This is a genomic window from Sulfitobacter sp. TBRI5 (assembly GCF_051013555.1).
Lineage (GTDB): Bacteria > Pseudomonadota > Alphaproteobacteria > Rhodobacterales > Rhodobacteraceae > JL08.
This window is the reverse complement of record NZ_CP112884.1, coordinates 2790785-2903674: the sequence shown is the minus strand read 5'-3', so window position 1 is coordinate 2903674 and position 112890 is coordinate 2790785. Positions and strand designations below refer to the sequence as shown.

Here is a 112890-nt window from a genome sequence, read left to right as displayed (position 1 = left end):
CAGCACGCCGGATGCGGATCGCAATTATTGGTATGCCCGCGCACGCGGCAAGATATCGGCATTCACCCGCTCGCCCAAATGGACATTCGGGCGCGCCAAGGAAGGCCCGACACAGGATATTACCCTGATGCGGCAGGCGATCGCGCATCATCGCAATTCCAATGCAACCCAAGCGGTCAAGGCCATCGACGCCGCCATTGCCCTGCGTCCGTCAGACCCGTTTTTCTATGAACTCAAAGGTCAGATTCTGCTGGAAAGCCGCCAGATCAGTGCCGCTGTGACTGCGTACAAGAAAGCCGTCGATCTGGCCCCAAAAGATGCCCTGATCCTAAGCAGCTATGGGCGGGCACTGTTGGCCAATGAACAATATGGCGCTGCCCTGCAAATGCTGGAAAACGCCCGCGCGCGTGATTTCCGCGATACGCGTCTTTTGCGTGACTTGTCAGTTGCATATGCGCGTCAGGGCCAGAACGGGATGGCATCCCTGGTCACGGCAGAACGTTATGCCCTGCAGGGCCGCCTGAAAGACGCCGAAATACACGCCAAACGCGCATCCGGCCTTTTGCCTGCAGGGTCTGGCCCTTGGCAACGCGCGCAGGATGTGATCATTGCTGCCGAACGCAGCTGAACAAACCGGATCGGAGACCCGTCATGAAACGAACACTGACCGCACTGATGGCTTTTCTGATGCTGTCCGCCCCTGCCCTGGCTTTTGACATGGAAGCCATGTCAGACAGCGAACGCACGGCGTTTCGCGCCGAAATCCGCGCCTATCTGCTGGATAACCCCGAAGTGATCATGGAAGCCGTTGCCGCGCTGGAAGAAGCGCAGAACCAGGCGCAGGCGCAAAGCGATATCGCGCTGGTGCAGGCCAATGCAGCCGACATTTTCGACGACGGGTATTCTTGGGTGGGTGGCAATCCGGATGGCGATATAACACTGGTCGAATTTCTGGATTACCGATGCGGGTACTGCCGCCGAGCCCATGGCGAAGTGGCACAGTTGCTGGAAAGCGATGGCGATATCCGCCTGATCGTCAAGGAACTGCCAATCCTGGGTGAACAATCATTGCTGGCTTCACGCTTTGCGATTGCCGCGAAACAGGTGGCGGGCGATGCTGAATACAAGATCCTGAACGATGCCCTGATGACAATGAACGGCGACGTCAGCGAAACCAGCCTGCGCCGCCTGTCAGACACGTTGGGATTTGATTCAGACGCGATTATCGCGGCGATGGACTCTGATGCAGTGACACAGGAAATTGCCCGCACCCGTGCGCTTGCACAGCGGTTGCAGATCAATGGCACGCCGACCTTTGTGATGGAAGATCAACTGTTGCGGGGATATCTGCCGCTGGACCAGATGCAGGCACTGGTGGCTGATCTGCGCGCGCGCTGACAGCGACAACAACCGGCGGCAGCGTTACTCTGCCGCCTGTTCCGCGACCGCCATTTCAGTTTCGATTTCGGATGCGCGTTTTTCGACCTGTTCGACGATGTGATCAATCATCCGATCATTGTCCATCTTGTGGCTTTGCTTGCCCGCAAGATAGACCATGCCCGCGCCGGCCCCGCCGCCGGTAAAACCTACATCGGTCATCAGCGCCTCGCCCGGGCCGTTCACCACGCAGCCGATGATACTCAGGCTCATCGGTGTCTTGATATGTTCCAGACGCTGCTCCAACGCTTCGACCGTCTTTATCACGTCAAAGCCCTGCCGCGCGCAACTGGGACAGGAAATGATGTTGACCCCGCGATGGCGCAGGCCCAGCGACTTCAGGATTTCAAACCCGACTTTGACCTCTTCCACCGGATCGGCAGACAGGGACACGCGGATCGTGTCGCCAATCCCCATCCACAACAGGTTGCCCAGACCGATGGCGGACTTGATCGTACCGCTGACCAATCCACCCGCTTCCGTGATGCCCAGATGGATCGGCGCGTCGGTCGCATCGGCCAGTTTTTGGTAGGCGGCGGCAGACATGAACACGTCAGATGCCTTGCAGCTGATTTTGAATTCATGAAAATCGTTGTCTTGCAATATCTTGATGTGATCCAGACCGCTTTCCACCATCGCATCCGGGCAGGGTTCGCCATATTTTTCAAGCAGGTGCTTTTCCAGCGACCCCGCATTCACCCCGATCCGGATGGAACAGTTGTGATCGCGCGCCGCCCTGATCACTTCTTTCACGCGGGCCGGATCCCCGATGTTTCCGGGATTGATGCGCAGACAGGCGGCCCCCGCCTCGGCGGCTTCGATGCCACGTTTATAGTGGAAATGGATGTCAGCGACGATTGGAACGGGGCTTTCGCGCACAATCTCTTTCAGCGCCTTGGCGCTGTCCTGATCGGGCACCGAAACGCGCACGATGTCCGCGCCCGCATCTGCTGCGGCCTGCACCTGTGCGATGGTTCCGGGCACATCGGTGGTCAGCGTGTTGGTCATGGTCTGAACGGCAATCGGCGCGTCACCGCCCACCGGCACATTGCCCACCATGATCTGGCGCGATGTCCGCCGGTAAATGTTTTTCCAGGGCCGTATGTGGTTCAGCGACATGGGCGCAAACCCTTTTTGATTGCGTCTGTAAGTTGAATATTAGGTAGGGCAGCAGGCCGTTGCGCGCAAGGTTTGCGCCAGCAACGCGCCGGTTAGTCCTGAACTGGTACAGGCGTTTGCAATTCGGCCACCATCTGCGCCAGATCGCTGTCCTGTTCCAGATCGGCAATCGCATAGGTTTCACTTAGAGCCGTGATCGACAGGGACACATTGGCCGTGACAGACCCGCTTTCGCCAGCCGGGCCATAATGGGCACCGTTCATTTCGAAATAGATCGCTCCGGATTCGCCCACGCGCAGGGTTGGCGGTTCCTCGGTGGTTGCCACCTCGTACGTGTCGCCTTTTTCCATGATCGATTCAAAGATCACAGTGCCGTCAGCGGCCCGTACCCGCACCCAGGACGGACGCACCGCAACGACGCGCAGGCCCGGTGTCGGCGTTTCAACCACTTGCGGCACCGCCGTAGCAGGGGTGGCGGCATCCGCAGTCAACACCACAGGATCGGAAATCGCCTGCGGTGAGGTGAAAACACCCGACGCATTCGGATCAAGCGTGGAAATCGGTGCATCGCGTGCCACCAGAACCGGAACATCCAATGCTTGCGGGCGGTAAAGCCGGTCAAATGCTTCGGGGGATGGCGGAACGATCACATCCGATGTGGATGACACTACATTTGCGGGCGTGGTCTGATCTATCGTCGTATTCAGCGGATCAAGATCAGACAACACCACCGGCGTCTGATCCACAGGCGCATACTGCACGCGCTGCACTTCCTTCAGAACCGACCAGCCGCCAAATCCGATGGCACTGATCAGGCCGACCAGAACAATCATTGATCCAACAGCGCCGGGTTCAATCCGCGTCCAGAGTGCATCACCCGCGGGAACGAAAGGCATCGACGGAGACGAGAACGGATCACGGTTCGCACCGGAAAGCCGCTCTTCCCGGCTGGGTTTTTTGACGACAGATGCCGCTTCGGACATACCGTGTGCTACGGAAAACCCGCTTTCTTCGCAAAAAGACGCGAAAGCCTTGTCAGGGTCCATTTCCAGATAGCGCGCATAGGACCGCACATAACCTGCAATAAAACCGGGTGTGTCAAAGGCGGACGGGTCGCAGTTTTCGATGGCCGCGATATACGCGGCCTTGATGCGCAATTCACGCTGCACATCCAAAAGTGATTTTCCCATCGTGGCACGCTCACCGCGCATCACATCGCCAAGACGCAGATCGAAATCATCAAACCCTTTGGGTTCAACAACGACCTCTGCGGCCTTACGGGATAACCTACGCCCGATCATACCTAACTATCCGCCCCCTAAAAACACGCGAAATCGTCCCAACGATTCGTACACGCGTGTTTGTTTCCAGAACGCTAACACAAAGCAAGATGCTTTGCACTGTCAGGAAAGGCTATCCAGCCATGTTGGCGCGATTTAGCGCACAATGTGACCATAGTTTGTCCATGGCGCGCACCAGTGCATCCATCTCTTTCGGGCCATGCACCGGCGACGGGGTAAATCGCAGTCTTTCGGTGCCGCGGGGCACCGTCGGAAAGTTGATCGGCTGTGCGTAAATACCATGATCCTGCAACAGCATATCGCTCAGTTTCTTGGTATGAACCGGATCGCCCACCATCACCGGAACGATGTGGCTGCCATGATCGATGATCGGCAAACCAAGCCCCTTCAGGCGCATCTTCAGTATCTTGGCCTGTGTCTGGTGCTGTTCGCGCAATTCCGGATGGCGTTTGAGATAGGCAACCGACGCGGCGGCACCCGCCGCAACAGCAGGTGGCAGCGATGTTGTAAAGATGAAGCCCGGCGCGTAAGACCTTATGGCGTCACACATTTTATGCGATGCCGCGATATAGCCGCCCATCACACCATAGGCTTTGGCCAATGTACCGTTGATGATGTCCAGACGGTGCATCAACCGGTCGCGTTCAGCCACACCAGCCCCGCGCGGGCCGTACATGCCAACGGCGTGCACCTCGTCGATATATGTCAGCGCGCCGAATTCGTCCGCCAGATCGCAGATCGCCTCGATCGGGCCGAAATCGCCATCCATCGAATAGATCGATTCAAACGCGATCAGTTTGGGCGCGTCGGGATCATCCGCTTCCAGCAGCTCGCGCAGGTGATCCAGATCGTTATGGCGGAAGATCCGCTTGGCCCCGCCATTGCGGCGCACGCCTTCAATCATGCTGGCGTGGTTCAGCGCATCGGAATAAATAATCAGGCCCGGGAACAGCTTCGGCAAAGTGCTTAAAGTTGCATCATTCGCGATATAGGCGCTGGTGAACAGCAGCGCGCTTTCCTTGCCGTGCAGATCAGCCAGTTCGGCCTCAAGCCGTTTGTGATAGACGGTGGTGCCGGAAATGTTGCGGGTGCCGCCCGATCCTGCGCCCGTGGCATTGATCGCCTCGTGCATCGCCGATTGCACGACCTCGTGCTGGCCCATGCCCAGATAATCGTTGCCGCACCAGACAGTAATGTTCTGTTCTGTCCCGTCGGGGCGGCGCCAGATCGCGTGCGGGAATGCCCCGTTGCGCCGTTCGATATCGATAAAAGTGCGGTAACGGCCTTCGTCATGTAGACGGGCAAGCGCCTGATCAAGCTTTGCGGTATAATCCACCCGGCATCTCCGTTCATCTGGTCTGCCATCAAAGGCAAGTTGTCGGCGGCACGCAACCGCATTCGGTTTTATGAATGGATATAGATCGCGCGCCCTTGGTTCAACCAGTTAGGCGGGGGCGCGGTGTCGCAGCCTTGATCCAGATCAAGACCAGTCAAAACAGGGCGGCGATGACGTAGGGTAAGGTTTTCCGGACTGGCGGGGTTTCAAAATCAGGCGCACACTGATTTTCATAGTAAGTGTAACGATTTTTTGTTTTTAGAATATAATAATCAGAGACTTGCGGATTATCGCAACGTTACGTCTATCGCATTTCCACGTGGTTTGTTTCGCGGAACGCAACGACGGGCCGATCAGGGCAAAACCCCCTGTTCGCACCCGAGGGTGACACCATGAAAAAGACCGGATCGGATGTTCTGCTATTGGAAAATGCAGGCCAGCTGTCCAAAGCGGGGGTGCCATGCCAAGGAATCACCTTGCGGATTTCAACAGGCGTAACGGGCCGGGGGGCATTTCTGATTTGCAAGTGATCCGGTGCTGCCTTGGTCACGATTGAATGGGTAACGATATCTCATTAGGGGGCTCTGGACTCGGGGTGGCCGCCTGCTACGGTCACCCCGACCAAATTCAGGAGTCTTCCATGTCCATTGATGCCGTTCTTGCGAAAATCGATCAGGATTTACCGGCCGCCACCGAGCGGTTGCTTGATTTGCTGCGCATCCCGTCCATTTCCACCGATCCGGCGTTCAAGGCCGATTGCGACACCGCCGCAGACTGGCTGGTCGCTGATCTGGAAAGCCTTGGTATCACGGCAAGCAAACGCCCCACACCCGGCCACCCGATGGTTGTTGGTCACGTCGATGGTGCGGCTGACGCACCCCATCTGCTGTTTTACGGGCACTACGATGTACAGCCCGTCGACCCGCTTGATCTGTGGGATCGCGATCCGTTTGATCCCGAAGTGCAGGACACGCCGAAGGGCAAGGTTATCCGGGGTCGCGGATCGTCTGACGACAAGGGCCAGTTGATGACCTTTGTCGAAGCCTGCCGCGCATGGAAGGCGGTGCACGGCACCCTGCCCTGCCGCATCACGTTTTTCTTTGAAGGCGAAGAAGAAAGCGGTTCGCCCAGCCTTGTGCCGTTCATGCAGGACAACAAGGACGAACTGAGCGCCGACATCGCCCTGATCTGCGATACCGGCCTGTTCGAAAGCGCAGTACCCGCGATCACCACCATGCTGCGCGGGCTGTTGGGCGAAGATTTCACCATCACCGGCCCGTCGCGCGATCTGCATTCGGGCATGTATGGCGGCATCGCGATGAACCCGATCCGGGTTCTGTCAAAAATCATCGCAGGGCTGCACGATGAAAACGGGCGCATCACCCTGCCCGGCTTTTATGACGGCGTGCCCGAACTGTCTGACGATATCCGCAGCCAGTGGCAGGGCCTGAACTTTGATCATGCGGCCTATCTTGGCGATGTCGGGCTGAAAGAGCCGGCAGGAGAGGTCGACCGCACCCCGCTGGAAATGATCTGGTCGCGCCCCACCTGCGATGTGAACGGCATCTGGGGCGGATACACGGGCGACGGTTTCAAAACCGTGTTGCCATCACAGGCAAGTGCCAAGATCAGTTTCCGTCTTGTCGGCACCCAGGATCCCGAAGCGATCCGCACCGCGTTCCGCACCTATCTGGAAAACGCGCTGCCTGACGGATTCACGGTTGAATACCGCACCGAAAAAGGATCGCCGGCCTCACAAATGTCGATCGATCATCCCGCATTTGAAAAGGCGCGCGGCGCCCTGAGCGATGAATGGCCCCGCGCTGCAGCCTATATCGGATGCGGTGGATCGATCCCGATTGCCGGATATTTCAAGAATATTCTGGATATGGACGCCATGCTGATCGGGTTCGGCAAGGATGACGACCAGATCCATTCCGCCAATGAAAAATATGACATGGAAAGCTTTCACAAAGGCATGCGCAGCTGGGCCCGTATTCTGGATGCGCTGACCTGATGGTCCGCCTGTCGGGGTGGCGCAACCGGGGGCGTGCATGACACAGTTCGCGGATGTGAACGGTCAGCGCATCGCCTATGAGGTCACTGGAACCGGGCCGCCTGTTCTTTTGCTGCACGGATTCCCGCAAACGCGCGCCATGTGGGGCCGCGTGCTGCCTGATCTGCAGGACAGGTTTACCCTGATCACGTCCGATTTGCGCGGATATGGGGAATCCTCGAAACCGCAAGGCGTGATACAGAACAGCTTTCGACCGCTGACAGCTGACCAGATCGCCCTGATGCGCCATCTTGGCCATGAGCGGTTTCATCTGGTGGGCCATGACCGGGGCGCACGAACAGCGCACCGGCTGGCGCTGGATGCACCCGATGCCGTGCTATCGCTGACCCTGATGGATATCGCGCCAACGCACCACGTTCTGGCCGGGCTGGATCACCGCGTCGCGCGCGCCTATTACCACTGGTTCTTTCTGTCCCAGCCGGCCCCCTTTCCCGAAACGCTGATCGGCTATGATCCGGACAGCTATTTCGAAAGCTGCCTGCTGGGATGGGGGGCCGCCGATCTGTCCGATTTTGCCCCCGACGCGCTCGAAAGCTATCGCAGGGCGTGGCGCGCCCCCGCGACGATTACGTCGATGTGCGACAATTACCGCGCTGCGATTGATGTTGATTTCGCGCTGGATGCTGCCGATATGAACCGGTGCGTGACCTGCCCTGCCCTGGTCTTGTTTGGCGCGGATGGGGTCGTTGGGCGCAACTATGATGTGGCCGCGATCTGGGCAGACCGCCTTTCTGCCATGCAGGTCGCGGCGATACCGGGCGGTCACTTTTTTGCAGAACAGCACCCACAGGAAACCGCACGGGCATTGGGCGCCTTCCTGACCGAAGTCAGCAGCGGATCACGATAAAGGAAAATGGCGCGGTTGACGGGGCTCGAACCCGCGACCCCCGGCGTGACAGGCCGGTACTCTAACCAACTGAGCTACAACCGCGCGTGGGATGCGGGATAGGCGAAGTGGGTTTTGGCGTCAATAGGATTTGTCGCAACCAACGCGAAAGACCGCGTGTGGTCCTGCGCGGTAATTCCGCCTGTCTTGGGAGATTTGGCCTTTCATGCTAGGGATGGCACTGCGGGTCAATTACGGCCCGATCACCGGGAGGACAGATTATGTATGCAAGGGTAACGCATTACCAATTGAAACCTGAATCCATTGAACAGGCCAAAGCCGATCTGGAAAAGCTGAAACCCAGGATCATGGCAATGCCGGGCATGATCAAATTCATTAACTCTGTGAACGATGATGGCAGTGGCTGCGTCGTTTCGTTGGTTGAAAGCAAGGAAACTTCCGATGCCAACGCAGAGGCCGTGCTGGCCATGTGGAACGAATTCAAGGATCACCTGAAAAGCGCGCCCATCGCCAAAGGGTTCGAGGTGTTTGCCGATTGGGGGAACTAGGCACCCCGCCGCACCGGAAGCGCACAAAAAAGGCCCCGTAACGGGGCCTTTTCTAGGCAGCGGTGGCGCGGTTGACGGGGCTCGAACCCGCGACCCCCGGCGTGACAGGCCGGTACTCTAACCAACTGAGCTACAACCGCCCGCTGCACGAACCTTGCGGAACGTTCGGACCTCATATGGTGCGACCCATGCCCCGTCAAGCGCGGTTTGCAAATTTTGGCAAAAACCGCGGATCAAAGGACGTGCTTCCCCACCTTCTCAACGCTCTGGCAACGGGATGAATTCAGCGTCGTCCCCCGGCGGCAACTGAAACCGGCCATGCGCCCAATCGCCTGCGCGCCATGCTTCTTTCGCCGCATCGATCCGGTCTTTGGACGACGCCACGAAATTCCACCAGATATGGCGCGACCCCTCCAGCGTCGCGCCCCCCAGCAGCATCAGCCGCGCGCCCCTGTCACCCGCCGTGGCGCTGATCCTGTCGCCGGGACGAAAGACCATCATACGCCCCGCTTCGAATGATTGCCCCGCCACGTTGATACTGCCTTCGACAACGTAAATCCCGCGGTCTTCGTGGTTGTCGGGCAAGGGCAGTTTCGCGGACGGTGCCAGAACCGCATCGGCATAAAACATCTCGGACGCTGTCTTGACAGGCGCGGTCTCGCCCCAGGCATCCCCAAGGATCAACCGCACTTCCTTGCCTTCGCCTTCCAGCAACGGCAGCGCCTCTTTGGGGGCGTGCTCAAAGGCGGCAGGCTGGTCTTCGGCGTCCTTTGGCAGGGCCACCCAGGTCTGGATACCGAAAAACGGCATCGGATCAGTCTGGGTTTCATCGTCAGTGCGTTCGGAATGTGTAATGCCGTGCCCCGCCACCATCCAGTTGACCGCCCCCGGTTCGATCCATGCATCCGTGCCCAGCGAATCCCTGTGATGCATCCGGCCCCGGTAAAGATAACTGATGGTCGCCAGCCCGATATGGGGATGCGGGCGCACGTCCAGCCCCTTGCCGCGCAGGAATTCGGCTGGCCCCATCTGATCGAAGAAAATGAATGGGCCAACCATCTGACGTTTTGGCGCGGGCAAGGCGCGACGCACTTCGAAACCGCCCAGATCACGGGCGCGCGGGATGATCAGCGTGTCTATCGCATCGACCGCATCGCCAGTCGGGCAATCGGGATCAAGCGTCGGGTTCCAGCTCATGTCGATATCTCCTGTTTCGGACAGGTCAGAAGATAGGCCCGAACCGGACAGGAACAAACTGCCGTAATAACACCGGGAATGTGCGCGTTTGCACACAGTAATGTCAGATGATCTTCCTTTTTCGAAAAATGCACAGACCAGCAGCCTAGGTGCGTTTCATAATGTTCAGTTTGGACGTGCCCCGCCCCATGACACGTAGAAGGCTGACCAATTGATGCGGTAGCAGATCAAGCGTTCTGACGCGATCCCGGGCAACGATTATGGTCGATCCGGACCATGCCGATGGCGAACTGGGCAAAAACACAACCACCTTGTCGTCGAGGCGTTCGACCTCAAAGGCAAACTGATCGAAATCATCAAAAGTCACCAGAACCGGCTGCAACGGCTTTTCATCCCCCCGATCGCCAACAAAGCCGCCCACCACGCTTTTGATGACGGCATAGCCCGGTACCACGTTGACCAGAAACGCATCCACATTGTGCAACCGTTTGGAAAACATGGTTATTTGCGCCAGAACGCCTGCGAGATAACACACAAGTATGATCAGGCAAACCGCCAGTATATCCAGAACGGCCACTCCGATGATCCGGTCCACCGGGATCAGGTTCTTGACCGGTTCGGCGATGCGCCGGCAGACTTCAAAGGCTTTGGTCAGGCCGATTGCGATAAACGCAAGCGGGATCAGAAACAGCACACCCCCAGAATTGTAGCTTTCATTCCTGCATCCCCCGCGCCGCGATCTTGTTACGTAAACCGTAGAATCAATGGTCGGAAAGTCCACCGGCAAAAGACCACGTTCCGGCCCACAACGAACCGTAAAGCTGATCAAATCGCCGATGCGCTGAAAGCTGCGGGTTCGTTAGCGCCCTTGAACGCACTTCGCCTGACAGCGATGACTTTGGATTTATGGGGAATGGTGGGTGATGAGAGACTCGAACTCCCGACATCTTCGGTGTAAACGAAGCGCTCTACCAACTGAGCTAATCACCCGCTTCGGGCGATGTACCCATTCGCGACCGCCCGCGCAAGGGTGTTTCAAGCAAAAGTTTCAGATCGCGGCACCGGCATGGTCAAGCACATGCTCTTGACCGTTTTCAAGAACATAAACACAGCCCTGCCGATTGCCGGAATACCCCATCCCGGAACGGTCCAACCCCGTCACCACGCCACGCAGCACATGCCCCGGCAATCCATGTGATACGATGACGCTGGGGCCGGTCAGATCTGCCAGGAAATCACACACCCGCGCATGTAATGTCAGGCCACGTTCTGTGCCAGAACCGGCCGCATGATATCCGCCTGACGAACGGTATCCTTTACACCCTGCGGCGTCAGTTCGGAGTTGAGCTGACCTTGTATGCGCCGCTCTGCGTTCCAAAAGGTTTCACCATGACGCAGGAACCAGATTTTCGGCATATCCCGGCGCATCTAACGGCCTGTCCCAGATGGAAATGGTGGGTGATAAGAGATTTGAACTCCTGACATCTTCGATGTGAACGAAGCGCTCTACCACTGAGCTAATCACCCGCGCGCACCGGTTTTAGCGTCAGTCATCCGTGTCTGCAAGCGGCTCTTTGTGCGACGTATCGGATGCTGGCTGATCCTCTGCGCCAGTGCCGCGCACGCCGGTGCTTTGGCGCAGTTTGCAGATCATGACCTTGGCGCCGCGTCCGGTTTTGGTGCGGTTGATCTTGAGCTTGCCAAGCGGTTCAAGGTTCAGCTCTCGCCCGCTGGAAATTGCGTTGCCCAAGACCGACAGCATCGCTTCGATCACCGGCTTGGCATCGCGTTTCTTGACGCCCGATTGCGCCACAACGGCTTCGATCAGCTCTTTCTTGCGCATCATCGGCCCGGCAAGAACAGGCTGGGCGGTTTCGACAATGGTTGGCTTGAACGGGCTGTCCGTTTTGGGCGACGCCACCACCGACGCCGATTTGCTGGGCGCGGATGATTTCGCCGATCTTGTATCGCCCTTGGCGGATGGCCGGGCCTTTTTTTCGCTGGACGTGACGGGTTTTGTCGGGGCTTTGCTCATGGGGGTGCCTGTTGTTTTCGTTTCTATATTGGAAACAGCTTAACCTGAATTGCATCAGATAAACAGGGTATGGCGCGGACCGGGTGCGTTTGCACGTCTTAAATTGGCCAAAACAGAAACAGTATGAAAAAAGGCGCGCCCGAACCCGAACGCGCCTTTTGAACGTTTGATCTGTGTCTTAATGCGCCGTCGCGCTGTCCCCGCTGGAACTGCGCGCGGCAAGGGCTGCGGCCGCCGCTGCATCTTCGGCGGCCTGATCCCACTCCACAGGCTCGGGTGCGCGCACCAGAGCATGTTTCAGGACATCGGACACGTGCGAAACGGGGATGATCTTCAATCCTTCTTTCACATTGTCCGGGATCTCGGGCAGATCCTTTTCGTTTTCTTCAGGGATCAGCACTGTCTTGATCCCGCCACGCAGCGCCGCCAGCAGTTTTTCCTTCAAACCGCCAATCGGCATCGCATTTCCGCGCAACGAAACCTCGCCCGTCATGGCGATGTCCTTGCGGACCGGTATTCCGCTCAGCACAGACACGATGGACGTGACCATCGCCAATCCGGCAGAGGGGCCATCCTTGGGCGTCGCGCCATCGGGCACGTGCACGTGGATGTCGATCGTGTCGAACACCGGCGGTTTCACACCGATCTGCGGGCTGATCGAGCGGACATAGGAACTGGCTGCATCGATGCTTTCCTTCATCACATCGCCCAGTTTGCCGGTCGTTTTCATCCGCCCCTTGCCTGGCAGGCGCAGCGCTTCGATCGACAGCAGTTCACCACCGACCGACGTGTAGGCCAGCCCGGTGACGACACCCACCTGATCTTCCTGTTCAGCCAACCCGTAGCGGAACTTTTTGACACCCAGAAAGTCCTCGATATTGGCAGCGGTGACATGCACGGTTTCTGCCTCTTTCTTGACGATCCTGGTCAGCGCCTTTCGGGCAATCTTGGCAATGTCGCGTTCAAGGTTTCGCACGCCTGCCTCGCGTGTGTAGGTGCGGATGATCTCGGTCAGCGCACTGTCGTCGATGCTGAACTCTTTCGACTTAAGGCCGTGGTTCTTGATCTGCTTGGGCACCAGATGCTGTTTCGCGATCTCGCGCTTTTCATCCTCGGTGTAACCCGACAGCGGAATGATCTCCATGCGGTCCAGTAGCGGACCCGGCATGTTGTAGCTGTTCGACGTAGTCAGAAACATCACGTTGCTCAGATCGTATTCAACCTCAAGATAGTGATCCATGAACGTATTGTTCTGTTCGGGATCAAGCACTTCAAGCATGGCAGACGCGGGATCACCGCGAAAATCCTGACCCATCTTGTCAATCTCGTCCAGCAGGATCAGCGGATTGGTGGTTTTCGCCTTTTTCAGCGCCTGAATGATCTTGCCCGGCATTGACCCGATATAGGTCCGCCTGTGGCCGCGAATTTCAGACTCGTCGCGCACCCCGCCCAGCGAGATGCGGATGAATTCGCGCCCCGTGGCCTTGGCAACCGATTTGCCCAAGCTGGTCTTACCCACACCCGGAGGGCCGACCAGACACATGATCGGGCCCTTCATCTTGGCGCTGCGTTGCTGCACGGCCAGATATTCAACGATCCGTTCCTTGACCTTTTCAAGCCCGAAGTGATCGTCATCCAGCACCTTCTGCGCCTTGCCCAGATCCTTTTTGACACGCGATTTCTTGCCCCACGGGATCGACAACATCCAATCCAGATAGTTGCGCACCACGGTGGCTTCGGCCGACATCGGCGACATGTTTTTCAGTTTTTTCAGCTCGGCTTCGGCTTTTTCACGGGCTTCCTTGCTGAACTTTGTTTCTGCAATTTTCGCCTCAAGCTCGGCCACTTCGTTCTTGCCGTCTTCGCCATCGCCCAACTCTTGCTGAATGGCCTTCATCTGCTCATTCAGGTAATATTCGCGCTGGGTGCGCTCCATCTGTGACTTCACGCGGGTCTTGATCTTCTTCTCGACCTGCATGACAGACATCTCGCCCTGCATCAGGCCATAGACCTTTTCCAGACGTTCCGAAATGCTCAGGGTTTCCAGCAGTTCCTGTTTCTGATGCACTTCGATGCCCAGATGGCCTGCGACCAGATCGGCCAGTTTGGCCGGTTCCGAGCTTTCGCCAACGGCCACCAGCGCCTCTTCCGGGACATTCTTCTTGACCTTGGAATAACGCTCGAACTCGTCCGCGACGGTGCGCACAAGCGCCTCGGTGATGGCAACATCGCCCGGCATTTCGCTCAGGTATTCGGCCCGCGCTTCGAAAAAGTTTTCGTTGTCCAGATATTCGGTGATGCGCACACGCGCCTGCCCTTCGACCAGAACCTTGACGGTGCCGTCGGGCAGCTTCAGCAATTGCAGGACATTGGCCAGCACGCCGACCTTGTAGATACCTTCGGCTTCCGGGTCATCAATTGCGGGGTCGATCTGGCTGGACAACAGAATCTGTTTGTCGTCCGACATCACCTCTTCCAGTGCGCGCACTGATTTCTCGCGGCCCACAAACAGCGGGACGATCATATGGGGGAACACCACAATGTCGCGCAGTGGCAACACGGGGTAAGAGGCGTTCAGGGGCTCTTGCATGCTCAATCCTTATCTTTGGCAAGACGGGTCTGGTCCCGATGTGCGGCAACGCTCGCCCGTCTCCTGTTCTTGGAAGAATAAGGTGGGTCAGCAATGCACCTATTTCAACCATGTTCATCTTTTTTATGCGCGCTAGCGTGACGGCCTGCTGCCCCGATTGCAAGACGCGATCACAGCTAATATTTGTGATTCTGACTAAAAACGTCATGCACCCGTCGCATTTCCGTAAACAGTTTCAGTTTCAACGCGGGACTATCCGGAAACCGAAAAAAACCGACAAGAAAGAAGCCTTATGATCCACCAGTTTGCCGACGATACTGCCCTGTTGTTGATTGACGTCCAGAAGGGCGTGCACGTCCTGACCCACTGGGGCGGCCCGACGGGCCGTATGAACAACCCGGACTGTCAGGATAATCTGGCCGCACTGGTCGATGCGTTTCGCGCGGCAGACCGCCAGGTGGCTTTCACCCGCCACAACAGCCGCGAGGCGGCCAGCCCTCTCAAGTTTTCGTTGCCGACCGGCGAACAACTGGAGGGGCTTGAAGTTGCCGAGGGCGATATCGTCATTCCCAAGGATGTGAACAGCGGCTTTGTCGGCACCAATCTAGAAATCGAACTGCGCCGCGCCGGGATCAAACGGCTGGTGATTGCGGGCTATTTCACCAATTTCTGCGTTGAAACCACAACCCGCATGGCCGGAAACATGGGATATGATGTTTACCTGGCCCACGATGCCTGCGCCACGACCAACCGGATCGGGCTGGACGGCACCGACTACGAACCGGAACTGGTTCATGACATGGCGATTGCATCCCTGAACGGCGAGTTTTGTACAGCTTTGAGCACGCAACAGGTCATCGGCCTGCTTAGGGCTGATTCGAAGGATCTCAATCGCGTACAGGGCAATGAATAGGGCGATTTGCACAGGTTTTCGGGCAAAAACCGAATGAAATCATGGGTTTTTGGGCAATTCGCTGCCGCATGGGCCTCTGTTTCAGCGCGAACTTGCCTAAATCTATGAAATCATTGCGGTGTTTGCCCTAAATTGGTCACAATTGCCTTCTACCTGTTTCCAATAAGGCAACAAACGATCCGAAGTTGGCAACAAACGAGACTTTCGTTGCCAACGCTCCAAAGGAAGAAAAGACGTCCGGTCTTTTGGTCAGAAAACGTTCTGATCCGGTTACAACGGCTCTATGTCCCCCAGAGCACGTTGGGCGTGGAACTTCTTGTTCCACGCCTCGAAACCGCCCTCGGCGATCGCTGCCCGCATCTGCGCCATCAAATCCTGATAGTAATGCAGGTTGTGCCATGTCAGCAGCATGGACGAAATAATCTCCTGACTGCGGAACACATGATGCAGGTATGCGCGCGAATAGTTGCTGCACGCAGGACAGGAACAGGTTTCATCCAACGGGCGCGGATCATCCTGATGGCGTGCATTCTTGATGTTTACCGCGCCGCGCGGTGTAAACACCTGCCCCGTGCGCCCCGAACGGCTGGGCAGAACGCAATCCATCATGTCTATGCCGCGCGCCACGGCGCCGACGATATCATCCGGCTTGCCCACTCCCATCAGATAGCGTGGTTTTTCTGCGGGCAGCATGTCGGGCGCGAAATCCAGCACATCAAACATCATCTTCTGGCCTTCACCCACCGCAAGACCGCCAACCGCATAGCCGTCAAAGCCGATTTCCCTTAGTTTTTCGGCGCTTTCGGCACGTTGTTCACGAAACACCGATCCCTGCTGGATACCGAACAACGCATGCCCCGGCCTGTCACCAAAGGCATCGCGCGACCGCTTTGCCCATCGCATCGACAGCTGCATGCTGTTCAGGCTTTCCTGTTCGGTGCAGGGGAACGGCGTACATTCATCAAAACACATCACGATGTCAGATCCCAGCAACCTCTGGATTTCCATAGAGCGTTCCGGCGTTATCTCGTGTCTGGAGCCGTCGATATGCGATTTGAAGGTGACACCGTTTTCAGTCAGCTTGCGTAATCCGGCAAGGCTCATCACCTGAAACCCGCCGGAATCCGTCAGGATCGGTTTTTGCCAGTTCATGAAACTGTGCAGCCCCCCCAATGCGTCGATCCGCTCTGCGGTCGGGCGCAGCATCAGATGATAGGTATTGCCCAGCAATATGTCGGCACCCGTGGCGGCCACGCTTTCGGGCATCATCGCCTTGACGGTCGCAGCCGTTCCAACCGGCATAAATGCCGGTGTGCGGATGTCGCCGCGCGGCGTCGAGATGATACCGGTGCGCGCCTTGCCGTCCGTCGCCGCAATGTTGAATTCAAACTTTTTCGCCATCCGCCTGCCCTTTGCTTGTCCCGCCCTCATAATCGCGCCCGTTCAAAAGGCCAAGCCACCCGACCGGTCATGATTGTGACAATTCGGCAACCGGAATTTCGCCGCTTCCCTCGCAAACGCTGTCTCTTGCTTCCGGTTGGCAGGGTTTTGCGACACATTGTGGCAACTCAAACCATGTTGGACCCGTTCATGGCCCCGAATATGCGACCGGCTGGCACTCTGGCCCTGATTTTTCTGGCAACTCAGGGCGCGGCCCAAGACACGTCCCTTGAGCTGGAAGGGTCATATGGTCTGTGGGAAAACCGGAACGGCGGCGCCGGCATTACTGACAATGGCGGCCTGAACGGCACCGACACCCGCACAATCGGACAGCTTGATTTCAGCCTGGCGCGTCAGTTCACGCCGAACTTTGCGGCAGCCGCAGCCGTTTCTTATGGCGCTTGGTCGTCGGCAGATTCAGATCTTGACCCGGATGATGCCACGCAATCGACGCTGGATGCGTCCTTGCGCGGCTTCTGGCAAGGCGCCGGCCCCGTCCGTTACAGTGCCTTTGCAGGCCTAGGTGAACAAAACGATTACGGCGATTCCGATCAGGACATGACATATGTTTTTATGGGCGCCGATGCAGAATGGCAGACAGATTTTGGAAGCGTTTTCGGACAGGTCGGATATTTTGATTCGTCCGATGAATTCGCCGAAGGTACCCAGAACGCGCCGTTTCTAAGAATAGGCGGCGTCTATGAATTCGGTCTGGATTATTCTGCCACGGCGGCCTTTTCGGTCGCCGGCGGCGAAAAATACGTCAACAAGCTCGACAATCGCACCCTGAATATCGAACTGGGTCTTGAAAAAGATTTCGGAAATTTCGTCGGGTTTGCCCGATACGAATGGACGCAAATCAGCTATAAATTTGGTGGTGATCGCTTTGGCGATACGTTTGAAACCCTGTCGCTTGGTGTGCGGCTTGTCGTGGGCGGCAAGGTGAATCACGGGCCAGACATCGCCCCGATCGGGCGTTGGGTTGCGTATAACGCAAATGAAATTGAATAGGACACAAGGGCGGACCGATCCGTCCTGCGTGTAAAACCAGTCAGGGAACCCGAACATGGATTTTGAAACTCTCATTCTGGATGCTGCCGAGGGGAACCTTGTATACCTCCTTTTGGCTATCCTGTTTATCGTCTTTATTTACAAGGCGGTACAAATCGTTCCTCAATCCGAAAAACATGTGGTGGAACGGTTCGGGCGGCTTCATTCCGTGCTTGGGCCGGGGATCAACCTGACGGTGCCGTTTCTGGACAAGGTAGCGCATAAAATCTCGATACTGGAGCGCCAGTTGCCCACCGCCAGTCAGGACGCCATTACCAAGGACAACGTGTTGGTTCAGGTCGATACATCGGTATTCTATCGCATCACCGAACCGGAAAAGACTGTTTACCGTATCCGCGACGTTGACGCCGCCATCGCCACCACCGTTGCAGGTATCGTGCGGGCTGAAATCGGCAAAAGCGATCTGGACGATGTGCAATCAAACCGCGCCGCGCTGATTGCCACGATCAAGGAATCTGTCGAAGACGCTGTCGACAACTGGGGCATCGAAGTCACCCGCGCCGAAATACTGGACGTGAACCTTGATCAGGCCACCCGCGACGCGATGCTGCAACAGCTGAACGCCGAGCGCGCACGCCGCGCGCAAGTTACCGAAGCCGAAGGCAGCAAGCGATCGGTCGAACTTGCCGCTGATGCCGAGTTATACGCCAGCGAACAAACCGCCAAGGCGCGCCGCGTTCTGGCCGATGCCGAAGCTTACGCGACACAGGTTGTCGCAAAGGCCATCAATGAAAACGGGCTGGAAGCCGCACAATACCAGATTGCACTGAAACAGGTCGAGGCGCTGAACACTCTTGGCGCAGGCACCGGCAGCCAGACCATCGTCGTGCCCGCCAACGCGCTTGAGGCATTCGCGGATGCGTTCAAAATGCTGAAAGGGCGCGGCTGATGGATGTGTCATCGCTGTTTTCGCTTTGGTGGGTCTGGCTGGCCGCGGCGCTGGCGCTCGGGATTCTGGAAATCCTTGTGCCCGGCTTCATTTTCGTCGGCTTCGCCTTTGCCGCCGTTCTGATGGCAATACTGCATCTGGCATTCGGCATGGCCATTTCCCTTCCGGCCAAATTCGCCCTGTTTGCCGGTCTGGCCCTTGTCGGCTGGTACGTGATGCGGCTGGTGTTTTCCGGACGCCGCAGCAGCGTGAAAACCTTCAAGGACGATATCAACGACGGATAAATCCTTCTGTCCGCGCCGTTGCACCACGTGACATGCCCGACCTGATCCTGTTCAACAAACCCTTTGACGTGCTGTGCCAGTTCACCGACAGCGGCGGGCAGCGCCAGACACTGGCCGAGTTCATTGATGCCCCCGGCTACTACCCTGCCGGACGGCTGGACAAGGACAGCGAAGGTCTGGTTGTTCTGACCAATGATGGCCGGCTTCAGGCGCGTATTGCCGACCCCAGGCACAAATTGCCCAAAACCTATCACGTTCAGGTCGAAGGCGTGCCAGATCAACCGGCGCTGGATCGGTTGCGCGGTGGTCTGGCCCTGAAAGACGGGCCGACCAAACCGGCCAAGGCCCGTCTGATCGCGCCCCCCGATTACATCTGGCCACGCAACCCGCCTGTCAGGTTTCGCAAAACCGTACCCGATTGCTGGATCGAAATCATCCTGACCGAAGGACGCAACCGGCAGGTCAGGCGCATGACCGCCGCAATCGGTCATCCCACATTGCGGCTGATCCGCTACAGCATCGGCGACTGGACGCTGGCAGGTTTGCAGCCCGGCACATGGCGCTACGGCTAAAGGCCCGAGGTGCGCAGCCCCGTTCTCTGAGGATGGTGGAAACCTTCCCGACACAAGCGGTACCGTCAAACACCGCGCTTGCACTGGACGCCCTGCCCGCTAATCCCTATATAATCAGTCAGGAACAGATTGAGGTCGACATGAACCAAGCCCAGAAACCGCTGGAAGGTGCGCCACTGATCGCGCCATCTTCAACAGATCATGACTTGTATGAAGCCGTAGTTGAGGCCTGTCGCACCGTCTATGACCCTGAAATTCCAGTTAATATTTATGAACTTGGCCTGATTTACACGATCGATATCAACGATGAAAACGAAGTGCGCATCAAGATGTCCCTGACAGCACCGGGCTGCCCCGTTGCCGGTGAAATGCCCGGCTGGGTCGCCGAAGCGATTGAACCGCTTGCAGGTGTCAAAACTGTCGATGTGGAACTGGTGTGGGAACCGCCCTGGGGCATGGAAATGATGTCGGACGAGGCACGTCTGGAACTGGGCTTTATGTAGCCCCTACTTGAGCAACAGAAATGCGCGCCCTATCTAGAGCGCAAAGGAGACAAGTTTCATGTTCGGTATCCCAGGCAAACAGGCTGTCACCATCACACCAAAGGCCGCGGCCCAGATCGCGCGCCTGATGGAAAAGGACGGCCATTCCGGTCTGCGCATCGGCGTCAAGAAAGGCGGCTGTGCGGGCATGGAATACACCATGGATTACGCCACCGACATTGATCCCAACGACGAAGTCGTCGAGACAGACGGCGCGCGCGTGATGATCGCCCCGATGGCGCAGATGTTCCTGTTCGGAACCGAAATCGACTACGAAACAAGCCTCTTGGAATCCGGTTTCAAGTTCAACAACCCCAATGTATCCGAAGCATGCGGATGCGGTGAATCGATCAAATTCAACGACATGTAAGCGGATTGTCCTGCAAGGTTGCGACTGCTAGGTAAAGGCAGGATCAACTGCGGGGAATTCATATGCGGCGCGCTCTGGCAGCAGGCAACTGGAAGATGAACGGGTCGCTTCGGCAACTGGACGAACTTGACCAGATCGCACAGCAGCATGCGCACAGCGGCATCGACATTCTGGTCTGCCCCCCTGCCCCCCTTATCGCGCCGGCCATCACGCGCCTGAACGGGTCTGCCTTGCAGATCGGGGCGCAGGATTGCCACGCCGAACCGGCGGGGGCCCATACCGGCGATGTATCCGCCGCCATTCTGGCAGATGTGGGCGCAACCCATGTCATCACCGGCCATTCCGAACGCCGGCAGAATCACCATGAAACCGATGATATCGTGTGCGCCAAAACCCGCGCTGTCTGGCGCGCCGGTCTCACGGCTATCCTGTGCATCGGGGAAAGTGCCGCACAGCGCAAAGCGGACAACACGCTGGATATCATTGCCGCGCAACTGTCCGGCTCCGTACCAGACGGCAGCACACCCTCAAACCTTGTCATCGCTTACGAACCGATCTGGGCCATCGGCACCGGTCTGGTTCCAACGCTGGACCAGATCGAAGAAGTACACGCCTTCATCCGCGCGCGGGTCAAACACCGTTTTGGAGCCGATATCGCAAACGGCATGCGCCTGCTCTATGGCGGTTCGGTCAATGCCACCAACGCGGCCAAGATATTCACGCTGCCCGATGTGGACGGTGCCCTTGTGGGCGGGGCCAGCCTGAAGGCAGCCGATTTCTCGCCTGTCATCTCCGCGCTGGAAAACAGCGCCGCCTGACCTTCATCTTTTCAAAAATACTTGAAAACCATGCTGGCAAAAAGGCGTCGCACCCGTATGGGTACGCCGCCTTTCCTGTTGCACGGAACCCGTTGGGCACCGCGCTATTTCGTTATGATCTCTGGCCCCATCATCAGTGTCGGCAACCATGTGCTCAGGATCGGGATATAGGTCACCATGATCAGGAACACGAACAGCACCGCCGTAAACGGAAGCGCCGCGCGCACCACCGCCATCATCGGCATGTTGGCCACACCTGACGTCACGAACAGGTTCAGACCCACAGGTGGCGTAATCATCCCAATCTCCATGTTCACCACCATGATGATGCCCAGATGGATCGGATCAATGCCCAGTTCGATGGCAATCGGGAACACGAGTGGCGCCACGATCACCAGCAGGCCGGACGGTTCCATGAACTGCCCGCCGATCAGCAGGATCACGTTCACGATGATCAGAAACACGATCGGACCGAACCCGGCCTCAAGCATGGCCCCGGCGATCTGTTGCGGGATCTGTTCATCCGTCAGCACGTGTTTCAGGATCAGCGCATTGGCGATGATGAACATCAGGGTCACGGTCAGTTTGCCCGCCTCGAACAGGGTGTCCCGTGTGTCGCGATGGAAAAACACCGTGATCAGCGACAGCGGCTTTTTCAGGAACGGGATGTTCTGCGCATCATCGCCTGCCACATGCAACGGCCCCATATCGCGATAGACAAAGCTGGCGATAAAGAACGCGTAAACGGCAGCCACGGCGGCAGCTTCGGTCGGGGTGAAAATCCCGCCATAAATGCCCCCCAGAATGATCACGATCAGGAACAGGCCCCATCCCGCGTCACGGCCGCTGGCAAACACTTCGCCCCAGCCATGCCATTCGCCCTTGGGCAAATCGCGGATCTTGGCAATTGCATAGATCGTGACCATCAGCATCGTACCGGCCATCAGGCCCGGAATGACCCCCGCCAGAAACATCCGCCCGACAGACACATCCGTGGCCGAGGCATAGACCACCATCACGATAGACGGCGGGATCAGAATGCCCAGCGTACCGGCATTGGCGATGACACCTGCGGCAAAATCCTTGGTATAGCCAACCTGCCGCATCCCCGCGATCACGATCGATCCGATGGCCACAACCGTGGCCGGTGACGATCCGCTGAGCGCGGCAAACAGCATACAGGCAAAGACGCCCGCGATGGCCAGCCCGCCGGGCAAGTGCCCGACCAGCGCGATGGAAAACCGGATGATCCTTTTGGCCACACCGCCCGTCGACATGAACGTCGAGGCCAGAATGAAAAACGGGATCGCCAGCAGGGTGTAGTGCCCCGCCATCGCCTGAAACAACGTCTGCGCAATCGATCCAAGCGAGGTATCGCTGAGAACCAGCAGGAAGATGATCGAAGATGTTCCCAGCGAAACGGCGATGGGCACACCGATCAGCATCAGGCCGATCACCATGGCAAAAAGTATTACGACTTCCATGTGATCAATCCCCTGCGTTCATATGTTTGACGTCTTCAACGGCGTCTTCGGCCTCGTGGCTGACGATCAGGCTGCCCGCGTCGCCGCGCCACAGGCGCAACGTGGCCTGTACAAAGCGAAACAGCAGCAGGCCCATGCCGAAGGGCAGGATTGCATAGGGAATGAAGCGTGGAATTTTTTCGTAGGCTTCGCCTTCGTTCATGATCGGTTCGATCCAGCGCAGCCAGTCCGGCATCGGAATATCGACAACCTCGTACCATGCCTGATCGCGGCTGTTTTCAAACCCTGTCGGGAACCAGCGCCCCGATGTGGCATCCAGACCGGCGAACGGCGCCCAGTAATCCCACGCCCCCTTGAACACCAGAAACGCATAGCTCAGGCAGACCACCGCAGCGGTCAGGGCCAGAACGCGGCGCACGGGCGGCGAAAACAGATTGATCAGGGCATCAACGCCCAGATGGGCCGTCACCTTGACCGCATAGCTTGCGCCGAACAGAACCAGCCACGCGAACAGAAATGTGACCGCTTCCAGCCCCCAGATCAGCCCGGTGTTGAACCCGTAACGCAGCACAACGTTGATAAAGGTAAGTATCGTCATCAGACCGAGCAGAACCGCGATAACAGTTTCTTCGATCTCGTTCACGATCCGGCCAAGGCCGGTTTTCGCATGATAGGAATGTGACATGTGCGTGTCCCCGGCGCATGATTTCCCCGGCCGGGACACTCCGGCCGGGGATTGGTCTTGACTGCCCTAGTGGGTCATATTGATTTTTTGGGCCGCGTCGATGTTTTCCTGGCCGACATCGCCTTTGAACTCTTCCCAGACGGGTTTCATGGCGGCAACCCATTCTTCGCGGGCCGCACCATCCAACGTACGCACCACACCGCCGGCATCGATGATGGCCTGCTTGGCCGCTTCGTTGACGGCCGTGGATTCAGCGTTACGCGCGGCGGTCACTTCGGTCACGATTGTCGCCAGTTGATCGCGCACATCGCCATCCAGTGAATCCCACCAGTCGGTCGATGTCACCAGCATATAGTCGATGATACCGTGGTTGGTTTCGGTGATGCCATCCTGCACTTCAAAGAACTTCTGGCCGTAAATGTTGGACCATGTGTTTTCCTGTCCGTCGACAACGCCGGTTTGCAGCGCGCCATAGACTTCGGAAAACGCCATCGGCTGGGGCGATCCACCCAAAGCCGCCATTTGCGCCTTCAGAACATCCGAATTCTGCACACGGAATTTCAGGCCATTGGCATCGGTCGGGCTGTTCAGCGGCACGTTGGCCGACATCTGCTTCATGCCGTTGTGCCAGAACGCAAGGCCCAGCAGACCACGGCGGGTCATGCTTTCCTTCATCGCCTGTCCGGTATCGGAATTCTGGAAATCATCCACCGCCGCGATGTTCTTGAACATGAACGGCAGATCGAAGATGCGGAAAACCTTGGTGAACTGTTCGAACTTGGACAGCGACGGGGCGGCCATCTGTACGTCGCCCTGCAACAGGGCCTCAAGCACCTGATCATCGTTGTAAAGTGTCGAGTTCGGGAACACTTCCATACAGGCTTTGCCGTTCATTTCGTCATTGACGCGCTGTTGCAGCAAAGAGGCGGCGATGCCTTTGGGGTGTTTGTCTGTATTGGTGACGTGGCTGAACTTGATAACGATCTCGCCTTCGTCACAGGCAGCGGAAGCCGCATTTGCAGTCACTGTCAGAGCCAGCGCCGTTGCGGCGGCGGTTACAAATTTCATGGTGGGTCTCCTCCCCGGTTGTGTGTCTGGCAGCGCCAGACGGCATAATCAGCTTTACCCGTCAAAGAACGGGTTGGCTGTCACAACCAAACCGCAAGTCGCCCTTTCGCTCAAGCTTTTGTGACCACCGGAACTACAACTTGACTTATTACATTTATAACAGCGCCTTAAGCAATATTGCTCAAGCACGCTTCCTTAAGCCAGTCGCCATCTGTGCGAAAAACCGCACAGCTGAAACCGAACCTTGTGCGGAATTTCGCACAGATCAGAGCCTGAAATCCTCGGCCCGAATCCCGTAGCGGGCCAGTTTGTCGTAAAAGGTTTTGCGCGGCAGGTGCAGGTCTTTTGCGGCCGCGCTGGCCTGCCCCTTGGCGCGTTGCAATGCAGCCGCCAGCAATGATCTTTCGACCTGCGCCAGTTGATCGTTCAGCCCCAGTGACGCATCCGGCTGCGTCACACCGCCTGCCTCCAGCCCCAGCGCAAATCGCATCGCAACCGACATCAGCGCACGGGCATTTCCCGGCCAGTCCTGCGCCATCAGCCCGGCCAGAACATCGGGGGTGATTTCCGGCGCGCTCAGACCGGCCTGCTCGCTTGCCAGTGCAACATAGTGGCGAAACAGCACGGGAATATCCTCGGGGCGTTCGGCCAAAGACGGAATGCGCACCGGCATGACCTGAAGGCGATAGTAAAGGTCGGAGTTCAGCGCACCTTTTTCGGTCGCATGACCAAGATCGGCAGTGCTGCCACAGATCAGGCGCGCGTCCGCGCCCGTCTCCAGTGCTTCGATCAGGGCAAACTGGCTGTCAGCGGGCATTGCCGCAATCTCATCGATGAGCAGGCTGCCGGCCTGCGCCATCTCAAGCGCGGCAATCAACGCATGCGGTTCAAGCCCGGCCCCTGCCCGTTTCACGAACGGCCCCTTGGACACGGGTGAACACAGGTGGATCACTTCGGCCACCTTGGAAATGCCGGTGCCCGGATCGCCCAGCACCAGCACTTCGGTGTGCGCGCGGGCCACCTGGCGGACATTTTCGCGCAAGGTTTCGGCCTTTTGCGATGTTCCAAACAACATCCGCGCAGCAGCATCCCCGCGTTCCAGCTGCGCACGCAAACGGCGGTTTTCCAGCACAAGATGGCGGGTTTTGATCGCCCGTTCCAGCACGGCCACCAGATCGGCAGGCGCACACGGCTTTTCCAGAAAATCGAACGCGCCCTGCGCCATGGCCTTGACGGCCATCGGAATGTCGCCTTCGCCGGTCAGCAGAACAACCGGCAGATCGGGGTCCTGTTGCAGCGCATAATCCAACAGATAAAAACCGTCGCGTCCCGGCATCCGGATATCGGACAGGATGACCCCTTCAAATGTCGTCGATATATGATCCTTGGCCGCAATAAACGATCCAACAGCGCGCGGCTCCAATCCGGCCAGGGCCAGCGATTGCGCCAGTGCCTCGCGTACGGCAGCGTCATCTTCGACAATCAGAACAGGGGTTGCGCTCATGCGGCTTTTTCGCCTTCCCAGCGATCCAGTTCAACGGTAAAAACCGCGCCGCCCTCTGGCCGGTTGGCGCCGCGAATGTTACCGCCAAAGCTTTGCACCAAACCATAAGAGATCGACAGGCCCAGCCCCATGCCTTCGGCGGCGCCCACCTCTTTTGTGGAATAGAACGGATCGAAAATCTTTTCCGGCGCGCTGATGCCGGGGCCGGTATCGGCCACATCCACGCTGATCCGGTCGCCGGTGTTCAGGGTGATCGTCAGGGCGCGATCCTGCGTCGCCTCCATTGCGTCTGCCGCGTTGGTGATCAGGTTCACCATCACCTGCGCCAGACGCACTTCGCCTGCATGCACCCAGACAGGTCCGGATGGGGGCACCCATTGCACCTGCACCGCGTCATCACGCAGCCGCACCGCAGTCAATTCCAGCGCAGTGTCAATCACGGCAACGATATCCACCCGCGTCAGTTCGCGGGTTTCCTGCCGCGCAAAAGCGCGCAGGTTCTTGATGATGCGCGCCATGCGTTCCGCCAGATCGGAAATACGGCCCATATTGGCCGCCGCGACCTGCGTTTCGCCGCGCGCCAGAAACTGCGCGCCGTTTTCGGCAAATGACCGGATCGCCATCAGCGGCTGGTTCAGTTCGTGGCTTAACCCCGCCGACATCTGCCCCAGGGCCGACAGTTTGCCCGCCTGCACCAGATCGGCCTGTGCCCGTTGCAGGGCTGCTTCGGCCTGCCGCCGTTCGGAGACTTCGCGCCGCAGGCTGACGTTGGCATCCTGCAAGGCCGCCGTGCGTTTGGCCACCCGGCTTTCCAGCACCGCATTGGCCTGCGCGAGGGTACGGCGCCGTTCGGTTGCCAGAAACAGCATCGCTCCAAAGGCCAGACACAGCGCCGCCACCGCCGAAGCCTGCAAACCTGCCAGACGGCGCGCGGGGGCCACATCAACCAACACCTCACCCGTCATGCCGATCACCGGCAACTGTTTCACCAGATGCAGCGCCCGCGCCGGCAGATAAGGCCCCCACCCCAATTGCCACACCTCGTGCGGCCCGGTGAAGCTGGAAGAAAACGGCGGCGAACGACCAGCGGCAGGCACCAGTCCCGCTTCGCCCTTGGGACGTGTCCAGAACAGCAGTTCGGACCGGTTGGAAATAAACACCTCGCCGCTGCGATCCGTGAAGAATACAGCCGGGTTGGAGCCGCGCCAGTCATCTTCTAGACGGTCCACATCCACCGCCACCATCAGCACGCCAATCACCCCGCCGCCCACGGCAAAAGACGGCGCTCCGAACACAAATGTCCGCTGGTCAAAGGGGGGCTTGACCCCGTGATCAATGCCCATCGCCCCGTGCATGGCGCGCGCGAATGCGGCGTTCTGCGAGACGTCCTGCAATGTTGCGTCATGCGCTGAGGCGACAACCTGTCCGGCGGGTGATACGAACAGAATATCCAGTGCCGCCGTCTTGTCTGCCGCTGCCAGCAACATCGCCTTGGCCGCAGCTGTTTCGCGCCCGATTGCAAGCGCCTGCAACACCGGATGATCCGCCAGTAGAACGGCAATCTCCTGAAATCCCTGCAACTGTCCGGTTAACCGGTCGCTGGCCAGATCCAGATCGGCCTGCCCGCGCTGCGCCAACTGATCCAGCGCCTGCAAATACCCATAGCGCCATACGGCCGCCGACACCGCCGCAACGGTGATCAAAAACCCCACAACAATCAGGGCGCGCTGGTTCCATAATCGCGTCATCTTGCAAGACCCTAGCAAACCCGGACTTGCATTGACCAGATCGCACCGCTTTGATGCCGTTATGGCAACACTTGTGCAATCCCCGACAGATCCCGCCTTTGTCCAGAACCCCTATCTTTTCTATGCCGATGCGCTGGAAAAGGGGCCGTTGCATTTCTGGCAGGATTACGGAATGTGCGCGGCGTTTTCGCATGACGCCGTTCATGCATTGTTGCGCGACAAAAGGTTGGGCCGCGCAATGCCACCGGAAAATCAAGTGGACCCACCAGACCATCTGGCCCCCTTCTACGCGGTCGAGGCCCATTCGATGCTGGAACTGGAACCGCCCCGCCATACCCGCCTGCGCGGCCTTGTTTTGCGCGCCTTTACCTCGCGCCGGATCAGAGCGATGGAGGGCGAGATTGCCGCGCTGGCCCACGATCTGATTGACGCGATGCCCCAGGGCGAGACCGATCTATTGCCGGCGTTTTGCACGCCCTTGCCAGTGATCGTAATTGCACGGCTTCTGGGCGTGCCCGACAGCATGGCCCCCGATCTGCTTCGCTGGTCCAACCGGATTGTTGCGATGTATCAGGCAAACCGCACCCGCGCGATCGAAGACGATGCCGCCAGCGCCGCCCGCGATTTTGCCGCGTTCATGCGCGGCTATGTCAGCGAACGCCGCACCCGCCCTGCCGATGATCTGATCACCCATCTGATTGCCGCAGAGGAAGATGGCGAAAAACTGTCAACGGACGAGCTGATTACAACCTGCATCCTGCTGCTGAACGCCGGACACGAGGCTACCGTGCATAGCTTTGGCAATGGCATCAAGGCGGTGCTGGAAAACGCAGTGCCACGCGCATTTCTTGCGCGCGACCAGATCGCCGACACCGTCGAGGAAATCCTACGGTATGATCCGCCACTGCACATGTTCACGCGCTATGTTTACGAACACGTCACGCTGTTTGACCAACCTTTTGCCCGCGGCGACCAGATCGCGTTGGTGCTGGGCGCAACCGGGCGCGATCCGCACAGATGGGCGCAACCAGACAGGTTTTTGCCCGACCGGGCGCAGCACAGCCATCTGGCCTTTGGCGGGGGCGTGCACTTTTGCGTCGGTGCGCCGCTGGCCCGGTTCGAACTGGCCACAGCTCTGCCAATCCTGTTTGAACGCCTGCCCCGCTTGCAGATGACCGTGCCGCCGGTCTACGGCGACACCTACCATTTCCACGGCCTGACCCGCTTGATCGCAGACAAATAGCCACTATTGCCCGACCGGCAGCATTGTGGTCGATTTGATCTCTTCCATCGACAACAGGGCCGTGACGTTGAACACCCGCACTTCCGAAATCAGCGCCTGATAGAAAGCATCATAGGCACGGGCGTTTTTCACCCGCACTTTCAGAATATAGTCGATGTCCCCCGCCAGCCGGTGCGCCTCTTGCACCTCGGGGCGTTCTTTCAATGCCTTCAGGAATGCGGCCTGCCACTCGGCCTCATGCTCTGACGTGCGGATAAGTACAAAGAAACACGCCTCAAACCCCAATGCTTCGGGATCCAGCAAAACGGTTTGCCGCCCGATCACCCCCGCCTTGCGCAATTTGCGAATCCGGTTCCACACCGGCGTCTTGGAACTGCCGACTTTTCCGGCAATATCATCCAGCGACTGGCTCGCATCCTCCTGCAGCTCGGCCAGAATTTTCCGATCCAGTTCATCTATCTGCGCTGCCATTCCTGTTATCCTTGCATATCGGGACTATATTCTATGATTTCAGCATTATATAAAACATATGTTCTTATCTATCGACACATATGGCGTATTGGCGGGAATATTTCCTATATTGCATCTCAAGTCAAACAAGGAAGTCCGCGCGTCATGGATCAGAAAATCACTCCTCCCAAGGCCGGAACCGACCCTGTCGGTCACGTCACCTTTGTCGGCGCCGGCCCCGGCGATCCCGATCTGCTGACGATCAAGGCGCTGCGCGCGCTTGAACAGGCTGATGTGGTGATCCACGATCGCCTGATCAGCGCGGACATTCTGGCGCTGGTCCCGCACAGGGTTCTGTTGATCGACGCGGGCAAGGAAGGCTTTGGCCCCTCGATGTCTCAGGACGACATCAACGCGCTGATCGTCCTTCACGCGTCAGGCGGGGCGCGGGTCACGCGGCTGAAATCGGGTGATGCAACCGTGTTCGGACGACTGGACGAAGAAATCGATGCGGTCGATGCGGCCCGGATCGGCTGGCATATCGTGCCCGGCATCACTTCGGCCAGTGCGGCGGTGGCCGCGATCGGGCAAAGCCTGACAAAACGCACACGCAATTCTTCTGTGCGGTTTCTGACCGGGCACGACATGAAAGGATTTGCCTATCACGACTGGGCGGCACTGGCGCGCGCGGGCGAGGTTGCGGCGATCTATATGGGCAAGAAATCGGCCCGCTTCATTCAGGGCCGCCTGATCATGCACGGCGCGGACCGCGCCACGCCTGTCACTGTGATCGAAAACGCCTCGCGCCCCGATCAGAGGGTGCTGGAAACCACATTGGCGGCATTGCCCGCTGATCTGGCTCGTGCCGAAATGTCCGGCCCCGCCCTGACCTTTTACGGCCTTGCCCCGCGCGCCGCTGTGCAGGCCACACAAGATCTGCCCCGAAAGGAACGTGCCTGATGTCCAAGCCATACACCCCCAAAGTCGTAACCGCCAATGCCCTGATCGAAGGTGACGTGATCTATCTGAGCGCCGATGACCAATGGACCCGCGACCTGTCACAGGCCGAAATCATCACCGACGAGGCCCACGCCCAACTGCGCCTGTTGCACGCCGAAATGCAAAGCAGCGCCATCGTCGGCGCTTATCTCGCGGATGTGGTGCCCACCAAATCGGGCGCCGCCCCCACCCATTTCCGCGAAGAATTCAGGGCGACGGGCCCATCCAATTATGCCCACGGCAAACAGGCGGAGCAGGCAAATGTATAACTACACAGATTTTGACGCCGCGTTTCTGGCAGAGCGCAACGCGCAGTTTCGCGCGCAGGTCGAACGGCGCATTTCCGGCGCGCTGACCGAGGATGAATTCAAACCGCTGCGCCTGATGAACGGGCTGTATCTGCAACTGCACGCCTACATGCTGCGTGTTGCCATCCCTTATGGAACGCTGAACAGTCGCCAGATGCACAAACTGGCCGATATCGCCGACCGGTGGGACAAGGGGTATGGCCATTTCACCACCCGCCAGAACGTGCAGTTCAACTGGCCCAAGCTGAACGATGTGCCCGATATGCTGGATGCCCTGGCCGAGGTCGACATGCATGCGATCCAGACCAGCGGCAACACCATCCGGAACGTGACGGCAGACCATTTTGCCGGTGCCGCCGCCGATGAAATCGCCGATCCGCGCCCTGTGGCCGAACTGATCCGGCAATGGTCTACCGACCACCCCGAATTCCAGTTTCTGCCGCGCAAATTCAAGGTGGCCGTGACCGGATCGCCCAACGACCGGGCCGTGACCAAAGCGCATGACATCGGCCTTCGGATGATCACCCGCAACGGCGCACCGGGGTTCGAGGTGATTGTCGGCGGCGGTCTGGGCCGTAGCCCCATGATCGGCAAGGTGATCCGCGATTTCCTGCCGCGCGCTGATCTGCTGCCCTATCTGGAATCCATCGTCAGTGTCTATAACCTGCTGGGACGGCGCGACAACAAATACAAGGCCCGCATCAAGATCACCGTGCATGAAAACGGTATCGACGATATCCGCGCCCGCGTTGAACACCGGTTTGCCCAGATCCGCCCCACATTTTCCGGCGTCGATCAAACCCTTCTGCCCGCGATCGAGGCGCAATTTGCCCCGCCCGCCTTCAAAGCCGGCGATACCGCGGCCTTCGATACGGCCTATAGCAACGATCCGGTCTTTCGCAGCTGGGCCGACACCAATCTGGCCGAACATCGCACAAGCGGCTATGCCATCGTTTCGATCAGCCTCAAGGCGCATGGCGCCACACCGGGCGATGCCACATCGGACCAGATGCGCGTTATGGCCGATCTGGCGCGCGCTTATGGACATGACGAATTGCGCATCAGCCACGAACAGAACGTGATCCTGCCCCATGTGCACCGCTCTGATCTGCCTGCCCTGCATGCAAAATTGCGCGCCCACGGCCTTGCCACTGCCAATATCGGCCTGATTTCGGATATCATCGCCTGCCCCGGCATGGATTACTGCGCGCTGGCCACGGCCCGGTCCATCCCTATCGCCCAGGAAATCGCGACCCGGTTCGACGATCTGAAACTGGAACACGATATCGGGGATCTGAAAATCAAGATTTCCGGTTGCATCAATGCCTGCGGGCACCACCACGTGGCCCATATCGGCATTCTGGGGCTGGATCGCGCCGGCGTGGAAAACTACCAGATCACGCTGGGCGGGGATCACACCGAAACCGCCGCTGTCGGCGAACGCGCCGGACCCGGCTTTTCCGCGGACGAGATCATTCCCGCCATCGAACGTCTGGTCGAGGCCTATCTCGACCTGCGCAGTGATGCGGGCGAACGGTTCATCAACACCTACCGCCGTCTGGGCCTTGCCCCGTTCAAGGCGGCCCTTTACCCCGAGGCACGGGCCGATGCAGCCTGACCCCCGGCTTCTTCTGTTGCAAAATATCCCCGCCGGAGGCTCCCCTGCGTCCGGCGCGGCACCGCACGCGAATTTGGTCCCTCATGTCGCCGCTCTGAACAAGGCATACCGCCATCACAGCGCCACAGACGTGATCCGCGCCGCGTTGCGCGATCTGGGGCATATTGCGCTGGTCTCCAGTTTCGGCGCGGAATCGGTTGCGTTGCTGCATCTTGTTTCGATGCAGGACCGCACCGCACCGGTGGTGTTCATCGACACCGAAATGCTGTTCACACAAACGCTGGTCTATCAGCAGGAAGTTGCGGAAAAGCTTGGCCTGCGCAATGTGCGCATCATCCGTGCCGCGAATGCAGGCACCGCAGACCCTGATGGCACCCTGCACAAAACCGATCCCGATGCCTGCTGCGCGCTGCGCAAGACTGCGCCGCTTGATCAGGTGCTTGCCGAATATGATGGCTGGATCACGGGGCGCAAACGGTTCCAGTCGGGCCGGCGCGCCACACTGGAGTTTTTCGAGGCCGAGCCTGACACCGGCAGGATCAAGGTGAACCCGCTGGCCCACTGGACGTCACAGGATGTGCAAACCTACATGATCGAAAACCGCCTGCCGCGTCACCCGCTGGTGGCCCAAGGCTATCCTTCGATCGGATGCGCGCCCTGCACGTCGCCAGCCGCGCCAGATGAAAACCCGCGCGCCGGACGCTGGCGCGATCAAACCAAAGATGAATGCGGCATCCACTTTGTGAATGGCAAAATGATGCGAACAGGAGAAACGACATGACGGTCATTGTAACGGATGCAGGGTTTACCCCCGATACATGGACGCACGGTTTTTGCGGGCCCGACGTGGCCGCCAACGACATCTGCGCCCTTGATCTTCCATCGGATACCGATCCGCAACAGGTTCACCTGACGCCGGGCCTGCAGATGATCCGCGTTGATTTCCCCTCAAGTGCCGATGGGCGCGGCTTTACCATCGCGCGCCAGTTGCGACTGCGCGGGTACACCGGCCGGTTGCGCGCGCGCGGCCATGTGCTGTCGGATCAATACGCCATGGCGCGGCGCGCCGGATTTGACGAGGTCGAAATCAGCGATGATCTGGCCGCTCGCCAACCCGAAAAGGAATGGGTGTTTCGTGCCAACTGGCAAGACCACGACTATCAGGCTCGCCTGCGCGGCTGATTGTCCCCTTTCCCCTGCCCCTCTCACATCTTAAAGAAGGCATGCGAGCCCTGAGCCCGCATGATTTAAACCATGACTGAGATCAGACCCTTGAGCGAAGCCACAGCAGTAAAAGTGCCCACCCTGCCCGATGCCCAGACGGTGACATCTGTAACCCACTGGACAGACCGTTTGTTTTCGTTCCGGGTCACGCGCCCTGCATCACTGCGTTTCCGCTCGGGCGAGTTTGTGATGATCGGCCTGCTGAAAGAAGATGGCCGCCCGCTGCTGCGCGCCTATTCGATCGCGTCGCCGTCCTGGGATGACGAGCTGGAATTCTACTCGATCAAGGTGCAGGACGGGCCGCTGACCAGCCGCCTGCAACATATCGAACCCGGGGATCAGATCATCCTGCGTCCCAAGCCGGTGGGCACATTGGTGCACGATGCGCTGTTGCCCGGAAAACGCTGCTGGTTTTTTGCCACCGGCACCGGCTTTGCGCCTTTTGCCTCGCTGTTGCGCGATCCGCAAACCTACGAGGATTACGATCAGGTCATCGTCACACACACTTGTCGCGATGTGGCGGAACTGGAATACAGCCGCCAGCTGATCGAAAGCATCCGTTCCGACGAATTGCTGAACGAGTTGATCGGCACCGAAAACCTGAAGAAACTGACCTATTATCCGACCACCACGCGCGAAGAGAGCCCGAAAATGGGCCGTATAACGACGCTGCTGAACGATGGCACCCTGTTCAGCGATCTGGGCATCAAAGGCATCAGCGCAGAAACAGATCGCGCCATGGTATGCGGATCACTAGGCCTGAACACCGATCTCAAAGAGATACTGGAAGGCTTCGGACTGGAAGAAGGTGCCAATTCGGATCCCAAACACTATGTGGTCGAAAAGGCGTTCGTGGGTTAACGTTTAGAACACTGATGACAGGCCAAGCGGCCTGTGCCACCATTCTGGCATGCGCAATGCCAAACAGCCCAACATCATCCTGATCCTTGCCGATGACATGGGGTTTTCAGACCTTGGGTGTATGGGGTCCGAAATCCGGACCCCCAACATTGATCGTCTTGCAAAAGGCGGCCAGACTTATACGGCGATGTACAATTGCGCCCGTTGCTGCCCCACGCGCGCATCCCTTCTGACCGGCTTATACCCGCACAAGGCCGGGATCGGGCACATGACGGCCAATTACGGAACCCCCGCCTATCAGGGATATTTGCGCAACGATGCCGTCACGATTGCCGAAGTGCTGCGCCTTGCCGGATACCGCACGTTGATGAGTGGAAAATGGCATGTCGGCGGCCCCTATGATCCGCGCGACGCGGATACTTGGACACCGGGCGAAGTAGGCCAGCCCACGCCGCGACAGCGGGGGTTTGACCGGTTTTTTGGTACGTTAGACGGCGCCGGAAGTTTCTTTTTCCCGCATTACATCGGGGAAGACGATTGTGAAATCGAAGTCTCTGACAGTGCTTTTTATATGACCGATGCCGTCACGGACAAAGCAGTCGAGATGATCGGCAAGGCCAGTGGCGAGGATAAACCGTTCTTTCTGTATCTGGCCTATACCGCCCCGCATTGGCCTTTACAGGCCCACGCGGAAGACATCGCCAGGTATCAGGGAAAATACCGTAAAGGTTGGGATCATCTGCGCACGGCGCGACACGAGGAAATGCTGGGCCGTGGCCTGTTGCAGGGTAACTGGGATATTTCGCCCCGCGATCCGGATGCCCACGCATGGACTGATGAAAAGAACACCGATTGGGAAGACGCGCGAATGGCGACCTATGCCGCCATGGTGGATTGCATGGATCAGGGCATTGGCCGCGTTATGGCCAAACTGCGCGCGTTGGGTGTGGAGCAGGACACGCTGGTGCTATTTCTGTCCGACAATGGCGGTTGCGCCGAATTTCTGGCCGAAGACGGGTGGACCGACAGCTACCCTGCAACCGGATTTAACGGCGAAGAGGTGGTTTCGGGCAACATCCCCGATCTTGCCCCCGGTCCGGGCACCACGTTTCAAAGCTATGATGTGGCATGGTCGAACGTGTCCAACGCACCCTTCCGTATGCACAAAAGCTGGGTCCACGAGGGCGGCATTTCGACCCCGCTCATTGTCCATTGGCCCAATGGCGTTGAAGCCAAAGGCGTGATCCATCAGGCGCGCCATGTGGTTGATATCATGCCTACGCTTCTGGATGTCTCCGGGGCGACCTACCCCAAGGACTTCGACGGGCACGGCATTCAGGATCTGGATGGCGAAAGCCTGATGCCGCTGTTCTGCAACAATACGGCAGAACGCGAAGCACCGATTTTCTGGGAACACGAAGGCAATTGCGCCGCACGGATTGGTGACTGGAAACTGGTACGCGAATTCGGCAAGGACTGGGAACTTTATAATATGCGCGATGATCGTACCGAACTACACGATCTCCGTTTCAGAAACACGCCCAAATCCCAGATGCTGATCAGGGAGTTTGACAACTGGACCGAAAAGATCGGCGTGATTGATTGGGCAATTCTACGCGAACATCCCGACATGGATTGGGTAAAGCCGACAAAACCGGAGTGACAGTTTCGTGGGCAAAGCAACTGAAACCTAACGCTCCAACGCCTGCCCTTTCACCGTGATCCGGTGCATCAGACGCGCGTGTCCCTGATAATCAGCCGTTGCAAAATGCTGCACCGTTCGGTTGTCCCATATCCCGACGCTTCCCGGCGTCCAGCGCACGCGGCAACAATACTGCGGCTGGGTCACGGCCCGATAAAGGTATTCCAGCAGCGGGCGCGATTCTTCCTCGCTCCAGCCGTCAAAACGGGTGGTGAAATCCCCGTTCACGTAAACTGCCCTTTCGCCCGTTTCGGGATGGCGGATCAGCACCGGATGCAGGCTGGGCGGGCGAAATGCGGCCGCATCCTTGCCCATATCAAATTCGGACCGGGCGAAACTGCCATCGGTGTGCCACGCAGACAGCCCCGACAGCGTATCGCGCAACCCTTCCGAAAGACCGGCGCAAGCGGCTGTCATCGACGCAAACAAAGTGTCCCCGCCATAGGGTGGCAATTCGCGCGCCACCAGTATTGATGCCATTGCCGGTTCAGGATCATAGGAATGATCGCTGTGCCATGTACCACCGATCACGGTGTTCTGCTCGGCTCTTGTACGCACTTCGGCAATCATTGGGTGCGCGGCAACCGGCGTAAAAAACCGGTTCACGTCAATTTCGCCAAAGCGTTCGGCCAGTGCGATATGCGCCTCGGGCGAAAAATCCTGATCCCGCAGGACAACGACACCGCGCCTGAACAGGGTATCGCACAACGTTTCAAACTGGCTGTCACTGATCCGGTTCAGATCAACGCCCGAGATTTCGGCGCCGACCGCGCCGGTCAATCTCGTGACGCTCAGATCAGACATTGGCTGTTCCTTTCCTGACTGGTGAAACCCACGCTGCCAGAGGATTGCCCCTTTCCCAAGAAAAAACCGCGCACCCAAAGATGCGCGGCAGTTTTTCAGTACTTCTGAGAAGTCTGTTTTTTACAGACCCAGAAGGTTCCTTGCCTCGTCCAGCGCCACTTTCAGCATGACGGGGCTGTCCTGTGATGCTTCCAGCGTGCTTTTCAGGGTCAATTTCTGCAAATCGTTCAGGTTCGAGCTGTCGATCATTTCCTTTGCCGCATCAAGGTTGAACCCCTCTACCGTCATCACGGACGGATCGATTGCAGGCAGCGTCGTCGCCTCCTGCAACGCGCCCGCAACGCTTTCAGCAGCTTCTTGCGCCGCCTCGACGGCTTCACTTGCCGCCTCGCCTGCCGCCTCTGTCGCTTCGTTTACAACATCGGCCGCGGCATCGGCCGCTTCGCTTGCCGCACTGGTCGCGGCGTCGCTGGCATCGCTCACGGCATCACTTGCCGCGTCTACCGCATCGCTTGCGCCTTCTGTGACACGCTCAACCGCGTTTTCGGCAGCTTCGCCTGCTGCTTGCGCTGCTTCGCTGGCCTGTTCCACCGCAGCCTCGGCAGCCTCACCCGCCTGTTCAGCAGTCTCGTTAACAGCATCGGTTACCGCTTGCGCCGCATCGCTGGCCGCCTCTGAAGCTCCTTCAACCGCGTCCGAAACAGCCTCTGTCGCCTGTTCTGTCGTTGTTTCCGCCTGGGTTGCCACTTCTTCTGCGGTGTCGCCCGTGAACAAAACATAGCCGAGCACAACCACAACGGCCACGCCCGCCAGCACCAATAAATTTCTCATCTTCGCATCCTTTAAACACTGCGCCGTCTGCCTGTTGCAGAAGGTCCGCTATCCTGTGCCAAATGCGGCATCAAAGCAGAAGGTACAATCGAAAAAAATCCCACAAATCGGCAGGGTTCAGCTTATTTTGCGGCTTGAAGTGTTGCAGGCCCGCGTCTAGGTTAAGGCCTCAAAATTCAGCAATGATCAAAGGAATAAACTCATAGCCCGCAGACCTCATAACGCGCCCCCGCAGCGCGATACCGGACCCCGAGTGAACGAAAACATCAGGTCGGATGAAATCCGGCTGATCGGGGCCGATGGTGAAAATGTCGGCGTTGTCACGCCCGCCCGCGCCATGGTCATGGCCGACGAAGCCGGGCTGGATCTGGTTGAAATATCGCCCAACGCCAACCCGCCCGTGTGCAAGATCATGGATTTCGGCAAATTCAAATACGAAACCCAAAAGCGCGAGGCAGAGGCCCGCAAAAAGCAGAAGATCATCGAAATCAAAGAGGTCAAGTTCCGTCCCAATACGGACACCAATGATTACGATGTGAAAATGCGCAACGTGTTCAAGTTTCTGGACAATGGCGACAAGGTCAAGATCACCCTGCGCTTTCGCGGTCGCGAAATGGCGCACCAGAATCTGGGGCGCGAGTTGCTGGAGCGGGTGGCAGAAGACACCAAGGATGTGGGACGTGTGGAAAACATGCCCAAGATGGAAGGCCGCCAGATGATCATGCTGATCGGCCCGCTTCCGAACAAGTAACCGGAATTCACAAAAAAAACGCCCTCTTTATCACAGGGGGCGTTTTTCTGTGCGGCGGGGGCCCGTATTCAGGCGGCAGCAGCCACCGCGCGTCTGGTGATCACCGATACCAGATGGGCGCGATATTCCTTGGTACCGTGCAGATCCCCGATCATGTTCATCGGATTGATCTTCAGGTCCATCAGCGCATCTGCGCGAAACTCTTTGGCTAACGCGGCTTCGGCCTCGGCCCAGCGGAACACACCGTCCTCCGAGGCGCCTGTCACCGCCACACGCACACCATCCGCAAATTTCGCAACAAACACGCCCACCAGCGCAAAGCGCGAGGCAGGTTGCAGAAACTTTTCGTAATGCGCCGCCTGCGGCACCGGAAAGCGGACTTCGGTGATAATCTCGCCCTCTTCTAGTGCGGTTTCGAACATGCCCTGAAAATAATCATCCGCAGCGATCTCGCGCATGTTGGTCACGATCGTCGCACCACTGCCCAGCGCCGCCGCCGGATAGCAGGCAGACGGATCATTGTTGGCAAGTGATCCGCCGATCGTGCCACGGTTGCGCACCGCCGGATCACCGATATGGCTGGCCAGCGCTGCCAGCGCCGGATAGGCACCCGCCTGCGCGGCCACTGTTGCATGTGTGGTAGCCCCACCGATACTCAGTTGCCCGTCATCAAGCGTACACACGCCCTGCATTTCTGCGATCCCCGTCAGCGACACCAGTGTCGCAGGGCTGGCCAGCCGCTGTTTCAGCGTTGGGATCAGGGTCTGCCCGCCGCCCAGCGCCTGCGCGTCCTCACCGGACATCGCAGCCACCGCATCGGCAAGGCTGGTCGGTTTCAATAGTTCGAAATCATACATCTCTGTTTCTCCTGCAAGCGGGGGACAGCATCCTCGTCGCTCCCGTTTTCATTTGTCCAAAAATACTCGAATTCCGGCGGTTGCGCACACACGCCCTCGCCGGAAAAGGTCATCCGTTCATCGCCGCCCATACCCGCGACGGGCTCAGCGGCATATCGATATGGGTCACGGTGCTGCCTGCGGCGCGCAATGCATCCACGACTGCATTCACGACGGCAGGCGGCGATCCGATTGCTCCAGCTTCGCCACACCCCTTCACGCCAAGCGGATTGTGCGTACAAGGCGTGATGCAGCTGTGATCAACGGAATAAAACGGCAGATCATCGGCGCGCGGCATGGTGTAATCCATGTACGACCCCGACAAAAGCTGCCCAGTCTCGTCATACGAACATCCTTCCAACAACGCCTGCCCGATACCCTGTGCAACACCGCCGTGCACCTGTCCATCCACGATCATTGGGTTCATGACGTTACCGAAATCATCGGCGCAAGTGAAACCGACAACATCGACCTTGCCTGTATCCGGATCGACCTCAACCTCGCAGGCATAGGCTCCGGCAGGATAGGTAAAATTCTCCGGATCATAAAATGCCGACTCCTCCAGCCCGGGTTCAAGCGATTCCAAAGGGTAGTTGTGCGGAACATAGGCGGAAAAGGCGATCTCGCCAAAGCCCTTCGCCTTGTCGGTGCCCGCAACAGCGAACTTGCCATCCTCAAACACTATGTCGTCTTCCGCGGCCTCAAGCATATGGGCTGCGATCTTCTTGCCTTTGTCAATAATCTTGTCCACGGCTTTAACCATTGCCGAGCCTGCCACAGCCAGACTGCGCGAGCCATAGCTGCCCATCCCGAAGGGTATCTTGGACGTGTCGCCATGCACGATCTCAACGCTGCTTTCAGGTATGCCCAAACGCTCTGCAACAACCTGCGCAAACACGGTCTCATGTCCCTGCCCATGGCTGTGCGCACCGGTCATCACGCTGATGGTACCTGTCGCATTGACACGTACGGTGGCGGCATCAAACAATCCGACACGCGCACCAAGAATTCCCACGAGGTTGGACGGCGCGATGCCGCAGGCCTCGATCCAGGTGGACATGCCCAGTCCACGCAACTTGCCGCGCTTGGCACTTTCGGCGCGTCGCGCCTCAAAGCCCGCGAGGTCGCCTTTCTCGATCACCTTGTCCAGTGTCGCCTGGTAGTTGCCTGTGTCATAGACCAGCCCGACCGGAGAGGCATAGGGGAACTGATCCGGTGTCAGCAGGTTCTTGCGTCGCACCTCAATCGGATCAAGGTCCAGCTCGTCGCACATCTTGTCGATGATGCGCTCCAGACCGTAGGTCGCCTCAGGGCGTCCGGCACCGCGATAGGCATCCACTGGTGCAGTGTTGGTGAACACGGCCTTTAAGTTCACATAGACGTTTGGCGTCTTGTAGGGGCCCGACATCAACGTGCCATGCAGGAATGTTGGCGTTACAGTGGAAAAATTCGACAGATACGCGCCGACGTTGGCCATAGTGTCTGTGCGAATGCCTATGAAGGTGCCGTCTTTTTCGCAAGCCAGCTCGATCTTTGTAACGTGATCGCGACCATGCGCATCCGACAAAAAGCTCTCTGAGCGGTCTGCCACCCATTTAACAGGGCGACCGATTGCCTTGGCGGCTGCCAGTACAGCCGCCTCTTCGCCATAATGGTAAATCTTTGAGCCAAACCCACCACCCACGTCAGGCGAAATCACCGTCAGTTTATTCTCGGCAATGCCCATGACAAACGCGCAGATCAGCAAGCGCGTCAGGTGAGGGTTCTGGCTGGTGGTGTATAACTTGTAATCGCCTGTGCCCGCTTCATAACAGCCAATGGATGCGCGCGGCTCCAATGCGTTGGGTACCAGTCGGTTGTTGATCAACTGGAGGGTCGTTACGTGTGGCGCCGCTTTGAACGCGGCGTCGACAGCCGCACGATTGTCTTCAATCCAGCCCCAGTCGAAGCAGACGTTGCCGTCAATTTCGTCGTGTACCCTGTGCGACGGATCGGCAACGGCTGCTGCCATATCCACAATCGCAGGGAGCTCCGTGATATCTGCCTCGATGGCCATAGCCGCATCGCGCGCCTGCGCGCGGGTCTCTGCGACAACTACTGCATAGGCATCGCCGACGTGGCGGACTTTGCCGTGCGCCAAAACGGGTCGCTTGGGCTCGCGCATGGCCGAGCCGTCGCGGCTGGGAATGTGCCAGCCTGCAGGGTTGCCGCCGACATCCGCGAAATCCGCCCCTGTCATGACCGTCAAAACACCCGGCATTGCCTTGGCTTTGTCGGCGTTAATGCCGTTGATGTAACCGTGTGCGACATCTGATCGCAAGAAATACGCGTGCGCCTGGCGCAGTACGTTGATGTCATCCGTGTAATTTCCCGCGCCGGTCAAAAACCGCACGTCCTCGCGCCGTTTAGAACTGGCTCCGATGCCTGAATCCTTTGGCATGTTGATCTCCTCCCTAAAGGTTCGACGGATCGTGTCCGTCTGGAAGGGACAGGCAGACGGGCGGGTTTCAGACCGCCGCTGCGTCCCTTGTTGCTTTATTCCGCAGCGATTGCGCTGACGTCCTGACCGGACGCGGCAAGGATCGCCTTGACGATGTTGTGGTATCCGGTGCAGCGGCAGATATTGCCTTCCAGATAGGCGCGCACTTCGTGTTCTGTCGGCTTGGGGTTTTCCTTGAGCAAAGCAGCCGCCGACATCACCATACCCGGTGTGCAGAACCCACATTGCAACCCGTGGTGATCCTGAAAGGCCTGCTGGATCACGTTCAGCGTTCCGTCGGCTTCGGCCTGGCCTTCGATCGTGTCCACCACCGCGCCATCGGCTTCGGCCGCCAACATTGTACAGGCCTTCACCGCCACGCCGTTCACATGCACAACGCATGCGCCGCACTGGCTGGTGTCACAGCCGATATGGGTTCCCGTCAGGTTCAAATCCTCGCGCAGGAACGTGGACAGCAATGTCCGCCCTTCCACATCTCCAGACGCGGCTTTGCCGTTCACGGTCATCTTGACCTGTGTCATAACATCCTCCCTTTTGGTCTTTTCGTTTGGCCCGAGTTAACCACGCAAAATACCACTTGAAAACAACAACTTTGCGATCACGACATTTTGGGCGCAAAAACCGACGCGTCGCTAGACTTTCTTTGTGCGCGGACTGGGGTTTCTGGGTTGCGGGCGTGTGGGAATTTCCTTGAGCAGGCCGCCAATTCCCATTCCGGCAATATCATCGGCACTGACATGAATGCCGCACGCCACGCGCGACAGCACCCAGTCCGCCCCGTTCAGCGCGGGCGCACGGGCGCATCCCGGCAGGCCGATGACAGGCTTGTCCGCCATATGCCCCAGAAACAGCAGATTACCGGGATCGACCGGCATGCCAAACCGTTCCACCTGTCCGCCCGCCAGACGCAATGCCGCCGGGCCCACATCATTGTCATCCGATGTGGCCGATCCGGTCAGGATCAGAATCACATCGCCCCTGATACCGGCGATGGCCACCGCCAGCGCATCCTGTCTGTGCGCGATCACCCGAACCTCGGCCATGTCCATGCCCAGCGCCGTCACCCGCGCCTCGATCGCGGCGCGCCCTTTTTCACCAGCGCCGCCGGGAATTTCCGTGATGATCAAACCCGCCGTTGCATGGACGGGCCGCGCAAGCCGCACCGAAGCGCGCGCAATATCGCAGGCCTGTTCCAGCGCGGCGCGCGGCACGGCGTATGATATGATCTTGATCGTGCCCACCATGCCTTTGGCGCGCATCTGCGCAAAGGGCGGCACCGTTGCCAGCGTGATCATGGGATGCACGCGGTTCAACGCCTCAAGCGCGGGCACATCCAGAACGGCAACACCGGGGCCGTCGGCCAGCAGATTGACGCGGCCGGTAAACGCATCCGTCACCCGCAGACAGGCTGCCGCCGGATCGGGCACAAGCGCCTGCGCCAGTTGCTGCGCCGCCGCGTTTTCGGGTACATCATCGGCATCGAGCGCGGCAACAACCACGTCGTGCACACCGGCCGCCTCCAATCTGGCAATGTGGTCTTTCGTCAGCACCACACCCTTGCGCAACCGTCCCTGCCCCAGATCGACAGAATGGGCCAGAACCGCGCCCAGCGCGTCCTGTACCGGCACCGTACCAAATTTCATGCCCCGCCCCGCAATTGCGCGATCATTTGGGCCAGAACCGAAACAGCAATTTCCGCAGGGCCACTGGCCCCGATATCCAGCCCGACCGGGGCCTTGATCCGCACGATCTGCTGCGGCGAAAACCCGTCAGCAGACAACCTGTCCACACGCTTTGCATGGGTCCGCTTGGACCCCAGCGCGCCAATGTAAAACGCATCTGACACCAGCGCGCGATGCAGCGCCGGATCATCCAGTTTGGGATCATGGGTTAGCAAAACCAGCGCCGTGCGCGCATCCAATCCCAGCTTATCCAGCGCTTCGTCAGGCCAGTCCTCGACAATGGTTTCACGCGGAAACCGGGCTTCAGACCCAAAGGCGGCGCGTGGTTCCACGACCACCGGATCAAACCCAGCGATACGTGCCATCGGCACCAGCGCCTGCGCGATATGCACCGCCCCGACCACAATCAGGCGCAAGGGCGGATTGTGGATGGCCACAAACATCTGGCCGTCCTCTTCGAAGCCCGAGCGGTCCAACCGAAAGCGGTCCGCATGTCCGGTTGAAACAACATGGCGCGCGCCGCTTTCTGTGTTCACCTCGTAGGCCACAGCCTGCCGCGCGGCCCGCGCCGCAACGATCTGATCCAACACATTTTCGGGCAGGACAGCGCCGACCGGTTCTACCAAAACGCGGATCGTTCCCCCGCAGGCCAGCCCGACCGCAAACGCGTCATCGTCACTGACACCATATTCCAGCAGGCGCATTTCGCCCTTTTCCAGCGCATCCTGCGCCTCAAGAATAACGGCCCCTTCGACACAGCCGCCCGAAACAGACCCGCGCATATGGCCATCCCCGCTGATCGCCAGTTGCGCGCCCACGCGCCGTGGCGCGCTGCCCCATGTTTCGACAACCGTGGCCAGCACAGCACCGCGCCCGTTCCTGTGCCAGTGCAGCGCCGTTTCAGGGCAATCGTCAAACCGATCCATTTCAGAACTCCTTTGGCGCAAATTATGGCGCAGGCAGCAGGGGATGTCTGCCCCATTTGCGCGCCGGCACAGGGTTTGACACCCTGCCGGACGAAAGAAATGCGCCCCAAGGGACGCATTTCAAGTTGATTGGATCAAGTTTGCGGCAAACTTATTCCGCCGCAACCGTCCTTGCAGGCTGAGGACGCAACCGTTCGGGCAGCGCAAAGGCCACACCAATAAACGCCAACCCCAGAACGATCCCGACCAGATCACCGGAAAACGATGTCAGACCGTCATAGCCCGAATTCGGGACGGTGCCCAAAGTCACCTTGCCCCCGGCCACATCGTTCAGCAGGCCGAATGCTTTCCACATCGGATAGGTCATCATATAGGCCGCCGCCCCCAGCAAACCGCCCGCAATGAAAAACACCGCATCCTTGCGTCCCGATGCGGCCGCGCAGACACCTGTGCCAGGACAATACCCGCTGGCAGCCCATCCGGCCCCCAGCATCAACCCGCCAATGAACACACCGGCATACGCGGCTTTGACCGACATATGCCCCACGTCAACCAGCCCGATCATCTGGCCACCAAACATCAGGACAGACCCGGTGCCGATCGCCAGCAATATGGCTTTCATGAGGTTCAGGTTCATCAGGTTCAGCATCTTGTCGATATAGGTCGGGTTGGTGGCCCCGATCCGGTCCAGAACGGCGCCGAATGCAGCACCGATTACGATTGCAAGTATAAGCGAAGACATGGCTCAGGCCTCCTTTTTGAACATCAGAATGGACACGGGGATGGCGGCGGCAAAGGCGCCAGCGGCAAAGATGTAACCCGACAGCGCGGTTTGCATCATGCCCGACATCATGTGCCCCGATGTACAACCGCCCGCCAGACGCGCGCCGTACAACACGACAAAACCACCCAGAAAGGCAACGGCATAGCGCTGCGCTGCGTTGTCACCGTAATTGGCCCGCCACAAGGCGGGCATCGTGCGCTCTGCCTTTTCCAGGCCGCCGCGCGCCCATGTGGACAGGAACGCGCCGGCCATCATGGCCAGCACGAAAACAAAGCTGTAGTTCATCGGGTTGGCCGCGGCCTCGGCATATTTGCCGCCCGATTTGTCAAGATACGCATTGCTTGAGGCAAAGCCGTCACTGGTTTGCGTTACCAGATCGGGGTTCACCAGATCACCGATGATACCATTCAAAATCACGAATTGGGTGCTGACCCCGATCGGTTTGACCAGCAGCACCGCCATAAAGAAGACAAGGCCCAGAAGAAGCCCGCCGATTTTCCAGTTCAATGGCATTTCATTTCTCCCAAAACACATTCATTGGAAGGAATGTATATGACACATTCTGTAAATGGAATGATTTAGATCAAGTCGGGTCCGAAGTGATCTGGGCCATCAATCTGGCCTTTTCGCCCACATCATCGGGGCGCGAAATCGCATGGGCCAGCGCCGCGAGGGAATCTATCGAATGGCCTGCGCGAAAACTGTCGACATGGGGCAGCATGGCGCGAATTCCTTGGGCCTTCGGGGCAAACTCGTCCCAGCGCAGCAGCGGGTTCAACCAGATCAGTCGCCGCGCCGAAAGATGCAGGCGCTCCATCGCGGCGCTCAAAACCTCGGGATCTTCGCGATCCAGGCCGTCCGTGATCAGCAGCACTACAGCGCCCTGCCCCATCACGCGGCGTGACCAGTCGCGATTGAACTGGGCAATACAACTGCCGATGCGCGTGCCGCCTTCCCAATCCTGCGCCTGCGCACCGGCGGCAGCCAGCGCCGCATCCACATCGCGCTGCGCCAGATGGCGGGTGATGTTGGTTAACCGAGTACCAAAGGTAAAGCCGTGCACCTTGGCCCAGCCTGCCCCCTTGGCATTGGATACTGCATGCAAGAAATGCAGAACCACGCGGGAATACTGGCTCATCGAGCCGGAAATGTCGCACAAGACCACCAGATTGGGCCAGCGCGGGCGCGGCGACACATGCGCGATCCGGTGCAATTCTCCGCCGCGCCGCATTGCCGCGCGCAAAGTTGCTCGCCGGTCAATCCGTGCACCGTTGATATCACCCATGCTCCGGCGGGACGCGATCGGTTTAACCGGTAGTGTCATCTGCGCCAGCATCCGCTTGGCCTGCGCCATTTCCGCCGTGCTCATCTGTTCGAAATCCAGCGTGCGCAACCGTTCTTCCTGCGAAATGGTCAGGCTGGCATCAACTTCGATTTCGGTGCCGTCTTCCGGTTGCGTTTCGTCCATTTCAGGCAGATCGCGTTCCTGCCCGTCCAGCAGTGCCTCGGCCGCCCGCTTTTCTGCCGCCTGCCCCTTGCGGTCTTCCTGAACGCCGCGCACCGCCGGCAACAGCATCGACATCATATGTTCCAGATAGCGCGGGTCACGCCAGTACAGCCGGAAAATCTGGGCAAACACAGTGCGGTGTTCGGGGCGCGACACGAAACAGGCCTGCAGCGTCCAGTAAAAATCGCGTTTTTCGCTGAAGCCTGCGGCCTGTACAGCCGTGATTGCATCCAGAATACGCCCCGTTCCGATCGGCAGGCCGGCGCGGCGCAACGCGCGCGCAAAATGGGTGATGTTCTGCGCCAGCTTGGGATCGTCAGGCAGTTCCAGCGCGGGATATTCAGGCATGGCCATACCATTCCAACGTGCGGGCAACGTTCTGGTCGTGAATACGCTGATAAGGCGCGAACCAGTGCAGCACCCCGCTGTCCAGATCGTCCCTTAGTATATCGAACACAGGGGTGTCTGCCCGTTCGGGGCTGTCGCGCAGATCCATCAGCCAGTGGATATAGCGTTGCGTGGCCGGAATGATTTCGTTCGAATATCCGCCCCTCGCGATGATCGTTTCCGATCCGTGATCAGGCAGAACATGGCGCGCACCCAAGACGGCAAGCCGATCCAGATCAGCCAGATGAGTGGCGAAATCGGATGGCTCGGCCACATAGGTCACGCAATCCTCAACCGTGTCGCCAGCCAGCAGAATGTCGGCATCCGGCAGCCACAACACGGTGGCATCGTCACTGTGAATATTCGCCTCGATCAGCACCACCTTGCGTGCGCCCAGTTGCAATTCCATCTGCCCGTCAAAGGTGCGGGTCGGCAGAACCAGCGGCGCAATCGCGGGCGGGCCGCTTTCCGTGCCGGCCTCGATCCCGGCGCGGCGCTGCGTCAGATGCTGCGCGGTTCGGTTGTTGGCAATGACAGGGCAATCGGAAAATGCGCCGGTGCCGGCAACATGATCCAGATGCCAGTGGCTGTAGACAATCATGATGTCGCGCACGCCCAGATCGTGCAAATGCGCGCGGATCGCCGCACCGTGGTCCAGCGATACATGCGTGTCATAAACCAGCGCCTGCGATCCCGACACGATCGCATAGGTCGCAATGCCCAGCGCAATCGCCCCGTCATCGACCCAGTTCGGCCCGTCCAGAAACCGGTAATCCGCCACCCGCCCGTCATAATAGGCAAACACGCCAGCATGCGGCTGCAATATCCGGAGGTGGGGCGGGCGTTTGCGGGTCATGCAGGCGCCAGTGCCGCCTTGGCCTGATCCAGAATGCGCTTGGCCTCGGAACCTTGCAGTTTCTGAATATCGTCCTGATATTTCAGAACCGCGCCCAGCGTGTCTGCGATCACTTCGGGGCTCAGGTTGATCACATCCAGCGCCAGAAGGCATTTCGCCCAGTCGATGGTTTCAGCCACGCCGGGTTTCTTGAACAGGTCTTCGGTGCGCAGCGCCTGCACAAAGGCAACGACTTCGCGGCTTAGCGCGTCGGCGGCTTCGGGCGCGCGGGCATGCAGGATTTCAATTTCCCGGTCAAAGTCGGGATAATCCACCCAGTGATACAGGCACCGGCGCTTCAGCGCATCATGCACCTCTCGGGTGCGGTTTGATGTCAGCACCACAATCGGCGTTTCGGGCGCCTTGATCGTGCCCAGTTCCGGGATTGTGACCTGAAAATCGCTCAGCGCCTCTAGCAGGAAGGCTTCAAACGGTTCATCCGTGCGATCCAGTTCGTCAATCAGCAGCACCGGTGCGCCGTTTTTGTCAGGGCGCATCGCTTCCAATAGCGGGCGTTCAATCAGATATTCGCGACTGAACAGCTCCTCCTGCAAGGCAGCACGATCTGCGCCGCCTGCCGCTTCTGCGGTGCGGATCGCCACCATCTGCGCGGGGAAATTCCATTCGTAGACGGCGCTGGACGCATCCAGACCTTCGTAACATTGCAACCGGATCAAACGGCGGTTCAAACCGGTAGCCAGCGCCTTGGCAATCTCGGTTTTGCCGGTGCCCGCCTCGCCCTCAAGAAACAATGGCCGCCCAAGGCGAAGCGCCAAAAACACCAGAACGCCCAGTGCGCGGCTGCAAATGTAACCCTGTCCTGCCAGCAACGCCTGAACGTCTTCGATACTATCAATCTTTGCCATGTCGGCCCTTTCCTGTTGCCCCGATAGGTACACCTTGCGCCGGTGCCGTCAAGAAAAGCACCGACACCTGCATGCCCGGGACCAGATCAGCCGGACCGACAAGCTTTTCGAATCGCGCGTTACATCTGCGCGCGAACGTCCGCCCGGCATTCGCCCAATGGGTGCATTGACCCGACACGGTTCACCCACCGCGCGCAGAGCCTGTGGATAAGTCGTTTAAATCGCGACGATCAACACTCTGTCGTCAATTTTGGCATATTGGCCGCACAAAAAAACCGATACAATCTTTCAACTCGGTTTGTGTCAGGAACGCATGGTATGCAAAAGGCCCACGAAAGTCTGGAAACACCGATGGTCGGGCTGTCCAAAGGCGACTGGCTGGAGGCATTGGCAACGGCATCGGACGAAATGGGGTTTTTCGAACCTCTGGGCACACGCCACTACGCCAGCTTTATCGAAAAGTCTGACACGCTTTTGGTGACCTTTGAAAACCTGCAAGGCATCCAGTCGCTGTCCGAAAACGGCCAGCCGCTGGGCTGGGACATGGTGCGCGAAAACGGCTGGTCGCATTTATGCCTGATCAGCGATGGCGACACCTGGTTTCGCGACGGGGATGTTTACGAATTTTTCGATCTTCTTGTGGATGATTGTTTTTTCGACAATTACAGCAAGGTGATCTTTTACGGCGCGGGCCCGTGCGGGTATGCCGCTGCTGCATTTTCGGTCAGTGCGCCGGGCGCCACGGTTCTGGCCGTGCAACCGCAAGCTACCCTGACCCCTGCCGTCGCGGGGTGGGATGACAGGTTCATTGAAAACCGCCGCATGACATTCACCGATCGCTACGGATTTGCCCCCGACATGATCGAGGCGGCCCAACACGCCTTTATCGTTTTTGATCCTTATCAGCGGCTGGATGCGATGCACGCCGCCCTGTTCAACGGCCCCAATGTAACGCATCTGCGTATGCCGCATATGGGCGCCGCGCTGCAGGGCAGTCTGATCGCAATGGAAGTGTTCTGGCAGATGCTGACGGACGCGGGCAACGGCCAGCTGGATGTTCCGTCATTCGCGCAGCTGTTTCGCGCGCGGCGGGAATACCGCCCATACCTGCGATTTCTGCTCGGGGTGCTGGAACGCGAAGACCGCACCCAGCTTGCCATCATGCTGTGCAGCAACGTCTCGAACAGAATGAACGCGCCGCTGTTTCGCCAGCGCCTGAAGGACCTGCGCATCAAGCACCGCGCCAACCAACCACAAGAAGCGATCTTTGACAGCTAGACGTAGCCGCCCGGAACGCATGCCGCCCGCAATTTTCCACCTGTTTGCCCTATCGGCACTGGCGACAGTCAGAACCCTGTGCTAGCCACGCGGGCATGAGTGAAACACTGACATTGCGCCGCCCCGACGACTGGCACCTGCACCTGCGCGACGGCGCGATGCTGGCGGCTGTCCTGCCCGAAACCGCCCGCCATTTCGCCCGCGCGATCATCATGCCGAACCTGGTACCACCGGTGGTACGGGGCGTCGATGCGGCGGCCTATCGTGACCGGATCATGGCGGCCCTGCCAGAAGGCATGGCGTTCGAACCGTTGATGACGCTGTACCTTACGGAAGACACCGATTCCGATGACGTTGCCGCCGCACATGCCAGGGGACTTGTGAAGGCGGTGAAACTGTATCCGGCCGGCGCAACAACCAATTCGGCAAGCGGTGTTGCGAATTTTGACAAGGTTCGCGGCGTACTGGAACGGATGGCCGACATAGGGCTGCCGCTCTGCGTGCACGGTGAAGTCACGGATGCGGACATTGATATCTTTGACCGCGAGGCCGTGTTTATAGACCGGGTGCTGGACCCGATCCGCCAGAATACGCCGGGATTGCGCGTGGTGATGGAACACATCACCACCTCGGTCGCTGCTGATTATGTGCGCAGCGCATCCGAAAACCTTGGCGCCACAATCACAACGCATCATCTGGTGATCAACCGGAACCATATTCTGGCGGGCGGGATCAAACCGCATTATTACTGCCTTCCTGTGGCGAAACGCGAAACCCATCGACTGGCCCTTGTCGCTGCTGCAACATCCGGCGACAGCCGTTTTTTCCTTGGCACGGACAGCGCACCACATACAGACGCCAACAAGTTGCTGCCCTGCGGATGTGCGGGCTGCTTTACCGCGACGAATACAGTGTCGATCCTTGCCGAAGTCTTCGAACGCGCCGATGCGCTTGACAGGCTGGAGGCGTTCACATCGCTGAACGGCCCGGCGTTTTACCGGCTGCCTGTGAATGCCGACAGCATTACCCTGACCAAGGGGCATCCGGTGTCCTACCCAAAGAAGATTGCCACGGGTGACGGCAATGTGACCGTGTTTGACCCCGGTTTCGACCTGCACTGGCACGTGGCGTGACAAGGGCGCGATACAGCAAAAATCCTGTCCCTGCCGCATCTGTGGATGCCTCCGGCGGGGATATTTCACAACAGAAGAAGCCTGACCTTTTGAAGGAGCCGTTATGATCCCGACCAGTTATCCCGATGCCTCTGAAATGGCGCGTCTGACGGCGCGCATGCTGCTTGAGATCGGGGCGGTGCATTTGAATGCGGACGAGCCGTTTACACTGGCCTCGGGCCTGCCCAGCCCGACCTATATTGATTGTCGCAAGCTGATTTCATATCCGCGCATCCGCTCGACCCTGATGGATTTCCTGACCGTTACTGTCATGCGCAATGCAGGCTTTGAAGCGTTCGACAACATCGCCGGTGGCGAAACGGCCGGTATCCCGTTTGGCGCGCTTGTCGCTGAACGGATGGCCCTGCCGATGAGTTATGTGCGCAAGAAGCCAAAAGGCTACGGGCGCAACGCGCGGATCGAAGGCGAAATGACACCGGGCCAGCGTGTGCTGCTGGTCGAAGACCTGACAACGGATGGTGGATCAAAGCTGTCATTTGTCGATGCCATCCGCGAAACCGGCGCAACCTGTGCGCATACGGCTGTCATTTTCTATTATGGCATTTTCCCGGGAACCGAAGAATCCCTGGCCGGCCACGGCGTGCAGTTGCACCATCTGTGTACCTGGTGGGATGTTCTGGCCGAAGCCAAGGCATCCGGTGCGTTTGACGATTCTACCTTGGTCGAGGTTGAAACGTTTCTGACAGCTCCGCGTGCCTGGCAAGAGGCACGGCAAAAGACCTGACGGCGAAATATTGCGCTTAAGCGCAGAGAGAAACCGCAAGATGTTGACGCAAGGCACCTGAACAGGGCTATATAAAGCGGCACGCCGGTATCCACAGACTATCCACAGAAACATACAATTTGCACCGCGCCGCCCGACTTGGATAAGAACACCCTTCAAGGGGACAGAACAAAAAAATGAACGAGATTTCGAGCATCAACACCGCCGAAAGCGGCGCGCAATCTGCTGACACGATGCCCCATTCGATCGAGGCGGAACAACAGCTTCTGGGCGCGATCCTGACCAATAACGACGTGTTTGACCGCATAGCATCCATCATCGGTCCGCAACATTTTTATGACCCCGTACATGCGCGTATTTACGAAATTGCCGCCGCGCGTATCGCCAAAAACAATCTGGCCTCGCCTGTCACGCTCAAGGCATTCATGGAGGATGACGAGGGCCTGCGCGAACTGGGCGGCCCGCCCTACCTGGCGCGTCTGGCCGGGGCGGCGATCAGTGCATTTGCGGTGCGCGATTACGCTCAGATGATCTATGATCTGGCGATCCGGCGTGATCTGATTTCGCTGGGGCGCGATATTTCGGCCAAGGCGGCGCGGGTCGATGTGGCCTCGGAACCCAAGGAACAGATCGTCGAGGCGGAACAGCATCTTTACAAGCTGGCCGAACAGGGCCAGTCGGATTCCGGTTTCCAATCGTTCTTGCGCGCCGTCACAGACGCCGTGAACGTGGCGAACGCCGCCTACCAGCGCGAAGGCGGGCTGGCCGGCGTTTCGACCGGTCTGATCGATATGGACAAGAAACTGGGCGGTTTACACCGCTCGGACCTTCTTATTCTGGCCGGTCGTCCGTCGATGGGCAAAACATCTCTGGCCACCAATATCGCCTTCAACATCGCCAAAGCCTACAAACGCGGCTTGACCCCTGATGGCACCGAAGGGGCCGTGGATGGTGGCGTTGTCGGGTTTTATTCTCTTGAAATGAGCGCCGAGCAGCTCGCCGCGCGGATTCTGTCAGAGGCATCGGAAGTGTCCAGCGAACAGATCCGGCGCGGCGATATGACAGAGGCCGAATTCCGCCGCTTTGTCGATGCCGCCAAATCGCTTGAGGCGTGCCCGCTTTATATTGACGACACGCCCGCCCTGCCAATCAGCCAGCTGGCCGCCCGTGCCAGACGCCTGAAGCGAACGCACGGTCTGGACGTTCTGATTGTGGACTATTTGCAGCTTGTGCGCCCGGCCTCTGCCAAGGACAGCCGCGTGAACGAAGTGTCGGAAATCACGCAAGGGCTGAAGGCGATCGCAAAAGAGCTGGATATTCCGGTGATTGCCCTGTCCCAGCTCTCTCGGCAGGTGGAAAGCCGCGAAGACAAACGTCCGCAGCTGAGCGACCTGCGCGAATCCGGATCGATCGAACAGGATGCGGATGTGGTCATGTTCGTGTTCCGCGAAGAGTATTACAAAGAGCGCGAAAAACCCGGCGATCATGAACTGGAAAAGATGGCCGCGTGGCAGGACGAGATGGAACGCCTGCACGGCAAGGCCGAAGTCATTATCGGCAAACAGCGCCACGGCCCCATCGGCACGGTCGAATTGTCATTCGAAGGCCGGATCACCCGCTTTGGCAATCTGGTGAAACCTTGGCAACAGGGCAATGCGGGCAGCACCGAATTCTAGGGCCTGCGCAAGACCGGCGCGTCGGTCATTCATTCTGATCTGACCGCGGGTTTGATCCGTAAACCTGTTTTTAACCTGCGAGCACCCGATGAAGCCTTTCCTTGCATTGATCTTTTTCCTGATCGTTCCTGCTACGCTTGCTGCCCAGGGGCGTGCGCCCGATGGCTGGAACATCGGCGTGATCATTGCGACCGACAGCAACCCCTATATCGGACAAAGCGCAGATGTAGTGCCTATTCCGCTGATTTCATACCGTTCTGGCCCGTTATCGATCGGAACCAACGGATTGGGATATAGATTTATCCAAACCGGCCCCTGGGACGTGACAGTTGCGGCCCGTCCGCGGTTTTCCGGCCTGATTTCAACCGATGGCGCGCTGTTGGATGGCATTGACCGGCAGGTCACCGGTGATCTTGCGCTTGAGGCGCGCTATGACATCGGCGTTTATTACGCCAGCTTCGACCTGCGTCAGGAATTCACCGGTGAACATGACGGTCAGGAATTGCGGTTCGGCGTCGGCACACGCACTAGGGTCGGACGCGTCGGGCTGGATCTGGGCGCGGGTGCGTTCTGGCAGAACGATGATCTAAGCCGTTATATCTGGGGCGTCTCGCCGTCCGAAACGGCGATCGGGCGTCCGGCTTATGCGCCCGGCGATGTCATCGTGCCCTATGTCAGCCTGCGCGCCAGACTTCCGCTTTCCGGAAACTGGAGCCTTTTGGGCACGGTGCGCGTTGATTTCCTGAATTCCGATATCTCCAGCAGCCCGATTATCGAGGATGATCAGCTTTTCAGTGGTGCACTTGGCATTTCCTACAGTTTTTGAACCGATAAAGGGCGCTGCTTTATCCGCCACCGGGAAGACAAACCGCCTTTGCCTCTTGACCCTGCCCGCGCGGATGTCATGAACAGCGCATGACAACCGGTAACCTGAGCATTGATCTGAAAGCCATCGTGGCAAACTGGCGCGCGCTGGATGCATTAAGCACCTGTGAAACTGCCGCCGTAGTTAAGGCAGACGGCTACGGGCTGGGCATTGCCGAAGTTGCAACCGCTTTGGCAGGCGCCGGGGTGCGGACATACTTTGTGGCCTATGCAAACGAAGGTGCCATTCTGCGCAAGGCTATCGGTCGCGGACCGACCATCTATGTTCTGAGCGGACATATGCAGGGTGACACAGCGCGGCTTCGCAATCACGCGCTGACGCCGATGATCAATTCCATTGACCAGATGGTGCGCCATGTTGAATCCCTTGCTGATGCGCCTTTTGGCATCCAGCTTGATACCGGTATGAACCGGCTGGGTCTGGAAGCGGCGGAATGGGCCGCACTTAAAGAGGTGGCACTGCCCCTGGGGCCAAAGCTTGTCACCTCGCATCTGGCCTGCGCCGATACGCCCGACCACCCGATGAACGGGCAACAACTGGCCACGTTCCTCCAGATGACGCAGGGCCTTGAGATTCCGTTGTCGCTGGCGGCAACCGGCGGCCTGCTTCTGGGCGAAGACTATCACATGGATATGACGCGCCCCGGTATCGGGCTTTATGGCGGATTGTCCTTCATCGAAGCCACGCCTGTGGTGCGCCTTGATCTGCCGGTAATTCAGGTCCGCGACGTGAACGTGGGCGAAACCGTAGGCTACTCAAACACGTGGACGGCAAACCGTCCATCGCGCATTGCCACGGTCGCCGCCGGATATGCAGACGGTCTGCTGCGCAGCCTTGGCCCAGACGCGCACATGTTCGCCGAACAGACCGCCTGCCCGATTGTGGGCCGCATATCGATGGATCTGATCACTGTGGACGTGACGGATTTGAAGGCTGATCCAGAAAGTCTGGAAATCCTTGGCCCACATCAGTCAATTGATACTCTGGCCACGGCAGCAGGCACCATCGGCTATGAAATCCTGACAGCACTTGGGGCGCGGTACACAAGGGATTATTCCGAATGATCGTGACAGCCCCCTTGGCGGCCCTGGGCCGGACAGTTCTGGCCCTGTTGGGGGCGATCGGGCGGGTGGCGATCTTTGCCTTTGATACCGTCAGCCATATCCTGCGACCGCCGTTTTATCCCCGTGAATTCGCCCATGCCATGTTGCATATCGGGTGGCTGTCATTGCCGGTGGTCGGCCTGACCGCATTGTTCACCGGTGGCGCACTGGCGTTGCAGATTTATGCAGGCGGGGCACGTTTCAACGCCGAAGCGGTCGTGCCGCAGATCGTGGCCATCGGGATGGTGCGTGAACTGGGGCCTGTGATGGTCGGCCTGATGATTGCAGCGCGGGTGACATCATCAATCGCCGCGGAAATCGCGACGATGAAAGTGACCGAACAGATCGACGCGCTTGTCACGCTTTCGACCCACCCGATGAAATACCTGACCGCGCCGCGTGTGCTGGCGGCGCTGATCACGGTGCCACTGTTGGTAGGCATCGGGGATATTATCGGCATTTTCGGCGGCTATGCGGTATCCACCGGCACATTGGGGTTCAATCCCGCGACCTACCTCAAGAACACAGCTGATTTTCTGGAACCGCTGGATATCATTTCATCGCTGACCAAAGGGGCCGTCTTTGGTTTCATCGCCGCTTTGCTGGGATGCTATTACGGTATGAATTCCGGGCGCGGCGCCCAGGGTGTTGGCCGCGCGACCAAAGGATCGGTTGAAGCTGCGGCCGTGCTGATTCTGGCCAGCAATTTTGCGCTGACGGGGGTCTTCTTTTCGGTATGATCAAGATGGAACACGTCACAAAATCATTCGGAAGCAAGGTCGTGTTGCGCGATTTTGACCTGTCGGTGCCGCGCGGCGAAAGCATGGTGATCATCGGCGGGTCCGGTACCGGCAAGTCTGTGGCACTGAAATGCATTCTGGGACTCATAAAACCGGACGGCGGTAAAATCACGGTGGACGGCACCAATGCCGCCAGCGGCGACCGTGATGCATTTCTGGCGCGGTTCGGCATGTTGTTTCAGGGTGGCGCGTTGTTTGATTCCCTGCCCGTCTGGCAGAATGTGGGGTTTCGTTTGCTGCGCGGATCGCTCAAACGGCCGCAGGACGAAGCGCGCGCCATTGCCATAGAAAAACTGCGCCGCGTCGGCCTGACGCCGGATGTGGCCGATCTGTTCCCGTCCGAACTGTCGGGCGGCATGCAAAAACGCGTCGGCCTTGCCCGCGCCATTGCAGCAGAACCCGAGATTATCTTTTTTGACGAGCCGACAACCGGGCTTGACCCGATCATGTCCGGAGTAATCAACGATCTGATCCGCGAAATCGTCGTTGAAATGGGGGCGACGGCCATGACGATCACCCATGACATGTCCTCGGTTCGGGCGATCGCCGACAAGGTGGCGATGCTGCATGACGGGGTGATCCAGTGGACCGGCCCGGTTGCCGACATGGACAATTCAGGTGATCCCTACCTTGACCAGTTTATCAACGGCCGCGCCGAAGGTCCGATCGAAGCGGTTCGTTAGGCTTTTTTTGCTCCATTGGACCGAGTCGGTGCAGCATCCGCCACGCCATCGGCAGTTCGACGCCGAAGGCGCGCAGTGCGACACTGTCCGTGATCGACGCCTGCGCGGGGGCAACCGACACTATAACCACACCTTCACCAGTCAAAGGACCGTCATGGATCTGGCCCTTGCAATGCACGTTTTGTTATTAGTGGGGTTTGTTTTGCTGCCGGCAACTGTTGCTTATACCGCATTGCGGCGGTTCCTGCGCTCGCGCAGTGCGAACCGTCCGTATTACGCAGCCATGGCGGGCCTGTCGATCATATGCGCAATCTGGGTCATGCTGCCGATGCTGGCAGGCCATTTGCCTGGCCTTGTTGCGTTGGCATGTGCCGGATCAACCTTGCCCATCTGGTTATTGCTGCGGGCTTTTTGCAATCTGAACACAACAGGATCCCGCGCAACCTGACCGGCAGACAAGTCCTCGCATAAAACGCGACGCACGACTCTAAAGTCTTTGGGACAAAGAAGGTGCGTTGTGCAGTCGCCGGATTTCGCATCCTGCACAACCGTCACAACAATACGCATTTGACGTCCTGACACCGCTCGTGCACTAGAACGTCATGGCAAAAACCAAAACCTTTTCCTGCACGGCCTGTGGCGCGGTATCCAACAAATGGTCGGGGCGCTGTGACGGGTGTGGCGACTGGAACACCATAGTCGAAGACACGCCACTTTCCGCCGGCCCTGCCAGCAAATCGCTGGGCGCGCGCCGCGGCTCGGCGATGAAGCTGACGGACCTCGCCAGTCAGGAAACACCACCACCGCGCACCACCAGCGGGATGGATGAACTGGACCGGGTGTTGGGCGGCGGGCTTGTCCCATCCTCGGCCATTCTTGTCGGTGGTGATCCGGGTATCGGTAAATCCACCCTTTTGTTGCAGGCCGCGGCAAAATTTGCGCAGGCCGGATTGAAAACCATTTATGTGTCCGGCGAAGAAGCCAGCGCACAGGTTCGCATGCGCGCACAGCGTCTGGGTCTGGAAACGGCCCCCGTCAAACTGGCCACCGAAACCAACCTGCGCGATATCCTGACCACACTGGAAGCCGAACGCCCGCAACTGGCCATCATCGATTCAATCCAGACCATGTGGGCCGACAATGTCGAAAGCGCGCCGGGATCAGTCAGTCAGGTGCGCGCCGCCGCGCATGAACTGACGAATTTTGCCAAGCGCAAGGGCGTGTCTGTCATTCTTGTGGGTCACGTCACCAAGGACGGGCAGATTGCGGGCCCGCGTGTTGTGGAACACATGGTTGATACGGTTCTTTATTTCGAAGGCGAACGCGGTCACCAGTTCCGTATCCTGCGTGCCGTCAAGAACCGCTTTGGCCCGGCCGACGAAATCGGCGTCTTTGAAATGACGGGTCTGGGGTTGGCCGAGGTCGCGAACCCGTCAGCGCTGTTTCTGTCGGAACGTGGCGATCCGTCGCCCGGGTCGGTCGTGTTTGCCGGGATCGAAGGCACCCGCCCGATGCTGGTCGAATTGCAGGCACTTGTTGCGCCCTCGCCCCATTCACAGGCGCGGCGCACTGTTGTGGGCTGGGATTCCGGGCGTCTTGCCATGATCCTGGCGGTGCTCGAAGCGCGCTGCGGCATTCCGTTCACCGGGCTTGATGTGTACTTGAACGTGGCCGGTGGAATGAAAATTTCCGAACCGGCGGCCGATCTGGCGGTGGCTGCCGCCTTGCTCAGCGCGCGGGAAGACGCCGCTTTGCCTGCCGAAACCGTTGTTTTTGGTGAAATAAGCCTGTCTGGCGCCCTGCGTCCGGCCCCGCAGACCGAAAACAGGTTGAAAGAAGCGCAAAAACTTGGTTTCACATCAGCCATCACGGCGAGTGGTGGAAAGGCTGGCGGCACAGCGGGCCTTAACGTACAAAAGATAAGTGATCTGACCGGCTTTGTCGGTGACATTTTCGGCGCAGGATAGCGTCACGGGACGAAAAAGGGACAGGCATGGAAGGTTTCACGCTCATCGATGGCGCCGTTGCGGTGATTATCGTGCTTTCGGCACTGCTGGCCTACGGGCGTGGTCTGGTCCGAGAGCTTCTGGCGATTGCGGGATGGGTCGGCGCGGCCTTTCTGGCGTTTATCTTCGCACCGCAAGTGGAACCGCTTGTTCGTGAAATACCGGTTCTGGGGGATTTCATCGCCGGCAGTTGCGAACTTTCGATCATCGCGGCCTTTGCCGCCGTGTTTGCCGTGGCGCTGATCATTGTATCCCTGTTCACGCCTCTGTTTTCATCCGCAGTCCAGCGCTCGGCGCTTGGCGGCGTTGATCAGGGGCTTGGGTTCCTGTTCGGTGTGGCACGTGGCGTCCTGCTGGTTGCAATTGCGTTTTTCGTCTATGGCACGGTCGTGACCGGCCAGGATTTTGCCATGGTCGATGACAGCCGTTCGGCGCAGGTGTTCAGCACGGTCAGCGGCCAGATCGAAGAGCGTAATCCCGAACAGGCACTTGGCTGGATCACCCAGCAATACGAACAGCTGGTCGGCAACTGCGGCGCGTCGCAATAATTTTGAGCGCCGGAAAACCCGCCCGTCACAGAACCTGCGCTTAGGTCACACCGATAGAATCGCCATCCTGAAAACGCGCCTTCAGGGGTGTGATAGCTGCCTCGTGGTTAACAGATTATGACTGCGCGTTCTCTTATCCATCCAAATCAGCGCTGGCGTTGCCGATTGATCGATCTGACGAAAAAGCTCTGTGATTAAGCCGCAATAAGGTCGAAGAATCGGCAGATTTGGGCAGGCCAATTGGGGGCAGACAACCTGCAAACCCAAAGCCAAAGGACACTTCCCATGTTACTCAATCACACTTCTGACTTCGCAAATTTCACCGCAGCCACAACGGGTGCCAAGCCCCTTGTCCCCCCCCTTTTGGAACCGGTCGAACCTATCGCCGCCATGGATGCGGGTACGCGCATCGAAACAGCAAAAGGATGGCGCAGCGCGGGGCAATTGTGCGCTGGTGATCTGGTGCATACACTTGATGGCGGTCTTGTTCCCGTGCTCACCGCACGCAGCCGTCAAATGCCACGCTATGCCTGCGATATTTGGTTTATCCCGCAAGGCGCATTGAACAATTGCGATGCCGTGCGCATCACTGCCGCCCAATCCCTGTTGATATCGCACAGCATGTGCGACGCGCTGTTTGGCACGCCTGATGTCCTGGTACCGGCGCGCGCCATGGCCGGATTTCGCGGCATCACATCGGGCGCGGGGCTTGCCGCCACACATCTGGTCGAACTGGCCTTTGAACAGGAAGAGGTGATCTTTGCCCAAAGCGGTACATTGCTGCACTGTCCCGCAGCCAGTGGCAAAAGCGATGGGTTCTTTCGCACTTTGACCTACGGCGAGGCCCGCGCATTGCTGACACTGATGTCAGGCAACCACTATGCACCCGATCTTGCGGCATGACCAAGCCGGCCGATTGCCACCTTTGCGTGCGCCTGTGCCCATCATGCAGGCGCACGCAAAGGTGAATGTCACCTTGGGGCACTTATTGTGATCCTTTCGTGACATGCCCCGCGCAAAACAGTAAGACAGACATGCCCCTATGATGGATTCGGAGCTGCCACTCTTGTCTGACGCCCAACTGCCATTTCATCCATTTGATCCCCATCCCCTTGATGATGACAAATTGCGCGAAGAATGCGGAATTTTCGGCGTTGTCGGGGTCACCGACGCCGCCAATTTCGTCGCTCTTGGACTGCACGCATTGCAGCATCGCGGACAGGAAGCGGGCGGCATTGTCGTGCACGACGCGGAACAGGGTTTCAATTCGGCGCGCCGTTTCGGTTATGTGCGCGACAATTTCACATCCGAAACGCTGATGAAAACCCTGCCCGGACCTATCGGGATCGGCCACGTGCGCTATTCCACCGCCGGATCGAAAGGCCAGACAGCCATTCGCGACGTGCAGCCCTTTTTCGGGGAATTCGCGATGGGCGGGGCTGCGATTGCCCATAACGGCAATATCACCAACGCTGATCTGCTGCGCCGTGAACTGATCGAACGCGGCTCGATTTTTCAAAGCTCGTCAGACAGCGAATGCATCATTCACCTGATGGCGCGCAGTCTGCAACGCAACATTCCCGAACGCATGGAAGATGCATTGCGCCGGGTTGAAGGCGCGTTTTCCGTCGTCGCGATGACCCGCACCAAGCTGATTGGTGTGCGCGATCCGCTGGGTGTGCGCCCGCTGGTGCTGGGCAAACTGGGGGACGGCTGGGTTCTTAGTTCGGAAACCTGCGCACTGGACATCATCGGCGCCGAATTCATCCGCGAGATTGAACCGGGTGAAATGGTGGTCGCGACCGAAGGCAACCCGGTGGAAAGCCATTTTCCGTTCCGCCGACAGAAATCGCGGTTTTGCATCTTTGAACACGTTTACTTCAGCCGCCCTGATTCCATTCTGGGCGGTCGTTCCGTCTATGAAACCCGCGAGGCGATCGGCCGCGAACTGGCCAAGGAAAACCCGGTTGAGGCCGATCTGGTGTGCCCGGTGCCCGACAGCGGTACCCCCGCCGCTATCGGATTTAGTCTGGAAAGCGGAATACCTTATGCGATGGGGATCATTCGCAACCAGTATATGGGCCGCACCTTTATCGAACCGACGGAACAGATCCGAAATATGGGTGTGCGTCTGAAACTGAACGTGAACCGTGCCCTGATCAAAGGCAAACGGGTTATTCTGGTGGATGACAGCGTCGTGCGCGGCACAACCAGCCGCAAGATCAAGGAAATGATCCTGGATGCAGGCGCGAAAGAGGTTCATTTCCGCATTGCGTCGCCCCCCACCGCATGGCCCTGTTTTTATGGCGTGGACACACCGCAACGCGAAAAACTGCTTGCCGCAACCATGACCGAAGATGAAATGCGTGACCATCTGGCGGTCGACAGCCTCAAGTTCATTTCACTTAACGGGCTTTATCGCGCGGTTGGCGAAGCAACAGGGCGCGATCCCAAACAGCCGCAATACTGCGATGCCTGTTTTTCCGGTGAATACCCTGTTAAGCCCGCCGACATGATCAACAAGGGGTTTGAATTGAAACCCGCCGCAGAATAACAAAGCAAAAGCACCCAGAACGTGTTATACGACACCAACCATAAAAAGACCGACACAGGCATGACAAACACCACAGACACAGTTGCGCAGGACGGCGTTCAGACCCCTGCCCCGAAAACAGCGCGCGAATGGGTGAAAATTCTGGCCCAGTACCGCGATCCGAACCCGGCGCGCTCTGTGTTCGAACTTTGCGTCAGCCTGCTGCCGTTTCTGGCCCTTTGGGCATTCGCCTGGTGGATCCTGCAATACAGCGTTCTGGCCGCGTTGGTGATTGCGATGCTGAACGGCGCGTTTCTGGTGCGCATCTTCATCATCCAGCATGATTGTGGCCATGGCGGCTTTTTCCGCAACCGCCACCTTAGTGACTGGACAGGCCGCGTTCTGGGCGTTCTGACCCTGACACCTTACGACGTGTGGCGTCGGACCCATTCGCTGCATCACGCCTCGGCGGGAAATCTGTCGCAGCGCGGATTTGGCGATGTCCACACAATGACCGTCGTGGAATACCGCGCCAGCAGCTGGATCGGGCGGCTTGGCTATCGCCTTTATCGCAACCCCTTGGTGCTGTTCGGTCTGGGCCCCGCCTATCTGTTCATTATCCAGAACCGTATACCCTATGGCCTGATGGACAAATGGACCTATTGGGTCAGCGCCATGGGCTCGAACATCGCGATTGCCGCCGTTCTGGGCCTGATCGTCTATTTTGGCGGGTTGCTGCCGCTGGCCGTCATCTTTGTGCCCACCGTTCTGGTTGCGGCATCGGCGGGCATCTGGCTGTTCTATGTCCAGCACCAGTTTGAAGAAACCCACTGGGATCATGATACAGACTGGCAGTTGCACGATGCAGCCCTTCACGGCAGTTCGCATTATGTCCTGCCAAAGGTGCTGCAATGGTTCAGTGGCAATATCGGGGTTCACCACGTGCACCATCTTTACAGCCGCATCCCGTTTTACCGCCTGACCGAAGTGTTGCGCGATCACGCCGAACTGGTCGAAGCGCAGCGCCTGACCATCCGCGAGAGTCTGGCATGCGCCAAACTGCACCTTTGGGACGAAGATCAGCGCAAACTGGTGTCTTTCCGCAGCCTGCGCCCGGTGCGCGTTCAGGCCTGAGACTATGACCCGACTGGCCCTGATCACTGGCGCTTCGCGCGGTCTTGGTGCGGCTTTGGCCGAAGCGCTGTGCGACAGCTACCATATCGTCGCCGTGGCGCGCACGACCGGCGCGCTGGAAGAACTTGATGATCGCATTCAGGTCAAAGGCGGTCAGGCGACCCTGGCCCCGATGGACATCACCAACACCGATGCAATGGCAACGCTGTGTCGTGGAATCTATGATCGCTGGGGCCATCTTGATCTGTGGGTTCACACGGCTGTCCACACCGCCCCTTTGACCCCCGCATCACATCTGGATGCCAAGGACTGGGCAAAATCGGTGGCCAGCAATGTCACGGCAACCGGCACGCTGATTCCGTTTATTGCACCGCTATTGGGGGACACTGGCACAGCCCTATTTCTGGATGATCCGACAACAGCGGGAAGAAAATTCTTCGGCGCTTACGGGGCAAGCAAAGCCGCGCAAATCGCATTGGCGCGCAGCTGGCAGGCGGAAACGGCCAAAACCGGGCCACGTGTTCTGATCGAAACGCCTGCGCCCATGCCCACGGCCTTGCGGGCGCGGTTTTTCCCCGGCGAAGATCGCAATGCCCTTAGTCCGGCAGACATCGAAGCCGCCGCTTTGGTCAAGAAATTGCACTGAACGTTCTTTTTGCCAAAAATACGGACGACGACGCGCCGTGGCAAATGCTGACAATTGTGGGGTTCGCGCAACCTGATCCACCAACATTGCGTCCGCTGACTACAATCGCGCCGTCATTGCTTGCCGCCCCAACGCCGCTGGCCTATTGAGACAACACGCGACTATCAAACGGGCGGTATCATGCGCATTCTGATCACCAACGATGACGGCATCAACGCGCCGGGCCTGAAGGTTCTGCACGATATTGCAACCGATCTGGCCGGCCCTTCGGGCGAGGTCTGGACTGTCGCGCCCGCGTTTGAACAATCCGGTGTCGCGCATTGTATTTCCTATACCCATCCCATGCTGATCGCGGAAATGGGGCCGCGCCGCTTCGCCGCAGAAGGATCGCCAGCAGATTGTGTGCTGGCCGGTTTACACGACGTGATGAACGGGACACCCCCTGATCTTGTGTTGTCCGGCGTGAACCGCGGCAACAATTCTGCCGAAAACACATTGTACTCCGGTACGATCGGCGGTGCGCTCGAGGCAGCATTGCAAGGTATTCCGGCCATAGCGCTGTCGCAGTATTACGGCCCGCGCAACAACACGACAAGCAACCCGTTCGAAGCGGCCGCCGTTCACGGGGCTGGCCTTGTGCGGCGCATTCTGGCCGCCTGCCCTGAAACCGGCAGTGACTACCGCCTGTTTTACAACGTCAATTTCCCGCCCGTGCCGGCGGCGGAGGTTTTGGGCACACGCATCGCCGCCCAGGGCTACCGCCGCGGCACGAGCTTTTCGACCGAACCCCACAGTTCACCGTCCGGCAAACGGTTCCTCTGGATAAAGGGCGGCAACCAGCATATCCCGACCCTGCCCGGAACAGATGCCGCCGTGAACCTGGAAGGATACATTTCTGTCACCCCGATGCGGGCAGACCTGACGGCACATGACGCGCTGGACGCCCTGAAAGACATCAATGACTGACGCAGACGATCCAGCCACACGCAAGATGCAGTTTCTTTTTGCGCTGCGATCCAAAGGTGTCACAGATGCGCGGGTTCTGGGCGCGATGGAAGAGATCGACCGCGGCCCGTTCATTCGCGGTATTTTTTCGGAACGCGCATACGAAGACATGCCATTGCCCATCGCGTGTGGTCAGACGATCAGCCAACCCTCTGTCGTCGGGCTTATGTCGCAGGCTTTGCAGGTCAGCGCGCGCGACAAGGTTCTTGAGGTGGGAACAGGATCGGGCTATCAGGCCGCCATTCTCAGCAAACTGGCGCGGCGGGTCTATACCGTCGATCGCCACAGCCGGCTGGTCCGCGAGGCGCGCGAAATTTTCGATGCACTCAACCTGACCAATATCACCGCCTTTACCGCCGACGGGTCGTATGGCCTGCCCGATCAGGCACCGTTTGACCGGATTATTGTAACGGCTGCCGCCGAAGACCCGCCCGGTCCGTTGCTGGCCCAGCTTAAAATCGGCGGCATCATGGTTGTTCCGGTGGGGCAATCGGACACCGTGCAAAGCCTGATCAGGGTGCGCCGGACCGAAACAGGCTATGAATATGACGAATTGCGCCCTGTGCGCTTTGTTCCTTTGCTTGAGGGACTCGGCAAAGACGGATAAGGTGTTCTTGTAATAAGTTCGCAAACCCAAGCCTTGACCCAACAAAAGGCCGGATGAGGATATCGAGATGACACACCTGCTACCGTATGCACGGTCTGCTGCGCCACAGCGCGCGCACGGATTTCGGATGATCATGGGATGCAGCGCACTGGCGTTGCTGACGGCTTGCAGCCAACCGCTCGATTTTGATCTGCGCGGCGCCGGGGGCGGATTTACCACCGCAACTGCTGCCCAGAACGCGACCGCAATGCGCCCCGCCCCGGATGATCGCGGCATTATCTCTTATCCCAATTATCAGGTGGCGGTTGCCAAGAACGGCGATACGCTGACCACGCTGGCCACGCGTATCGGTGTCGATGCCACCCAGCTGGGAAAATACAACGGCATTGATCCGGGTGTGCCGTTGCGCGCCGGTGAAATCATCGCGCTGCCCACGCGGGTGGCGGAACCAACCGCCGCAACGGGCGCTGTCGATATTTCCGCGATCGCAGGCGGGGCCATCGACAATGCGCAACCCTCCAGTGTGCAAACCCAGACGCTGGCCCCTGCAAACACTGCCGCGCCGCAGGCTGCGGCCACCTCCGACAAGGAACCTGTGCGCCACAAGGTACAGCGCGGTGAAACCGCCTATACGATTGCGCGCCTTTACGATGTACCGGTTCAAAGCCTCGGCGAATGGAACGGGCTGGACAGCGATTTTGCCGTGCGTGAAGGACAGTATTTGCTGATCCCCGTCGCACGTCAGGCTCCGCCCAGACAGACCGCTGCGGCCGTTCCGCCGCCCGGTGCCGGATCGCCTACACCAACGCCACCCAGTTCCACGAAACCGCTGCCCGCCGAAAGCCCCGCGCCCGCTGCCGCAGCAGCACCCGCAGCGGCCCCCAAAGTCGATGTTGGCGAACCCACCAGCGCCACGGCAAAAGCGGCTATGGCCTTTCCGGTTCAGGGCAGCATCATTCGCGAATACGCCAAGGGCAAGAATGACGGGATCGACATTTCAGGCACCGCCGGCGGCCCCGTCAAAGCCGCGGCCAACGGAACAGTGGCCGCGATCACATCCGATGCAAATCAGGTACCGATCATCGTGGTGCGCCACCCTGACAATCTGCTGACAGTCTATGCCAACATCACCGATATTGCCGTCAAGAAGGGCGACAGCGTCACGCGCGGTCAATCCATGGCAAAGCTGCGCGCCGGCAAAGATGCCTATGTCCACTTTGAAGTGCGCAAGGGTTTTGACAGCGTCGATCCGATCCCGTACCTGCAATAAAGCATTTGCTGCTTAGGTAATTTTCACGCCCCTGCGGCCTGCAAGATCGGTAAAATACTGCCATGCAACACGGCCTGACCGCGCACCACGCGTGGCCTGCCATTCGATCGCTTCGGCGCGAAGCGTGTCCGCGTCGATGCTGATCCCGTAAGCGGTGCAATATCCTGCGATCATTTGCAGATACTCATCCTGCGTGCACGCATGAAACCCAAGCCACAGCCCGAAACGATCCGACAGCGATACCTTTTCTTCCACCGCTTCTGACGGGTTGATTGCCGATCCACGCTCGTTTTCGATCATGTCACGTGGCATCAGATGCCGCCGGTTCGATGTCGCGTAGAACACCACATTGTCCGGACGCCCTTCGATCCCGCCATCCAGAACCGCTTTGAGCGATTTGTAATGCTGGTCATCATGGCTAAAGGACAGATCATCGCAGAACAGGATGAACCGGTGGGTTGATTGCCGCAAAAGCGCCAGCAGGCGCCCCACTGTCGGCAAATCCTCGCGCTGCAATTCGACGATCTTCAGGTCCGTGTAGCTGGCCTGAACTGCGGCATGTACAGCTTTGACAAGGCTTGATTTTCCCATGCCGCGCGCACCCCATAAAAGAGCGTTGTTGGCCGGAAGACCGCGGGCAAACTGTTCGGTATTGGCGCGCAATGTATCGCGCGACCGGTCAACACCGATCAAAAGCGACAGATCCACTTTCGACACGTCGGCCACCGGCACCAGCCGGTCAGGATCAACATGCCAGACAAACGCCTTGGCTGCATCCATATCCGGGGCATCCAGCGGCGCGGGCGCCATGCGTTCCAATGCGGCGGCAATCCGCTCCAGCGGATCACTCATTTTGCATCATCCGCGTCCAGATCACCCAGATCGTCTTCTTCGTCGTCATAATATCCTTCGGCGCGCAGCTTTTCTTCGCGTTTGGTTTCCACGCGGCGCACCAGAAAAATCGAAATCTCGTACAGACCGTAAACCACGACAAACAGGATCACCTGTGTAATCACGTCGGGCGGTGTGACCAGTGCGGCCAGAACAAGAATACCGACAACCGCGTATTTGCGCACATTGCCCAGCCCTTCGGCACTGACCAGACCGGCCTTGCCCATCAGCGTCAGCAAAACCGGCAACTGAAAACACAGACCAAAGGCCACGATGAATTTGATGGTAAGGCTCAGGTATTCCTGCGCCGATCCCTGAAAGGCAATGGCGGCAATGCCCCCCTCGCCCAGCCCGTCGCCATCCACCACGGTTCCGGGTTGCTGGAAACCAAGGAAAAAGTTGAAGGCCAGCGGAGTTACCACAAAAAACGCGAAACTCGCCCCCAGAAAGAACATCACCGGAGACGAGATCAGAAATGGCAGGAACGCGTTCTTTTCCTGTTTATAAAGACCCGGCGCCACAAACCGCCACAACTGGTAGCTGATATACGGAAAGGACAACACGAACCCGCCCAAAAGCGAAATCGAGATTGCAACAAAGAAACCTTCCTGCAACTTGATCAGGATCAGGCCACAATCCATCTGTCCCCGCTCGGCCATCGCGGCGCACAGCGGATGGGTCAGAAAATTGAACAGCGGGTTCCAGATTGTGAAACAGATCACCATACCGATGATAAACGCGATGACCGAATGGATCAGCCGCGTGCGCAGTTCTGCCAGATGCTCGATCAGCGGCGCACTGGAATCCTCGATCTCGTCGGTGTTGCTCATGCCTTATCCTTGGGCGCGGGTTTCTTGGCTGCCGGCTTCTGGGCAGCGGGCTTCTTCGCGGCTGGCTTTTTGGCTGCCGGTTTTGCGGCAGCGGCTTTGGCGGCCGCGGGCTTTTTCGCAGCGGGCGCTTTCGCCTTGGGTGCCGCTTTCTTTGCGGCAGCAGGCTTGGCCGCAGCCAGCGCTTTTTCAACGGCAAAGTCGGGTATTTTTTCGGCCGCCGCATTGGCAGCTTTTGCGGCCTCGCGGCGCGCATCCGCTTCTTCCTTCAGCTTTTGCGCCTTGTCTTTACGCTCTTGCGCAAGCTTTCCGGTTTCGCTGTCAGGATCAAAGGTGAACGATTTTGCGGCATCTTTCACACCGTCCATCGCAGAGTTCAGCGGATTTGTCGCCGATTTCAGCCCCTTGGCCACATCTTTTACACCGGCCTCATCCGCCGCCTGGTTCATCGCCGAACTGAATTCGCGCGCCATGCCTTTGGCTTTGCCCACGAACCGCCCGACATTCCGGAACAGTACGGGCAAATCCTTGGGGCCAACGACAATCAGCGCCACGATGCCAATCACCAAAAGCTCGGTCCAGCCCAGATCGAACATATGGGTTAGACCTTGTCTTTATCAGACTCGGGCGTGACGTCCTTGGCCACTTCGGCGGCGTCTTCTTCCAGCTCCTTGTTGCCTTCGCTGATGCCTTTTTTGAACGATGTGATGCCCTTGCCCACTTCGCCCATCAGCGAGCTGATCTTGCCGCGTCCGAACAGAACCAGCACCACAACCGCAATCAGCAGTATTCCGGGCAAACCTATGTTATTCAGCATGTAGTATCTCCTTGTCATGTCCGCACGTCAGGATACGCGCGCACGATTTCGAACCTGTCTTACGGTCTGACGCAGCGGGGGAAAAGCCGCAATAGAGTGCGACGCGCAGGATTCATTCACAAAAACCCCGTCGATTCGGCTTGCATTATCGCAACTGACAAGTTTTTGTCAGTTGATCCCATAACACGGTTTCCTCGTCAATCAGCACCCTCGGTAACATGTCCCGCTCTGATCGCCTTTATGAAATCATCCGGCTTTTGCACGATGGCCAACTGCACCGCGCCGAAGACATCGCCGCCACATTGAATGTGTCGCAGCGCACGATCTATCGCGATATGGAAATGCTGATGGCGACCGGCCTGCCGGTTCAGGGCGAACGGGGCGAAGGATACCGGATCCACGCCAGCATTACCCTGCCTCCGCTGAACCTGACCACACAAGAGCTTGAGGCGCTTAACCTGGGCATTGTGATCGTTGCCCAATCACCCGATCCTGATCTGCGGGCCGCTGCTGATGCTCTCGCCGGCAAGGTCGATGCAGGTCTGCCAACAGAAACAGTGCCCCCCGCGCAGGCATGGAAGTTTGTCACCTCTCCCTTTGCCGATGCAACGCGCAGCTTTGCGCATATTCCGGTCATTCGGGCCGCAATTGCCGCGCGACAGAAACTGGAAATTCACTATCTCGGCGATGACGGCAACTTGTCTCGCCACGTTTTACGCCCGTTGCATGTTGAATATTGGGGGCGCGTCTGGACGCTTACGGCATGGTGCGAATTACATAATAAATTCAAAGAATTTCGCGTTGATCTTATATCAGAATCAACACCTCTTCCGGCCCTGTTCGTTGATGAACCGGGCAAACGGCTGGAGGATTACCAGCGCGTCTGACGCACCCGCAACCTACCGCACCGGAAACACGAAACATTTGTCGCGCCGGATGGTCAGCCACAAAACCGTTCCCTCGGCAGGCAGGAAAACGTTCGGCACAGTGGCACGCAAAAGCGTATCGTCATGTTCCAGACGAAACTCGACCAGCGATTCATGCCCCAGAAACCTTGCCCGTTCGACGGATGCGCGTGCGGCGACACCTTGCGTCGGGGTTGGCAACGGGCCTTTGCCCGCACGGTCAAAATCAATGCTCAGGTGCTGTGGGCGGAAAACAATATCAACCTCGGTTCCGTCCGGCACGCCCGGTGCCAGAAACCGTCCGAACACCGTCTGCGCCAACGCTCCATTAACCGTGGCGCGCAACACATTGGCATCGCTGAAAAAAGAAACAGATTGGCGATCTACCGGACGGGTATAGACGTTATAGGGCGCGCCCTGTTGCACCACCTTGCCATCGCGCATCAAAGCAATCTCATCCGCCATGCGCATCGCCTCTTCCGGCTCGTGCGTGACCAGAAGAACGGCGGTATCTTCATTTTTCAACAGGCTTAGCGTTTCATCGCGAATGCCATCCCGCAGTCGGTTGTCCAGGCCGGAAAACGGTTCATCCATCAGCATCACCCGCGGCCGTGGCGCCAGCGCCCGCGCCAGTGCAACCCGCTGCTGTTCCCCGCCCGACAACTGGTGCGGAAACCCGTCAATGAACCGCAGCAGATCGACCTTATCCAGCAGTTCCGCCACACGGGCGCGCTTTTCCTCTTTCGTACCGGACAGGCCAAACCCGACATTGCCTGCCACACTCAGATGCGGGAACAGCGCAAAGTCCTGAAACATCAGCCCGATTTCGCGCCGTTCGGGCGGAACGCGATACACCGTGTCACAAATCAGGTTGCCATCGACGTAAATTTCGCCGCTGTCCTGCATTTCAACGCCTGCAATGATCCGCAGGGTTGTGGATTTCCCGCAACCCGACGGCCCGAGAAGGCAGGTCACCTGCCCCGGCATGATCTTTAAAGACACGTCATCCACGACCGAACGGCCATCAAACCGGCGGACAATGTTGCGTATTTCAAGGCGGGGATGCGGGGGGGTCAAAGCGGCCTCTTGGATATCCGATCAAAACCATCGGATTTGGAATATGTCCCTATCAGCCCGATTTCCGGCCCGCAAGCCTGTGCTGCGCCCCAAGGTGCAATTGATCGCCACAGCTTACCGTCACGCGGGCGGCAACAGCGTGAACGCCGCTTCCTGTGTCAGGATACCGTTAACCTGCACGCCGATATAATGCGTCCCGGGATACAGCCGGAACGTTGTCGCATCGCCTTTGAACCTGTGGTTCTTGCGAAAAGTCAGCGGCTGTCCGGGCTGCACAACGGCCTGCTTCAGCTTGAACACTTTCGGCGCGTGCTGCCCCGAACTTTTCAGGAACCGGATGACGTAATCTATCAGAACCGGCGCCTCGTTTCGGGCGGCAATTGTCACATCAAATGTCAAATTATCACCCACATGGACACACGCGTCTTCCAGATGCAGCACGACATCAACCTGTGCCTGCGGGTCAAAACCCATCACGCCCAGGGCGCGGGCATTTCCCTGTTTGATCAGAACCCGCAAGGCGTGCCGCGTCATCCAAGCCAGTTCCGTCTGGTCTTGCCGCCTGTCGCCGGCCCATTTTTCCAGCCTGTCCATCACCAGATCTGAATCAGTTTTAGCTATATCATTCAGATGGTTGGAAACCGATCTTGTCACGTATCTTGTGTTGTCAGCATGCAGGATGTCCAGCAGTGGGAGAACTTTATCAGGTTCGATCGAAACCGCCTTGGCCCAGGGAAGTTTGGGCCGCGTGCCCTCTGATACCAGCCGGCGGACATGATAATTATCATCGCGCGCCCAAACCGCCAAACGGCGCAGGGTTTCTTCTGGCCACACATTCAGGAACGGGCGAATATAGAACTCCATCGAAAACCGCTGTGTTGCGGCATGAAGCAGATCAAGCGCCCGGTCGCGATGATGTTCCAGCCCGTGGCGCACGGCAAGGATGCCCGGAACCGCATGAATGAAGCGCCCGAAATCATCATCCGTGCGCTGCGGATCCAGCGGTGGAGGCATCGCGGCTTCCAACTGCGATGCCATTTCGTTGAAATCCTTGGGCAGGTACGGCTCCAGACAATCGGCCATCCAGTCCAGCCGCTCCAGCAACGCACGATCCCCAAATCCGGCCAGTGTGTCACGATGATAGGCATCCGCGTCGAATCCGGGAATTCCGGTCGACATTTCATTCGCAAAGTCGCGTAAAGACTCGGCGTTAAACAGATGATCTTTCAGCGAAAACTGTGCCATCAGATCGTTGCGTTCGTAGCCCCGCCGTCCAGCAGGATGTTTTGCCCGACAATGAACCCCGCATGCTGCGAACACAGAAACGCGCAGGCCGCGCCAAATTCCTGCCGCGTGCCATAGCGACCTGCCGGAATGCTTGCCGCCCGTTCACTGCGCGCCTGATCCAGCGTGATACCGCGCGCCTTGACCACACCACCATCCAGCGCGTCCGCCCTGTCTGTGGCGTGGATGCCCGGCAACAGGTTGTTGATGTTGACGCCCTTGCCGGCCACCTGGCGCGATGTGCCCGCCACATAGCCCGTCAGACCCGTGCGCGCCGCGTTGGACAGGCCCAGAACCCCGATCGGAGCCTTCACCGACTGCGACGTGATGTTAACCACACGGCCCCACCCGCGATCCATCATGGGCGGCAACAGTGCGGTCATCATCGCAATCGGGGCCAGCATGTTGGCGTCGAGCGCCTTGATGAAATCATCACGATCCCAGTCATGCCACATGCCCGGCGGTGGACCGCCCGCATTTGTCACCAGAATGTCGACATCACCGGCTGCCTCCAGAACCGCGGCACGCCCCTGCTCTGTCGTGATATCCGCCGCAACGGAAGTGACTTCGACGTCGTGTTCGGCGCGTATCGCCGCTGCTGAAAGTTCCAAGGCGTCCGCCCCGCGCGCATTCATCACCAGATGCACACCAGCCGCGGCCAACGCCTCGGCACAGCCCAGACCCAATCCCTTGCTAGACGCGCAGATGATGGCGCGCTTGCCTGCTATACCCAAATCCATAAGTGATCTCCCTTGGTGAAATTTCCCCTTGGGTAACACCACGTCATGCCCCATTGCCAGCAAAACACCGATACATCGGCCACATGCTGACACATTCTTGTGTTCAGACGGTTTTCACCAAATGCTGACAAGGCAACACCAAACATGCCACCCTTGGATTTTGACAGTCCGGAACATGCGCTGCGCGTCTATCGCGGTGACCAGTTTTGCGTGCGGAACGGTGCCAATCTGGGCGATGGGCTGGCGATTGCCGAAGAAATCATGCTGGATGATTGCTACGCGCTGGAACCGGACGCCACACTGACCCGCTTGACCATCCAGTCGGTCGATAACGGCAGATACAGTGTCGGCCCCGGATCAGAGGCCGGCAAACCGGGGCATCCCCTGCATCTGGATTGCGCACTGACGCTGATGTCGCCTGACGGGACAACGACAGAGGCAATTGTTCTGGTCGAAGCCAACAAAAAGGGCAAGTTGAACGCGGTGTACCTGCTGCCGCTGGCCCCGATGGAACCGACCACCCTTTATGCTGTTGTCGGGATCGATATCAATCTGGCCCGCACGAAATTCGCGCAGGTCGCTTGTGTGTCCTTTACGCGTGGAACGCATATTACCATGGCATCGGGTGAACAGGTGCCGGTCCAGAATCTCAGGCCGGGTGATCGCGTACTGACCCGCGATGATGGCGCGCAGAAAATTCGCTGGATCGGGCAGAACACGGTGCGCGCGGTCGGGGCTTTTGCACCTATCAAGATCATGGCGCAAACCCTTAATAACGAACGAGATTTGATCGTCAGCCCTGATCACCGCCTGTTTGTGTATCAACGGACCGATGCACTGGGAACAGGCCGGCCCGAGGTTCTGGTGAAAGCGCGACATCTGGTCAACGGAACAACAATCCAGGTTCAGAACGGCGGCTTCGTCGACTATTTCCAGCTGTTATTCGACCGCCACCAGATCATCTATGCCGAAGGCATTGCCGCAGAATCCATGTTGATCGATTCCCTGACCCGTCCGGCATTGCCCAAGGATCTGAGCGAAAAGCTGGGCCAAACCATTCCCGGCCACACAGACCGCCCGCATCGCGGGCTTGACGTGGCACGCGCCTTGCTGGAAGGCCGCAACGCCGCAGAAATCCTGCGCCGCTCCTCGTCCAGCTGACCCGCGCAGGACCGGGCGAAGTCAAATGCCATCACAACACTGATTTTCTTGCGCTTGCTGCGCGGTCTGCCTATATGCGCGGTTATGTTGGACACCCTTTCAAACCGCCCTGAATTGCCTGCCGAAATTGCCCGCCGCCGGACCTTTGCGATAATCTCGCATCCCGACGCGGGGAAAACCACGTTGACTGAAAAGTTTCTGCTGTTTGGCGGCGCGATCCAGATGGCCGGACAGGTCCGTGCCAAAGGCGAAGCACGGCGCACCCGATCCGACTTCATGCAGATGGAAAAGGATCGCGGCATTTCCGTTTCCGCATCTGCAATGTCTTTTGATTTCAAAGAGTTCCGCTTTAATCTTGTTGATACGCCCGGCCACTCTGACTTTTCCGAAGATACCTATCGCACGCTGACGGCGGTCGATGCCGCCGTGATGGTGATTGATGGCGCCAAGGGCGTGGAAAGCCAGACCCAGAAACTGTTCGAGGTTTGCCGCCTGCGCGATCTGCCGATCCTGACATTCTGTAACAAGATGGACCGCGAAAGCCGCGATGTCTTTGATATCATCGACGAGATCCAGGAAAATCTGGCAATTGACGTGACACCGGCCAGCTGGCCTATCGGCCTGGGCCGCGATTTTATCGGATGCTACGACCTGCTGCGTGATCGGCTTGAACTGATGGACCGCGCGGACCGCAACAAGGTGGCGGAAACCGTCGAAATAAACGGGCTGTATGATCCGAAACTGGCCCAGCATGTCCCCCCCGCGCTGCTGGCCAAGCTGCTTGAAGATCTTGAAATGGTGCGCGAGTTGATGCCGCCTTTGGATCCCAAGGCCTTTCAGGAAGGCACATTGACCCCGATCTGGTTCGGCTCTGCGATCAATTCGTTTGGCGTGCGTGAACTGATGGAAGGGATCGGGAAATACGGCCCGCAGCCCCAGATACAATCGGCCGAACCGCGCAGTATTTTACCAGAAGAAACAAAGGTTTCCGGCTTTGTCTTCAAAGTTCAGGCGAACATGGATCCCAAGCACCGTGATCGCGTGGCCTTTGTCCGCATGGCCTCGGGGCATTTCAAACGCGGTATGAAACTGACCCATGTCAGAACAAAGAAACCGATGGCGATCACCAACCCGGTTCTGTTTCTCGCCTCGGATCGGGAGCTTGCGGATGAAGCGTGGGCAGGTGACATCATCGGCATTCCCAACCACGGCCAGTTGCGTATCGGCGACACGTTGACCGAGGGCGAGGCGCTGCGGGTCAGCGGCATCCCGTCATTCGCACCCGAACTGCTTCAATCCTGTCGCGCAGGCGACCCGATGAAGGCCAAACATCTTGAAAAGGCGCTGATGCAATTTGCCGAAGAAGGCGCCGCCAAGGTTTTCAAGCCCAGCTTTGGCTCCGGCTTTATTGTCGGGGTCGTCGGGCAATTGCAGTTCGAAGTTCTGGCCAGCCGGATCGAACTGGAATACGGCCTGCCTGTGCGCTTTGATCAAAGCCAGTTCACCAGCGCCCGCTGGGTCAGCGGAACGCGGCAAGCCGTTGATAAATTTGTTCAATCCAACAAGCAGCACATCGCACACGATCACGATGGTGACATTGTGTATCTGACACGGCTGCAATGGGATATTGATCGCGTGGAACGGGATTTTCCCGATGTGCAACTGACCGCGACAAAGACAATGATGGCCTGAGTCGACCACGTCACAAGCAAGGTCAGTCCCGCACGCATCGGCTTTCGGATCAGGCCACTTGTGCTAGGCTGCGGTGAAGTCTACGGGCCGGGCGCCCGATGCAGACCGGGGAAAGCACATGACACATTGGGGCCTTGTCGCAACCATCAAAGCACCGGTCAGGGATGTTCTGAACTTTGCCGCCTATCATCTGGATCAGGGGGCCCACCGGCTGTACATTTATCTGGATGAAGCATCAGAAGAGGCGTTTACCCTTGTGAAATCACATCCGAAAGTTCGTGTCGCCACCTGCGATGCAGCGTTCTGGGCAAGACAGGGTGGCAAACGCCCGATCAAGCATCAGGTGCGCCAAAGCCGGAACGCCACCCATGCTTATGCAAGAAAACCCGAGGTGGACTGGCTGACCCATATCGATATTGACGAGTTCCTTAGCCCATCCGGCGATATTGCGCAGATACTGGCCGCATTGCCCCCCGACATCCTGTGCGCCCGCATCCGCCCGGTCGAAGTGCTGGCAGACGGAGATGGCACTGCATTCAAAGGGTTCATTCCCAGCGGCCCGCACCGCGCCCGCATCGTCGATGAAATCTATCCGACCTACGGCACCTACCTGAAGGGTGGTTTTCTGAGCCATGTGGCGGGCAAGCTTTTCGTGCGCACCGGGTTGGACAACGTGACCTACAAAATCCACAACATGTTTCAAGGCGACGTGATGAATCCGGGGCAAACCGAATTGCCGCAGGTCGATCTGTGCCATTTTCACGCCCGGACATGGCAACATTGGATCGAATCCTATCAATATCGCCTTGAAAAAGGCGCGTATCGCGCCGAATTGGCCGCGGCGGCAGGCGAAAACGGCGTAAACCTGCATCACTTTTTGCTGCAACTGGACCGCAAGGGCGGAACAGATGCCTTGCGCAGGTTCTTTGCAGAGGTGGCGCAGGACACACCCGATCTGCGGCAGCGTTTGCAGGCGCAGGGTGTCTTGCGCAGCCATGATCTGAATCTGGACCGCAAACGCCGCGCATTGTTTCCTGGAACCTGATCCATCGTTTCGATTATCGGCATAATCACGCGAAATCACCGCATCTGTTTGACCCGGCCCCGGGTATTTGCTAAGCGCTGCAGCAAGAACCAGAAATGTGAATAGCCACAGGGCCATACGGGTCCGGTTCGAACCAGATGCGCGGGCCAGGTTGTGTCCGCAACTTGCGGATACATATGACAAAATTTTCTGATCTAAACCTGAATCCCAAGGTTTTAAAAGCCATTGACGAAGCCGGGTATGAAACCCCGACACCGATTCAGGCGGGCGCAATTCCTGCAGCGCTGGAAGGCCGGGATGTATTGGGCATCGCCCAGACCGGCACCGGCAAGACGGCAAGCTTTGTGCTGCCGATGATTACCCTTCTGGCACGGGGCCGTGCACGGGCGCGTATGCCAAGATCTTTGGTGCTGTGCCCGACCCGAGAGTTGGCGGCACAAGTTGCCGAAAACTTCGACACTTACACAAAACACTTGAAGTTGACCAAGGCGCTGCTGATCGGCGGCGTGTCCTTCAAGGAACAGGATATGCTGATTGATCGGGGCGTCGACGTTCTGATTGCCACACCGGGCCGCCTGCTGGATCATTTCGAACGGGGCAAGCTGTTGCTGACCGGCGTTCAGATCATGGTTGTGGACGAAGCCGACAGAATGCTGGACATGGGGTTCATCCCCGATATCGAACGTATTTTCAGCCTGACGCCGTTTACCCGCCAAACCCTGTTTTTCAGCGCCACCATGGCGCCCGAGATCGAACGGATCACAAACACCTTCCTGTCGGCCCCTGCCCGCGTAGAAGTGGCGCGTCAGGCGACAACCGGCGAAAACATCAAACAGGGTGTTCTGATGTTCAAAGGCAGCCGCAAGGATCGCGAGCCGAGCGAGAAGCGCGATGCCCTGCGTGCGCTGATTGATGCCGAAGGCGACAAATGCACAAACGCGATCATCTTCTGCAATCGCAAAACCGATGTGGATATCGTATCAAAATCGCTGGCAAAACACGGCTATGACGCGGCCCCGATCCACGGTGATCTGGATCAGTCGCAGCGGACCCACACTTTGGATGGGTTTCGCGCGGGTACATTGCGGTTTCTGGTTGCATCCGATGTGGCCGCACGCGGCCTTGACGTGCCAGCCGTCAGTCACGTTTTCAATTTCGACGTGCCCAGCCATGCCGAAGATTACGTGCACCGGATCGGCCGAACTGGCCGTGCCGGTCGCGATGGCAAGGCTGTGATGATCTGCATCCCGCGGGACGAAAAGAACCTCGCGGATATTGAACGGCTTGTGCAAAAGGAAATACCGCGTCTGGCTGATCCGCGCGGCACCAATGCTCCTGCCCCACAGGCGGATACGGCCGAGCCAAAAGGCGAAGGCGAGTCGACAGGGCCCAAGAAACGCACCCGGTCGCGCAAACCGGCCAAGACCGATACAACGCCCGATCAAAAGCCGGCACCGGACAAGGCTGAAACAGCCCCGCAAAAGCAGGATCAATCAGGCGATCAGGACAAGCAAAACCGCAATACCAGAGGCGGGCGCAGCCGCAGTTCCGGCAATCGTGACAGCGGCAACAGCCCCGTCGGACTGGGCGATCATATGCCCGGCTTTATCGCGATGAGCTTTGAAGAGCGCACCGAAAGCGAAACGTCCTGATCAACAGGCGCGAACAGACAAAATTCCGAACCGGACAATAACAGGGTTTTCCAATGGAAAACCCTGTTTCGCTTAACTAAGCCTGCTGACCACCACGGTCACTTCCGGCTTTTTGCCGATTTCGTTCTGCGTGCTTTGACGCACTATACGACGTAACGCCTCTTCCAGTTTGGCGTCATCCGACAGCGTTTTTTCATTCGCGCGATTCAGAAACTGCCTCAGGTCTTCTTCCAGCACGTCGACCAGCGGCGCACGGCTGTGCCCAACCTCTGCCAACCCCATGGTTTCACACCATGCATCGCCCAATGGTTCGTTTTCATCATCGATGATCACCGTCACGATCACATGGCCGTTCAGCGCCATCCGGATCCGGTTGCGCACAACCCCGTCCAGCGCGCCGATCTGAACCGTCCCATCCAGATAGGTACGTCCTGTTTCGATGTATTCCGCCACCGTCGGGGCATTGCCACTCAGGTCGATCATCATACCGTTCACGGCCACGACCCCCTGCAGCCCCTTGCTGGCGGCCAGTTTGACATGTTCGCGCAAATGGCGGTGTTCCCCGTGCATCGGGATCAGCATCTGCGGCTTGACCAGATCGTGCATCGTTTCGAGATCGGGGCGATTTGCGTGACCGGACACGTGGTAATGCCCGCCCGAGCTTTCATCCACCACATCCACACCAATTTCGGAATACGCGTTCACAATCCGAATGACGCCGCGTTCGTTGCCGGGAATGGTTTTGGATGAAAACAGGAACAGATCACCGTCTTTCATCTCGAACCCCTGATAGGTTCCGCGCGCAAGCTGGGCGCTGGCGGCGCGCCGTTCGCCCTGGCTGCCTGTTACCAGCAGCATCAGGTTTTCACGCGGAATGCCTTTGGCATCTTCGGGGCTGACGACACGGGGAAACCCTGTCAGCACACCGGTTTCAATGGCCGCTTCCACCATACGTTTCATCGCCCGCCCCAGCAGCACGATCGAACGCCCGGCACGGTCGCCCGCCTCGGCCAGCGTTTTGACACGGGCCACGTTGGATGCAAATGTCGTGGCGACCACCATGCCATTGGCCGCACTGACCAGCCCTTCGATCTCGGGGCCAACCGACACTTCGGACCGGCCAGCATGGCGCGAAAATACGTTTGTACTGTCGCAGACCAACGCTTTGACACCCGGTTTGGCCACCTCGGCCCATAGCTCGGGATCAAACGGTTCGCCGACAATAGGTGTTTTATCCAGCTTGAAATCACCGGTGTGAATCACCCGCCCGTCCGGGCTGTCGATCACAAGAGCTGAAGATTCGGGGATCGAATGCGAGATTGGCAGAAAGCCGACAGAAAAAGGCCCCGCCACGGTTTGCTGAGGCCATTGGGAAACAACACTAACAGCTTCGGCAGGATGGCCGTTATCTTCCAGTTTGGCGCGTGCGATATTGGCCGTGAACGGGCGCGCATATATCGGCGCTTTCAGATCGGCATAGAAATGCGGCACCGCGCCAACATGGTCCTCGTGGGCATGGGTGATGAATATCGCATCAAGCCGGTCGGCATTCTGTTTCAGCCAGGTCATGTCGGGCAGGATCAGATCAACCCCCGGCGTGCCATCCATATCGGGGAATGTAACACCCAGATCGACCAGAATCAGGCGTTCCTTGCCAGGTTTTCCATAGCCGTACACATAGGCGTTCATACCAATTTCACCCGCCCCGCCAAGGGGAAGGTAAATCAAACGTTCATTGCTCATATTTTAAGAATTATCCTTGTTATACTTATGTATAACGGTCAGGCCGTGCATGGTCAGATCATCCTGAAAGTCGTCGAACAACGCTTCTGTCTGCTGAAACAGCGGGGCCAGACCGCCTGTTGAGATCACGCGCATTTCGCGGGCACGTTCCGCCTTAATGCGGGCACATATCTCACGAACCAGTCCGACGTAACCCCAAAAAACCCCGGATTGCATACAGGCAACAGTATTGGTGCCCACCACGTTTTGCGGCTTTGTGATGTCTACATGCGGCAAGGCGGCCGCCGCCAGATGCAAAGCCTCAAGGCTCAGGTTCACGCCCGGCGCAATAACTCCGCCCACATAGGCGCCATCTGTATCAACCACATCAAAGGTTGTCGCGGTGCCGAAATCCACCATAATCAGATCGCCGCCATAAAGATCAAACCCCGCTACCGTATTGACCAGACGGTCGGGGCCGACCTGTGTGCCTTCGTCGACCCGCACATCGACAGGCAGCAGGCATTCGGGCTTGCCCACCACCAGCGGGCGCGTATTGAAATAGCGATCGGCCAGAACCCGCAGGTTGAACACAACCCGCGGCACCGTCGACGAAATGATCATGTCGGTGATCGGCACGTCAATGTTTTGCAATTTCATCAACGTGCTAAGCCAGACATAATACTGATCCGCCGTGCGCTGCCATTCGGTCGAGGCGCGCCATGTGCCGATAAACGCCTGCCCGTCCCAAATGGAAAAAACCGTGTTGGTGTTGCCGCAGTCAATCGCCAGAAGCATCGCAGCGCCCCCCTTTCAGAAATAGATATCGGCAGCGGGGATGGATACCGGCCCCGTTGCCGTACGCAGAACAAGGTTACCCCGCCCGTCCACCGTTTCAAAGGTGCCCGTGGTTTCACTGGACGCCGTGCGCGCGGTGATCACCTCGCCCAGACGCGCGGCACGGTTCAGCCATGCGGCGCGGATCGGTTCGAACCCGTAGGTGTCAAACTGTGTTTCATAGGCTGCATAGGACGATGCCAAAATGGTCAGAAAATCTTCGGCCTCGATTGCGACCCCGGTTTCAGAAAGCAGCGACACGGGGCGCACAGCGTGGGGTTCGACCGCATCGCCATCAGGGGCTGCGATCAGGTTGACCCCGATACCGATGGCCAGATAGGCGGCCTGCCCACCCTGCCCTGCGCTTTCCAACAGGATACCGGCCAGCTTGCCACCGTTCAGCAGAACATCATTGGGCCATTTCAGCGCCAGCCCCTGCGCGCGCCCGGTCGAGGTTGCAACCGCATCAAAAAGCGCCAGCGCCGCCACGAACGAGCGCAAGGCAATCTGATCCACAGGGCCTTTGGGGCGCATGACCAGTGTCGCGGCCAGGTTTCCCTTTGGGTTGACCCATGCGCGCCCCCGCCGCCCCCGCGCCGCCGTCTGGCGATCGGCCAAAATCCATGTAGGGCCTGTCAGGCCCGGTGCAATGCGGGCCGCCTCGTCCAGCGTGCTGTCGATCTCGGCCAGCCGGTGTAACCCGTAACCCACAGGCCAGACAGGTTGTTTAGTTGACAAGCGATGCCGCCGCTGCCGCCGCCGCACCTTCGACGCCGAACATATTGACGATGCCCAGCAGCATGATTGCGGCTGACGCCATCAGGAAACCCCACAAAACGGGGGTGGATCCGCTGTCCAGCTCGTCGGCACGGTCCTCTCCGAAATACATGTAGAAGACGATGCGCAGATAATAGAATGCACCGATGACCGATGCGACCACACCGGCAATCGCCAGCCAGACCAGATCCGCCTCGACCGCGGCGCGCAACACATAAAGCTTGCCGAAAAAGCCCAGCATCGGTGGCACACCCGCAAGGCTGAACAGCAGAATCAGCAAGGCCAGCGCCTTGCCCGGTTCACGTTTGGAGTACATGTTGAGCGCGGAAATATCCGTGACCGGCGCGCCGTCTTTCTGCATCATCAGGATAAACGCGAATGTGCCGACATTCATCGTTACATAGATCGCCATGTAGATCAGCAGCGCCTGCACCCCAAAAGCCGTACCCGCAGCAAGACCCATCAGGGCATAGCCCATATGCGCGATCGAAGAATAAGCCATCAGCCGTTTGATGTTGGTCTGCCCGATCGCGGCAAAGGCGCCCAGAAACATCGACAGGACGGACAGCAGCGCGATGATCTGGCTCCAGTCCGAAACTGCGCCGCCAAAGGCATCATGCATCACGCGCGCGAACAGGCCCATCGCCGCCACCTTGGGCGCGGTGGCAAAAAATGCGGTCACCGGCGTGGGCGATCCTTCGTAGACATCAGGTGTCCACATGTGAAACGGCACCGCCGACACCTTGAACGCCATGCCGGAAATCAGGAAGACCAGCCCGAACAACAGGCCCAGCGACACTTCGCCATGAACTGCCGTCTGGATGATACCGCTGAACAGGGTTGTGCCTGCATAACCGTAAACCAGCGATGCACCATAAAGCAGCAGCCCCGAAGACAACGCGCCCAGAACAAAATATTTCAATCCCGCCTCGGTTGATTTGACCGAGTCGCGGCGCAAAGACGCGACCACGTAAAGCGCCAGAGATTGCAGTTCCAATCCCATGTACAGCGCCATCAGATCGCCCGCGCTGACCATCATCATCATGCCCACGGCACTCAGCGCCACCAGCAGCGGATATTCAAACCGCAGCAGGCCGCGGCGCTGCATGTATTCCTCGCTCATCACCAGAACGGCGGCGGCGGATAGCAGGATCGTCACCTTGGCAAACCGCGCGAAGCTGTCTTCGATGAACATGCCGTTAAAGGCCACTTGCGTGCCCTCGCCCGTCATGCCGATCCACAAGGCCAGACCAACCATCAGGGCCGCTGTCGCCCAGACCAGAAGCGGGGCGGCACCGTCCTTGGAGGTATAAACGGCCCCCAACAACGCCAGCATCGCGTACACGGCCAGCATCATTTCCGGCAGGATAACGTTCAGATCAGCAACAAGCATGGCCCGGGCCTTTTCTTTTTCTAGTTCGACGCGATCTGGCTGGCGGCATCCGCCGCGGCCAGGGCCGTGTCATAATTGGAAACCAGCGCCTCGACCGAGGGGCCGATGATATCAAGCACCAGCGCGGGATAGACCCCCAGCAGGATCGTCATCACCACAAGCGGCGCGAATATCGCCTTTTCGCGGCGGGTCATATCCGTGATCGACTTCAGGCTTTCCTTGATCAGATCTCCAAACACCACACGGCGATAAAGCCACAGCGCATAGGCCGCCGAAAAGATCACACCGGATGTGGCAACAGCCGCCACCCACGTGTTGACCTGGAATATCCCCATCAGCGTCAGGAATTCACCGACGAAACCGGACGTACCCGGAAGGCCGACATTGGCCATGGTGAACAGCATGAAGATCAGCGCATAGGCCGGCATCCGGTTCACCAGACCGCCATAGGCCTCGATCTCGCGGGTGTGCATGCGGTCATAGATCACGCCGACGCACAGGAACAACGCGCCCGAAATGAAGCCGTGGCTGATCATCTGGAAAATTGCACCGTCCACGCCCTGCTGGTTGGCGGCGAAAATCCCCATGGTGACAAAGCCCATATGCGCCACGGATGAATAGGCGATCAGCTTTTTCATATCGTCCTGCACCAGTGCCACCAGCGACGTATAGACAATCGCAATCGCGCTCATCCACAGAACCAGAGGCGTCAGCACTTCAGAGCCGACAGGGAACATCGGCAGGCTGAAGCGCAAGAACCCGTACCCGCCCATTTTCAACAGGATCGCGGCCAGAACCACAGACCCCGCAGTCGGGGCCTGAACGTGCGCATCGGGCAACCATGTATGCACCGGCCACATAGGCATTTTCACCGCAAAGCTGGCAAAGAAGGCCAGGAACAGCAGCGTTTGCATTCCGCCGACAACATGCACACCCAGCACATCGATATCGCCAAAGGCAAACTGGTGAACCAGCAGTTTTTCAATGTCAGTGGTGCCTGCATCAGCAAACATGCCAACCATTGCCACCAACATCAGAACCGATCCAAGGAAGGTATATAGAAAGAATTTGAAGCTGGCGTAAATCCGCTCCTTGCCGCCCCATATGCCGATGATCAGGAACATCGGGATCAATCCGGCCTCGAAGAACAAGTAGAACAGCACCAGATCCAGCGCCATGAAAACGCCCAGCATCAGTGTTTCCAGCAACAGGAACGCGATCATGTATTCCTTGACGCGGGTTTCCACATTCCAGGAGGCCGCGATTGTCAGCGGCATCATGAATGTGGTCAGCATCACAAACAGAACCGAAATGCCATCAACACCCATCTTGTATTGCAGGCCCAGCAGCCATTCGCCCTGTTCGACAAACTGGAACCCGGTGTCGTTCGGATCAAACTCTGCCAGAATGAACAGGGACACGATAAAGGTGGCCGATGTCGCAATCAGCGCAAGCCATTTGGCATTGCGGTTGGCGGCCTCGTCATCGCCGCGCAAAAAGACCAGCAGGATAAGCGCCGCAATGGCCGGAATGAACGTTACAATCGTCAGCAGGTTGTCCATTAGTTTGCTCCCCCGCCCAGAGACATCCAAGTGACCAGAAGAACAATTCCGATCACCATCGCGAATGCGTAGGTAAAGATGTAACCCGACTGAAACCGGCCCGCGAGGCGGGTGAAGAACGGAACAATTCCCATCGCCACGCCATTCAGGCTGCCGTCAATCACATTGCCGTCGCCGCGTTTCCACAGGAACCGCCCAATGGCTTTGGCCGGACCGACAAAGATCACGTCATAAAGTTCGTCAAAATACCATTTGTTCTTGAAGAACAGGTAGAGCGGGCGCTGGTTTTCGGCCAGACGCGCGGGCAGGCTTGGGTTCCAGATGTAAAACCACAACGCCATGATCAAACCGCCCAGCATCGCGACAAACGGGCTTACCTTGACCCATTTTGGCACATTATGGGCATCATCCAGCACGGTGTTGTCCTTGCCAAAGTAAAGTGCGCCATCGCCCGGATTGCCGGCAAAAGCATAGTGATGTTCTTTGGCGTCGCCGTGGTCTGCACCTTCTGCCGTCGCCGCAGCCCCGCTATGGTCGGTGTCCGTATCGCTCGCAGCTTCGCCATGGGCGGCATCATCGCCATGCACGCCCGCTTCCTCGTAGGGGATGCCGTAGAACTTTGCCACTTCGTCGGTGTGGCCAAAAAAGCTTGAATGCCAGACCATGCCGGCCAGCACCGCACCAACACTCAGAACACCCAGCGGGATCAGCATGACCTTGGGCGATTCATGGGCATGCTCGTGCGTGTGCTTGTCGCCGCGCGGGGTGCCGAAAAACGTCAGGAACATCAGGCGCCAGCTGTAAAAACTTGTCATGGCAGCAGCCACGACCAGCAGCCAGAACCCATAGCCGGACCCGCCCGCATAGGCGCTTTCGATGATCGCGTCCTTGGACAGAAACCCGGCAAAGCCGATATAGGTCAGCGGGATGCCGACGCCGGTAATCGCCAGCGTGCCGATCATCATCGCCCAGTAGGTGTAGGGTATCTTCTTACGCAACCCGCCATAATTGGTCATGTCCTGTTCGTGGTGCATCGCGTGGATCACCGAACCGGCCCCAAGGAACAGCAGCGCCTTGAAAAACGCGTGCGTCAGCAGGTGGAACATCGCAGCCGAATACATGCCAACACCGGCGGCCACGAACATATAGCCCAGTTGCGAACAGGTCGAATAGGCGATGACGCGCTTGATATCGGTCTGGACCAGACCCACTGTCGCCGCGAAAAACGCTGTGGTGGCACCGATTACGGTAACAAACGCCATGGCGGCTGGTGCAAACTCCATCAGCGGCGACATCCGGCACACAAGGAAAACCCCCGCCGTCACCATGGTTGCCGCGTGGATCAGCGCCGACACCGGTGTCGGGCCTTCCATCGCGTCCGGCAACCAAGTGTGCAAAAACAGCTGTGCAGATTTCCCCATTGCCCCGATGAACAGAAGAACAGCAATCAGGTTGGCTGCATTCCATTCCCCCCACAAAAACGCCAGTTGCGTTTCTGCAAGTTCCGGCACAGCGGCAAATACATCGTCGAACCGGATGCTGTCTGTCAGGTAAAACAGCGCGAATATGCCCAATGCAAAACCGAAATCGCCGACCCGGTTGACGACAAACGCCTTGATCGCGGCGGCATTGGCGCTGGGTTTGCGATAGTAGAACCCGATCAGCAGGTACGAAGCAACGCCCACACCTTCCCAGCCAAAGAACATCTGCACGAGGTTGTCGGCTGTGACCAGCATCAGCATCGCAAAGGTAAAGAACGACAGATAGGCAAAGAAACGCGGTTTATAGGTTTCGCCTTCGCGCCATTGCGGATCATTGTCCATGTAGCCAAAGGAATAAAGGTGCACCAGTGCGGACACTGTGGTGATCACGATCAGCATGATCGCGGTCAGCCGGTCCATCCGGATCGCCCAGTCGGTGCTAAGTGTTCCACTTTCGATCCAGCGCAGGATCTGGATCTGTTCGGTCACGCCGTCAAAGCCGAGGAACACAATCCAGCTGAGCAGCGCGGACAGGAACAGCAATCCGGTCGAGACCCAAAGGGCAGCCGTTTCACCGATGAACTTCCAGCCGAACCCGCAGATCAGGCTGCCCACCAGCGGGGCAAAGAGGATGATGGTTTCCATTGGTCTCTTAGCCCTTCATCACGTTGACATCTTCAACCGCGATTGTCCCACGGTTGCGGAAGAAACAGACCAGAATGGCCAGACCGATCGCTGCTTCTGCTGCGGCGACCGTCAGGACAAACAGGGTAAACACCTGCCCGACCAGATCACCCAGAAAGCTCGAGAATGCGACCAGATTGATATTCACGGCCAGCAGCATCAGTTCGATGCTCATCAGCAGGATGATCACGTTCTTGCGGTTCAGGAAAAGCCCGAAAATGCCGATCACAAACAGCGTCGCCGCCACAATCAGGTAATGTTCAAGTCCGATCATCGTTTCGTCCCACGTTCTTTTTTGTTGCCGAGGTTCTTGATGAACCCCGTTTCGTTTCCTGCGTGCAGAAAACGCTTATAGTCCCTGGCCCGGCTTTACGTCTTTCAGTTCCATTGCCTTGGCCGGATCACGCATCATCTGCGCAATCACATCCTGCCGTTTCACATCCACACGGTGGCGCAGCGTCAGCACGATCGCCCCGATCATCGCCACCAGCAGGATCAGCCCTGCCAGCTGGAACAGCAGAAAATACTGGTCATAAAGGATCATCCCCAGCGCTTCGGTATTGTGCCGGTCCACCGGGGCCACCTGCGCGCGCATGCTGTCTGCCGCTGCGCTGGTTTCCCAGACACCAAAAGCGATGCCGAACTGCATCAACAGGATCACACCGATCAGCAGGGCCAGCGGCATATAGCGCGCCATTTCGGCCTTCAACTCGGCAAAATCGATATCCAGCATCATCACGACAAACAGGAACAGCACCGCAACCGCGCCGACATAGACAATGATCAGCAGCATCGCGACAAATTCGGCCCCCAGCAGCACGAACAATCCGGCCGATGACAGAAACGCAAGGATCAGCCACAGCACCGAATGCACCGGATTGCGGCTGATGACAGTGAACAATCCGCCCGCGATCACGCAGATCGCAAACAGGTAAAAGGCAAACACGGTCATTTCTTGTCGTCCTCTTTCATCACGTCCTGCGCCAGTTCCAGTGCGCGGTTCATCGCAGGCAAGCCCGCGAACATCGACATCTGGCCGATGGTTTCCACGATTTCCTGTTTCTTGGCCCCCGCCTCAAGCGCGTGGCGCACAGTCTGGCGCACGGCAACATCGGCCTGTGCGCCCTGCATGGTCAGGCCCGCCAGCGTCAGCAGCAGGCGGGTTTTCGCATCCAGCCCGTCTTCGTTCACCGCGTTGCCGAACATCATTTCCATCATTTCCTTGGGCATCGTCGGCCACAGGCTTTCGAAACCTTTGGGCGAAAACGATTCCAGCGCAGGGTTCAGCGCTTTCGCCATCTCCTGCGCCTGCTTCATCATCGCTTCGAACGGGTTTGTTGCATCAGTCATCGGTAGGGCGCATCCATTTCCAGATTGCGGGCAATCTCTGCCTCCCAGCGGTCGCCGTTTTCCAGCAACTTGTCCTTGTCATAGAACAGCTCTTCACGGGTCTCGGTGGCAAACTCGAAATTCGGACCTTCCACAATGGCATCGACCGGGCAGGCCTCCTGGCAAAAACCGCAATAGATGCATTTGGTCATGTCGATATCATAGCGCGTGGTGCGCCGGCTGCCGTCTTCGCGCGGTTCGGCATCGATTGTGATGGCCTGCGCGGGGCAGATCGCTTCGCACAGCTTGCACGCAATACAGCGCTCTTCTCCGTTGGGATACCGGCGCAGCGCGTGTTCGCCGCGGAAACGGGGCGACAATGGCCCTTTTTCATGCGGATAGTTCAGTGTCGCCTTGGGGCGGAAAAAGTATTTCAAACCCAGTTTGAACCCGACAAAGAAATCCTGAAGCAGGAAGTATTTCGCGGCACGTGTATAATCGATCTGTGTCACATCAATCTCCTTGGTCGGCAGAATTGGTTTGCATATAGGCCCATGCCCCTATGGCTTTTTGCACATTCATCAGCGCCGCAGGCGTCAACCCATCCTGCGAAGCCGATTTCTCAAAGACATCGAACTGCACCAGCAGGAATTCCGCCAGCGCACTCAATTCTTCTGCGTCCGCCGATTTGATATGGTCCGCAAGCTGCATTCCTAGCCCCCGACCGCATAACGCGCAAACACGCCGCCAAACCATTCGAATTTCGCGGCAAACGCCACAAACACAACCCAGAACAGCGAGAACGGCAGGAACACTTTCCAGCCCAGGCGCATCAACTGGTCATAGCGGTAGCGTGGCGTGATCGCCTTGACCATCGAGAAGAAGAAGAACACGACGCCCATTTTCAGGATCATCCAGAAAATGCCGTCCTGCAGTCCCGGGATCGGCGACAGCCAACCGCCAAGGAACAGCAGCGACACCAGCGCGCACATCAGAACCACGGCCACCAGTTCACCGATCATGAACAACAGGAACGGCGTGGACGAATATTCAACCTGATACCCGGCCACCAGTTCGCTTTCCGCCTCGGGCAGGTCGAAAGGCGGGCGGTTGGTTTCAGCCAGCGCCGAGATGAAGAACAGGAGCAGCATCGGGAAATGCGGCAGCCAATACCAGCTGAGAAAGCCGTAACCGCCATCCTGCGCTGCCACGATATCACCGAAATTCATGCTGCCGGTCGAAATGATCACACCGATGATAATCAGACCGATGCTGACCTCGTATGAAATCATCTGCGCCGCTGAACGAAGCGACCCGAGGAACGGATATTTCGAGTTTGACGCCCACCCGCCCATGATCACGCCGTAAACCTCAAGCGAGGACACCGCGAAAACGTAAAGAATGGCGACATTGATGTCCGACAGGACCCAGCCATCGTTGAACGGGATCACCGCCCACGCGATCAGCGCCATAACCAGTGACACCATCGGGGCCAGCAGGAACACGGCCTTGTCGGCCCCTGCGGGGAACACGACCTCTTTCACGATGTATTTCAGGAAATCGGCAAAGCTTTGCAGCAGGCCGAACACACCAACCACGTTGGGCCCGCGCCGCATTTGAACGGCAGCCCAGATCTTGCGGTCGGCATACATCAAGAAGGCCAGTGCCAGAAGCAGCGGAATCACCAGAAGAAAGATTTGCCCAACGATCAGCAGTCCAATGCCGGTATAGGTCGTGGTAAAGAAATCAGCCATATGTCCTCACACCGTGGGTATTCCGTTTTCTGCACAATGGGCCGTCACAACTTCGGCGTCGAGTGTCCGGCTTCCGTCGGGCAGTGATGGCGAGATTGTGTAAACAGCATCTGCGACCCACACGCCACCCTCCTCTTGCACATTTGTGCGCAAATGACGCGCAAATCCGTATCCCCGGATCAGCGTATACTGCGCGGCAGCGCATTCCGCGTATTCCGCCACATCTTCGGCAGTGCGTGCCCCTGTCATGGCAACCTGAAAATTAACCAGATCATCCTGCAACAATTGCGTCGTCACGCCCTGATAGTCGGGGGCGAACACTGCGGTTTCATCCACCACGCGTTGCGGCTCGCAACCGGATACCGCGCCTGCGATCAGCATCAGCAAAGGGCATATGATCCACCCGTTCCGCATTATTCGGCCGCGATCTTTCCACTGTTGCGTGCTTTGGCACCGGCGGACAGTTCCGCCATCAGTTCCGAGGCGCGGGCGATCGGGTTTGTCAGATAGAAATCGCCAAGTGCGTTGCGGAACGTCGCCTTGCCCAGTTTGCCCTTGGGTTCGGTCTGCCATGTGTTTTCCGGCACCTCGTCGATTAGTGCCAGATGCGGCGCATCGCCCACCAGTGCACTGCGCAGCTGCGCCAGTGAATCATAGGGAAGCTGCGCCCCCATTTCCGCGCTGAGTGCACGCAGGATGGCCCAGTTTTCCTTGGCTTCGCCCGGTGCAAATCCGGCACGCAGCGCCAGTTGCGGGCGTCCTTCGGTGTTCACGAACAGGCCCTGTTCTTCGGTATATGCCGCGCCCGGCAGAATGATATCGGCACGATGTGCCCCGCGATCCCCGTGGCTGCCCTGATAGATCACAACGGGGCCGGCGGCGATATCAACCTCGTCCGCACCAAGATTGTAAATCACCTCGGCCTGCGCAACGGCGTCCATTCCGCCGTTATTGGTGCATCCGGCGTCCAGCGCGCCAACGCGCCCCGCCGCGGTGTGCAGCACCAGAAGTTTGGATTGCGAGTTTTCACAAAGCTGCATCACTGCGGCCAGCACTGCGGCGCCGTCAGCCTCCTGCAATGCGCCCATGCCCACAATGACAAGGCTGTTCTTGTCCTTGGCCGCATCGATAGGTTGCTGTGACAGCTTGTCCAGCGCGGCGCGATCGGTGCCCATGTGGGAATATTCATATGTAAGATCAACGGCTTCGCCGATCAGGCCGATATTGGCACCGCGCGACCATGCCTTGCGCACTCGTGCGTTCAGAACAGGGGCTTCGATCCGTGGATTGGTGCCAATCAGCATGATCATTTCGGCGCTGTCGATGTCTTCTATCGCCGCCGTGCCGACATATCCGCTGCGGTTTGCCGCAGGCAGTTTTGCGCCATCGGTGCGGCATTCGACAACGCCGCCCTGCCCTTCGATCAATTGTTTCAGCGCAAAGGCAGCTTCGACCGGGGCCAGATCACCCACCACACCGGCCAGTTTCTTGCCTTTCATCGCCGCCGCAGCAGCCGAAAGCGCCTCGGGCCAGGTGACCGCCTGAAGCTTGCCGTTTTTGCGCACATAGGGGCGGTCCAGCCGCTGGCGGCGCAATCCGTCCCAGACAAAGCGGGATTTGTCTGAAATCCATTCCTCGTTCACACCGTCATGGTTGCGCGGCAGAAAACGCATGACTTCGCGGCCCTTGGTATCCACACGGATGTTAGAGCCGAGCGCATCCATCACATCGATGCTTTCCGTCTTGGTCAGTTCCCACGGGCGTGCGGTGAACGCGTAAGGCTTGGACACCAGCGCGCCGACCGGACACAGATCGATAATGTTGCCCTGCAGGTTGGAATCGAGTGTTTCGCCCAGATAGGATGTGATTTCGGCATCTTCGCCGCGACCGGTCTGCCCCATCTGGGTGATACCGGCCACTTCCGTGGTAAAGCGCACGCAGCGGGTGCAGGAAATGCAGCGGGTCATGTGGGTTTCTACCAGCGGACCCAGATCAAGATCTTCGGTGGCGCGTTTGGGCTCGCGGAAGCGGGAAAAATCCACGCCATAGGCCATTGCCTGATCCTGCAAGTCACATTCTCCGCCCTGATCGCAGATCGGACAATCCAGCGGGTGGTTGATCAGCAGGAATTCCATCACGCCTTCGCGCGCCTTTTTCACCATCGGTGAATTGGTTTTCACCACCGGGGGCTGGCCTTCGGGGCCGGGGCGCAGATCGCGCACCTGCATGGCACAGCTGGCTGCAGGTTTGGGCGGTCCGCCGACAACTTCAACCAGACACATCCGGCAATTGCCGGCAATCGACAGTCGCTCGTGATAACAGAAGCGCGGGATTTCGACACCCGCCTGTTCACAGGCCTGGATCAGGGTCATCGCCCCGTCTACTTCAACCTCGGTTCCGTCGATGATGATTTTCTTCAGATCGTTCATTTACAGCTTCCTGTGAACTGCCGGATGGCGGGCACTGTCCAAGCCCCCCGGCACGCGGTGTATTTCGGACCGGCCGTCAGGCCAGATGTTTTGGCGCAACGGATCGCACCGTTTCGGCGGGCAAAGCCCGGCAGGGATATGAAAGCCAAAGCACTCACCTGGATCGCAACAGCACGCCGATGGGGCTGCCTTTCTCGATTTCGGCAAGGCCTAGCGGGCATAGCGTTTCGGGTTTGGCCGGATCGGCACCGTTGGCGCGTGCATAGACTTCACCCCGCGCGCGCATCCGTTCTTTTTCCGCATCCGACTTTCGGTATTCCCTGATTTCCTCATAGGTGTAGCCCAGAGATTCCGCATGCGAATTCAGCGACATCAGAAAATTGTAAGCCTTGAGCAAACGCGGCTTGATGTCAGGGCATGTTTCCTGAATTTCATTGGCCAGAACCAAGGCCAGAATACCGTCATCCACCACCGCAACATCGCGCAAGGGCGGCTTGGCCGCCGCAACGCCGGTTGCCAGAACACCTGCCGCTAAAACACCCAGTATCATACGCATAACATCTCTCCTTTTGCGTGAACGCCGGCGCGCACTGCGCCGCCTGTCCAACCGCAAATGGGGATTGCCCCGCGTGATATGCAATAACACGCGCCAAACCGCGCCTTTTGGGCGGATCGTTGCGCGTGGTTATGCCGGGGCGGCAGCATCATCCGTCACATTCCCCGCGCAGATACAGCGAATTCTTTTCAATTGGCAGTGTCGCATCTTCGGCATCGGGCCCGACGGCCCAGATGATATCGGACGTGCCGTAATTCTTGATGCAATATTTGGTGGCCTCGTACCGTCCCGCCTCTTTCGCGCCGGTCAGGGATTGCGATACCGGCGACACCGACACCTGAAACTGTGACAGATCGCCATCGACCTTTTTGGCTTTGGAATTGTAGAACTGTCCATCGAACGCCACCCGTTCCGAGCGTTTTTCGCATCCCGCGATCAGGGCCGCAGCCAGTACCAGTAATAATCCTGCACGCATTCGACTACTCCGCCGCAACAGGGCTGCACCCGTGGGTGCGCCATGCCGTGGCCTGTTCCAGATAGGACCATCCGAACGCCGCATCGCTATCGCCATGCGTGCGCAAATGATCCAGTTTTTCCAAGGCTTCTTCCAGCGTCGGGCAGTGCCCGGCGGGCACCCACCACATCACGAAATGCATCTTTCCCAGCACCTCGAACCATTCGGCGCGCCGTTCGTAGAACTGCTTGTGCACCGTACCCCAGACAAATGTTTCAAGGTTTTCAACGCTTTCCCAAACCGTCAGATTGCTGACATATTGCGGATCGTTACCAATGGCATGTTCGGTGTTGCCCGTACCCGGTACGCCCGAACCTTCCATCATCCAGACAAAACCGGGCATCCGTTTGCCCAAGCCGTTGATGCGGTCAAGGTTGGCCATGAATTCTGCCACACGCGGATCATCAACCGGCGCCAGCAGACGGCCCACATTCAGTTCGGCCAGATGATATGTCTGTTCAGTCGCCATCAGTTTACCGGCACCAGAAGCGATGCAAGCGCGGTATTTGCGGCGCTTTCCTGATCTGCGGCTTCGCACAGATTATCCTGCCCGACCGTCACATCATGTCTTGCCTGAAACTCGCGCCGGATCACATCGGTCATTACTTCCAGCCCACCGCTTTGCGACAGGGCCGCGACAGATCCGCGCCCTTCGGCGTTGCGCTTTTCGTTCACCTGAAAATCCTGCGCCTGATCATAGCTGTAGCGCGGGCAGGCCTGCGCCACCTGTCGGGCCAGTCGTGTGGTCCCGACATAATCGGGCACCGGCAGCATATACAGTTTTTGCACGGCCGGATCTGAAAAGGCCCGCGCCGGTTTGGGTGATGCATCACATCCCGCAAGCCCCGCGCACAAAGCCACGGCCCCGATCAGCCGAACGGTCATCGCTGTCATTGCGCTACCTCCATAAGATAGGTGCCGATCTGGCTGCCTTCGGCCATTTCAACGCGTGCAGCGGAACAAACATCCCTTTGCGCTGCACCTTCCTGCAAATTGTGCTTGTCCAGAAACGCCACCTGCATCGCGGCGATCTGCGCGGAAGGGTCTGTCATGCCCAACGTATCGGTCGCGGTATCAAACCCGTCCGCTTTCAGCCGGTCCATGACCGCACCGGAATCAGCACTGACCACGGGCAGGTTGATGCTGATATCGGCACAGGCCAGCGCCAGTTGTTTGGCCGTTGTCGTCGCCATGACGGCGTCGATAAAATAATCGGGGGCCGGACGGTCAGCCGCCTGCACCTGCACGGCCGAGCCGAGCGTGACACATATGATCGCCGTGCGGATCACTCTGCCGCCACCGCAGACACGCGTCCGGTGCGTTTGTGTTTGATACGGTCTTCGATTTCGTCGCGGAAATGCCGGATCAGGCCCTGAATGGGCCACGCCGCCGCATCCCCCAGCGCACAGATCGTGTGGCCTTCGACCTGCTTGGTCACGTCCAGCAGCATATCGATCTCTTCGGGTTCCGCATCGCCTGTCACCAGGCGGTCCATGACCCGCATCATCCAGCCGGTGCCTTCGCGGCACGGCGTGCACTGGCCACAGCTTTCATGCTTGTAAAACTTGCTAAGCCGCCAGATCGCCTTGATCACATCGGTATCCTGATCCATCACGATCACCGCCGCGGTCCCCAGACCCGAGCGTTGCTCGCGCAGCCAGTCGAAATCCATGATGGCGTCTTTCATCACGTCACGCGGCAGCAGCGGCACGGACGATCCACCCGGAATAACCGCCTTGAGGTTTTTCCAACCGCCACGAATGCCGCCGCAGTGGCGGTCGATCAGTTCTTCAAACCCGATCGACATCGCCTCTTCGACGACACAGGGGTTTTTCACATGGCCGGAAATGGCAAAAAGCTTGGTACCCGCATTGTTGGGCCGCCCGAACGACGAAAACCAATCGGCACCGCGGCGCAGGATCGTGGGCACCACTGCAATGCTTTCCACATTGTTCACGGTGGTCGGACAGCCATAAAGCCCCGCGCCCGCCGGGAACGGCGGTTTCATCCGTGGCATGCCTTTTTTGCCCTCAAGGCTTTCCAGCAGCGCGGTTTCTTCGCCGCAGATATAGGCCCCTGCCCCGTGATGCAGGTAGATATCGAAATCAAAACCTGATTTGCAGGCGTTCTTGCCCACCAGTCCGGCATCATAGGCTTCGTCAATCGCGGCCTGAAGCGCCTCTTTCTCGCGGATGTATTCGCCGCGGATGTAGATGTAGCACGCATGCGCCTGCATCGCGAAAGACGCGATCAGACAGCCTTCGATCAGGGTGTGCGGATCATGGCGCATGATCTCGCGGTCCTTGCAGGTTCCGGGTTCGGATTCATCCGCATTCACCACCAGATAACTGGGGCGACCATCGCTTTCCTTAGGCATGAACGACCATTTCAGACCGGTGGGAAACCCCGCACCGCCACGCCCGCGCAGGCCGCTGTCTTTCATCGTCTGGATAATCCACTCGCGCCCCTGTTTGATCAGGTTCGCCGTGCCATCCCAATGGCCCCGTGCCTGCGCGCCTTTCAGCGTGCGGTCATGCATCCCGTAAAGGTTGGTAAAGATGCGGTCCTGGTCTTTTAACATGTGGACTACCCTTGGTTGTCACGGCGCGCGCGGCGCATTTGGTAAATATTGAACATCGCCCAGACAAAGGCGGCGAGCGATCCGAAATAGAACAGCATCTCGTAGCGGATGGGCAAACCCAATGCCTGCACCAGCCATGGCGCGAGCAGTGCGGCAATGCCACCCGCAGCTATCACCAACGCAACAATTCGCCCGCGCCGGGCGATTGCTGCATCCGTGGCCATGTCTTGATCGGACCTCACGCTGTATTGCTCCTATCAGGTCTTCTTGCTGCGTTTGGAAAACTCGGTCTCGCCGCCTTTGGCCAGAAGCTTGGCCTGTTTGATCCAGTCGTCGCGTTCGATCCGGCCCTTGAACTTCAGCTTGTCATCGACCCAGTCGATTTCCTTTTTGCGCCAGCTCGCGATCTGATCGAAATGGTACACACCCAGCGCATTCAGCATCTGTTCCAGCTTGGGCCCAACACCTTTCAGCAGTTTCAGATCATCGGCAACGCCACCGCGCGCCGCTGTCAGCATTTCGGGCTTGCCATCTGCCGCGACCGGTTTGCGCGCAGGGGCCTTGGCCGTGGCCGGTTTGACCGCACTTGCCTTGGGGGCTGCCTTTTTCGCAGGGGCCTTTTTCGCTGCGGGTTTTTTCGCAGCCGGTTCGGATGTTGGCACGCTTGAGGCGACGGCAGCCGGCGCGACAGATGCCGCTGCGGGCGTCGGCGTCGGCGCAGGTGTTGGCGCAGGCGCAGGATCTGCCGGTTTGGCTGCGGACGCAGGTGGCTGCACCTCTTGGTCAGGGCATTGCACCTTGCTCAGGACAAACCCGGCGATCACAGCCACCAGAATACCCGCGACAAGAGCACCGAAGAACCCCCACCCGGCCAGCAGCCACAACACCAACGCCAGTACAAGTCCGCCGATTGCAGACAGTTTCCACCATTTTTGCACACATTCAGATTTCTGATCGAGCTGGTTCATTATTCTCTGTTCCCCTGTTGATTATCGGTGTCAGTCATAGACGCCGTCTTTTTTGGCACGTTTCGAGAATTCTGTTTCGTCACCCGATGCCAGTTTGGCAGCTTGCGCCACCCAACCGTCGCGGCTTACGCGGCCCTTGAACCCCACAAGGTTCTCATCGACCCACGCGATTTCTTCGGCACTCCACTTGGCGATCTGATCGTAATGGTAAAAGCCCATGGAATGCAGCAGTTTTTCAAGCTTCGGCCCGACACCCTTGATCATTTTCAGATCGTCGGCGCCGGATTTGCGCGGCGCTTTCATGACACGGGGTTTCTTGCCGTCCGCGGGTTTGACGGGTGGTTTCGCCTTGGATTTGGCCCGGGCCTGCTGTTTCGCAATCCCGGTTTCATCGGCGGGGGCAACGGTACGCGCCTTATCCTTGGGCGTGGATTTGCCCGCCGATTTATCTGCCTTGGCCGGCTTGCCCTGCCACGGCGTGATCAGCGGCACCTCGGTGCCATCGATACGTTTGACGGTGTCGCCGATATCCATCGCAAGCTGCGCGCTGGCGTTATACTGGGTCTTGCCGCTGTCATATTCGGTCAGGCTGGTCAGTCCGCCCAGCGGTTCAGCCGCATAGCGTCCGTTCTGCGGCCCCGGCACCGGCACTTTGCCCGCAGCCAGTTCATCAATGATTTCGCCCATCCGCTTGGCGGTCAGATCCTCGTAGTAATCCTTGCCGATCTGCGCCATCGGCGCATTCGAACAGGATCCGAGGCATTCCACCTCTTCCCAGCTGAACTTGCCATCATCGCTGAGCTGATGCGCCTTGGGCGCAATCTTGTCCTTGCAAACCGCCACCAGATCTTCGGCACCGCAGATCATGCAGGACGTTGTGCCGCACACCTGAATATGGGCAACAGACCCAACAGGTTGCAACTGGAACATAAAGTAGAACGACGCCACTTCGAGCCCGCGAATATATGCCAGCCCCAGCATATCGCTGACATGTTCGATGGCCGGGCGGGTCAGCCAGCCCTCCTGTTCCTGCGCACGCCACAGCAGCGGAATGATCGCCGATGCCTGACGGCCTTCGGGATATTTGGTGATCTGCGCCTCGGCCCATGCCTGATTGGCTGGGGTGAAGGCAAAACTGTCAGGTTGGGTGGGGTGAAGGCGGCGTAGCATCAGGTCGTCTTTCTGTGCGCTTGGGAAGCGTCGGAGCCTCCGGCGGAAGTATTTTGGAAAAGATGAATGGCGGTCATGGCATCTCTCACCGGTCAATCTCCCCGAACACCACGTCCATGGATCCGATGATGGCGGCAACGTCGGCCAGCTGGTGGCCGGTCGCCATGTAATCCATCGCCTGCAGGTGCAAAAAGCCCGGCGCGCGCAGTTTGGCGCGGTAGGGTTTGTTTGTGCCATCGGCCACAAGGTAGACGCCAAATTCGCCCTTGGGTGCCTCGACCGCGCAATAGACTTCGCCCGCGGGGACGTGAAAGCCTTCGGTATAAAGCTTGAAGTGGTGGATCAGGCTTTCCATCGAGGTTTTCATGTCGCTGCGCGATGGTGGTGTGATCTTGCCCCGCGCCAGAATATCACCCGGTTCATCGCGCAGTTTGGCGATCGCCTGTTTGATGATGCTGACCGACTGGCGCATTTCTTCCATGCGGACAAGATAGCGGTCATAACAATCGCCGTTCTTGCCTACCGGTACCTGAAATTCGAACTCGTCGTAGCATTCATAGGGCTGGGCGCGCCGCAGATCCCATGCCATGCCAGAGCCGCGCACCATGACGCCGGAAAAGCCCCAGTCCAGCGCGTCCTTCCGGGAAATGATCCCGATATCGACATTGCGCTGCTTGAAAATCCGGTTTTCGGTCAGCAATCCGTCGATGTCGTCCATCACGGCCGGAAACTCGTGCGCCCATGTTTCGATGTCATCCAGCAGCGCATCGGGCAGGTCCTGATGAACACCGCCGGGACGGAAATAGGCCGCGTGCAGGCGCGCACCGCACGCCCGTTCGTAAAAGATCATCAGCTTTTCACGCTCTTCAAAGCCCCAGAGCGGCGGTGTCAGCGCGCCCACATCCATGGCCTGCGTGGTGACGTTCAGCAGATGGTTCAGAACGCGGCCGATTTCGGAATACAGCACCCGGATCAGGCTGGCGCGGCGCGGCACCTCGACCCCTGTCAGTTTTTCGATGGCCAGACACCAGGCATGTTCCTGGTTCATCGGCGCGACGTAATCCAGCCGGTCGAAATAGGGCAGGTTTTGCAGGTAGGTGCGGCTTTCCATCAGTTTTTCAGTGCCACGGTGCAGCAGGCCGATATGGGGATCGCAGCGTTCTACAATCTCGCCGTCCAGTTCAAGCACCAGACGCAGAACACCGTGGGCCGCAGGGTGTTGCGGGCCAAAGTTGATGTTGAAGTTGCGGATCTTCTGTTCGCCGGTCTGGGCGTCGGTCGATCCGTCGTCATAGGTGTTTACGCGAATATCACCGTCCATCAGCGTTGCTCCAGCTCTTGCAGTTTCATCGCCATCACCCACAGCAGCACCAGCGCTCCCAGCGGGATGATACCCGCAAAGGCCCAGTTCTTGTTCACGCTGAAATGCGGCAGCAGCTTGAACATCGGGATAACTGTCAATGCCGCAACGATCAGCCAGACGATAAATTCCATCACTTGGCCTCCTCTTTCTTTTCGTCGCCGGGCAGGATGTATTCAGCCCCTTCCCAGGGCGACATGAAATCGAACTGGCGGTATTCCTGAACCAGCGAAACCGGTTCGTAGATCACGCGTTTCTGCACATCGTCATAGCGCACTTCGGTATAGCCAGTTGTCGGGAAATCCTTGCGCAGCGGATAGCCGCGAAACCCGTAATCAGTCAGGATGCGGCGCAGATCGGGGTGGCCGGAAAACAGGATGCCGAACATATCGAACACTTCGCGTTCGAACCAGTTGGCGCTGGGGTGCACGTCGATGATCGAGGGCACCATATCTTCTTCGCGGATGCTGACACGCAGACGGATACGGTGGTTCTGGTACATCGACAGCAGATGATAGACCACGTCAAAGCGTTTCGGGCGTTGCGGGTAATCAACACCTGTGATGTCCACAAGCGACGAAAACTTGCACGTGTTATCGGATTTCAGGAATTCGACAAACCCGGCGATGTTGGACGGCGCCACATCCATGTTCAACTCGCCCTCGGTCACATCCCATGCCAGCACGCAATCGGGGCGTTTCAATTCGATATGGGTGCCTAGTTCTTTAAGCGCGTCACTCATCTTTGGCCTTTCCGTGCGTCCGGGACATCCGACTAGCGGACAATCGTGCCCGTGCGGCGAATTTTACGTTGCAGTTGCAGGATGCCGTACAGCAATGCCTCGGCTGTCGGCGGGCAGCCCGGGACATAGACATCAACAGGCACGATCCGGTCACAGCCGCGCACCACCGAATAGGAATAATGGTAATACCCGCCCCCGTTCGCGCAGGATCCCATCGAGATCACGTAGCGCGGTTCGGGCATCTGGTCATAGACTTTGCGCAGCGCGGGAGCCATCTTGTTGGTCAGGGTGCCGGCCACGATCATCAGGTCGGACTGGCGCGGGCTGGCGCGGGGCGCTGTGCCAAAGCGTTCAAGATCATAGCGCGGCATCGAGGTGTGCATCATTTCCACCGCGCAGCAGGCCAGACCGAATGTCATCCAGTGCAGCGATCCGGTGCGGGCCCAGTTGACGATATCCGCGGTCGAGGTCAGCAGGAACCCCTTGTCCTGAAGCTCTGCGTTCATCGCCTTGGCCGACGCATCCATGTCGACGCCGGCGGTGTTCACTCCGGTTGCTACTGCCATTCCAGCGCTCCCTTTTTCCATTCATAGGCAAAGCCGATCGTCAGCACAGCCAGGAACACCATCATCGACCAGAAGCCTGCCATGCTGATGTCCTGAAAGGCCACGGCCCACGGAAACAGAAAGGCAATTTCGAGATCGAAAATAATGAACAGAATCGACACCAGATAGAACCGGACATCGAATTTCATCCGCGCATCATCGAACGCATTAAAGCCGCATTCGTAAGCCGACACTTTTTCAGGGTCGGGATTGCGCACGGCGATCACCACGGCAGCCAGGATCAAAACCAGACCAAGCCCTATGGCAACGGCCAAAAACACCAGGATGGGAAGGTATTCCCTCAACATCTCGTCCACGGTGGCTGCTCCTATTATTGCGCCTCGGGCGCAGATCAGTTTGCGAAGTTGGCTGACAAAGGGTGTACCTTTGGGCTCTGACAGGGTCAACATGGGTTGCGCGGTTTGTTTGGTTGGAAATGCCGCACCCACAGAAAGGGCAAAGGGATGCAAACAGAAGCTATCGGGCGGGTGCAATCGCCCCGCATCATCCGGATCGGTGGCGGTGTTGTGGCTGAAACCGGTGACGTTCTGCACCAGCTTGGCCTGTCCCGCCCGCTGATCGTGACCGATCGCAATCTGGTTGCCTTGGGTCATGTCGCCACGCTGACGCAAGCGCTGGATGCGGCGGGCGTGGTGCATCAGGTGTTTGACGAAGTTGTCGAAGACCCCACTGATACCTGCGTGGATCAGGGGCTTGCCGCACTCAGGGCGGGTGATTTCGACGGCATCATCGGATTTGGCGGCGGCAGCCCGATGGACACGGCCAAGGCGGTATCGTTCATGGCGGTGAATGACGGGCATGTGCGCGATTACAAGGCACCCCGCCAGATCAACCGCTGCGGTTTGCCGGTTATCCTGATTCCCACCACCGGCGGCACCGGATCGGAACTGACCCGCTGGTGCGTGATCACCGACACCGCCGCGCCGGAAAAATACAACCTGTCCGGTCTGGCCTGTGTGGCGACCGCCGCGCTGATCGACTGGACGCTGACCACCACGAAACCGTGGCGGATCACCGCAGACACCGCCGTTGACAGCCTGACCCACGCGATTGAGGCTTATGTGAGCCGCAAGGCGTTTGCCTATACGGATGCCTTTGCCCTGTCGGCAATGCCGCTGATCGCCCATAATGTGCGCACCGCCTGCGCCGACCCGGAAAACGGCCCTGCCCGCGCGGCGCTGATGCTGGCGGCCGCGCAGGCGGGTATGGCGTTTTCGAATGCGTCTGTCGCGCTGGTCCACGGGATGAGCCGCCCGATCGGGGCGCATTTCCACGTCGCGCACGGATTGTCCAATGCGATTTTGCTGCCCGCGGTCACGGCCTATTCGACACCCGCCGCGCCCGAACGTTACGCCACCTGTGCCCGCGTCATGGACTGGGCGACGACAGGTGACAGCGATGCGGTCGCCTGTGGCAAACTGGTCGATGGATTGCGCCGTCTTAATGACGATCTGAAAGTGCCCACGCCGTCGGCGCTGGGGCACAGTGGCGACACGGACATGTTTGCCCTGATGGCGCAGCAGGCACTGGCGTCAGGATCGCCCCAGAACAATCCCAAAGTGCCGGATGCGGACGATATTATCGCGCTCTATGGCGAAGTCTGGTAAGATGTTCAGGGAAGATCAGCGTCAGTCGCGGTTTCCGGAAAATGCTGTTCAAGCTCCTTGAACCCCATCGCGTCATCGGCAAAATCAAACGTCCCGTTCTGGGCCATGTCGCGCGCGGCGCGCACCAGAGTGCCATAGGCCAGACGCGCCAGAGCGGACCCGACACTGATCCGCTTCACGCCCGCCGCGCTTAAATCAGCTACCGAAAACGTGCGCCCCGGCATGCCCATCACCACGTTGACCGGTTTGGACAGGCTGTCACAGACCAGCCGGATCGATGCAAGATCGGTCAGGCCGGGCGCATAAAGCACATCCGCGCCTGCGGCCTCGAACGCTTGCAGGCGCTTGATCGTGTCGTCCAGATCGTCCCGCCCCCACAGCAGGTTCTCGCATCGCGCGGTGAATACAAAATCATCCGGCAGGGCACGGCACGCTTCGACTGCGGCCGTGATCCGTTCGACGGCAAGAGAAAAATCGTAGATTGGCGCATCAGGGTCGCCGGTATGATCCTCAAGCGATGCCCCCGCCAATCCGGTTTCAGCGGCTGCCACGATGGTTTTTGCGGCACTTTCAGGGCTATGGCCAAACCCGTGTTCCAGATCGGCGGAGACTGGCAGATTTGTCGCGGTTACGATTTCGCGGCAATGGGCCAGAACCGCATCGCGCGATGCCATCCCTTCACGCAGGCCCATGGAAAACGCCATGCCGGCGCTGGTGGTCGCCAGCGCGGGAAACCCGAGCGCGGCCAGAATGCGCGCGCTGCCAGTATCCCAGGGGTTGGGAATGACAAAGGCTGCGGGTTGGCTGTGCAAAGCGCGAAATGCCGACAGGGTTTCCGTCATGGCATCCACTTGGCCTTGCGTTTCTCAAAAAAGGCGGCGATCCCCTCGCCCGCCTCTGGGCTGTCCCAACGCTCGGACAGCGCGTTGACGGTATGATCAATTACCGCCTGATCAATCTTCGGCCCCAGATCACGTACCAACGCCTTGGCCGCAGCCACCGCACCCGGCGCACAGGACAGATAGGGTGCCACCTCTGCCTCGACCGCCGCAGCCAGATCGTCTGCGGGCACAGCGCGTGCCAGCAGACCCAGATCAACCGCTTCGTGCGCATCAAACAGACGCGCGGACATGAACACGCGCCGTGCGCGCCCTTCGCCCATTCGGGCCACCACATAGGGGCCGATGGTGGCCGGGATCAGACCCAGCCGGGTTTCGGTCAGGCCCATTTTTATGTGATCGGCGCCAATCGCCACATCGCACACGCTTGCCATGCCGACGCCGCCGCCAAACGCATTGCCCTGTACCGCCCCGATTACCGGTTGCGGCAAGGTGTTCAACGCCTGCAACATGATGGCCAGCTTTGCCGCTTCCTTGGCGCGGGTGGCCTCGTCCATCTGCATCTGTGCCTGCATCCAGCCCAGATCCCCGCCCGCGCAAAAGCTTTTTCCGGCCCCCGTCAGCACCACAACGCGCACATCGCTGTTTTGCGCGAACCGGGCCGCAGCCTCGGTCAATTCCGCAAGCATCTGGGCAGACATCGCGTTGTGCTTGTCCGGGCGGTTCAGCGTCAGCGTTGCAACCCCGCGGCTGTCGGTTTCAATTGTTATCGTTTCAAACATATCACCCACCGGTTCATCATTGTTCCGTCTTATCCGCGCATGGACCGCGCCATATCCGCCGCCTGGTTCAGCACATCCAGATCAAGCCCGGTTTCATAGCCCAGCGCATGCAGGTGTTTCACCACCGCTTCGGTCGCGACATTCCCCGCCGCGCCCGGCGCATAGGGACAACCGCCCAGACCGCCGACCGCCGCATCAAAAGTCCGCAATCCCAGGGACAGGGACGCATCTATATTGGCCAGCGCCCGCCCGCCGGTGTTGTGGTAATGCCCCGCCAGACGGTGCATCGGGACCACCTCGCGCACGGCCAGCAACATCTTGGCGATGGAATCCGGTGTGCCCGCGCCGATCGTGTCCCCCAGTGACACCTCGTAACAGCCCATCGAAAACAGCGCGCTGGCCACTTCGGCCACCTGTGCCGGTGCAACCTTGCCGTCATAGGGGCAGTCGGTCACACATGACACATATGCCCGCACCGGCATGTCGATATGCCGCGCGGCAGCCACCACGGGTTTGAAACGCTCCATCGATTCCGCGATGCTTGCATTGATGTTGGCCTTGGAAAACCCCTCGGACGCCGATCCGAAAATCGCGATTTCGTCCGCCTTGGCGTCCACCGCATCCTCGAAACCGCGCATGTTGGGCGTCAGCGCCGTATAGGACACGCCCTTGACGCGCTCGATGCCCGCCAGAACCTCGGCGCTGCCTGCCATTTGCGGCACCCATTTGGGGCTGACAAAACTGGCCACCTCAATGCGGGAAAACCCTGCCCGACCAAGAAGATCAATCAGTGCAATTTTTTCAGCCACCGGAATATCGCGCTTTTCGTTCTGAAGCCCGTCCCTTGGACCGACCTCGAAAATCTCGACCTGCTTGTGCATGGTTCAGCCCTCCCAGACTTCGTAAAATTCCTGCTTGTACAATTCCGTGCCGCGTTCGGGCAGAGACTCTTTGAAGGCAGGGCGCGCCGCTATGCGGGCATACCAGGCCGCCAGTTGATCGAACCCGTCCAGTCTGGCGAAATAGCGCGCCATGTAAACCGCCTGCCCTACGGAAATATCGGCCGCCGAAAACCCGCCTGTCAGCAAATAGTCACGCCCGTCCGAAAGTGCCGCTTCCAATGCGCCAAAACATTTGCCCAGCCGCGCCGCTTCAAGTTTGGTGACGATGGGGCTGCGCATTGCAGGATCATACAACGCCACATGCTGCTGTGTCAGCGCGGCAGAGTGTTGCGTGATCGTTTCGGCAAAATGTATCCACGACAGCCATTCCCGCCGCTCACGCTCGCCCTGCAGACGACCCAGACCCGCCTTGGGAAACAATTCGCACAGATATTCTGTGATCGCACCGCTTTCGATCATCCGGTCGCCATCGATTTCCAGCGCGGGCACCCGGCCGGATGGCGCGATCTGCAAATAGTCCGCAGATCTCAGGTTCTTTCCAAAGGCGTGTTCGACAACTTCGAAAGTGACCCCCAGTTCGATCAGCAGCCACAACGTCCGCATGGAACGTGTCTGGGGACAATGATGCAGACGGATCATTGGCTGTTTTGCCTAGGCTTCGGGGACGGGATAAAACGGTTTGTCGTAAAAATCCTGTTCGCCGTCACGGGCGCGGGCCGCGCGATAGGCGGGGCGTTCTTCAAGCCGCTGTTTATAGGCCAGCAAGCGCGGGAACGGGTCCAGATGCACGTAATAGGGCAACGAAAACACGTTGAACCCCATCATCGCATCTGCCGCAGAAAAACCGGATGGCAGCAAATAGTCCTGATCGCCCAGCATCTGCTCCATCACCCTGACCGTTGCGGTCAGACGCGCGGTGTTCAGCTTGATCACCACCGGCGATGCCTGGGCCGGATCGCGCAGAAACACGTGGTTCAGGTTCAGCTGTTCCACCAGGGCAGCCATGGTTTCGGCAAATCCGATCAGTTCAAGGAAACGCGGGCGTTCCGGCGCGCCCGGTGTCGGGGCAAGCCCGTGTTCAGGCCGCGTTTCGCACAGATATTGCACGATGGCCCCGCTTTCGAACATCGAAATACCGTCGATCTCGATCCCCGGCACGCGGCCCGTGGGCGACACCTTGGTAAACGCGGCAGATCGCAACGATCCGTCGCGGATACGGTACTCGGCCACATCAAAATCCAGCCCCATTTCCTGAAGCAGCCACAACACCCGGAAGGATCGGGAAAACGGAACGTGGTGCAGGCGGATCATTTTCTATTCCTCGGGCTCAAGCTGGACCAGTGCGGCACCAGCTTCTACCTGAACACCCGCAATGGCAAGCACTTCGGCCACGATCCCGTCACGCGCCGCCAGCAGCGCGTGTTCCATCTTCATCGCTTCCAGAATGGCCAGCCGGTCGCCTTTGGCCACGGCCTGACCGGCGGTGGCGAATACCGCCTTGACCAGTCCCGGCATCGGCGCCTCGATCAGGTTGCCGTCACCGTGTGCGGCTGTGGCGCGCTCTAACGGATCGATCACGGTAAAGGGCAGGCCGTAATCCGCAAATACCGTGATCCGGTTACCGGCCTGCGCCACTTCGGGCGCGATCTGCCCGTCAATCATCCAGCGCCCGCCGACCCGCTCGGCGATCACTTCGGCCCCCTGAACTGTCCAGATTTGCCGGTCCGGTCCCTGTGCACGCATCACCGCATCAAATTCCACGTCATCGGTTTGCAATGTCACTGTTCTGGCCAGCGGCTGCCAAAGGGCAAATCCGGCCTCTGGTCCGCCCGTTTCCACGTTCAGTGCCGCCATCGCCGCGCGCACCGCATGGCGCGGCTGCGCATCGGGCGCGCGGGTCAGTGCATCGATGTCGCGCGCGATCAGCCCGGTATCAACGTCGCCGGCGGCAAAACCGGCGTGCCCTGCCAATGCGCCCAGAAAGGCAAGGTTTGTCACCGTCCCCGCCACCTGGGTATGGGCCAGTGCCGCCCGCATCCGCGCCAGTGCCACCGCACGGGTCGGTCCGTAAGTGACCACTTTGGCGATCATCGGATCGTAAAACGGGCTGATCGTGTCACCGGTGCGCACACCGCTGTCTGCGCGCACACCTTCGGGAAATTTCAGATGTTGCAATGTGCCGGTCGCGGGCAGGAACCCCGCTGGCACATCCTCGGCATACAAACGCGATTCAAACGCGTGGCCCGTCAGCGTGATCTGGCCCTGTTGCAACGGCAATGCCGCACCGGCTGCAACCCGCAATTGCCATTCCACCAGATCAATGCCGGTGATCGCTTCGGTCACGGGATGTTCCACCTGCAGGCGTGTGTTCATCTCCATGAAATAGAACCGGTCGCTGCGCAGCCCTTCGCTGGCATCAACGATGAATTCAACGGTGCCTGCCCCCTTGTACCCGATCGCCTCGGCAGCGCGCACTGCCGCCGCGCCCATTTCGGCGCGCATTTCCGGCGTCATACCCGGTGCCGGCGCTTCCTCGATGACCTTTTGATGGCGCCGTTGCAACGAACAATCCCGTTCGAACAGATGCACGGCATCGGTGCCGTCGCCAAAGACCTGCACTTCGATATGGCGGGGTTTGCTGACATATTTTTCGATCAGAACCGCATCGTTGCCAAAGGCGGTCAGCGCTTCGCCCTGTGCGCTGGCCAGGGCGGCGTCGAATTCGGCCGGGTCTTCGACGAGGCGCATGCCTTTGCCACCACCACCGGCGACCGCCTTGATCAATACCGGATATCCAACGTCGTCCGCCCGCGCCGCCAGATTGCCTTGATCAGCCCCATGATAGCCGGGCACCACAGGTACATTGGCCTTTTCCATCAACGCCTTGGCGGCATCCTTTAACCCCATCGCGCGGATCGCATCCGCATCCGGCCCGATAAAGACCAGCCCCGCCTTTTGCACCTGTTCGACGAAATCCGGATTTTCGGACAGGAACCCGTAACCGGGATGGATCGCCTCAGCGCCGGTGTCCAGAGCCGCCTTGATGATCGCATCGCCACGCAAATAACTGTCCTTGGGGGCCGCGCCACCGATATGCACGGCAACATCCGCCATCTGCACATGCTTGGCCGCAGCGTCCGCATCGGAATAGACCGCCACACAGCGCACGCCCATCGCCTGCGCCGTTTCCATCACGCGGCATGCAATCTCGCCCCTGTTGGCGATCAGGATTGTGTTAAACATTTTGTCTCTTCCCAAGCATTTCAGCGTTGTCCCAAATGTCTCATGTCACACCCCATTCCTACATCCGGAACACGCCGAAACGTGTCTCCCTGATCGGGGCGTTCAGCGACGCGCGCAGGGAAAGTGCCAGCACATCGCGCGATTTGCGCGGATCAACGATGCCGTCATCCCAAAGCCGCGCACTGGCATAAAGCGGGTGGGATTGTTCCTCGAACATATCGATGGTCGGCTGTTTGAACGCCGCTTCCTCGTCCTCGGACCAAGTGCCGCCACCGCGTTCGATGGCATCGCGTTTGACCGTGGCCAACACCCCCGCCGCCTGCGGCCCGCCCATCACGGAAATCCGCGAATTCGGCCAGGACCACATGAACCGCGGCTGATAGGCCCGTCCTGCCATGCCATAGTTTCCGGCCCCGAAACTGCCGCCCACAACCATGGTGATTTTCGGCACGCTGGTGGTGGCCACAGCCGTTACCATCTTGGCCCCGTGGCGTGCGATGCCTTCGTTTTCGTATTTCCGCCCCACCATGAAACCGGTGATGTTTTGCAGGAATACCAGTGGAATCTTGCGCTGGCTGCACAGTTCGACAAAATGCGCGCCCTTTTGCGCCGCTTCGGAAAACAGCACACCATTATTGGCGATGATCCCCACCGGGCAGCCTTTGACATGGGCAAACCCTGTCACCAGCGTTTCGCCAAAGCGCGGTTTGAATTCATCAAAGCGCGACCCGTCGACCGTGCGGGCAATCACCTCGCGGATGTCATAAGGCGTGCGCAGATCACATGGCACAACCCCCAGAATTTCCGCCGGATCATAGGCCGGGTCTTCGGCGGGTTGCCACTGGACCGTGTCGGGAAGGCCGCGGTTCAGCCCCGCCACAGCCCGCCGGGCCAGGGCCAGCGCGTGCGCATCGTCTTCGGCGAGATAATCGGCCACGCCCGACAGGCGGGTGTGCACGTCGCCGCCGCCCAGATCTTCGGCAGTGACCACTTCGCCCGTGGCCGCCTTGACCAGCGGCGGGCCGGCCAGAAAGATCGTGCCCTGATCCTTGACGATGATCGTGACATCCGACATGGCCGGAACATAGGCCCCGCCTGCAGTACAAGAGCCCATCACAACCGCAATCTGCGGGATACCCAGGGCCGACATCTGGGCCTGATTGTAGAAAATCCGCCCGAAATGGTCGCGGTCGGGGAACACCTCGTCCTGATTGGGCAGGTTGGCCCCGCCCGAATCCACCAGATAGACACAGGGAAGATGGTTTTCCTGCGCAATCTCCTGTGCGCGCAGGTGCTTCTTGACCGTCATCGGGTAATAGGTGCCGCCTTTGACAGTGGCGTCATTGCACACCACCATAACATTCTGCCCGTGGACCTGCCCGATGCCCGCGATCACCCCGGCGCAGGGGGCCGCACCATCATAAAGCCCATGTGCCGCCGTGGCGCCGATCTCCAGAAACGGGCTGCCTGCATCCAGCAGGTTGGCCACCCGGTCCCGGGGCAGCATCTTGCCGCGCGACACATGGCGGTCGCGTGATTTTCCACCGCCGCCGGCCGCGGCATGCTCTGCCGCCTGTCGCACCACATCCAGCGCCTCAAGGTGCTGGCGCACATTGGCCTGAAAGCCCTCCGAGGATGGCAACGCGTTTGATGTCAGTTTCATTCACTGTCCTCCACATGGCACAGCCGCGCCATTACATATCCGTTCAGGGCCATTGATCCGATTTGGCCCAGTATCACCCAGATCACTCCGGTGATCGCAATGCCCCATGCCCCGGGCAGGATGGCCAGCACCATCGCGCCAATGGCGAAAAGCAAAGCCAGAGCAAGGCCCAGCGTCACGATCCCCAGCAACAGGTGCAGTGTGGCCCCCGCCCCGTAGGACACATTGTAGACCAGCCGCACCCCGCGCCCGCATTGCGGGCAATTCACGCCCTTGGCTCCGGTTTTCAGCGACATGCTCAACCGGTTGCGCAATGTCGTGACCATCACAAACAGCGGCAAAAGCGTCTGGCAATTCGGACACCGGAAATTGGCCAGTCTGGTTCCCATACCGATCATCCCTCGCGCGCCGCCCGCGCCTTGAGTTCCTTGCGGATCACCTTGCCTGTTACGGTCATTGGCAGCGCATCAAGAAACCCGATTTCCCGTGGGTAGGAATAGCTGGCCAGATGCTGTTTGACATGATCCTGCAAGGCGCGCGCCAAGGCATCACTTGCCGTGCTGGCATCTTTCAGGACGACATAGGCCTTCACGATTTCGGTGCGCAGCGGATCTGGTTTGCCCACAACGCCCACGGTAGCGACCGCAGGATGACGCAACAGGCAATCCTCGATTTCCGATGGGCCGATGCGATACCCGGACGAGGTGATCACATCATCCTCGCGTCCGATAAACCGCAGATAATCGCCTTCCCACATGCCCCTGTCACCAGTCAGCATCCAGTCACCACGAAATTTCGCGGCGGTGTCTTCGGGACGGCGCCAGTATTCCAGCATCATCGACGGCGAACCACGCCGCACCGCAATATCACCTTCCGCCTGCGTCGGGGTGCCGGTTTCGTCCAGCACGGCAACCTCGTGCCCTGCGACCGGTTTGCCGATACATCCCGGGCGCGCCGGAAAGGCGCTGCCACAACTTGAAACGATCATGTTGCATTCTGTCTGGCCGTAGAATTCGTTGATCTCAAGCTCGAAGGCCGCCCGCCCCCAGGCCAGCATTTCTGCCCCCAAAGGTTCACCCCCTGACGCCACACTGCGCAAGCCGGAAACACTGGCGCCGTCAGCCTTCAGCATCCGCAAGGCGGTCGGCGGAAAGAACACATTGCGCACGTTGCCACGCGCGATAATGTCCTGACACCCCGCCACGCTGAATTTGTCCAGCCGCGCCGCCACAACCGGAACACCAAGCGCAAGACCCGGCATCAACACATCAAACAGGCCCCCGATCCATGCCCAGTCGGCAGGGGTCCACAGGCAATCGCCCGGTTCACCCAACAGGTCGTGGCTGACCGCCACACCGGGCAAATGTCCGGTCAGCACACGGTGTGCATGCAGGGCGCCCTTGGGCAATCCTGTTGTACCGCTGGTGTAGATCAGAACGGCGGGGTCTTCTGCCGCTGTCATATGATAAGGCACCGCCGTTTCGTGCCGCGCCAGTGTTTCGGGGATCAGGGTGTTAACCCCCAGACCATCCACCATTTCGGCACCGGCCTGATCGGTCACGATCATCACCGGCTGCGCATCCACGATCCGGACGCGCAAGGCATCGGCTTGAAACAACTTGAACAACGGCACCGAAATCGCACCGATTTTCCAGATCGCCAGATGCGCCGCAGCGGTCCACGGATCCTGGCTGCGCAACACACCGACCCTGTCACCGACCCTGACCTGTCTGGCCAGCACCGCTGCCAGCGTATCCACCATATGCGCAAGGTCACCATAGCTGATATCGCGCCGATCAGCACCGGTAAGGTCGATCAGGGCAATCTGGTCATCGGGATGGGCCAGACATTGCGCCGCCATATTCAACTGCGCCGGAAAGGTCTTGTTGCGGGTTGCGTCTGTCCAGTTGTTTTGCCCCGTCATAGCGTGACTTCTTTACAACAAACGGCGTGCAACATTGCTGCGGCAGACGCAGAGCAGCCCGCTTTTTGACTCAGATCATATCGCGATTGTGCAGGTGCAGCATATTTTTGCGCATAACACAGACGAAGGAAAGAATCGTGAAAAATACAATTG

118 protein-coding genes, 4 tRNA genes and 1 pseudogene (2 of these 123 only partly in view) are annotated in these 112890 nt (G+C 58.7%); 47 read left to right on the top strand and 76 right to left on the bottom strand.

What is annotated here, in order from left to right:
• Window positions 1-628, top strand: the 3' end of a protein-coding gene (locus tag OLX72_RS14660) for a M48 family metalloprotease (protein ID WP_114872307.1). 689 nt of this gene lie to the left of the window's left edge; 628 of the gene's 1317 nt are visible here — the last part of the coding sequence; the start codon falls outside the window, past its left edge; it ends in the stop codon at window positions 626-628.
• A gap of 23 nt (window positions 629-651) precedes the next feature.
• Complete coding sequence (locus tag OLX72_RS14655; protein WP_114870588.1) at window positions 652-1398, top strand: DsbA family protein; 747 nt, start codon at window positions 652-654, stop codon at window positions 1396-1398.
• A gap of 24 nt (window positions 1399-1422) precedes the next feature.
• Here OLX72_RS14655 and ispG read toward each other — a convergent pair whose 3' ends face one another.
• The 3 genes from ispG to hemA all read right to left on the bottom strand — a co-directional run bounded on the left by ispG (window position 1423) and on the right by hemA (window position 5193).
• Window positions 1423-2556 carry a flavodoxin-dependent (E)-4-hydroxy-3-methylbut-2-enyl-diphosphate synthase gene (ispG, locus tag OLX72_RS14650; RefSeq protein WP_114870589.1) on the bottom strand — a complete coding sequence of 378 codons (1134 nt, stop codon included), beginning with the start codon at window positions 2554-2556 and terminating at the stop codon, window positions 1423-1425.
• Between the two features lie 92 nt (window positions 2557-2648).
• Entirely contained in the window at window positions 2649-3857 is a 1209-nt protein-coding gene (locus OLX72_RS14645) for a helix-turn-helix domain-containing protein (protein ID WP_114870590.1), read from the bottom strand.
• A gap of 112 nt (window positions 3858-3969) precedes the next feature.
• Window positions 3970-5193, bottom strand: coding sequence for a 5-aminolevulinate synthase (hemA, locus tag OLX72_RS14640; protein ID WP_114870591.1), 1224 nt, complete (start codon window positions 5191-5193; stop codon window positions 3970-3972).
• 640 nt (window positions 5194-5833) lie between these two features.
• On the opposite strand from hemA, the gene OLX72_RS14635 reads away from it, so the two are divergent.
• Window positions 5834-7210: a M20/M25/M40 family metallo-hydrolase gene (locus OLX72_RS14635; protein WP_114870592.1), complete on the top strand. Its 1377-nt coding sequence runs from the start codon at window positions 5834-5836 to the stop codon at window positions 7208-7210.
• Between the two features lie 37 nt (window positions 7211-7247).
• Window positions 7248-8117, top strand: coding sequence for an alpha/beta fold hydrolase (locus OLX72_RS14630; protein WP_433988964.1), 870 nt, complete (start codon window positions 7248-7250; stop codon window positions 8115-8117).
• A gap of 7 nt (window positions 8118-8124) precedes the next feature.
• On the opposite strand, the gene OLX72_RS14625 is transcribed toward OLX72_RS14630, so the two are convergent.
• A tRNA-Asp gene (locus OLX72_RS14625) sits at window positions 8125-8201 on the bottom strand.
• A gap of 176 nt (window positions 8202-8377) precedes the next feature.
• Here OLX72_RS14625 and OLX72_RS14620 point away from each other — a divergent pair.
• The gene (locus OLX72_RS14620; RefSeq protein ID WP_433988963.1) at window positions 8378-8665 is read left to right on the top strand and encodes a hypothetical protein; all 288 of its coding nucleotides are present in this window, start codon (window positions 8378-8380) and stop codon (window positions 8663-8665) included.
• Between the two features lie 63 nt (window positions 8666-8728).
• On the opposite strand, the gene OLX72_RS14615 is transcribed toward OLX72_RS14620, so the two are convergent.
• From OLX72_RS14615 to lon, 9 genes are all read right to left on the bottom strand, one after another.
• Window positions 8729-8805: transfer RNA gene (locus tag OLX72_RS14615), tRNA-Asp, on the bottom strand.
• A gap of 118 nt (window positions 8806-8923) precedes the next feature.
• Window positions 8924-9862: a pirin family protein gene (locus tag OLX72_RS14610; RefSeq protein ID WP_433988962.1), complete on the bottom strand. Its 939-nt coding sequence runs from the start codon at window positions 9860-9862 to the stop codon at window positions 8924-8926.
• 145 nt (window positions 9863-10007) lie between these two features.
• Window positions 10008-10556: a hypothetical protein gene (locus OLX72_RS14605; RefSeq protein WP_433988961.1), complete on the bottom strand. Its 549-nt coding sequence runs from the start codon at window positions 10554-10556 to the stop codon at window positions 10008-10010.
• A gap of 220 nt (window positions 10557-10776) precedes the next feature.
• Window positions 10777-10852: transfer RNA gene (locus tag OLX72_RS14600), tRNA-Val, on the bottom strand.
• A gap of 58 nt (window positions 10853-10910) precedes the next feature.
• Window positions 10911-11105, bottom strand: coding sequence for a hypothetical protein (locus OLX72_RS14595; RefSeq protein ID WP_368073708.1), 195 nt, complete (start codon window positions 11103-11105; stop codon window positions 10911-10913).
• Between the two features lie 14 nt (window positions 11106-11119).
• Window positions 11120-11290, bottom strand: coding sequence for a histidine phosphatase family protein (locus OLX72_RS14590; RefSeq protein WP_368073709.1), 171 nt, complete (start codon window positions 11288-11290; stop codon window positions 11120-11122).
• Window positions 11291-11314: 24 nt separating this feature from the next.
• Window positions 11315-11389 (bottom strand) — tRNA-Val (locus tag OLX72_RS14585).
• 19 nt (window positions 11390-11408) lie between these two features.
• On the bottom strand, window positions 11409-11897 hold the full coding sequence (locus tag OLX72_RS14580) for an HU family DNA-binding protein (protein ID WP_433988960.1): 489 nt from the start codon (window positions 11895-11897) through the stop codon (window positions 11409-11411).
• 178 nt (window positions 11898-12075) lie between these two features.
• Window positions 12076-14487: an endopeptidase La gene (gene lon / locus OLX72_RS14575; RefSeq protein WP_433988959.1), complete on the bottom strand. Its 2412-nt coding sequence runs from the start codon at window positions 14485-14487 to the stop codon at window positions 12076-12078.
• Between the two features lie 292 nt (window positions 14488-14779).
• On the opposite strand from lon, the gene OLX72_RS14570 reads away from it, so the two are divergent.
• Window positions 14780-15400, top strand: a complete 621-nt coding sequence (locus OLX72_RS14570; RefSeq protein ID WP_114870597.1) for an isochorismatase family protein — start codon at window positions 14780-14782, stop codon at window positions 15398-15400.
• 270 nt (window positions 15401-15670) lie between these two features.
• On the opposite strand, the gene tgt is transcribed toward OLX72_RS14570, so the two are convergent.
• Window positions 15671-16801 carry a tRNA guanosine(34) transglycosylase Tgt gene (gene tgt, locus OLX72_RS14565; RefSeq protein ID WP_114870598.1) on the bottom strand — a complete coding sequence of 377 codons (1131 nt, stop codon included), beginning with the start codon at window positions 16799-16801 and terminating at the stop codon, window positions 15671-15673.
• 189 nt (window positions 16802-16990) lie between these two features.
• Here tgt and OLX72_RS14560 point away from each other — a divergent pair, with 189 nt between their 5' ends.
• The 7 genes from OLX72_RS14560 (at window position 16991) to tpiA (ending at window position 21386) form a co-directional block, all read left to right on the top strand.
• Window positions 16991-17851: a hypothetical protein gene (locus tag OLX72_RS14560; protein WP_433988958.1), complete on the top strand. Its 861-nt coding sequence runs from the start codon at window positions 16991-16993 to the stop codon at window positions 17849-17851.
• 55 nt (window positions 17852-17906) lie between these two features.
• Entirely contained in the window at window positions 17907-18800 is an 894-nt protein-coding gene (locus OLX72_RS14555) for an SPFH domain-containing protein (RefSeq protein ID WP_114870600.1), read from the top strand.
• Window positions 18800-19084: an NfeD family protein gene (locus tag OLX72_RS14550; protein ID WP_114870601.1), complete on the top strand. Its 285-nt coding sequence runs from the start codon at window positions 18800-18802 to the stop codon at window positions 19082-19084. The genes OLX72_RS14555 and OLX72_RS14550 overlap by 1 nt, the downstream gene beginning before the upstream one ends.
• Window positions 19085-19116: 32 nt before the next feature.
• Window positions 19117-19656 (top strand): pseudouridine synthase, encoded by a 540-nt coding sequence (locus tag OLX72_RS14545; protein WP_114870602.1) that lies wholly within the window; start codon window positions 19117-19119, stop codon window positions 19654-19656.
• A 140-nt stretch (window positions 19657-19796) separates the two neighbouring features.
• Window positions 19797-20159: an SUF system Fe-S cluster assembly protein gene (locus OLX72_RS14540; RefSeq protein ID WP_114872311.1), complete on the top strand. Its 363-nt coding sequence runs from the start codon at window positions 19797-19799 to the stop codon at window positions 20157-20159.
• A 58-nt stretch (window positions 20160-20217) separates the two neighbouring features.
• Window positions 20218-20568 carry a HesB/IscA family protein gene (locus OLX72_RS14535; RefSeq protein WP_114870603.1) on the top strand — a complete coding sequence of 117 codons (351 nt, stop codon included), beginning with the start codon at window positions 20218-20220 and terminating at the stop codon, window positions 20566-20568.
• A gap of 62 nt (window positions 20569-20630) precedes the next feature.
• Entirely contained in the window at window positions 20631-21386 is a 756-nt protein-coding gene (gene tpiA / locus OLX72_RS14530) for a triose-phosphate isomerase (protein ID WP_114870604.1), read from the top strand.
• 104 nt (window positions 21387-21490) lie between these two features.
• Here the strand turns inward: tpiA and OLX72_RS14525 are convergent, their stop codons facing one another.
• The 5 genes from OLX72_RS14525 to OLX72_RS14505 form a co-directional block, all read right to left on the bottom strand.
• Window positions 21491-22870 (bottom strand): TRAP transporter large permease, encoded by a 1380-nt coding sequence (locus tag OLX72_RS14525; protein ID WP_114870605.1) that lies wholly within the window; start codon window positions 22868-22870, stop codon window positions 21491-21493.
• 4 nt (window positions 22871-22874) lie between these two features.
• Window positions 22875-23555, bottom strand: coding sequence for a TRAP transporter small permease (locus OLX72_RS14520; protein ID WP_114870606.1), 681 nt, complete (start codon window positions 23553-23555; stop codon window positions 22875-22877).
• A gap of 66 nt (window positions 23556-23621) precedes the next feature.
• A complete protein-coding gene (locus tag OLX72_RS14515) occupies window positions 23622-24623 on the bottom strand; it encodes a DctP family TRAP transporter solute-binding subunit (protein ID WP_114870607.1) in 1002 nt (333 codons plus the stop codon).
• Between the two features lie 265 nt (window positions 24624-24888).
• Window positions 24889-26127: a sigma-54-dependent transcriptional regulator gene (locus OLX72_RS14510; protein ID WP_433988957.1), complete on the bottom strand. Its 1239-nt coding sequence runs from the start codon at window positions 26125-26127 to the stop codon at window positions 24889-24891.
• Window positions 26124-27875 (bottom strand): sensor histidine kinase, encoded by a 1752-nt coding sequence (locus OLX72_RS14505; protein ID WP_433988956.1) that lies wholly within the window; start codon window positions 27873-27875, stop codon window positions 26124-26126. Before OLX72_RS14505 ends, OLX72_RS14510 begins: the two co-directional genes overlap by 4 nt.
• A gap of 61 nt (window positions 27876-27936) precedes the next feature.
• Here OLX72_RS14505 and OLX72_RS14500 point away from each other — a divergent pair, with 61 nt between their 5' ends.
• Complete coding sequence (locus OLX72_RS14500; protein ID WP_114870610.1) at window positions 27937-29118, top strand: cytochrome P450; 1182 nt, start codon at window positions 27937-27939, stop codon at window positions 29116-29118.
• Window positions 29119-29121: 3 nt separating this feature from the next.
• On the opposite strand, the gene OLX72_RS14495 is transcribed toward OLX72_RS14500, so the two are convergent.
• Window positions 29122-29589, bottom strand: coding sequence for an Lrp/AsnC family transcriptional regulator (locus tag OLX72_RS14495; protein WP_114870611.1), 468 nt, complete (start codon window positions 29587-29589; stop codon window positions 29122-29124).
• A 189-nt stretch (window positions 29590-29778) separates the two neighbouring features.
• Between OLX72_RS14495 and cobA the strand changes: the two are divergent.
• The 7 genes and pseudogenes from cobA to OLX72_RS14460 all read left to right on the top strand — a co-directional run.
• Window positions 29779-30528 (top strand): annotated as a pseudogene (gene cobA, locus OLX72_RS14490) (uroporphyrinogen-III C-methyltransferase); the annotation flags it as partial.
• Entirely contained in the window at window positions 30528-30836 is a 309-nt protein-coding gene (locus tag OLX72_RS14485; protein ID WP_114870613.1) for a DUF2849 domain-containing protein, read from the top strand. The pseudogene cobA and the gene OLX72_RS14485, both read left to right, overlap by 1 nt.
• Complete coding sequence (locus tag OLX72_RS14480; RefSeq protein ID WP_433988955.1) at window positions 30829-32493, top strand: nitrite/sulfite reductase; 1665 nt, start codon at window positions 30829-30831, stop codon at window positions 32491-32493. The genes OLX72_RS14485 and OLX72_RS14480 overlap by 8 nt, the downstream gene beginning before the upstream one ends.
• Complete coding sequence (locus OLX72_RS14475) at window positions 32483-33274, top strand: phosphoadenylyl-sulfate reductase (protein WP_114870615.1); 792 nt, start codon at window positions 32483-32485, stop codon at window positions 33272-33274. The genes OLX72_RS14480 and OLX72_RS14475 overlap by 11 nt, the downstream gene beginning before the upstream one ends.
• Entirely contained in the window at window positions 33271-33675 is a 405-nt protein-coding gene (locus OLX72_RS14470; RefSeq protein ID WP_114870616.1) for a DUF934 domain-containing protein, read from the top strand. Before OLX72_RS14475 ends, OLX72_RS14470 begins: the two co-directional genes overlap by 4 nt.
• A 72-nt stretch (window positions 33676-33747) precedes the next feature.
• Complete coding sequence (locus OLX72_RS14465; protein ID WP_114870617.1) at window positions 33748-34578, top strand: ferredoxin--NADP reductase; 831 nt, start codon at window positions 33748-33750, stop codon at window positions 34576-34578.
• Window positions 34579-34627: 49 nt separating this feature from the next.
• The gene (locus OLX72_RS14460; protein WP_433988954.1) at window positions 34628-36241 is read left to right on the top strand and encodes an arylsulfatase; all 1614 of its coding nucleotides are present in this window, start codon (window positions 34628-34630) and stop codon (window positions 36239-36241) included.
• Window positions 36242-36268: 27 nt separating this feature from the next.
• On the opposite strand, the gene OLX72_RS14455 is transcribed toward OLX72_RS14460, so the two are convergent.
• A complete protein-coding gene (locus tag OLX72_RS14455; protein ID WP_114870618.1) occupies window positions 36269-37084 on the bottom strand; it encodes a TauD/TfdA dioxygenase family protein in 816 nt (271 codons plus the stop codon).
• A gap of 120 nt (window positions 37085-37204) precedes the next feature.
• Window positions 37205-37915: a translation initiation factor 3 gene (locus OLX72_RS14450; protein WP_433988953.1), complete on the bottom strand. Its 711-nt coding sequence runs from the start codon at window positions 37913-37915 to the stop codon at window positions 37205-37207.
• Between the two features lie 253 nt (window positions 37916-38168).
• Here OLX72_RS14450 and infC point away from each other — a divergent pair, with 253 nt between their 5' ends.
• Window positions 38169-38666, top strand: a complete 498-nt coding sequence (infC, locus tag OLX72_RS14445; RefSeq protein WP_433988952.1) for a translation initiation factor IF-3 — start codon at window positions 38169-38171, stop codon at window positions 38664-38666.
• A gap of 68 nt (window positions 38667-38734) precedes the next feature.
• On the opposite strand, the gene OLX72_RS14440 is transcribed toward infC, so the two are convergent.
• From OLX72_RS14440 to OLX72_RS14395, 10 genes are all read right to left on the bottom strand, one after another.
• Window positions 38735-39523: an FAD binding domain-containing protein gene (locus OLX72_RS14440; protein ID WP_114870621.1), complete on the bottom strand. Its 789-nt coding sequence runs from the start codon at window positions 39521-39523 to the stop codon at window positions 38735-38737.
• Window positions 39524-39632: 109 nt separating this feature from the next.
• Window positions 39633-42002 (bottom strand): xanthine dehydrogenase family protein molybdopterin-binding subunit, encoded by a 2370-nt coding sequence (locus OLX72_RS14435; protein ID WP_114870622.1) that lies wholly within the window; start codon window positions 42000-42002, stop codon window positions 39633-39635.
• A 95-nt stretch (window positions 42003-42097) separates the two neighbouring features.
• Complete coding sequence (locus OLX72_RS14430) at window positions 42098-42583, bottom strand: (2Fe-2S)-binding protein (protein WP_114870623.1); 486 nt, start codon at window positions 42581-42583, stop codon at window positions 42098-42100.
• A gap of 111 nt (window positions 42584-42694) precedes the next feature.
• Entirely contained in the window at window positions 42695-43705 is a 1011-nt protein-coding gene (locus OLX72_RS14425; protein WP_433988951.1) for a molybdopterin-binding protein, read from the bottom strand.
• Complete coding sequence (locus OLX72_RS14420) at window positions 43702-44670, bottom strand: XdhC family protein (RefSeq protein WP_433988950.1); 969 nt, start codon at window positions 44668-44670, stop codon at window positions 43702-43704. Before OLX72_RS14420 ends, OLX72_RS14425 begins: the two co-directional genes overlap by 4 nt.
• Window positions 44671-44821: 151 nt before the next feature.
• On the bottom strand, window positions 44822-45412 hold the full coding sequence (locus tag OLX72_RS14415; RefSeq protein ID WP_433988949.1) for a YeeE/YedE thiosulfate transporter family protein: 591 nt from the start codon (window positions 45410-45412) through the stop codon (window positions 44822-44824).
• Between the two features lie 3 nt (window positions 45413-45415).
• A complete protein-coding gene (locus OLX72_RS14410; protein WP_114870627.1) occupies window positions 45416-45967 on the bottom strand; it encodes a YeeE/YedE thiosulfate transporter family protein in 552 nt (183 codons plus the stop codon).
• A gap of 70 nt (window positions 45968-46037) precedes the next feature.
• Window positions 46038-47309, bottom strand: coding sequence for a vWA domain-containing protein (locus OLX72_RS14405; RefSeq protein ID WP_433988948.1), 1272 nt, complete (start codon window positions 47307-47309; stop codon window positions 46038-46040).
• Window positions 47302-48204 carry an MBL fold metallo-hydrolase gene (locus tag OLX72_RS14400; RefSeq protein WP_433988947.1) on the bottom strand — a complete coding sequence of 301 codons (903 nt, stop codon included), beginning with the start codon at window positions 48202-48204 and terminating at the stop codon, window positions 47302-47304. The genes OLX72_RS14405 and OLX72_RS14400 overlap by 8 nt, the downstream gene beginning before the upstream one ends.
• Window positions 48201-49109 (bottom strand): AAA family ATPase, encoded by a 909-nt coding sequence (locus OLX72_RS14395; protein ID WP_433988946.1) that lies wholly within the window; start codon window positions 49107-49109, stop codon window positions 48201-48203. Before OLX72_RS14395 ends, OLX72_RS14400 begins: the two co-directional genes overlap by 4 nt.
• A gap of 318 nt (window positions 49110-49427) precedes the next feature.
• On the opposite strand from OLX72_RS14395, the gene OLX72_RS14390 reads away from it, so the two are divergent.
• The 18 genes from OLX72_RS14390 to OLX72_RS14305 all read left to right on the top strand — a co-directional run bounded on the left by OLX72_RS14390 (window position 49428) and on the right by OLX72_RS14305 (window position 67201).
• On the top strand, window positions 49428-50387 hold the full coding sequence (locus tag OLX72_RS14390) for a phosphoadenosine phosphosulfate reductase (protein ID WP_433988945.1): 960 nt from the start codon (window positions 49428-49430) through the stop codon (window positions 50385-50387).
• 95 nt (window positions 50388-50482) lie between these two features.
• On the top strand, window positions 50483-51520 hold the full coding sequence (gene pyrC / locus OLX72_RS14385; RefSeq protein WP_433988944.1) for a dihydroorotase: 1038 nt from the start codon (window positions 50483-50485) through the stop codon (window positions 51518-51520).
• A 103-nt stretch (window positions 51521-51623) separates the two neighbouring features.
• On the top strand, window positions 51624-52304 hold the full coding sequence (locus tag OLX72_RS14380) for an orotate phosphoribosyltransferase (protein ID WP_114870632.1): 681 nt from the start codon (window positions 51624-51626) through the stop codon (window positions 52302-52304).
• Between the two features lie 176 nt (window positions 52305-52480).
• Window positions 52481-53980, top strand: coding sequence for a replicative DNA helicase (locus OLX72_RS14375; protein ID WP_114870633.1), 1500 nt, complete (start codon window positions 52481-52483; stop codon window positions 53978-53980).
• 88 nt (window positions 53981-54068) lie between these two features.
• Window positions 54069-54806, top strand: coding sequence for a MipA/OmpV family protein (locus tag OLX72_RS14370; RefSeq protein WP_433988943.1), 738 nt, complete (start codon window positions 54069-54071; stop codon window positions 54804-54806).
• Window positions 54807-54895: 89 nt separating this feature from the next.
• Window positions 54896-55930 carry an alanine racemase gene (gene alr, locus OLX72_RS14365; protein WP_433988942.1) on the top strand — a complete coding sequence of 345 codons (1035 nt, stop codon included), beginning with the start codon at window positions 54896-54898 and terminating at the stop codon, window positions 55928-55930.
• Entirely contained in the window at window positions 55927-56709 is a 783-nt protein-coding gene (locus OLX72_RS14360; protein WP_114870636.1) for an MlaE family ABC transporter permease, read from the top strand. The genes alr and OLX72_RS14360 overlap by 4 nt, the downstream gene beginning before the upstream one ends.
• Entirely contained in the window at window positions 56706-57452 is a 747-nt protein-coding gene (locus OLX72_RS14355) for an ABC transporter ATP-binding protein (protein ID WP_433988941.1), read from the top strand. Before OLX72_RS14360 ends, OLX72_RS14355 begins: the two co-directional genes overlap by 4 nt.
• Window positions 57400-57900, top strand: a complete 501-nt coding sequence (locus OLX72_RS14350; RefSeq protein WP_433988940.1) for a hypothetical protein — start codon at window positions 57400-57402, stop codon at window positions 57898-57900. The genes OLX72_RS14355 and OLX72_RS14350 overlap by 53 nt, the downstream gene beginning before the upstream one ends.
• Before the next feature lie 154 nt (window positions 57901-58054).
• Window positions 58055-59419 (top strand): DNA repair protein RadA, encoded by a 1365-nt coding sequence (gene radA / locus OLX72_RS14345; protein ID WP_114870640.1) that lies wholly within the window; start codon window positions 58055-58057, stop codon window positions 59417-59419.
• Window positions 59420-59445: 26 nt separating this feature from the next.
• A complete protein-coding gene (locus OLX72_RS14340) occupies window positions 59446-60006 on the top strand; it encodes a CvpA family protein (RefSeq protein ID WP_433988939.1) in 561 nt (186 codons plus the stop codon).
• A 285-nt stretch (window positions 60007-60291) separates the two neighbouring features.
• Window positions 60292-60909, top strand: coding sequence for a Hint domain-containing protein (locus OLX72_RS14335; protein ID WP_433988938.1), 618 nt, complete (start codon window positions 60292-60294; stop codon window positions 60907-60909).
• A 142-nt stretch (window positions 60910-61051) separates the two neighbouring features.
• Window positions 61052-62560 carry an amidophosphoribosyltransferase gene (gene purF, locus OLX72_RS14330; protein ID WP_433990465.1) on the top strand — a complete coding sequence of 503 codons (1509 nt, stop codon included), beginning with the start codon at window positions 61052-61054 and terminating at the stop codon, window positions 62558-62560.
• A 60-nt stretch (window positions 62561-62620) separates the two neighbouring features.
• Window positions 62621-63673, top strand: a complete 1053-nt coding sequence (locus tag OLX72_RS14325) for a fatty acid desaturase (protein ID WP_433988937.1) — start codon at window positions 62621-62623, stop codon at window positions 63671-63673.
• A gap of 4 nt (window positions 63674-63677) precedes the next feature.
• On the top strand, window positions 63678-64319 hold the full coding sequence (locus OLX72_RS14320) for an SDR family NAD(P)-dependent oxidoreductase (RefSeq protein WP_433988936.1): 642 nt from the start codon (window positions 63678-63680) through the stop codon (window positions 64317-64319).
• Window positions 64320-64499: 180 nt separating this feature from the next.
• Complete coding sequence (surE, locus tag OLX72_RS14315; protein WP_433988935.1) at window positions 64500-65285, top strand: 5'/3'-nucleotidase SurE; 786 nt, start codon at window positions 64500-64502, stop codon at window positions 65283-65285.
• Window positions 65278-65931: a protein-L-isoaspartate(D-aspartate) O-methyltransferase gene (locus tag OLX72_RS14310; protein ID WP_114870646.1), complete on the top strand. Its 654-nt coding sequence runs from the start codon at window positions 65278-65280 to the stop codon at window positions 65929-65931. The genes surE and OLX72_RS14310 overlap by 8 nt, the downstream gene beginning before the upstream one ends.
• A gap of 67 nt (window positions 65932-65998) precedes the next feature.
• Window positions 65999-67201, top strand: a complete 1203-nt coding sequence (locus OLX72_RS14305; protein WP_433988934.1) for a LysM peptidoglycan-binding domain-containing protein — start codon at window positions 65999-66001, stop codon at window positions 67199-67201.
• 12 nt (window positions 67202-67213) lie between these two features.
• Here OLX72_RS14305 and OLX72_RS14300 read toward each other — a convergent pair whose 3' ends face one another.
• The 4 genes from OLX72_RS14300 to OLX72_RS14285 are packed head-to-tail and all read right to left on the bottom strand — an operon-like array spanning window position 67214 to window position 69736.
• Window positions 67214-68053: an ATP-binding protein gene (locus OLX72_RS14300; RefSeq protein ID WP_433988933.1), complete on the bottom strand. Its 840-nt coding sequence runs from the start codon at window positions 68051-68053 to the stop codon at window positions 67214-67216.
• Window positions 68050-68922 carry a twin-arginine translocase subunit TatC gene (tatC, locus tag OLX72_RS14295; protein ID WP_114870649.1) on the bottom strand — a complete coding sequence of 291 codons (873 nt, stop codon included), beginning with the start codon at window positions 68920-68922 and terminating at the stop codon, window positions 68050-68052. Before tatC ends, OLX72_RS14300 begins: the two co-directional genes overlap by 4 nt.
• Entirely contained in the window at window positions 68919-69515 is a 597-nt protein-coding gene (gene tatB / locus OLX72_RS14290) for a Sec-independent protein translocase protein TatB (RefSeq protein WP_114870650.1), read from the bottom strand. Before tatB ends, tatC begins: the two co-directional genes overlap by 4 nt.
• Before the next feature lie 5 nt (window positions 69516-69520).
• Window positions 69521-69736, bottom strand: a complete 216-nt coding sequence (locus OLX72_RS14285; protein WP_114870651.1) for a twin-arginine translocase TatA/TatE family subunit — start codon at window positions 69734-69736, stop codon at window positions 69521-69523.
• 218 nt (window positions 69737-69954) lie between these two features.
• On the opposite strand from OLX72_RS14285, the gene OLX72_RS14280 reads away from it, so the two are divergent.
• Window positions 69955-70623 carry a helix-turn-helix transcriptional regulator gene (locus OLX72_RS14280; protein ID WP_114870652.1) on the top strand — a complete coding sequence of 223 codons (669 nt, stop codon included), beginning with the start codon at window positions 69955-69957 and terminating at the stop codon, window positions 70621-70623.
• 12 nt (window positions 70624-70635) lie between these two features.
• Here OLX72_RS14280 and OLX72_RS14275 read toward each other — a convergent pair whose 3' ends face one another.
• The 3 genes from OLX72_RS14275 to OLX72_RS14265 form a co-directional block, all read right to left on the bottom strand.
• A complete protein-coding gene (locus OLX72_RS14275; protein WP_433988932.1) occupies window positions 70636-71718 on the bottom strand; it encodes an ABC transporter ATP-binding protein in 1083 nt (360 codons plus the stop codon).
• A 120-nt stretch (window positions 71719-71838) separates the two neighbouring features.
• A complete protein-coding gene (locus OLX72_RS14270) occupies window positions 71839-72963 on the bottom strand; it encodes a DNA alkylation repair protein (protein WP_114870654.1) in 1125 nt (374 codons plus the stop codon).
• The gene (locus OLX72_RS14265; protein WP_114870655.1) at window positions 72963-73742 is read right to left on the bottom strand and encodes an SDR family oxidoreductase; all 780 of its coding nucleotides are present in this window, start codon (window positions 73740-73742) and stop codon (window positions 72963-72965) included. Before OLX72_RS14265 ends, OLX72_RS14270 begins: the two co-directional genes overlap by 1 nt.
• Window positions 73743-73886: 144 nt before the next feature.
• Between OLX72_RS14265 and OLX72_RS14260 the strand changes: the two genes are divergently transcribed.
• The 4 genes from OLX72_RS14260 to OLX72_RS14245 all read left to right on the top strand — a co-directional run bounded on the left by OLX72_RS14260 (window position 73887) and on the right by OLX72_RS14245 (window position 79292).
• Window positions 73887-74903 (top strand): Hint domain-containing protein, encoded by a 1017-nt coding sequence (locus OLX72_RS14260; RefSeq protein WP_433988931.1) that lies wholly within the window; start codon window positions 73887-73889, stop codon window positions 74901-74903.
• An 84-nt stretch (window positions 74904-74987) separates the two neighbouring features.
• Entirely contained in the window at window positions 74988-76595 is a 1608-nt protein-coding gene (locus OLX72_RS14255) for a peptide chain release factor 3 (RefSeq protein ID WP_114870657.1), read from the top strand.
• Window positions 76596-76713: 118 nt separating this feature from the next.
• Window positions 76714-77640 carry a glycosyltransferase family 2 protein gene (locus OLX72_RS14250; RefSeq protein ID WP_433988930.1) on the top strand — a complete coding sequence of 309 codons (927 nt, stop codon included), beginning with the start codon at window positions 76714-76716 and terminating at the stop codon, window positions 77638-77640.
• Between the two features lie 176 nt (window positions 77641-77816).
• The gene (locus OLX72_RS14245; RefSeq protein ID WP_433988929.1) at window positions 77817-79292 is read left to right on the top strand and encodes a DEAD/DEAH box helicase; all 1476 of its coding nucleotides are present in this window, start codon (window positions 77817-77819) and stop codon (window positions 79290-79292) included.
• 72 nt (window positions 79293-79364) lie between these two features.
• Here the strand turns inward: OLX72_RS14245 and OLX72_RS14240 are convergent, their stop codons facing one another.
• The 28 genes from OLX72_RS14240 to OLX72_RS14105 form a co-directional block, all read right to left on the bottom strand.
• Entirely contained in the window at window positions 79365-81035 is a 1671-nt protein-coding gene (locus OLX72_RS14240; RefSeq protein ID WP_433988928.1) for a ribonuclease J, read from the bottom strand.
• Between the two features lie 3 nt (window positions 81036-81038).
• Window positions 81039-81812: a type III pantothenate kinase gene (locus tag OLX72_RS14235; RefSeq protein ID WP_114870661.1), complete on the bottom strand. Its 774-nt coding sequence runs from the start codon at window positions 81810-81812 to the stop codon at window positions 81039-81041.
• Between the two features lie 15 nt (window positions 81813-81827).
• A complete protein-coding gene (locus tag OLX72_RS14230) occupies window positions 81828-82589 on the bottom strand; it encodes a biotin--[acetyl-CoA-carboxylase] ligase (RefSeq protein ID WP_114870662.1) in 762 nt (253 codons plus the stop codon).
• Window positions 82579-84021: an NADH-quinone oxidoreductase subunit NuoN gene (gene nuoN, locus OLX72_RS14225; RefSeq protein ID WP_433988927.1), complete on the bottom strand. Its 1443-nt coding sequence runs from the start codon at window positions 84019-84021 to the stop codon at window positions 82579-82581. The genes OLX72_RS14230 and nuoN overlap by 11 nt, the downstream gene beginning before the upstream one ends.
• A 20-nt stretch (window positions 84022-84041) precedes the next feature.
• A complete protein-coding gene (locus tag OLX72_RS14220; protein WP_114870664.1) occupies window positions 84042-85583 on the bottom strand; it encodes an NADH-quinone oxidoreductase subunit M in 1542 nt (513 codons plus the stop codon).
• On the bottom strand, window positions 85583-87709 hold the full coding sequence (nuoL, locus tag OLX72_RS14215) for an NADH-quinone oxidoreductase subunit L (protein WP_114870665.1): 2127 nt from the start codon (window positions 87707-87709) through the stop codon (window positions 85583-85585). Before nuoL ends, OLX72_RS14220 begins: the two co-directional genes overlap by 1 nt.
• A 7-nt stretch (window positions 87710-87716) precedes the next feature.
• On the bottom strand, window positions 87717-88022 hold the full coding sequence (gene nuoK, locus OLX72_RS14210; protein WP_114870666.1) for an NADH-quinone oxidoreductase subunit NuoK: 306 nt from the start codon (window positions 88020-88022) through the stop codon (window positions 87717-87719).
• Window positions 88023-88097: 75 nt separating this feature from the next.
• Entirely contained in the window at window positions 88098-88700 is a 603-nt protein-coding gene (locus tag OLX72_RS14205; protein ID WP_114870667.1) for an NADH-quinone oxidoreductase subunit J, read from the bottom strand.
• Window positions 88697-89098: a carboxymuconolactone decarboxylase family protein gene (locus tag OLX72_RS14200; RefSeq protein ID WP_114870668.1), complete on the bottom strand. Its 402-nt coding sequence runs from the start codon at window positions 89096-89098 to the stop codon at window positions 88697-88699. The genes OLX72_RS14205 and OLX72_RS14200 overlap by 4 nt, the downstream gene beginning before the upstream one ends.
• On the bottom strand, window positions 89095-89589 hold the full coding sequence (gene nuoI, locus OLX72_RS14195; RefSeq protein ID WP_433988926.1) for an NADH-quinone oxidoreductase subunit NuoI: 495 nt from the start codon (window positions 89587-89589) through the stop codon (window positions 89095-89097). Before nuoI ends, OLX72_RS14200 begins: the two co-directional genes overlap by 4 nt.
• Before the next feature lies 1 nt (window position 89590).
• Complete coding sequence (locus tag OLX72_RS14190; protein ID WP_114870670.1) at window positions 89591-89788, bottom strand: hypothetical protein; 198 nt, start codon at window positions 89786-89788, stop codon at window positions 89591-89593.
• A 2-nt stretch (window positions 89789-89790) separates the two neighbouring features.
• Window positions 89791-90831 (bottom strand): NADH-quinone oxidoreductase subunit NuoH, encoded by a 1041-nt coding sequence (gene nuoH, locus OLX72_RS14185; RefSeq protein WP_433988925.1) that lies wholly within the window; start codon window positions 90829-90831, stop codon window positions 89791-89793.
• Window positions 90832-90837: 6 nt separating this feature from the next.
• Window positions 90838-91212 (bottom strand): hypothetical protein, encoded by a 375-nt coding sequence (locus tag OLX72_RS14180; protein WP_114870672.1) that lies wholly within the window; start codon window positions 91210-91212, stop codon window positions 90838-90840.
• Window positions 91213-91244: 32 nt separating this feature from the next.
• Window positions 91245-93260 carry an NADH-quinone oxidoreductase subunit NuoG gene (gene nuoG, locus OLX72_RS14175; protein WP_433988924.1) on the bottom strand — a complete coding sequence of 672 codons (2016 nt, stop codon included), beginning with the start codon at window positions 93258-93260 and terminating at the stop codon, window positions 91245-91247.
• A gap of 154 nt (window positions 93261-93414) precedes the next feature.
• Window positions 93415-93816, bottom strand: a complete 402-nt coding sequence (locus tag OLX72_RS14170) for a DUF5333 domain-containing protein (RefSeq protein WP_433988923.1) — start codon at window positions 93814-93816, stop codon at window positions 93415-93417.
• Between the two features lie 148 nt (window positions 93817-93964).
• Window positions 93965-94291, bottom strand: coding sequence for a hypothetical protein (locus tag OLX72_RS14165; protein WP_114870675.1), 327 nt, complete (start codon window positions 94289-94291; stop codon window positions 93965-93967).
• 4 nt (window positions 94292-94295) lie between these two features.
• Entirely contained in the window at window positions 94296-94799 is a 504-nt protein-coding gene (locus tag OLX72_RS14160) for a DUF3291 domain-containing protein (RefSeq protein WP_114870676.1), read from the bottom strand.
• Window positions 94799-95224, bottom strand: coding sequence for a hypothetical protein (locus OLX72_RS14155; RefSeq protein WP_114870677.1), 426 nt, complete (start codon window positions 95222-95224; stop codon window positions 94799-94801). The genes OLX72_RS14160 and OLX72_RS14155 overlap by 1 nt, the downstream gene beginning before the upstream one ends.
• Window positions 95221-95619 (bottom strand): DUF5333 family protein, encoded by a 399-nt coding sequence (locus tag OLX72_RS14150; RefSeq protein ID WP_114870678.1) that lies wholly within the window; start codon window positions 95617-95619, stop codon window positions 95221-95223. The genes OLX72_RS14155 and OLX72_RS14150 overlap by 4 nt, the downstream gene beginning before the upstream one ends.
• A complete protein-coding gene (gene nuoF, locus OLX72_RS14145) occupies window positions 95616-96911 on the bottom strand; it encodes an NADH-quinone oxidoreductase subunit NuoF (protein WP_114870679.1) in 1296 nt (431 codons plus the stop codon). Before nuoF ends, OLX72_RS14150 begins: the two co-directional genes overlap by 4 nt.
• A 5-nt stretch (window positions 96912-96916) precedes the next feature.
• Window positions 96917-97153 carry a DUF5337 domain-containing protein gene (locus OLX72_RS14140; RefSeq protein ID WP_254684600.1) on the bottom strand — a complete coding sequence of 79 codons (237 nt, stop codon included), beginning with the start codon at window positions 97151-97153 and terminating at the stop codon, window positions 96917-96919.
• A 15-nt stretch (window positions 97154-97168) separates the two neighbouring features.
• Window positions 97169-97879, bottom strand: coding sequence for an NADH:quinone oxidoreductase (locus OLX72_RS14135; RefSeq protein WP_433988922.1), 711 nt, complete (start codon window positions 97877-97879; stop codon window positions 97169-97171).
• A gap of 30 nt (window positions 97880-97909) precedes the next feature.
• Window positions 97910-99049, bottom strand: coding sequence for an NADH-quinone oxidoreductase subunit NuoE (gene nuoE / locus OLX72_RS14130; protein WP_114870682.1), 1140 nt, complete (start codon window positions 99047-99049; stop codon window positions 97910-97912).
• Between the two features lie 85 nt (window positions 99050-99134).
• On the bottom strand, window positions 99135-100370 hold the full coding sequence (locus OLX72_RS14125) for an NADH-quinone oxidoreductase subunit D (protein WP_433988921.1): 1236 nt from the start codon (window positions 100368-100370) through the stop codon (window positions 99135-99137).
• The gene (locus OLX72_RS14120; RefSeq protein WP_433988920.1) at window positions 100370-100543 is read right to left on the bottom strand and encodes a hypothetical protein; all 174 of its coding nucleotides are present in this window, start codon (window positions 100541-100543) and stop codon (window positions 100370-100372) included. Before OLX72_RS14120 ends, OLX72_RS14125 begins: the two co-directional genes overlap by 1 nt.
• Entirely contained in the window at window positions 100543-101151 is a 609-nt protein-coding gene (locus OLX72_RS14115; RefSeq protein ID WP_114870684.1) for an NADH-quinone oxidoreductase subunit C, read from the bottom strand. The genes OLX72_RS14120 and OLX72_RS14115 overlap by 1 nt, the downstream gene beginning before the upstream one ends.
• A 32-nt stretch (window positions 101152-101183) precedes the next feature.
• A complete protein-coding gene (locus OLX72_RS14110; RefSeq protein ID WP_114870685.1) occupies window positions 101184-101717 on the bottom strand; it encodes a NuoB/complex I 20 kDa subunit family protein in 534 nt (177 codons plus the stop codon).
• Window positions 101708-102073 carry an NADH-quinone oxidoreductase subunit A gene (locus OLX72_RS14105; protein WP_114872314.1) on the bottom strand — a complete coding sequence of 122 codons (366 nt, stop codon included), beginning with the start codon at window positions 102071-102073 and terminating at the stop codon, window positions 101708-101710. Before OLX72_RS14105 ends, OLX72_RS14110 begins: the two co-directional genes overlap by 10 nt.
• 147 nt (window positions 102074-102220) lie before the next feature.
• On the opposite strand from OLX72_RS14105, the gene OLX72_RS14100 reads away from it, so the two are divergent.
• Window positions 102221-103384 (top strand): iron-containing alcohol dehydrogenase, encoded by a 1164-nt coding sequence (locus OLX72_RS14100; protein WP_433988919.1) that lies wholly within the window; start codon window positions 102221-102223, stop codon window positions 103382-103384.
• A gap of 5 nt (window positions 103385-103389) precedes the next feature.
• Here the strand turns inward: OLX72_RS14100 and OLX72_RS14095 are convergent, their stop codons facing one another.
• From OLX72_RS14095 to OLX72_RS14055, 9 genes are read right to left on the bottom strand one after another with little or no spacing between them, the layout of a single operon-like run.
• Entirely contained in the window at window positions 103390-104226 is an 837-nt protein-coding gene (locus OLX72_RS14095; RefSeq protein ID WP_433988918.1) for an isocitrate lyase/PEP mutase family protein, read from the bottom strand.
• Window positions 104223-105005, bottom strand: coding sequence for a crotonase/enoyl-CoA hydratase family protein (locus OLX72_RS14090; RefSeq protein WP_114870688.1), 783 nt, complete (start codon window positions 105003-105005; stop codon window positions 104223-104225). The genes OLX72_RS14095 and OLX72_RS14090 overlap by 4 nt, the downstream gene beginning before the upstream one ends.
• 29 nt (window positions 105006-105034) lie before the next feature.
• Entirely contained in the window at window positions 105035-105886 is an 852-nt protein-coding gene (locus OLX72_RS14085) for a hydroxymethylglutaryl-CoA lyase (RefSeq protein ID WP_114870689.1), read from the bottom strand.
• Window positions 105887-105889: 3 nt separating this feature from the next.
• Window positions 105890-106546, bottom strand: a complete 657-nt coding sequence (locus tag OLX72_RS14080) for a glutathione S-transferase family protein (RefSeq protein ID WP_433988917.1) — start codon at window positions 106544-106546, stop codon at window positions 105890-105892.
• A 12-nt stretch (window positions 106547-106558) separates the two neighbouring features.
• Entirely contained in the window at window positions 106559-107218 is a 660-nt protein-coding gene (locus tag OLX72_RS14075) for a glutathione S-transferase family protein (protein WP_114870691.1), read from the bottom strand.
• Window positions 107219-107221: 3 nt separating this feature from the next.
• A complete protein-coding gene (locus OLX72_RS14070; protein ID WP_114870692.1) occupies window positions 107222-109150 on the bottom strand; it encodes an acetyl/propionyl/methylcrotonyl-CoA carboxylase subunit alpha in 1929 nt (642 codons plus the stop codon).
• 58 nt (window positions 109151-109208) lie between these two features.
• Entirely contained in the window at window positions 109209-110813 is a 1605-nt protein-coding gene (locus OLX72_RS14065; RefSeq protein ID WP_114870693.1) for a carboxyl transferase domain-containing protein, read from the bottom strand.
• Entirely contained in the window at window positions 110810-111202 is a 393-nt protein-coding gene (locus OLX72_RS14060) for a hypothetical protein (protein ID WP_162798070.1), read from the bottom strand. Before OLX72_RS14060 ends, OLX72_RS14065 begins: the two co-directional genes overlap by 4 nt.
• A gap of 5 nt (window positions 111203-111207) precedes the next feature.
• On the bottom strand, window positions 111208-112737 hold the full coding sequence (locus OLX72_RS14055; protein WP_114870695.1) for an AMP-binding protein: 1530 nt from the start codon (window positions 112735-112737) through the stop codon (window positions 111208-111210).
• Window positions 112738-112874: 137 nt separating this feature from the next.
• On the opposite strand from OLX72_RS14055, the gene OLX72_RS14050 reads away from it, so the two are divergent.
• Window positions 112875-112890 carry the start of an OmpW/AlkL family protein gene (locus tag OLX72_RS14050; RefSeq protein ID WP_114870696.1) on the top strand. The gene runs 602 nt beyond the window's last position, so 16 of the gene's 618 nt are visible here — the first part of the coding sequence; its start codon is at window positions 112875-112877; its stop codon lies off the right edge, out of view.

Excerpts from the sequence above, each read along its gene's own strand:
- OLX72_RS14550 (WP_114870601.1), top strand. The coding sequence starts at position 18,800 with ATGGATGTGTCATCGCTGTTTTCGCTTTGGTGGGTCTGGCTGGCCGCG.
- OLX72_RS14655 (WP_114870588.1), top strand. The coding sequence starts at position 652 with ATGAAACGAACACTGACCGCACTGATGGCTTTTCTGATGCTGTCCGCC.
- OLX72_RS14460 (WP_433988954.1), top strand. The coding sequence starts at position 34,628 with ATGCGCAATGCCAAACAGCCCAACATCATCCTGATCCTTGCCGATGAC.
- OLX72_RS14335 (WP_433988938.1), top strand. The coding sequence starts at position 60,292 with ATGTTACTCAATCACACTTCTGACTTCGCAAATTTCACCGCAGCCACA.
- OLX72_RS14060 (WP_162798070.1), bottom strand. The coding sequence starts at position 111,202 with ATGGGAACCAGACTGGCCAATTTCCGGTGTCCGAATTGCCAGACGCTT.
- OLX72_RS14310 (WP_114870646.1), top strand. The coding sequence starts at position 65,278 with ATGACTGACGCAGACGATCCAGCCACACGCAAGATGCAGTTTCTTTTT.
- OLX72_RS14500 (WP_114870610.1), top strand. The coding sequence starts at position 27,937 with ATGGCAACACTTGTGCAATCCCCGACAGATCCCGCCTTTGTCCAGAAC.
- nuoH (WP_433988925.1), bottom strand. The coding sequence starts at position 90,831 with ATGGCTGATTTCTTTACCACGACCTATACCGGCATTGGACTGCTGATC.
- OLX72_RS14620 (WP_433988963.1), top strand. The coding sequence starts at position 8,378 with ATGTATGCAAGGGTAACGCATTACCAATTGAAACCTGAATCCATTGAA.
- OLX72_RS14610 (WP_433988962.1), bottom strand. The coding sequence starts at position 9,862 with ATGAGCTGGAACCCGACGCTTGATCCCGATTGCCCGACTGGCGATGCG.
- OLX72_RS14235 (WP_114870661.1), bottom strand. The coding sequence starts at position 81,812 with ATGCTTCTGGCGATTGACTGCGGCAACACCAACACGGTTTTTTCCATT.
- OLX72_RS14340 (WP_433988939.1), top strand. The coding sequence starts at position 59,446 with ATGGAAGGTTTCACGCTCATCGATGGCGCCGTTGCGGTGATTATCGTG.
- OLX72_RS14555 (WP_114870600.1), top strand. The coding sequence starts at position 17,907 with ATGGATTTTGAAACTCTCATTCTGGATGCTGCCGAGGGGAACCTTGTA.
- OLX72_RS14220 (WP_114870664.1), bottom strand. The coding sequence starts at position 85,583 with ATGGACAACCTGCTGACGATTGTAACGTTCATTCCGGCCATTGCGGCG.
- OLX72_RS14450 (WP_433988953.1), bottom strand. The coding sequence starts at position 37,915 with ATGAGAAATTTATTGGTGCTGGCGGGCGTGGCCGTTGTGGTTGTGCTC.
- OLX72_RS14270 (WP_114870654.1), bottom strand. The coding sequence starts at position 72,963 with ATGGCACAGTTTTCGCTGAAAGATCATCTGTTTAACGCCGAGTCTTTA.
- OLX72_RS14440 (WP_114870621.1), bottom strand. The coding sequence starts at position 39,523 with ATGTATGATTTCGAACTATTGAAACCGACCAGCCTTGCCGATGCGGTG.
- OLX72_RS14475 (WP_114870615.1), top strand. The coding sequence starts at position 32,483 with ATGCAGCCTGACCCCCGGCTTCTTCTGTTGCAAAATATCCCCGCCGGA.
- OLX72_RS14065 (WP_114870693.1), bottom strand. The coding sequence starts at position 110,813 with ATGAAACTGACATCAAACGCGTTGCCATCCTCGGAGGGCTTTCAGGCC.
- surE (WP_433988935.1), top strand. The coding sequence starts at position 64,500 with ATGCGCATTCTGATCACCAACGATGACGGCATCAACGCGCCGGGCCTG.
- OLX72_RS14370 (WP_433988943.1), top strand. The coding sequence starts at position 54,069 with ATGAAGCCTTTCCTTGCATTGATCTTTTTCCTGATCGTTCCTGCTACG.
- OLX72_RS14515 (WP_114870607.1), bottom strand. The coding sequence starts at position 24,623 with ATGAAATTTGTAACCGCCGCCGCAACGGCGCTGGCTCTGACAGTGACT.
- radA (WP_114870640.1), top strand. The coding sequence starts at position 58,055 with ATGGCAAAAACCAAAACCTTTTCCTGCACGGCCTGTGGCGCGGTATCC.
- OLX72_RS14255 (WP_114870657.1), top strand. The coding sequence starts at position 74,988 with ATGTTGGACACCCTTTCAAACCGCCCTGAATTGCCTGCCGAAATTGCC.
- OLX72_RS14635 (WP_114870592.1), top strand. The coding sequence starts at position 5,834 with ATGTCCATTGATGCCGTTCTTGCGAAAATCGATCAGGATTTACCGGCC.
- OLX72_RS14180 (WP_114870672.1), bottom strand. The coding sequence starts at position 91,212 with ATGCTGATCGCAGGCGCGGTATCCGGTTGCGAGCCGCAACGCGTGGTG.
- nuoF (WP_114870679.1), bottom strand. The coding sequence starts at position 96,911 with ATGTTAAAAGACCAGGACCGCATCTTTACCAACCTTTACGGGATGCAT.
- OLX72_RS14135 (WP_433988922.1), bottom strand. The coding sequence starts at position 97,879 with ATGAACCAGCTCGATCAGAAATCTGAATGTGTGCAAAAATGGTGGAAA.
- OLX72_RS14125 (WP_433988921.1), bottom strand. The coding sequence starts at position 100,370 with ATGGACGGTGATATTCGCGTAAACACCTATGACGACGGATCGACCGAC.
- OLX72_RS14095 (WP_433988918.1), bottom strand. The coding sequence starts at position 104,226 with ATGACGGAAACCCTGTCGGCATTTCGCGCTTTGCACAGCCAACCCGCA.
- OLX72_RS14485 (WP_114870613.1), top strand. The coding sequence starts at position 30,528 with ATGTCCAAGCCATACACCCCCAAAGTCGTAACCGCCAATGCCCTGATC.
- OLX72_RS14390 (WP_433988945.1), top strand. The coding sequence starts at position 49,428 with ATGCAAAAGGCCCACGAAAGTCTGGAAACACCGATGGTCGGGCTGTCC.
- OLX72_RS14155 (WP_114870677.1), bottom strand. The coding sequence starts at position 95,224 with ATGACAGCGATGACCGTTCGGCTGATCGGGGCCGTGGCTTTGTGCGCG.
- OLX72_RS14265 (WP_114870655.1), bottom strand. The coding sequence starts at position 73,742 with ATGGATTTGGGTATAGCAGGCAAGCGCGCCATCATCTGCGCGTCTAGC.
- OLX72_RS14245 (WP_433988929.1), top strand. The coding sequence starts at position 77,817 with ATGACAAAATTTTCTGATCTAAACCTGAATCCCAAGGTTTTAAAAGCC.
- OLX72_RS14090 (WP_114870688.1), bottom strand. The coding sequence starts at position 105,005 with ATGTTTGAAACGATAACAATTGAAACCGACAGCCGCGGGGTTGCAACG.
- OLX72_RS14375 (WP_114870633.1), top strand. The coding sequence starts at position 52,481 with ATGAACGAGATTTCGAGCATCAACACCGCCGAAAGCGGCGCGCAATCT.
- OLX72_RS14455 (WP_114870618.1), bottom strand. The coding sequence starts at position 37,084 with ATGTCTGATCTGAGCGTCACGAGATTGACCGGCGCGGTCGGCGCCGAA.
- OLX72_RS14110 (WP_114870685.1), bottom strand. The coding sequence starts at position 101,717 with ATGGCAGTAGCAACCGGAGTGAACACCGCCGGCGTCGACATGGATGCG.
- lon (WP_433988959.1), bottom strand. The coding sequence starts at position 14,487 with ATGCAAGAGCCCCTGAACGCCTCTTACCCCGTGTTGCCACTGCGCGAC.
- OLX72_RS14540 (WP_114872311.1), top strand. The coding sequence starts at position 19,797 with ATGAACCAAGCCCAGAAACCGCTGGAAGGTGCGCCACTGATCGCGCCA.
- OLX72_RS14420 (WP_433988950.1), bottom strand. The coding sequence starts at position 44,670 with ATGGATCGGTTTGACGATTGCCCTGAAACGGCGCTGCACTGGCACAGG.
- OLX72_RS14325 (WP_433988937.1), top strand. The coding sequence starts at position 62,621 with ATGACAAACACCACAGACACAGTTGCGCAGGACGGCGTTCAGACCCCT.
- OLX72_RS14590 (WP_368073709.1), bottom strand. The coding sequence starts at position 11,290 with ATGCGCCGGGATATGCCGAAAATCTGGTTCCTGCGTCATGGTGAAACC.
- OLX72_RS14505 (WP_433988956.1), bottom strand. The coding sequence starts at position 27,875 with ATGACGCGATTATGGAACCAGCGCGCCCTGATTGTTGTGGGGTTTTTG.
- OLX72_RS14070 (WP_114870692.1), bottom strand. The coding sequence starts at position 109,150 with ATGTTTAACACAATCCTGATCGCCAACAGGGGCGAGATTGCATGCCGC.
- purF (WP_433990465.1), top strand. The coding sequence starts at position 61,052 with ATGGATTCGGAGCTGCCACTCTTGTCTGACGCCCAACTGCCATTTCAT.
- OLX72_RS14285 (WP_114870651.1), bottom strand. The coding sequence starts at position 69,736 with ATGCTGAATAACATAGGTTTGCCCGGAATACTGCTGATTGCGGTTGTG.
- OLX72_RS14395 (WP_433988946.1), bottom strand. The coding sequence starts at position 49,109 with ATGGCAAAGATTGATAGTATCGAAGACGTTCAGGCGTTGCTGGCAGGA.
- tatB (WP_114870650.1), bottom strand. The coding sequence starts at position 69,515 with ATGTTCGATCTGGGCTGGACCGAGCTTTTGGTGATTGGCATCGTGGCG.
- OLX72_RS14190 (WP_114870670.1), bottom strand. The coding sequence starts at position 89,788 with ATGCAGCTTGCGGACCATATCAAATCGGCGGACGCAGAAGAATTGAGT.
- OLX72_RS14200 (WP_114870668.1), bottom strand. The coding sequence starts at position 89,098 with ATGACTGATGCAACAAACCCGTTCGAAGCGATGATGAAGCAGGCGCAG.
- OLX72_RS14435 (WP_114870622.1), bottom strand. The coding sequence starts at position 42,002 with ATGCCAAAGGATTCAGGCATCGGAGCCAGTTCTAAACGGCGCGAGGAC.
- OLX72_RS14075 (WP_114870691.1), bottom strand. The coding sequence starts at position 107,218 with ATGATCCGCCTGCACCACGTTCCGTTTTCCCGATCCTTCCGGGTGTTG.
- OLX72_RS14115 (WP_114870684.1), bottom strand. The coding sequence starts at position 101,151 with ATGAGTGACGCGCTTAAAGAACTAGGCACCCATATCGAATTGAAACGC.
- nuoK (WP_114870666.1), bottom strand. The coding sequence starts at position 88,022 with ATGATCGGACTTGAACATTACCTGATTGTGGCGGCGACGCTGTTTGTG.
- OLX72_RS14545 (WP_114870602.1), top strand. The coding sequence starts at position 19,117 with ATGCCCGACCTGATCCTGTTCAACAAACCCTTTGACGTGCTGTGCCAG.
- OLX72_RS14525 (WP_114870605.1), bottom strand. The coding sequence starts at position 22,870 with ATGGAAGTCGTAATACTTTTTGCCATGGTGATCGGCCTGATGCTGATC.
- tgt (WP_114870598.1), bottom strand. The coding sequence starts at position 16,801 with ATGGCGAAAAAGTTTGAATTCAACATTGCGGCGACGGACGGCAAGGCG.
- OLX72_RS14080 (WP_433988917.1), bottom strand. The coding sequence starts at position 106,546 with ATGATCCGTCTGCATCATTGTCCCCAGACACGTTCCATGCGGACGTTG.
- OLX72_RS14260 (WP_433988931.1), top strand. The coding sequence starts at position 73,887 with ATGCCACCCTTGGATTTTGACAGTCCGGAACATGCGCTGCGCGTCTAT.
- OLX72_RS14170 (WP_433988923.1), bottom strand. The coding sequence starts at position 93,816 with ATGCGTATGATACTGGGTGTTTTAGCGGCAGGTGTTCTGGCAACCGGC.
- OLX72_RS14205 (WP_114870667.1), bottom strand. The coding sequence starts at position 88,700 with ATGACCGTGTTTGCCTTTTACCTGTTTGCGATCTGCGTGATCGCGGGC.
- OLX72_RS14240 (WP_433988928.1), bottom strand. The coding sequence starts at position 81,035 with ATGAGCAATGAACGTTTGATTTACCTTCCCCTTGGCGGGGCGGGTGAA.
- OLX72_RS14280 (WP_114870652.1), top strand. The coding sequence starts at position 69,955 with ATGTCCCGCTCTGATCGCCTTTATGAAATCATCCGGCTTTTGCACGAT.
- OLX72_RS14305 (WP_433988934.1), top strand. The coding sequence starts at position 65,999 with ATGACACACCTGCTACCGTATGCACGGTCTGCTGCGCCACAGCGCGCG.
- OLX72_RS14560 (WP_433988958.1), top strand. The coding sequence starts at position 16,991 with ATGGCCCCGAATATGCGACCGGCTGGCACTCTGGCCCTGATTTTTCTG.
- OLX72_RS14535 (WP_114870603.1), top strand. The coding sequence starts at position 20,218 with ATGTTCGGTATCCCAGGCAAACAGGCTGTCACCATCACACCAAAGGCC.
- OLX72_RS14470 (WP_114870616.1), top strand. The coding sequence starts at position 33,271 with ATGACGGTCATTGTAACGGATGCAGGGTTTACCCCCGATACATGGACG.
- OLX72_RS14380 (WP_114870632.1), top strand. The coding sequence starts at position 51,624 with ATGATCCCGACCAGTTATCCCGATGCCTCTGAAATGGCGCGTCTGACG.
- OLX72_RS14100 (WP_433988919.1), top strand. The coding sequence starts at position 102,221 with ATGCAAACAGAAGCTATCGGGCGGGTGCAATCGCCCCGCATCATCCGG.
- OLX72_RS14520 (WP_114870606.1), bottom strand. The coding sequence starts at position 23,555 with ATGTCACATTCCTATCATGCGAAAACCGGCCTTGGCCGGATCGTGAAC.
- OLX72_RS14580 (WP_433988960.1), bottom strand. The coding sequence starts at position 11,897 with ATGAGCAAAGCCCCGACAAAACCCGTCACGTCCAGCGAAAAAAAGGCC.
- OLX72_RS14495 (WP_114870611.1), bottom strand. The coding sequence starts at position 29,589 with ATGGCAGCGCAGATAGATGAACTGGATCGGAAAATTCTGGCCGAGCTG.
- ispG (WP_114870589.1), bottom strand. The coding sequence starts at position 2,556 with ATGTCGCTGAACCACATACGGCCCTGGAAAAACATTTACCGGCGGACA.
- OLX72_RS14250 (WP_433988930.1), top strand. The coding sequence starts at position 76,714 with ATGACACATTGGGGCCTTGTCGCAACCATCAAAGCACCGGTCAGGGAT.
- nuoL (WP_114870665.1), bottom strand. The coding sequence starts at position 87,709 with ATGGAAACCATCATCCTCTTTGCCCCGCTGGTGGGCAGCCTGATCTGC.
- pyrC (WP_433988944.1), top strand. The coding sequence starts at position 50,483 with ATGAGTGAAACACTGACATTGCGCCGCCCCGACGACTGGCACCTGCAC.
- OLX72_RS14400 (WP_433988947.1), bottom strand. The coding sequence starts at position 48,204 with ATGACCCGCAAACGCCCGCCCCACCTCCGGATATTGCAGCCGCATGCT.
- nuoE (WP_114870682.1), bottom strand. The coding sequence starts at position 99,049 with ATGCTACGCCGCCTTCACCCCACCCAACCTGACAGTTTTGCCTTCACC.
- OLX72_RS14360 (WP_114870636.1), top strand. The coding sequence starts at position 55,927 with ATGATCGTGACAGCCCCCTTGGCGGCCCTGGGCCGGACAGTTCTGGCC.
- OLX72_RS14645 (WP_114870590.1), bottom strand. The coding sequence starts at position 3,857 with ATGATCGGGCGTAGGTTATCCCGTAAGGCCGCAGAGGTCGTTGTTGAA.
- OLX72_RS14085 (WP_114870689.1), bottom strand. The coding sequence starts at position 105,886 with ATGCACAAGCAGGTCGAGATTTTCGAGGTCGGTCCAAGGGACGGGCTT.
- OLX72_RS14480 (WP_433988955.1), top strand. The coding sequence starts at position 30,829 with ATGTATAACTACACAGATTTTGACGCCGCGTTTCTGGCAGAGCGCAAC.
- OLX72_RS14630 (WP_433988964.1), top strand. The coding sequence starts at position 7,248 with ATGACACAGTTCGCGGATGTGAACGGTCAGCGCATCGCCTATGAGGTC.
- OLX72_RS14415 (WP_433988949.1), bottom strand. The coding sequence starts at position 45,412 with ATGTCTTCGCTTATACTTGCAATCGTAATCGGTGCTGCATTCGGCGCC.
- OLX72_RS14320 (WP_433988936.1), top strand. The coding sequence starts at position 63,678 with ATGACCCGACTGGCCCTGATCACTGGCGCTTCGCGCGGTCTTGGTGCG.
- OLX72_RS14570 (WP_114870597.1), top strand. The coding sequence starts at position 14,780 with ATGATCCACCAGTTTGCCGACGATACTGCCCTGTTGTTGATTGACGTC.
- OLX72_RS14430 (WP_114870623.1), bottom strand. The coding sequence starts at position 42,583 with ATGACACAGGTCAAGATGACCGTGAACGGCAAAGCCGCGTCTGGAGAT.
- OLX72_RS14405 (WP_433988948.1), bottom strand. The coding sequence starts at position 47,309 with ATGCCTGAATATCCCGCGCTGGAACTGCCTGACGATCCCAAGCTGGCG.
- OLX72_RS14355 (WP_433988941.1), top strand. The coding sequence starts at position 56,706 with ATGATCAAGATGGAACACGTCACAAAATCATTCGGAAGCAAGGTCGTG.
- OLX72_RS14120 (WP_433988920.1), bottom strand. The coding sequence starts at position 100,543 with ATGGAATTTATCGTCTGGCTGATCGTTGCGGCATTGACAGTTATCCCG.
- OLX72_RS14055 (WP_114870695.1), bottom strand. The coding sequence starts at position 112,737 with ATGACGGGGCAAAACAACTGGACAGACGCAACCCGCAACAAGACCTTT.
- OLX72_RS14410 (WP_114870627.1), bottom strand. The coding sequence starts at position 45,967 with ATGCCATTGAACTGGAAAATCGGCGGGCTTCTTCTGGGCCTTGTCTTC.
- tatC (WP_114870649.1), bottom strand. The coding sequence starts at position 68,922 with ATGAGCAACACCGACGAGATCGAGGATTCCAGTGCGCCGCTGATCGAG.
- OLX72_RS14465 (WP_114870617.1), top strand. The coding sequence starts at position 33,748 with ATGACTGAGATCAGACCCTTGAGCGAAGCCACAGCAGTAAAAGTGCCC.
- nuoN (WP_433988927.1), bottom strand. The coding sequence starts at position 84,021 with ATGCTTGTTGCTGATCTGAACGTTATCCTGCCGGAAATGATGCTGGCC.
- tpiA (WP_114870604.1), top strand. The coding sequence starts at position 20,631 with ATGCGGCGCGCTCTGGCAGCAGGCAACTGGAAGATGAACGGGTCGCTT.
- OLX72_RS14160 (WP_114870676.1), bottom strand. The coding sequence starts at position 94,799 with ATGGCGACTGAACAGACATATCATCTGGCCGAACTGAATGTGGGCCGT.
- OLX72_RS14300 (WP_433988933.1), bottom strand. The coding sequence starts at position 68,053 with ATGAGTGATCCGCTGGAGCGGATTGCCGCCGCATTGGAACGCATGGCG.
- alr (WP_433988942.1), top strand. The coding sequence starts at position 54,896 with ATGACAACCGGTAACCTGAGCATTGATCTGAAAGCCATCGTGGCAAAC.
- OLX72_RS14165 (WP_114870675.1), bottom strand. The coding sequence starts at position 94,291 with ATGCGTGCAGGATTATTACTGGTACTGGCTGCGGCCCTGATCGCGGGA.
- OLX72_RS14510 (WP_433988957.1), bottom strand. The coding sequence starts at position 26,127 with ATGAGCGCAACCCCTGTTCTGATTGTCGAAGATGACGCTGCCGTACGC.
- nuoG (WP_433988924.1), bottom strand. The coding sequence starts at position 93,260 with ATGAACGATCTGAAGAAAATCATCATCGACGGAACCGAGGTTGAAGTA.
- OLX72_RS14425 (WP_433988951.1), bottom strand. The coding sequence starts at position 43,705 with ATGAAATTTGGTACGGTGCCGGTACAGGACGCGCTGGGCGCGGTTCTG.